We start from the raw sequence: 115,343 nt of genomic DNA, 5'->3' as shown, positions 1-115,343 counted from the left end.
TTTACGATTAAGCGGGGTTAAATAACGTTTTTCATTTCCATCCAACTTCTTGTACACTAACGACGGGTGATGATCATAAGTTAAAATTGCCAAAGGAAGTTTTTTTTGTTTAGCAATTTGTTTAGCTTGATTAATCACTTTTTGATGTCCCAGGTGAACTCCATCAAAAAACCCCATGGCAATGACTTGGGGAAGATTTTTTTCGTTCTTATCAAGTGGGTATGATAAATAATTGACTTCCATAATTTCCTCTAATCTAACTCAAACATTTTTTTGGGCTTATAATTATTTTCCTGTTCATTTCTATAATACAAAGCTCGATCAATATTATTATACTTTAAAACTATCACTTCATCTTGACAAGCGATCTCATCAATACTTAAAAAACCGCCATTTTGAACACGATTCCACTGCTCTTTATTAATCACAATAGTCTTAAAATCTTTAAGAGCATGTGAAATTGGAAAAACAACTTTATTGATTTGATTAGAATTCATGGCTTCTTTAATATCTTTAAAAGTTACTGTATCGCAAAGATTAAATCCACCACTTTTAGTCCGAGTTAAACTTGACATCACAGCTGGAATTCCAACTTTTTTTCCAAAATCAGTTGCCAAAGTTCTGATATAAGTTCCCTTTCCACACTTCACCTCAAAATTAAAGGTTTGGGTGTGAGTATCACGATTGTAGGAACTCGCATTGATACGAACAAATTGACTAACGTTAATTTGTCTTTTAGGCCGATCAACTTTCATACCAGCACGTGCGTACTCATATAACCTTCTTCCATTCACTTTAACAGCGGAAAACATGGGAGGAATCTGGGTCGAAATCCCCAAAAATGATTTCAAGACTTCGTCAATTTCTTGATCTGTGATTGGCTGAAAATCAAAATTAGTATCAATAATTTCACCATCTAAATCCTCGGTAGTAGTGGAAAAACCTAACGTAATTGACCCACTATAAACCTTCCCTGATTGCATTAAATAATCAACTACTTTAGTGGCATGGCCCAAACAAATCGGTAAAACTCCATCTACATTAGGATCAAGTGTGCCACTATGGCCCACTCTTTTTTGTCCAATAATGTGTCGAATCTTACTCACACAATCAAAGCTCGTCATTCCCCTAGGCTTATACAAAGGGATAATTCCAGTGACCAATTCACTCACTCCTGTACCATATACGCAAAAAAGACCGGAAATAAATATTTCCAGTCAATTTTTTACTTATTTTTTTTATTTAAATTATCAATCAAACGATCAATCTTACTTCCGTATTGAATGGATCCATCCCGTTCAAAATGAATCTCTGGAGTAACGTAGATACTTAACCGATGACCTAACTCGCCTCGAATTAAACCAGTTGCTTTATCCAAGCCCTTTTGAACCTTTTCTTGTTCAGACTTCTTGTCAGATAAACTACTGTAATAAATCGTAGCTTGTTGCAAATCACCAGTAACTTCAACACCAGTAATAGTTACTCCTTGAACTCGTGGGTCACGAACACGCTTAAGTAAAATATCGTCGACTTCTTTTTGAATTTCCTGCTGTAGTCTTCCAACACGATATTGTGCCATGACAATCACTCCTTACGGTATCTACTTAGGTTGGACTTCTTTCATGTGGTATGCTTCGACTTTATCTCCAACTTTAATGTCATTATAGTTTTCAATCGTTAAACCACACTCAAAGCCTTGTTTAACCTCTTTAACATCATCTTTAAAACGCTTTAGACTACCAAGCTCTCCATCATAAATCACAACATTATCTCTAATCAGACGAACTTTGCTATCACTTTTTACGTACCCATCAAGAACCATTCCACCAGCAATCGTTCCAACTTTAGAAGCTTTATAAATTTGTCTTACTTCAACATTACCAGTAACTTCTTCTTCATAAGTTGGATCAAGCATGCCTTTCATTGCAGCTTCCACGTCATCAATGGCGTTATAGATAACTTGATAAAGGCGAATATCAACCTTATCAGTTTCAGATTGAGCCTTAGCTTGCGGAGTAGGACGGACATTAAAACCAATGATGATGGCATTACTTGCTTCAGCAAGTGCAACATCACTTTCGTTCACCGCACCAACAGAGGCATGAATAACGTTAACCTTAACTCCCTCAACATCGATTTTTTTGAGGCTTCCAGCTAAAGCTTCCACTGATCCTTGTACATCAGCTTTAATAATTACGTTAACCTGTTTCATATCTTCTTGTTTCATTGAATCAAACAAGTTATCAAGAGTAACACGGTTATTTTGCTTCCGTTCTTCGATTTGAGCTTCTTTAGCTCGTTCTTCTCCAGCAGCACGAGCAGTCTTTTCGTCATTAAAGACAACAAAACGATCACCAGCTTCAGGAACATCATTTAACCCCGTAATTTCAACTGGAGTTGATGGTTTAGCATTCTTGATTTCTTTCCCGTTCTCATTAGTCATGGTTCGAACTCGACCAAAAGTGTCACCAACAACGATTGGATCCCCAACGTGCAAAGTTCCTTGTTGAACCAAAAGGGTAGCAACAGGGCCCTTACCCTTATCCAATCTTGCTTCAACGACTGAGCCAGCTCCATTTTGTTTTGGATTAGCCTTAAGTTCAAGCACATCGGACTGAAGTAAGATCATATTTAACAATTCATCAACATTAGTTCCATTTTTAGCAGAAATATCAACAAAAATCGTATCTCCACCAAAATCTTCAGGAACCAATCCATAGTTCATCAATTGCTCTTTAACATGTTGTGGATTGGCATTCGGTTTATCAATTTTATTAACTGCCACAATAATTGGAGTTCCCGCTGCTTTAGCATGATCAATTGCTTCAACAGTCTGTGGCATAACACCATCATCAGCTGCCACTACCAAAACAGTCACATCGGTAATGTCAGCCCCACGAGCTCTCATGGCAGTAAAAGCAGCATGTCCTGGAGTATCAAGGAAGGTAATGGTCTTATCTCCATGTTTTAACTGATAAGCACCGATAGCTTGAGTAATTCCACCGGCTTCACCTGCTGTAATGTGTGAATGACGAAGATAATCTAGTAACGTGGTTTTACCATGATCAACGTGTCCCATGATGGTAACAACGGGTGGACGGCTTTCTTGGTAATCGGTGTTATGCTCTTCTTCATTAAAGAACTTGTCAATATCTGATACATTAACATTTTCTTTTTCTTTAGCTTCGATCCCATAATCGGTGGCAAGAAGTTCAATGGCATCCTTATCCAAGGATTGATTCTGATTAACCATCATTCCCAGCATAAATAATTTTTTAACAATCTCTGCTGGTTCCCGATGCAGTAACTTACCAAGATCCTGCGCATTCATACCATCCTGATAGATTAAAACTTTAGGTAATGGACGACTCTTACGGGTTGGCGCCGCATTCTTTTTGTGATTCTGACGAATTCGTTGATTCTTAGAATACATATTATAACGATTATCGCGACGCTTATTACGCTTCTTGCCCTTTTTATTTTTGTTGCGGTTCAAACTACCACCAAATTTTCCACTTCCGTTATTATGTGGCTTAGAAGTATTATTAACCGGCTTCTTGCTTGCACTATTTGCAGTTGCGGGACGATTACTATTCGCATGGGTCGCACTTTGACTATTATTCGTGTGCGAATGTTGACTATTTTGATGATTGTTGTGATTAAAATGATTACTTGAATTCTGATTCCGGTGCTGACCACTAGTATGAATACCATTGCTATGAGCATTTTCTGGACGCTGATTACTTGTTTGCACATTATTTTGATGTTTATTTACTTGTTTATGTTCAGAATTACTTGGTCGATGCTGATTGTTAGAATGATTGCTTCTACCAAAATGATTGTTATTCTGACCATTTTCATGTTTTGCAGTATTGTGACCATTACTTCCGTTATGGGAGTCAGCAGTCTTTTTTGCTGGAGCATGCCGTTGTTCACTTCCACTGGTCGCTTTCTGACTATTCTTAAGCGCGCCTCGGACGGTCTTCTCCTGATTTGAATCAAGCGATGACATATGGTTTTTAACCGTAAAACCATTTGACTTAGCAGTGTCAATCACACGTTTACTAGGTATATTAAGCTCTTTGGCTAATTCATAAATTCTTTTTTTGGCCATATAATCACACTCCTTTACTTGTATTATTTTAATTCTTTAAATTTTTTCGAAAATCCTTTATCCTTAATCGCTACGATTGATCGTTTCATCCCAATCGCGTCGCTAAGATCATCTTTAAGCATACCAGTATTAACTGGAACTTCATAGAATTTACTTTTATCGAGAAACTTCTTTTTGGTACTTGCACCACAGTCTGATGCAATAAACAGGTAATTAATCTGTCCCTTTTTAATTGCATTCAAGACAATCCCCTCACCTGAGATTATTTTACCAGCTCGTCTTGCAATTCCCAATAAGTTTAAGACTTTATTATAATTTGTCATTATCAATCAATTCCTGTCGAGCCTGCTTATGGTCGACGTAACTAATAAGTTCATCATAAAAATCATTTGTTAAAGTTACATCAAAAACTTGATCAAGGATTTTATCCCGCTTGGCTTTTTTGGCAATTGTTACGTCAATTTTTACGTAAGCTCCTCGACCAGATTTTTTCCCAGTTGGATCGACTGACACATTACCCTCTTTATCACGAACAATTCTTACTAATTGTCGTTTAGGTGCCATTTCACCCGACACCACATCTTTTCGCATTGGCACTTTTCTTTTTCTCATAACAGTACCTCCTCAAAAATTATTCCTCGTTTTCGTCTTCATTTGATGAAACATCATCAGTAGAATGATTATCTTCACTGTCACTTTCGTCAGTGCCATCCATTTCTGATTCGGATTTAATGTCAATCTTGTATCCAGTCAGTCTAGCGGCTAACCGTGCGTTCTGACCACGTTTCCCAATTGCTAACGACAACTGGTCGTCTGGAACAACAACGGTGCAAGAACGATCGTCTCCATCTTTAAAAATAACGTCAATAACGTCAGCGGGTTTCAATGCATTGGCAATGTACTCAGCTGGATTCTCATCCCATTGGACAATGTCCATATTTTCTCCACCAAGTTCATTTACAATTGTTTGCACTCTGGTTCCTCTAGGTCCAACACTAGTTCCCACTGGATCAATATCAGAACTATTAGAACGAACAGCCACCTTAGCACGGTCGCCGGCCTCCCTTGCAATCGAGACAATTTCAACTGTTCCATCATAAATTTCGGGAACTTCTTGTTCAAAGAGTCGTTTTAGCATTCCAGGTGCAGTTCGACTTACAAAAATTTGTGGTCCCTTTGAGGAATTTTCAACGTTTGTAACATACACTTTTAACTTGTCCTGTGGACGATAAGTTTCATTTGGCATCTGATCATTTTTAGCCATCACGGCCTCAACTTGACCAAGGTTCATATACACAAAACGACTATCTTGACGTTCTACTTCAGCAGTTACAAGTTCATCTTGATACTTACTGTACTTGTCATAAACGGTCTCACGTTCAGCTTCACGAACCCTTTGAGTAATAACTTGTTTAGCGGTTTGGGCAGCAATTCTTCCGAAATTCTTTGGTGTAACTTCAAACTTAATTTCGTCACCAAGCTCGTACCCTTTATTAATCTTTAAAGCTTCATCCAAGCTAACTTCTAACCGTTGATCCTCAACCTTATCAACTACTTTTTTAACAGCGTAAACATGAATACTTCCAGTTTTTTCGTCGAAGTTAACTTCGACGTTCTGAGCCTGATCAAAGTTACGTTTGTAAGCCGAAGACAATGCTGCTTCTAAGGCATCGATCACAACCTCTTTTTTTACGCCCTTTTCTTTTTCAAGTTGATCAAGCGCACTTACTAATTCTTTACTCATTTTAATCTCCTAACTAAAATTCAATTGCTAATCTAGCTTTTGAAATTAATTTTCGCGGAATTTCAAGTTCACTAATTCGCGTTTTATCTTTAATTGCTAACGTTAATTTATCATCATCAACACTTTTGAGGGTTCCCTCAAAAGACTTTTTCCCATTGAGTTTTTGATATAAAGAAACGTGGATATAATCACCAATTGCATTTTGATAATCAGACTCCCGTTTTAATGGCCGTTCGGCACCTGGCGAAGACACCTCTAAGAAGTATGGTTCGTCAAATGGATCTGGATCCAATTCATCAAGTTTTTCACTTAACTGATCACTAACCAAAACACAGTCATCCAAACTAATTCCTTGGTCTTTATCAATATAAACTCGCAAATACCAGCTTCCACCCTCTTGAACATACTCAATGTCATAAAGGTAAAAATTGTTATCATCTAAAATCGGTTGAACGGTTTTAGTAACTCTATCAATAACTTCGCTCAAATACTTTACCTCCTAAAAAATACCAATAAAAAGAGCGAGCATCCCTGCTCACTCATCAGAAGAGTTTATTATTACTGATATAACTATACCATATAACCCAAATAATATCAAAAAGCCCTAGATATCAAACAGACTTAACTGATTTTCATCGGGTAATTCACTTAAGACTCCATTTTGGGTCATAAATTCAATAATGGTTTTAGAAACTTTACCACGTTTAGCAAGATCTTCCTTTGAAATAAATGGCTTATCTTCTCGAGCCGCCACGATTTGTTTAGCAACGTTTAAACCTAGTCCAGGAATTGCTCGAAATGGTGCGATTAATTTTTTACCATCAATTAACCACTCAGAAGCGTCCGAGCGATTAATATCGACCATCTCAAATTCATAGCCCCGCTCCAACATTTCATTGGCAATTTCCAAAACAGTCAAAAGATTTTTCTCTTTAGTGGATGCTTCGGTCCCTTTATCGTTGATTGCCTTAATGCTTGATTTAACTGCTTCTTTTCCATGACTCATAGCCACAATGTCAAAATCATCAGCCCGAACAGAAAAGTAAGCGGCATAGTAAACTAGTGGAAAATAGACTTTAAAGTAAGCCACTCTTAGTGCCATTAACACATAAGCAGCCGCATGAGCTCGCGGAAACATATACTTAATCTTTAAACAAGAATCAATGTACCACTGCGGAACACCAACGTCTGTCATCTTATCCTGCCACTCATCCTTAATTCCGCGACCATGTCTAACTTGTTCCATGACCTGGAATGAGGTTTCTGAATCTAACCCCCAGTTAATCAAGTCGGTCATGATATTATCACGACATCCAATCACATTCGCAATGGTAGCCGTCCCATCCTTAATCAGTTCTTCAGCATTTCCTAACCAAACATCGGTCCCGTGTGACAACCCAGAGATTTGCAATAATTCAGAAAAATTACTTGGTTTAGTTTCTTCAAGCATTCCCCGCACAAAACGCGTCCCAAATTCAGGAATTCCAAGTGTCCCTGTCTTTGAAAAAATTTGTTCAGGACTCACACCAAGAATCTTAGGACTAGCAAACAATGACATCACACCCGGATCATCCATTGGAATCGTTGTCGGATCAACTCCTGATAAATCTTGAAGCATTCTGATCATCGTTGGATCATCATGTCCCAAAATATCAATTTTTAAAATATTATCATGGATGGAATGAAAGTCAAAATGAGTCGTTTTCCATGCCGCATTTTGATCTTCGGCCGGATATTGTATTGGAGTGAAATCATAAATATCCATGTAATCTGGAACAACAATGATTCCTGCCGGATGCTGTCCAGTAGTTCTTTTAACACCAGTTGCACCCTTAGAAAGTCGATCAATTTCAGCATTTCGAAAACGTTTGCCGGTGTCCCGTTCATAAGCCTTTACGTATCCGTAAGCTGTTTTATCAGCAACGGTTCCAATTGTTCCGGCCCGATATACATTCTTTTCACCGAACAGAACCTTGGTATAATTATGCGCAATTGGTTGGTAGTCTCCAGAAAAATTTAAATCAATATCAGGGACCTTATTTCCCTTAAATCCTAAGAAAGTTTCAAAGGGGATGTTGTGCCCATCACCAACCATAACTGTTCCACACTTCGGACACTTTTTATGTGGTAAATCAAATCCAGAACTATATTCACCTTTAGTGAAAAATTGCGAGTACTGACATTTAGGACAACGATAATGGGGAGGAAGTGGATTAACTTCAGTAATTCCAGACATAGTGGCAACTAAACTCGATCCAACTGAGCCCCTAGAACCTACTAAATATCCATCCTTGTTACTTTTAGAAACTAACCTTTGAGCAATTAAATAAATAACAGAGAAGCCGTTTCCAATGATACTTTTTAGTTCTTTATCAAGACGCTTCTGGACAATTTCAGGAAGCGGATTGCCATACAAACGATGCGCTGTATTCATCGTTCGATCTCTAATTTCGTCCTTAGCACCCTCCATTTTTGGTGTATACAACTTGTCTTTTAAGGGTTTTACGTCATTAATTTCGGAAGCAATCTTATTAGTATTATCAACTACAATTTCTTCAGCTTTATCTTCACCCAGAAAATTAAAATCTTTCAACATTTCATCAGTGGTTCGAAAATGGAGATCGGGTAATTCTTGGCGATTCAGTGGGTTAGCTCCGCCTTGAGAATTAATCAAGATCTTACGATAAATATAATCATGAGGATCAAGATAGTGAGCGTCACCAGTTGCTACTAACGGAATGTCTAGCTCATGGGCAATTTCATACATATTACTAATAATTTCTTGTAACTTACCCCGATCACTAATTAATCCTTGATCGATTAGTGGCTGATACGCTGCTTGAGGCTGAACTTCAAGATAATCGTAAAACTTAGCCTTATCAAGTGCCTCTTTTTTACCCTTTTGCATCATCGCTGTGAACACTTCGCCACTCGAACAAGCCGATCCAATCAATAGACCATCCCGAAACTTCTTAAGCTGACTCCTAGGAATTCGAGGAACCCGATAATAATAATCAACATGAGCAAGTGATACCAGCTTAAACAGATTCTTTAAACCGGCTTGAGTTTTCGCCAAAATAATAGCATGGAATGGACGAGCATGCTTATAAGCATCATGCTCCTCCATATGATCATTAAGTTGATCGTGGTACTGAATGTTATATTTATCTTCAGCCTCTTTTAAAAAAAGATAATTTAAATGACCAGTTGATTCTGCATCATAAATCGCACGGTGATGGTGCTCTAATGAAACGTCAAACTTTTTAGCTAACGTGTTTAATCGATAACTCTTAAAATTAGGATACAGAAAACGTGCCAACGTCAAAGTATCAATAATTGGATTACTAATCCTACTCATGTCATGGCGTTCGTAACCAGTATTCATGAACCCAATATCAAAAGTAACGTTATGTCCTACAATGATTGCATCACCACAAAACTCACGGAACAACTTAAAGACTTCTTCTTCAGACTTAGAACCAGCCACCATATCATTGGTAATTGAAGTTAAATTGGTAGTTTGTTCAGACAATGGGAAACCAGGATCAATGAACTCCTCAAACTGTTCAATCACATTGTTATTTTGCATCTTTACAGCCGAAAGTTCGATAATCTTATCGTAAATTGCTGATAAACCAGTGGTTTCAACGTCAAAGACAACGTATGTAGCATCCTTTAAAGCAACATGTTTATCGTTATAAGCAATTGGTTCACCATCATCAACGACATTTGCTTCCATTCCATAAATCATTTTAATATCGTTATCAACTGCAGCATGATAGGCATCCGGAAAGGATTGCACGTCGTCGTGATCAGTAATGGCAATTGCGGGATGACCCCATTTTTTGGCGCGACTAACATAATCACTAATCGAATTAGTAGCGTCCATCTGGCTCATGTTAGAGTGTAAGTGCAGCTCAACCCTTTTTTTATTTTCAGGGGCAGTATCTTTTCTTTCTTCGTGTTTAATTGGATTAATATCATAAGCATTAAGTGTCAATTCATGAGAGTAGTTATCTTCTTGAATGCTTCCACGAACTTTAACCCAATCTCCTACATTTAATGATGCAAATTCTTGTTCTTCGTCATCATTTTTGGAGAATTTTTTAACAACAATTGACGAAGAATAATCAGTAACCTTTAAAATCATCAATTGGCGGCCAGATCGTAATGATCGAATTTCTTTATCAAAAACATATCCACTAACTACGGCGGAACGTTCCTCTTCGGTTATGTCCACCATCTTAGTAATATCAACATCATCTTTGATTTTCTTTCCAATCATTTTAGAATGCTTACTTGGATGTGATTTGCCTGATGAATTCTTTAGAGCCTGCATCGCCTTTTGAGCCAACTCAACGTCACGTTGTTGTTTCTTTTTCTTTAAATCATCTATTTTTTCTTGAGACGCGGTAGTATCAATCATGGTATGAATGGAAAATTTAGGAAATCCAACTCTTTGATAAGTTGATTCAATTGGTCCCAAAGCATTACCATTTAGAAAATCTTTGACGATTTCATTTTCAGCAAGAAAGGTAACTCGGTCATCAATCAGTTTTGGTAAGTTATTATTATATAATTCATGCGTTAAATTTGAAGTAATTCCAGCGTGATTTACAACCCATTGCCAATAGTCACCAAGCTTACGATTATCAAAACCACTATTCTTAGTTTTAATCTCGAAATCTACCTTAGCAATCCCGTCGAAGGCCATATCCAAATGATGAACAAATTCTATAAACTTTTCGTAGGGCATAATTTCTGGCAAAACGAAATGAAAATGCCATCGATTTGATTTTTGATGCACATCAATTTTGTCAATTTCAGCATTTTGAAAGTAAGATTGATCAGCTGAATCTTCTAATTTAATTTGCTGAAGTAATTTACTAAATAATTCTTTTTTATTTAAACCCACTTTGATCCTCTCTTTCATTAGTTTAAAAAAGACCAGTCAAAACCTGGTCTTTAATTTAAATCTCTTTAGACAAAATATCAATTGTATTACTTAAATCATCTTGTTTAGTTTCAATCGTTTCGCCAGTTTTACGAATTTTAACTTCTACAATTCCTTCATCCGCCTTTTTGCCGATTGTAACCCGAATTGGGATCCCAATAAGATCAGAATCAGCAAACTTAACCCCGGCACGTTCCTTACGATCATCAACCAAAACAGATAGTCCTTTTGATTCCAATTCTTTTTCAATTGAAGATGTCATCTCTAATTGCTCATCATTTTTAACATTCGTTGGGATAACATGAACATCATATGGAGCAATTTCTTTTGGCCAAACTAATCCATTTTGATCAGCTTGCTGCTCTGAAACTGCCGACAACAAACGACTGACACCAATTCCATATGAGCCCATGACAACCGGGATATTACGACCATTCTGATCGAGAATATCAGCACCCAATGTTTTGGAATATCGTGTCCCCAATTTGAAAATATGACCAATTTCAATTCCCTTGGTAAACTTCAATACTCCGCTACCATCAGGAGAAATGTCTCCTTCTTTAACTAAATGAAAATCCCCAAAGTCTTTTACTTGGTAATCACGGTCGTAATTAACGTTTTTATAATGCTTCCCGTTTTTGTTAGCCCCGGTAACACCATTACTAATACCTTTAACATACTGATCAGCATAAACAGAAACGTCATCTGGAACATTAATTGGTCCAACCGATCCAGGTTTAACGTCTAAGTATTTAGAAACCTCAGTTGGGATAGCAAGTTCTGCCGAATCAGCATCAAAATAATTCTTAACCTTTGTTGGATTAATTTTTTGGTCTCCCCGAATCAAAATCATTACTGGCTTACCATCAACGATATAAAGTAAACTTTTAATAATCTGATCTTTTTCAACATCAAAGAACTTACTAACTTGATTAATGTTATTAACATCTGGAGTGTCAACTAATTCCAAATCATTTAATTCTTGATGTCCCTTTTGATCAACAAACATATTCGTCGCCATCTCCAGATTAGCAGCATAATCACTATCATCCGAATAGACAATCGTATCTTCACCAACCGCAGCAGGAGCAGAAAATTCTTTTGAATCGGAGCCACCCATTGACCCAGAATCACCAATGATGGTCCGATAATTTAACCCAATCCGGTCAAAAATTCTCTGAAACGCTGCTTCCATTTGTTTATAAATCTTATCCAAATCATCATCATCTTCAGAAAAGGAATAGACATCGAGCATAATAAACTCTCGACTACGCAACAATCCATAACGTGGCCGATCTTCATCACGATACTTAGGTTGAATTTGATATAAAATTAAAGGAAGCTTTTTATATGATTTGATATTATTTTTAATTAGATCTGTAAAAGTTTCTTCATGTGTAGGACCCAAAATAAAATCCGTATCATGTCGATTTTTAAATTTAAATAGTTCGGGACCATAAGTGTCATATCTACCCGAATCTTTCCATAATTTAGCTGGAATAACTGTGGGCATCAACATTTCTGCTGCATCGGTTTTATCTAATTCTTCACGAACAATTTTTTTGATGTTTTCAAGCACGCGATATGCCAGTGGTAAATATGCATACATACCTGCCGAAACCTGCCTAACGAATCCAGATCGAACTAGCATTTTATGACTAAGAGCTTCAGCTCCCGCTGGATCTTGTTTTAAAGTTGGTATCAATAATTTTGACTGTTTCATTTTATAACCCCTAAAGTTTTATCGAATAAAGTATCGCTCAATATCATTCCAAGTTACCAGTACCATCAATACTATCAGAATGGCAAAACCAATGAGCGTAATGATCGTTTCCGTTTTTTCCGAAACTGGTTTTCTTCTAATTGCTTCCACAATATTTAATAATATTTTACCACCATCCAAGGCTGGAATTGGTAACACATTTACAATGGCTAAATTAATGGATAAAAATGCTAAAAAGCTCAACAGTCCTAAAAAACCGCCCTTGGATGCGTTAGACGTCTCCGCAAAAATGGCAACTGGACCACCTAAGTCATTTAAAGAAAAATGGGTAAACATTGAACCCAACACACCAAACAATTCAGTTGTCATATCCCAGGTTCGAGTAAATCCAGAAAACAACTTAGCTGAAAAACTAGTGTCCATCGCCTGCTGAACTCCAATCATACCAACTTTTTGCTTCTGAATGGTTTTGGCTTCAGTCGTCATTGAAATATTTTTAACTTTTCCATCATGCTTAACCGTTAAAGTTACTTTTTTATCTGGGCGCTTCTGAATCAACGTGCCGATATCATTCCACGTGTTGGTTTTGTGACCATCAACAGCCAAAATATTACTATTATTTTGCAGACCAGCTTTTTTCGCAATTGAAACTTGTGGCGACAGGTTAACCTTGTTTGAGTTATTAGGAACTCCACCTTGCATGAAGGACAAAAGCATAAATGCCAAAATTGCCAAGACAACGTTGTTAAAAATTCCCGCGCAATTTACCAAAAGTCGTTTATACAAAGGTGCTGACTGAAATTGAACGTCAACCGGCGCGATTTGAACCTCGATCCCATCTTTTTCAATAATAGTAGCATCGTGATCAACAGAAAACTTTTTTTTCTCAGAATCATCACCATTTTCGTATCCTTCAATCCAGAGACCCCTTTCTAGATCGGATCCCGACACATCTAGTGGTATTCCTTGAAACAGTTGGCTTTTATTACTCAAATCAATTCTAGTAACAACACCTTTGCTATTAGTTTGAAGCCGAACTGGAGTCCCTGGCTGAATTTCTTCATCCTCATCATCACTACTTCCAGCCATTCGAACATATCCACCAATAGGCAGTAATCGTAGTGTATAAGTCGTGTGATTATGTCGATAGTAAAACAACTTGGGACCCATTCCAATCGAAAATTCACGGACCATGATTCCTGACATTTTAGCCACGATAAAATGACCAAATTCATGAACAAAAACTAATATTCCAAAAATGATTATGAAACTAATGATTGTAATTAACAATAAAGACCCAGTCCCTTCCAGATATTACACAATTCCAAATAAATGTAGTAGTGGTAGAACAAATAATAAACTATCGAATCGATCTAATATTCCACCGTGGCCTGGCAAAATCTTGCCGGAATCCTTAACTCCATAATAACGCTTTAAAGCTGACTCAACTAAATCACCAAATTGACCAAAAATGGAAAGAACAATCGTAATAAAGAACATACTTACAGTACCAATCCCATCAATTGGGAAAAAGCAGACAAAGATTGTACACAAAATGGCTGCTAGTGCTGTACCGCCAATCGATCCCTCCCAAGTCTTATTAGGAGAAATATGAGGTGCCAATTTGTGCTTTCCAAATGCCCTTCCAAAAAAGTAGGCACCAGAATCAGTTAACCACACAATAAACAAAGCGTACAACAGGGTTGTTAATCCATCAGTCCGGGCTTCAATAAAGTAATGAAATCCAAACCCAATGTACAAAATTGCCAAGGTAAAGACCCCAGCGTCATCAAAATTGAACTTATTTTTAGAAAATACGGTAAATAACATCAATAACATTATTAAAATGTAAATTGCAAATGGAGGCTTAATCCACAATGGTAAAAATGATAACCAGTTTGTCGGGATAATCATAGCAATTGTCGCAACAAACGCAATTAGTGTCTCTGGAGACACTAAAAGTCGTTTTTTCATAATAAAAATTTCTGCTAGAGCAATCAAACCTAACACGATAGCGGCTAAATCAATCCATATTCCACCAGCAATGATAATTGGTATAAAAATAATCAAAGCAATAACCGCTGTGATAATTCTCTGCTTCATAATAAATCTCCTATTTTGCGTCCAAACCACCAAATCGACGGTGACGCTGTTGAAATTGTATAATTGTTTTTTCTAGATCGGCAGGTGTGAAATCAGGCCAGTACTGATCAACAAACTCTAATTCACTGTACGCAATTTGCCATAACAAAAAATTAGAAATCCGTTCTTCACCACTAGTTCGAATCAATAAATCAGGATCAGAATATTCACCCAAAAAAGCGGTCATCAAATGATCTGAAATTGTCTGATCAGAAATTTCATCAACATTTATATTACCCCTTTTTACATTTTGCGCAATTTCCTTAACGCTACGCACAATCTCGTCACGACTACCGTAATTTAAAGCAAAATTCAAAACCATCCCGGTACAATCCTTAGTATCATCAATTGCGTCATAAACTGCCTTTTGGGTTCTTTTAGGTAATCCAGAAATGTCACCAATTGTCGTAACCTTAACATTGTGTTTAATGAGGCTCGGAACAAAATCATCAAAAAATTTAGCTGGCAAACTCATCAAGTAGCCAACTTCCTTTGCGGGTCGCTTCCAGTTTTCAGTAGAGAATGCGTATAACGTTAATACTTTAACCCCAAGATTACTTGCTTTGGTAGTAATATCTTTTACTACTTCCATTCCGCGTTTATGGCCAGCAATTCTAGGTAAGTGTCTTTTTTTTGCCCAGCGCCCGTTTCCATCCATAATTATTGCAATATGATTAGGAATGTTTTTTATATCCAGTTCGTTAGTCATTTGAGTACCTCAATACTTTTACATAAATAAAGGATGAGAGAATCCTCATCCTTTTACTTTACTAATTTCCATTCTCCACGACCTGCGTCAACCAAAGTATTAAAATACTTTAAAATCTTATTAGCGTCTTCTGGGCTCTGTTCCCCGAGTTGATTCAATCCCTCACCGGTTGGGATTGGCTCTGACAGATCTGTAATCTCGTTTCCATTCTCAATCGTCGCTTTTGAGAAAGCAATAATCCAGTCATTTTCGATCAAGGGAGAAACTACAAAAAATAAGTTAAAGTCATCATTAATATAAGCGGGCATCACGTACACATTATCTTGAATTTTCTGTAATTGATTACCATCATAGTCCAGTGCACGCAGGTTTCCTTCGTTAACTGGCTGTTTCAAACGAAATGCCATGTGATCAAACTCAGGTGTGCCCGGTGTTACTTCTTTTTCGTTATCATTATCATCAGCCATTAGAAAAACTCCCTATTTTATTAACCATTAAGAATCTCGTCTTCCTTTTTCGAGATAATGTCTTCCACTTCAGAAATTGACTTATCAGTGATTTTTTGAATTTTGTCCTCCAAATTATGAGACTCGTCATCCGTAAAATCACCATCTTTGTTACCACGTTTGGCAGCGTCCATGCCGTCACGACGAACATTTCTAACTGCTACTTTACTTTCTTCACCAGTTGCTTTAACTTTTTTCGCAATTTCTTTTCGACGATCTTCTGTCAACTGTGGGATCACAATTCGAATATTGTCACCATCATTCATCGGATTAATTCCAAGGTCAGCCTCTAAAATACCATGCTCAATGTCCTTTAACGAACTCTTATCATAAGGTGTAATTAAAATTACACGCGGTTCTGGAATTGAGATTGAAGCTACCTGATTTAATGGCGTTGATGCCCCATAGTAGTTAACTCTAACCGGACTTAATAAACTAGCATTAGCACTACCAGCTCTGATGTTTCCAAGTTCCCGCTGTAAGGCTTCCTCTGCTTTCTTCATTTTTGACTTAGTTGTGTCAATAATTTCATTTGAACTAGGCATATTATTTTCCTTCCACGATTGTTCCAATTTTGTCACCTTGAACAACCTTCTTGATATTGCCAGGCTTATTTAAATTGAATACCACTAACGGAATATTATTATCCATCGAAAGTGAACTTGCAGTAGTATCCATAACATGTAAGCCTTTGTTAATGATATCCATTTGCGTTAATTTCTCATACTTTTTAGCATTGGGATCGGTTTTAGGATCAGCTGAGTAAATTCCGTCAACTCCGTTTTTTGCCATTAAAATGGCATCAGCGTCAATTTCAGCAGCACGGAGGACTGCCGTAGTATCAGTTGAAAAGTACGGATTACCAGTACCTCCAGAAAAAATCACAATTCGTCCCTTCTCTAAGTGGCGAACTGCTTTACGCCGAATGTAGGGTTCTGCAATTTGCTTCATTTCAATCGATGTTTGAAGCCTAGTCGGAACATCCACTGATTCAAGGTTATCCTGTAAGGCTAAACCGTTCATAATGGTCGAAAGCATCCCAATATAATCGGCTTGGGATCTTTCCATTCCCATTTCTTCACCAGCTTCACCACGCCACATGTTTCCACCACCGACAACGATGGCAATTTGAATCCCTAAGTTATAAACATCTCTAATTTCTTCAGCAATCGTCTTGATAACGGGGGGATTAATTCCAAATCCTTTATCACCAGCAAGAGCTTCACCGCTTAACTTTAAAACGATCCGTTTGTACTTTAAATCTGCCATCAGATTTCCTCCAACAATATAAATTAACTACGATAATTTTAGCATATATTAACGTATAACAACAGTGCCCTGAAGTTAGGTATAACAAAAAAGCCAGTGCATTTAACACTGACTTTTTGCTGAAATATTATTGATTCATTTGTTGTTTAACTTCATCAGCAAAACTTTGAGTATCTTGTTCAATACCTTCACCAACTTCATATCGAACAAAGCCTTTTAGTTTACCATTATTTGATTCAACATATTGTTGAACAGACATATCAGGATCCTTAACAAAAGGTTGATCAGCTAAACTAATTTGAGCTAAGAATTTCTTTAAACGCCCATCAACCATCTTTTCAACGATCTTTTCAGGTTTACCCTCACTTAGAGCTTCCTTTTTAAGAACTTCACGTTCATGCTGCAACCGATCTGAAGGAATTTCATCTTGAGTTAAGAATTCTGGGTTTTCAGCAGCAACATGCATGGCAACATCCTTAGCAGTATTGTCATCTCCACCTTGAAGTTCAACCAAAGCACCAATTTCTCCACCATTATGAAGATAAAAGCCAAAACTATCATCATCATTTTTATTAAAGGTCTTGAAACGACGCAATTTGATTTTTTCACCAGTAACTTGGGTAGTATTAATGATGGCATCTTCGACGGTTCCATCGTTTAATTCAAGTTTCATTGCTGCATCTAAATCTTTAGGCTGATTTAAAGCAATTGCATCAGCAACAGCATCAATCAAATCCTTAAAGTCATCATTGCTGGCAACAAAGTCCGTTTGCGAGTTAATTTCAACGATCGCAGCCTTGTTATCATGAACAGCAACTCGAGTGAGGCCACTGGCAGCCACCTTTCCACTCTTCTTTTCAGCCTTTGCAACCCCATTTTCTCTAAGAATATCAATGGCTTTCTTTTCATCACCATCGGCGGCAACTAAAGCCTTCTTAGCATCCATCATACCAGCACTAGTCTTGTCACGTAACTCTTTAACTTGTTTAGCAGTTACTTTTGCCATAATTGTGATCTCCTTTGTTTTAATAAAAAACTGACTTAAATTAGGCCAAAAGGGTCTAAACAAAAGTCAGCCTATCACTTTAATTATTTAGTTTCTTCGGATTTTTCATCTTTTTGGTCAGCATTTTTATCAAAATCTTTTTCGCTAACTTCATCTTCACCCTGTTTACCCTCAATAATAGCATCAGCCATTGTTGAAGTAATCAATCTGATGGCACGAATTGCATCATCATTAGAAGGAATAACATAATCAATTCCATCAGGATCAGTATTAGTATCTACCATTGCTACAACCGGAATATTAAGCTTTTGAGCTTCATGCAAAGCAATTTGTTCCTTATGTGGATCAACGATGAACATTACATCCGGAATCTTAGGCATATCTTCGATACCGCCTAAGAATCTTTCAAGTTTGTCGGTTTGCTTCTTAAGCAAAGCAACTTCCTTCTTTGGTAAACGTTCAAAAGTACCATCTTGAGCCATCTTTTTAAGTTTCTTCAAGTACTTAATTCGTTTTTGAATCGTGTTCCAGTTGGTAAGAGTACCACCTAACCAACGATGGTTAACGTAGTAAACACCAGCACGTTTTGCTTCTTCTTCAATTGAATCTTGAGCTTGTTTCTTAGTACCAACAAAAAGAATTACAGCATCATTTGCTGCTTCATCCTTCATAAAGTTGTAAGCACGGTCAATGCACTTAACCGTCTTTTGTAAATCGATGATATAAATACCATTACGTTCAGTAAAAATGTATTTCTTCATCTTAGGATTCCAACGACGAGTTTGGTGACCGAAATGAACACCAGCCTCAAGTAATTGTTTCATTGTAACTACAGCCATAATTAGCCTCCATATAAAAGTTTTTTCCTCCCTAGAATTATGCAAGGAACTCAAATGAGCACCGCCTTACAAAACCTTCTAGGTGTGTATTGGTAATTAACACCAAGGATTAGTATACAAAATATCAACGTAAATAACAATAATATTTTGAGATTTAATCAAATCTTGCGTATAATATTAAAAATGTGTTACGGTTCTATGTATCTGAGGAGGAGTTTAAATGATAAAAGCTGTCGTATTTGACGTCGACGACACATTGTATGATCAAAAGCGGGTTTCAGAAGAGGCCTTTTTTAAGACGTTCCCTAATCATCCAATTATTGACTCAGCTACTTCATTTAAAAATTTTCAAATTCAAAGTCCCTTAGTTTATTCCAATATAATGTCTGGAACTTACAAGCAAAATGAACTAGTTTATCAAAACATCAAAAATGGTGTTAACGATCTTGATCCGGATAAAGAAGAAATTAAACATTTTAAGAAAAACTATCTAACTTGTATTAAAGAAATTTCATCTTATCACGATCTTTTAAAGACAATCCAAATGTTGTCAAATGATTTAAAAATTGGAATTATTGCTAACGGATCCAGTCAATTCTTAAATAACGAACTAAAGATCCTTGGATTAGATGATTACATTGATCCTAATTACATCATTGCTTCAGAGTCAGTTGGCATGTTAAAACCGGATCCTAAAATTTTTACCGTTATGAATCATAGATTAGATGTAAGACCATCCGAAGTAGCTTACATTGGCGATTCATTTACTGGTGACATCATTTCAGCCAAGCGAGCTGGTTGGCATGCCTTTTGGTTCAATCACCGCAAAAGGTCTGTTCCAGAAACAAACTTCGTTCCTGACCAAACAGTAACTTCTCAAACTGAACTTTGTGAACTTTTAAAGGCTCTATCAAAATAAAAAGCGCACTTCATATGAAGTGCGCTTTTTATTTTGATTTCCTATTTAACTTCAACTGAGTTATCGGACTTACCGTTTTTAATCAATTGAACGTTTGAATCGAGTGCAATTTGAACCATGTTCTTAACCGCAGGCTTCGTGTAAAATGCAATGTGTGGAGTGATTAAAACATTATCCCGTTTCATCAAGTTCTTCAGTCTGTCATCTGGGATCTTATCAAAACTTCCAAAATCAACATTGAAAATACCCACTTCGTTTTCGTACACATCAAGAGCAGCTCCTGAGATCTTGCCACTGTCAAGGCCACGAATCAAAGCATCAGTATCAATCAAACTTCCACGGGCAGCATTGATAATTTTGATTCCATCTTTCATTTGCGCAATTGAATCATCATTAATCATATGATCATTTTCTTTTAATGCTGGGGCATGAAGCGTTATAATATCAGAATTTGCATACAATTCTTCAGGGGTATCAACGTAAATTCCCTCTTTTTTGAGCTCAGGGTTTGGATAAGGGTCATAAGCAATCACTTTGGCACCAAAACCTTGAAGGATTTTAACAACTTGGCGTCCGATTCTTCCAGTAGCATAGACACCAACGGTTTGTTTGTTCATTTCGTCAGCAATATCTGGAGCCCAGGTCATGTTACCATGGCGTTCCTTATCTTCAAACTTTTTAGTATGACGAAGTAACCGCATCATTTCTGTAACCGCTAATTCAGCAATAGCAGCTGGTGAATAAGCTGGAACGTTAGTGACATTAATGCCATCACGTTTAACAGCGTCGGCATCAACATTATCCACCCCGACGTTTCGAAGTGAAAGTGATTTAATGCCAAAACTAGCTAATTTGTCTAAAATATCAGCAGTATAAGGCTTTTGCTGGTATGCAACCACACCATCAAATCCCTTTGCTTCGTCGACAGTGTCATTATCCAATAATTTTGATTCTGCTTTTACTTCAATGTCTGGATGAGCTTTATCCCATTGTTCTAAGTATGGTCGTTCATCGTCTCTAATTCCATATGCAATGATTTTCATAACTTAGTCCCCCTTTTCTTTTCACCATAATTATAACACCCAACCACTAATTACCCCAAAGAGTCGAGTCAATTCCATGGCTAATTAGAAAAAATTCTTTTTTTCTCCGAGTTTGATGCTTAAAAGCGTATTCTGCTTTCATGGCACTCCTTTTATCATTAAATTTTTCGTAGTACAGTAGCTTTAAAGGTCGCCTAGTTTTAGTATATTTGGCCCCTTTCCCAGCTTGATGAACCGCTAATCTACGATAAACGTCATCGGTAAACCCACCGTAAAACGTCCCGTCACAACAAAGTAAGACATACATATAGTAACTTTTACTTTCCATACAACATCTTTTTAACCTCTTTTGAATAACTACCATGGTCATAAACCGTAATCGGGTAATCAACTTTTAAACCAGCATTTTTTCCATCTTTAATTGCAGATACCAAAATCATGTTAGAATTCTTTCCCTCTTTAGGGTAAATAAATTGAATTTGCTTCATTGCTAGTCGAAAGTTAGTCATTAAGTTCATTAATTCATGTAGGCGATCAGGACGATAAACCATGTAAAGTTTCCCACCAGTTTTTAAAAGCTCACTACTAGTTTTAATAACGCTTTTCAAATTAGTTTTTACTTCGTGTCTTGCAATCGCTAAATATTCATTCGGATTTTTTTTACTAGTCGGAAGATTTGAAAAATACGGAGGGTTAACCGTAATAGTATCAACCTCATCTTTGCCAAAAATTGTGGTAGCATTAGCTAAATCATCATTATAAACGGATATCTGATCCTCTAAGCCGTTCAGTTGAACACTCCTAGTTGCCATATCACTTAGACGTGATTGAATCTCGACTTCGGCAATCTTACCATGTGTTTTTTTGCTTAAAAACAAACCAACGGCACCATTACCAGCACATAAATCAACCAAAAGACTATTCTTACTGATCTTAGGCTGAGCAAAATTAGCAAGCATTACGGCATCCAAAGAAAATGAAAACACACTTGGACTTTGAATGACTTTAATGTCCTGACTGTAGAGTTGGTCAATTCGTTCATCACCAATCAAGTTCACCTAGTTCACCACCATTTTTTAAATTTAACTTGTCACTTTTACCGTTAATAATATACTATTAAATTATACATCTTAAAAAAAGGAGCTTAAAATCTTTTGTGGTACTCGTTTTTATTTACAGTTGGCCAATTCATTTTAAGAATTATAAATGGACCAATGAATGTGATGCACAAGAATCGTATCCCAGACGGAAATTACGTGTTAATTGCTCCCCACCGGAGTTGGTTTGATATGATTCTAATTGCAACGGTAATTCGCCCTAAACAGTTGTGTTTCATGGCTAAAAAAGAACTATTCAAAAATCCAATGCTGGGATGGTTTTTGCGGCACGTCAACGTATTTTCGGTTGATCGTTCAAATCCAGGAATTTCAGCAATTAAAATTCCAGTTAGAACACTGAGAAAAACCAATCTATCACTCATGATGTTCCCGTCTGGTACGAGGCATTCCAAAAAACTCAAGGGCGGTGCAGCACTGATTGCCCAACTAGCTGGAGTGCCCCTGGTACCAGTTGTTTATCAGGGGCCATTGACCCTCAAAGAAGTTTTCAAACGCCAGAAAGTTTCAATTAACTTTGGTGATCCAATTTATATCAACAAAAAAGAAAGATTGGATGATAAGAATCAAAAATTAATTGAAAATCAAATGCAAGCCGCCTTTGACAAGCTCGATGATGAAATTAATCCCAACTACGTGTACATTGATGAATCAAAACCGCATAATAAAAAAACGTCGAAGTAATTCGACGTTTTTTTAATTTTGATGATGTTTCATTGCGTTCATCATTTGGTTAAGTTTCTTTTGTGATGGCTTTTGTCCCATCTGAAGCATCATCGCTTTAAGTTGTTCCTGGTTGATTGGTGGATTATCCTTCAAATACTTTTCCATGTACTTACGAGCACCGAAGAAGCCAATTAGTGCACCAGCTAGTAAAGCCAAAATCACTATTAAAATCCAGATCCATGTAGACAAATCATTGACCTCCCTTCAAGCCTTTTATTATTATTTTACACAATTAGCAAGGTTTTGAAAAGATTGGAATCAATCGTCTCGCAAATTTTTCTTTCGCTGAGATTCCTTGACTTTGTCTGAAGTAATTTCGTTCCCTTTTTTATCATAGACCTTAGTCATTTCAATCTGACTTTTAAAATTAGCCTTGAAACGATCTAAGTACTCTTTTCGTAACTTCTTCTGTTCTTCTTTTTCGTCTTCAGATAAACCTTCGTTTTTTGATTTTTTAGATAATTCGTTAATTCTTGGAATGAGTTTTTCTAATTCTTTATCTTCAGCCATGTTAACCTCTCCCTTCATCTGATATCATAATATCACGAAATAAAGCGTGAAAACAAGGATTTGTACACGAACAAACGTTTGCAAAATTCCGTTTTTGTGGTATTCTTATTTTAGCTAAAAACCAATTAGAAAGCACAGAGGTGCCTTATGTCGCAAGCATCACAAACAAAACAACATGATATTCTCGAATACATTTGGAAACAAGTTCGTGATCAAGGATACCCACCAACCGTTCGAGAAATCGGAGAACACGTTGGATTATCGTCAACTTCAACGGTCCATGGTCATCTCGCTCGTTTGGAAAAGAAGGGCTATATCATCAAGGATCCAACTAAGCCGCGCGCCCTTGAAGTTACTTCTGATGGAATGAACTATCTTGGTGTTTCTCAAGAATCAAAGCCGGACGAGATGCCTTTACTTGGAACCGTTGCTGCCGGAGAACCAATTCTTGCGGTTCAAGACGCAACTGATTATTTCCCGATTCCAACCGCACTCCAACGAAGTTCTGATTCACTCTTCATGCTTACCATTAGTGGTACAAGTATGATCAATATCGGAATTTTAGACGGTGATCAGGTAATTGTAAAACGCCAAAATACCGCTGAAAATGGTGATATTGTTATCGCCATGAACGACGAAAACGAAGCCACCTGCAAACGATTCTTTAAAGAAAGTGACCATTTCAGACTCCAACCCGAAAATGATGACATGGCACCAATTATTTTAAAAAACGTAGTCATCTTAGGTAAAGTTGTCGGTTTATATCGAATCGGCATTAAATAAAAACCATTCACTTCAAAGTGAATGGTTTTTTTCTTGATTTAAATACTGACGTTTACCTTCTTTAACACCAGAAAAGACAAATTTAGCAGGATCATTACTTAGATCCAATTCATAATTATCATCCAAAAGACTAGGCAAACCATTGAATATTTGTTCATACTCTTCAATTGATAATTTCTTTCGACTGTCTAACAGATTATTCATTAACTGTCTCCGATTTTGATCCCTAAAGTGATCTTGTAGCATTCCGGTATAAAACTCTCCTTGAGCCCCAGAACCATAACTAAACACACCAATTTGGTCTCCTACCCTTAAATCTGAAGAATTATCCAGAAGTGAAAGAAGACTCAAATATAGTGACCCGGTATACAAATTGCCAACTCGTTTACTGTAAACCCGACTAGCTTCAAATTCTCTTAACAATTTTTCCTGTTCCTTAACTGAAACTTCAGGAAGGACTTGGCGTAATGCTTTTAACCCCATCTTAGTGTATGGCAAGTGAAAAACGATCGCCTTTAAATCATTAAAAGTAAGATCATGTTTTTTTAAATAATCATGAACCGTTTCATTAAAAAATTTTTCATAAATATCGTTGGAGTAGTGTCCATCCACAACCGCCTCAGTCTTTCCGATTGGCCGCCAAAAATCCATAATGTCTTGAGAATAAACACTACTATCATCGCTTAAAGTCATAATACGTGGATTATTCGACACCGTCATGGCAACCGCTCCACCACCTTGTGTAACTTCGCCAGCAGTTTGAACCCCGTATCTAGCAATATCAGAACCAATCACTAAAGCTTGCTTATCAGGATGCAAATGAACATAGTCTTTAGCCATCTGTAATCCCGCAGTCGCTCCATAGCAGGCTTGTTTAATTTCAAATGCTCGTGCGTGTGAACTCAGTTTTAACAGATTTTGAACATAAATTGCCCCAGACTTAGAGTTATCAATTCCACTTTCTGACCCAAAAATAATTAAATCAATCTTATCTCGATTTTCTTGACTTACAATTTGGTCCGAAGCATTGGCTGCCAACGTAACAGAATCTTGGGTGGAGGGAATGACAGCTTGTTGAGTTTGTCCGATCCCAATTAAATACTTGTTTGGATCTTCATCACGCGCTTTGGCTAAATCCACCATATCAATAAAATAAGTTGGGGTATAAAAGCCAATTTTATCAATTCCAACTTTCACTAATACCACTCCATTTTCAATTTAATTTTCTAAACGTCACTAATGTTTAAAAATGATCAGTTATCTTACCAAAAAAGATGGTTAAAATTAATAAATCAGCTGAACCACCTAAGCTTAAATCTTGATTATCAAAGTTTTCACACATTTTTTCCAGTTGTTCTTTAACTAGAGCGGAATTAAAAGCTTCAGTGTTTAAAATTGAAGTAACCTGCCTGTGTACCTTTTCAACGATTTCAGGCGATCCAGCACGTTTAATCAAATTACTATCTTGACTATGAGCAACAATGTTAAGTAACGCTCGAAGGATCTTTTCATTTTTATTTCCATTAAAAGCGACCAAAGCTGGCAAGCCATGACCTGTCACAGTTTTGAATCCAGCCTCGGCTTCTCCACGAATTCCTGTCATCCCATATTCTAAAAATTGGTGCTCACCAGCGGTTAATTTGCTAGCAGATTTTCTTCTCACCTGCGAAAAGTCTGATTTAACGATTCCAGCAGTCATAGCTTTTTCTACATTAATTATATCTCCAAGTGTAAAGGAAGCTTTGGACTGAGAAAGATAGCCTAGTGCTGCAACAATAATTCCCATTACGAAGATTGCACCCTTATGGGTATTGACACCGTTAGTCTCCCTAAACATGTTTTTTTCAGCTTTAATTCCATCAGGTCGAATCAACTTCAATAATTGACTTAAGTCATCACTTAAAAAATTTTGTCCTCGTAAAAAAGCGGTTTCAAAATAAGGACGCATTGTAATAATGCTGTCAATGAATGTAAAGACATCCATATCAGGATGAGATTTATGAGAAACTGGATCAACCAATCCTGGTTTTGGATTAGAAACAACTTCATCTAACATTGATTCCATCACAGCGTTAACGGTTTTATTTTTTTGACAAATTTTAACTTTCCAATCCATTACCGCATTATTCATATCCGACATTCCTAAAATATATCTCGCTAATTTTTCGTTGCAAATCAGACACGGAATGAGTACGGTTTCTAGCGCATTCTTTAGCATTTCGATCACAAATCAGACATCTTCTGGGTCTCATTTTGACATCAGTCCGGGAGTAATGAGAATGATTATGATCCATTACGTCAATATCAAACAAACGTCCTAAACGATCATGATCTTCAAAATGAATTGCTCGTTTCTTCAAAACAAGCCCATCACCATCAACCACCAAAAACCGTTCTTTTCCCGCATCAGTGTTCCACCCCATTTTATCGATAATTTTCATATTGTACAACTGTGTTTTAAAGAATCGCTTATATCCAACATCAAATAAGTTCATGATTTGCGGGTTGTTCTTGATGGGACCCGGAATATTTAACTTGATTGACACAATCGTATCCATTGGATACTGCTCCTTTAATCGAGCCTGCAAGTGTGCCCGTCTGTCTTTGTTAGCAAGTACAGCTGGGATCCCCTGCACTTTCCCAGTTAAAAAAATATTATCTTCCAACTTATCAAACTCCTTAAAAAAACGGCTCCATCTGCCTTACAGATAGCACCGTCTTTAAAATTAATCTTTTACTTGTCGAATTGAATCAATGATCGTTCCGTCCCGATACTCAACCAATCCAACCGTCTTATCAGTATACTTCAGTGGTTCTTCTTTGCCAACGATCTTTTCAGCTTTTTCGGCTAATTCTTGGATGCTGTAAACATGCAAACTCGGAACATCCTTAAATTGCTTAATCAGGTCTGGACGATTAGGATTAACGGCGATTCCAAACTCGGTTACTAAGACATCAATCGATTGCCCTGGAGTAACAGCTGTACTAATATGATCTACCACCGTTGGAATGCGACCTCGTACCAGTGGAGCACAGATGATTGTCATCTTAGATGTAGCAGCATCCTGATGTCCACCAACCGCTCCTCTAATTACGCCATCAGAACCAGTTAACACGTTAACGTTAAAATCAGTATCAATTTCCAAGGCACTTAAAACCGCAATGTCTAACTGAGCGACCATTGATCCTTTATTATCAGGATCAGCATACCATGACGCATCAATTTCCTGTTGGTTTTTGTTGTTCTTCATTGAATCAGCAGCGGCTTTATCAAAGTCTTGAACATCCATTAACTTATCAACTAATCCCTCTTCAAGCAAATCAACCATTGGTTTAGTAATTCCACCCAAACCAAACGAGGCATGAAGATGATTATCAAGCATTGCTTGTCTTAAGTAACGAGTAACGGCAAGGGCAGCTCCACCAGAACCAGTCTGAAATGAGAAGCCATCTTTAAAGTACGGTGAATTAACAATCACTTGATTGACCGCTCTAGCGATGGTCAAATCTTTTGGATCCTTAGTGAACCGAGTAGCGCCAGAGCCAATTTTATTAGGATCACCAACTTTATCCACCTTAACGACATAATCGACTTGTGTTTGTCGAATTGAGGCAGGGGTGTTGGGATAGTCCACCACATTATCAGTTAATAAAACCACTTTATTAGCATAAGCTGCGTCCATTAACGCATACCCTAGTGAACCAAATGCGGCTGGACCTTCCATCCCGTTAGCATTACCACAACAGTCAGAATTAGGAACCCCTAAAAAGGCAACATCGATTTTGATATCACCGTTTTCAATGGCACGAGCACGGCCTCCATGGGATCTGAAAATCACTGGATTTTTAAGAATTCCATGAGAAACTTCGTCACCCAAGGAACCACGCATTCCGGATGTGGTGATGTTAGTAACGGTTCCATTCTTGATGGCTTTAATTGCCATATCATTCATTACGCCGGTCAGTGAAGAAGGTGCTAAAGTTAGATCTTTAATTCCAAGGTCCATGATCGCCTTCATCACAAGATTAAAGATGTAATCACCATTACGTAAATGGTGATGAAATGAGATGGTCATCCCATCCCTCACGTTATCTTTAACAACCTGCTTTAAATCATCCTTTAATTTATCATGTCCATCTTGAACTTGGACTTTAGGAGCCGTTCTTTGAAAGACCGGGTTACCAATCTTAGTAGTTTCAAATGGTTTAAAGTGCAGTTCATTCATTAATTTATCGGGTAAATTACGACCTAATTTATTTTCCAATGTAATGACCCTCCTTATCAATCAAGCCAGAAGCTTTAGCTAGTTTCATAACTCTCTCAGCTCTAAGTGCAACTGGTCTATCAACCATCTGTCCGTTCATTGAGATAACTCCTGAGCCAGCTTTTCTTGCTTTTTCAATCGCAGCAAGTACATTTTCAGCATTCTTAATTTCATCTTCACTTGGGGCATAAACTTGGTTTACCAAAGGAATTTGGCGTGGATTAATAACTGATTTTCCGTCGTAACCCAACTCATGAATATACTCGGTTTCTGCCAAGAATCCCTTCACATTATCAACATCGGTGTAAACCGTATCAAAAGCGGCGATACCAGCTGCTCTAGCAGCATTTAAAATCATATTTCTGGCAAACTGTAGTTCCAAGCCATTTGGATAACGGTGTGTTTTTAAATCCGTTGTGTAATCTTCCGCCGATAAAGCAATCCCAATCATGCGATCAGAGGCTTTAGCAATCTCAAGTACATTCATGACACCTTCAGCGCTCTCAATTGCGGCCATTAAATGAGTGGTTCCAACTGGAATGTTGAACTCCTTTTCAGCGTCAACAACTAGACTCTCCATCTCTTCAACCATTGCCGCACTTTCAGTTTTAGGAATTCTAATAACATCGATGCCAGCCTTAACCATCATTTTGACGTCAGCTTCAAAGAAGTCAGTGTCGAGTCCATTAGTTCTAACAACTAATTCTGCATCACCATAATCAACCGTTTTTAAAGCCTCATAAACTAAGTTTCTTGCAGAATCTTTTTCCGCTAACGAAACTGAGTCTTCAAGATCAAACATGATTGAATCGGCGCCATAGATCCCAGCATCTTTGATCATCCCGGGATTGTTACCTGGAACAAACATCATCGTTCTTCTGAGTCGTTCACCATTTTCAGCCATTATAGTGCCTCCCATGCTGGTTGTTCGCTGTCGCCCATGGCCCGTTGAATTGCGGTAATCGTTCGAGCTTTAATTACGCAATCTAAAGCTCCCTGGTCAACTGCCTTAATATTGACATTATCTAATTCAAATTTGTTAACAACTTCCTTAATGGTAGCAATAATATCATCACCAAACCGTTTCTTAACATCAGATTCAAGATTAATTTGGATTCCGTTAGTACCCTTACTGACTGTGATCTGAATGTCAGAAGATTCCAGCGTTCCATCCATTGCCGTTTTATTAATTCCCATTGATCTTCATTCCCTTCTTAATTCTTTCCTGTAACGAATCCATATGTTTGGTAATAAACTCGTAAGTTGTTTTTGGGACAATCCCTTTAATTGATGTTAACTCACCATTCTTAATGGCCATCCGAACCGTTCGGGCCGAAATCACTTTTCCGGCTTCATCCTGATCTCGTTTAATAACTTTAACTTTGACTTCAGGCGGGAGAACCTTTTCTAAAATTTGATTATAGATTGAGGTCGTTTTGGAATTTGGCTCCGTTCCAAGAAACCGAACGTTAATGCCAAGATCTTTGGCAATCCAATCTTTAAAGATTAATGCATCAATGGTTGTCTGATACCGCACCTTGTCTGCTTGCGCCCCCAAAAAATACGAAGGAAAAGTGGCATAACTTACTAAGTAATCGCCACCCGGAACAACCATCACATTCTTTAAGTCAGAAACGCCCTCTTGAACAAGTTTTAATCGTTCTTGTGACGTAAACAGTGATTTATCAGTACTTACAACAAATACGTAAACGTTATCACTAACTTCTGACGCTTTTTCAACCAAATATCTATGACCATCGGTAAAAGGATTAGCATTCATGACAATCCCGGCATTATTATCAGCTTTATTAACTTTAGGCAGACTTTTAAGATAATCAGTAATACTATAATCACCGGTCTCTAAAAAGGCCGCATCATCACTTTGAACGAGTTCCTTAAACCCAACGTGTTCGAAACTTTCCGCATACATTGGCTTTGTAAAGACAAAGACATGAAAGACTCCACGTTGTCCCAAACTTGTTAAAAGATTCGAAATTACCTTGTTAAAATAAACCCCATTTTCAGTGTACTTATGACAAACACCAATGTACTTCAAAATGTTTCCAGAATATGAACCAGTACCAACTAATTTATTCCCATCAAAAAGTCCAACGGTATAATCTAAGGGATCAACCTCATCACCAGAAAAATTGGCGATGCCAAGTGATTTCAAAAAATCTCTCCACTGATTAAATTGGTCAGGAACCTCTAAATTAATTTCTCTAGTCTCAATATTCATATCCTCAATAATCTCCCGTTTCTACTAACCCATGATTAACATAATAATCGGAATTACGATGATAAAGAGAACTGACGTAGATACAACCACGTTTGTAGCAAACTTAACGTCACCATGATAAGTTTGTGCCAAAATTGGCAGAACTGCAAGTGAAGGCGTAGCAGCTTGAACAATCAAAGTCTTGGAGAAGGTTGGAACCATTGATGCTCCGAGTTTGAACCCAACAAAAATAATTGCAGCCATGACTAATGGTGAAATCACGAAACGGCCTGCTAAAGTCAAAATGACATCTTTATCAAAATGCATGTTTCTAAGACCAAATGATCTCAACATAATTCCAATATAGATTAATGCAAGTGGAGTAACCAGTGCCCCCAAATCAGTTAAGGTTGTTTGGACAAAATTAACCAATAAATGTTCCTGAAGCCATGGAATATACAAAAATGGAATGGCAACAATGAATCCCCATAATGGAGCCGGAATCAAATGGTGCCAATCAAATTTAGCTTTGGAACCATCTTTAGCGGTTGGATCGTCTGCAGCAATTACCCAAACACCTAAAGTCCAAATAATGATCGTATTTACAATATAGTAAACAAGTAAATAAGGGACTGATATCTCACCAAATAAAGCAACGTTTAAGGGCATTCCAATAAAAACGGTATTAGCACCGTTAATACCGGTCATCATCAGTCCTCTTCGACCCTTTTTAACTCTAAATAACTTAACTTCAATCCATGAAATAACGTAGCCTAAAAGGATAGCAAGCACAACATAGATTAATCCAGTTGACAAATTAGCTAGTTGTTCTGGATGAAAATATTTAAGCATTGCCACAAAAATAGAACATGGTAAAGCAACTTTCATAATAATCTTTGAGATTGAACCGGAAAATGATTCTTTAAACCATCCAAGTCCTTGTGTTACATAACCAACTGCAATCATAATTACAATCGCTAGCACACTCTGGATTGATGTAATAAATATTGCCATAATTGTACCTCTTATCCTTTTTCACCATATTTTATAATTGAATTTGTGACCGTTTTAACAACATTTTCATCAAAAACCCCAGGGACAATTTTATCTGGAGTAGGATCAGGAATCATGCTGGCTAACGCGTCAGCAACGACTTCCTCAATTTGGTATGTAACCTTTTTAATTCCACTCTTTAAAAGTCCTTTGAACAGACCTGGGAAAACCAAAATATTATTAACTTGATTTGGATACTTACTAGATCCAGTCGCAATCACTTTAGCACCACCAGCTTTAGCGTCTTGTGGAAGAATTTCCGGAACTGGATTAGCAAGCGCAAAGACAATCGGATCCTTTGCCATTCTTTTAACTTGACTAGTACTTAAAACATTAGCATCTGACAGACCGATAAAAACATCCTGATCATCAATTACATCATCCAGAGTTTGTCCTTCTTTTCCGTTCAAGGATTGGGCAAGTCCAGTTTGATATGAATTATAGTTCTCACTATCTGGCTTAACCACGCCATCGATATCAACCAAAGTAATATTTTTAATGCCAACGTGCTCCAGCAACGAGGCAGTAGCGACACCAGATGCTCCAACCCCATTGACGACGATCTTTAAATCTTTCAACTCTTTACCAACTACTTTACTAGCGTTGATTAATCCGGCCAAAACTACAATAGCAGTTCCCTCTTGGTCGTCATGATAGACCGGAATATCTAATGTTTTACTCAAGATATCCTCTAACTCAAAGCATTTTGGTGCCGCAATGTCCTCCAAATGGATCCCAGCAAAGGTATCTTGAATACTTTTAATGTGAGTGGCCATTTTCTTGGCATCTTCCTGATCAATGGCAACTGGTAACGCATTAACATTGGCCAAGTCTTTATATAACAAAGCCTTCCCTTCAACAACCGGAAGCCCTGCAGCTGGTCCGATGTTACCTAATCCTAGAACTGCTGAACCATCAGTAACAACAGCAAGCAACTTTCCACTCATTGTGTACTTGTCCTTTAAACTAGGGTCTTTTTCAATGGCCTTGGAAATCTTAGCAACACCAGGTGTGTAAGCCTCACTAAGTTCTTCACGGTTTTTTACAGGAAATTCTGATTCCATTTCTAGCATTCCCGTGTGCTTTTCATGAATGGAATAAATATTATCAGCCACGTAAACCCCTCCAATTGTTTTTATTTTCACGCAGACACGATTGCTCATATCCGCTTACATTGTGATTATATTAACCAAAGTGCGTAAAGTCAACCAAGTTAACACTCTTTAACAAACCCAAATAAAAAACGACCTCATTAAAGTGAGACCGCTATTAAAAGGTTAAGTCTAATAATTCACACGATGATATTTCTTACCATTGTGATTTATTATATTCTTTTCACAAACTTCAACAAAATATCGTTAAACACATCTGGCTGTTCAGCCATAATAATATGCCCCGCATCTTCAACAATCTGATAATGACCATTATGAGCCATCCCAGCTGCAACTTTTGCAAAGTGATAATCAAAAAATGGTGATTTTCTTCCCGCTATAATCATCAATGGAACCTTTAAATCACTCAAAATGTCACGCCAATCTTGAAAAGCATGATCCACTAACAACGAATAGTTTAAGTCGGCGTCATATGGATACTCCTGTTTTAACGATTGAATCTTACTATATAAAAGATCATTAATTTTACTATAAGTCGAACGTCCAAATGGCTGCTTCAAAAATTCAGGAAAATCACTCCAGTCTAAAGCCTTAAATCCGTATGGCCATGATCGATCCGCAATCATCTTAGGGCTCTGATCAACGTCTACAATGGCCTTAATTCCCTTGTCAGTAAACAAAGAAACGTACGCAAACATGGTTGCTGCTCCCATTGAATTCCCAAGCAAGATTGGTTCCTTTAATTTTAGTTCCTTCTGAATCTCATATAAATCCATCGCATGGCGCGACATCCGTTCATCCTTACTAGTACGCTCAGACATCCCCTGATTTCTAGCATCCACGTTAATAACCCTGAAACCGCTTTCGACTAATTTTTGGACAGTAAGGGTCCAAATCTCTTTATAGCCCCCAATTCCGGTAAGAATCATCACGGGTTGATTGCTTTTATTTCCCTCATCATCATAGTCTAATTCCACATTATCAGAAGTATAAAATTTCATTATCGCTTCACCATTTTCTTTAAGATTTATTTTATATGTTAGCACTTCTCTTACTACTAGATTCGTACCAATACCAAAAATTAATTGGTAGTATAATAACTACGAAAGAAGGGATGATATGAAACGGATTACTTTAACATTTCCAGCACCTGGAAATTCAGATACTAAAACCATTAAAGTTAACGATGACAATCAGTACGTCATGAAATTAACTACCTTAGATAATCTGGCTCCAGATGGCCATTCACTTGAAATTGAATTTCTTCCTAAGACCAGTGAAGATTTTCCAGAACGAGGTACTACCATTTATCTAAATGGTTTTGATAAAACGTTCAAATTGTCAAATGGTGATATTCTAGTAGCAAAAAGTATGTAATAAAAAGGGTCTGTTGATTAAGTCAACGGACCCTTTGGTTTTATTTGTGATCTAACTTATCTTGTGCTTTTTGAGCTGCGACGTTCATGATATTCCATGGACGGTCAAAACCTGGTTGGAAGAAGAAGTCAGCATATGCCAAGTCATCAACAGTCATGTGTTGTTGAATTGCTAATGAAATGGTATTGATATTAGCAGTTACATCTCGTTTAGACATGATTTGAGCACCCTCAACTTCACGAGTCTTTGGATCAAAAGTTAACTTGAAGTAGACTTCTGCATTCAACTTATCATCATGAACAAACGGAGGAACCGCAGTGTCAACAACAAAGACGGATTCAACGTCAACGCCAGCTTTTTCAGCAGTAACGTCCTTAAATCCAGTTGAGGCAAACTTGTAATCAAAAACATGAAGTGCTGATGAACCAGAAACTTCAGTAGTCTTACGCTTCTCATCGTTCAGGTTCATGGCAGCTGAGCGACCTTGACGTCTAGCGTTAGAAGCTAAAGCAATGATTTGCTTCTTGCCAGTGGGTGCGAAAGTAACCTCGGTAGAATCACCAACGGCAAAAATATCAGGTTGATTGGTTCTTTGATATTCATCGGTCTTAATCATGCCCTTTTCGTCAAGATCAACTTTACCTTTAAGCCAATCGGTAGCAGGACGAATTCCGGCAGTTTCAATCACTAGATCAGCATCCCATTGGTCACCATTAGTTGAAATAACTGAAGAAACGTTTTCATCATCATCACCAACGTATTCTTTAACACTTTGGTTCAATGACAATTTTACGCCGTTCTTTTTAAGCTCAGCTTCAAGAATTTTAGTAAACTCTGGATCCAAGTAAGTAGGAAGAATGGTTTTACCAGTATCAACTAAGGTAACGTGCTTGCCAGCTTTAGCGAATGATTCAGCTGCTTCAATCCCAATGTATCCACAACCAACAACCGTGACGTTGTTGATACCTGGAGTAACTTCAGCTTCCTTCAATTTAATGGCCCAATCACGTCCACGCATTGCGTAGATATTACCTAATTCCTTCCCTGGAACTGGAAGTTGGAATGGATTAGCACCAACACTTAAAATTAATTTATCATATTTTTCAGTGCTCTCTTTACCATCGTTAACGTTTAAAGCGGTTAGCGTGTGAGCCTCAGGATCAATATCAGTGATTTCAGTATTAATGTGGACATTTACACCTAATTTTTCCATGCCTTCTGGAGTTGCATAACTTACAGAGTTAACATCTTTTACGACGTTTTGAAGATATAATTCAATTCCACAAGATAGAAAAGATACAAAGTCTCCCTTTTCGTACCATTCGATGTCAGCATCAGGAAAATCTTTTAAAACTCCTCTGACAGCTTCGAATCCACCATGAGATGATCCAATTACAGCTACTTTCATATCTGCTTCCTCCTTCAATTTTTAAATTGTCGTTCTCTATGAACATTTTTATAGTACCACGCAATTACCTAATGAGACTACAAAATGTTCAATATTTAATAAATTATTTGCACACAATTTGATTGAACTACCCATAAGTCAAGCAATTAATAACCGATAAGATAAGTTACTAATAGTATCCATAGTCATCATCTTTTGGTATCATGACGTATAAATTATTAAGGGATGAATTAAAATGAAAAAAATTTATTTTTTGTGTACGGGAAACTCGTGCCGAAGCCAAATGGCGGAAGGATTTGCCAAAAAAATATTTCCCGCAAAACTGGCAAATAAAAAGTGCGGGAGTAAAAACTCATGGTTTAAATCCAGTTGCGGTTAAGGTGATGAAAGAACGTGGAATTGATATTTCTCAAAACACATCCAAGCTAATTGATAAAAGTTATTTAGTTAAGTGTGATTTAATCGTTACGCTTTGCGGAGACGCTAAAGATAAGTGTCCAGTTACCCCACAATCAGTTGCAAAAATTCACTGGCCACTTAAAGATCCTGCACAATTTAAGGGATCCAAATCAGAAGTAATTGAAACTTTTAGAAACGTCCGCAATCAGATTGACCAATTAGTAAAAGAATTGTCAGTTGATGAGACTAAATAAACTAATTATTACACGACAAAGACCTAGATCAACTACTGCAACTGATCTAGGCCTTATTAAATCTTACGATCACTACACATACTAATACTAATTACAAACGTGAAAACAAGTAGTATTAATACATTTAGTTTATCTTACTGCTCTTTTATCACATAGATAACAAATGAAGATTACGAAACTTTGATATCTAGGTACTTAAAAATTTGCTTCCTAATTCTTTGAGATTTAGGACTCATCTCACCATGAATTGCCCGATTTAATTCAACTGGTGAGACATCAACAATTTTTGACATATCAACTTGAGTCAAGTCCTTGTTAATTAAAGCAACTTTGATCTTTTTAAATACTCTTTGAGCATTACGTTCCAATTCAACGTTAGCCATTATTGATCCCTCCTTTCACAATTTATTAATTAAGTTATTGACTATGTCTATCCTTTGGAATAAAATGTAAATATGATGAAAATAATGGACTGTATTTAAACTATTTTCTTCGTGGGAACTAGTTTAGATACTTTTAACCATTGATATTATTCTGGACTGACTGATCAATTACTTAACTAAATTAATTATCAATCATATAAAATAAAATGTCAATGATTTTCTCTATTATTTGAAATAACTTTTTTAACCACCAATTTCAGAAAAGGAGAAACAATTTTGACAACAATTGAACGAATAAAGAGACTTTCAAGAATGCGTGGATGGTCACTTCAGTTAGTGGCCCAGAAGGCTGGGATTGGGATTAACAATATTTATACTTGGAACAAGAAAACTCCTAGTACAAAAAGCCTTGGAAAAGTCGCCAAAGTACTTGGCGTGTCGATCGATTACCTATTAGGAAATACTAATCAACTTAACTATCACAATGATAGTACAAGTGCTAAATCAAAAACTAATGAGACAATTGATCTTCCTCTCATTGGCAGCATTGCTTGCGGAAAACCAATCTTTGCTGAACAGAACGTTACCGCGTACTTTCCAACTTTAAAAGAAGGACTGCCAAGTGGTGAGAATTTCTGGTTAAAATGTGACGGAGACTCAATGGCTCCTACCATTCAAAACGGATCGTACGTTTTAATCCATTATCAACCAGAGGTGGAGAATGGTGAAATTGCCGCTGTCCTATTAAACGATAACGACGAAGCTACTCTTAAAAGGATTAGTACTCAAAAAGACCAAACCGTCTTAGTTCCTGATAATAAGGAGTACCCACCGATTATCTTGAATAAAGATAATCCAGGCAAAATCATTGGAAAAGCAATTCGGATGCAATCTGAATTATAAAAGCTCAATAACACAAAAAGACTATCAAAACTTGTAATTTTGGTAGTCTTTTTGTTTTGTAATACTACTTATAAAGGCGAGTACAGGATTTGAACCTGCGCGCCGGCTATAAACCGGTTCGCCGGATTTCGAGTCCGGTGCATTACCACTCTGCCAACTCGCCAAAATTAACACCACTTAAGTATAATCATAAAAGAACCGATAATCAACTTGAGAAGTGTTTTTAATTTAAAACTTAATCATATTTAATCAGACTGAGAATATCATAGTCTTTAATCTTATCGCGACCCTTTAAGTCCATTAATTCGACAATAAAAGCCGTTCCAACTACTACTCCACCAAGATCTTTGACTAACTCAATGGTAGCTTCAATGGTACCACCTGTAGCTAGCAAATCATCAGTCACAAGAACTCTCTGACCAGGTTTAATCGCATCATCATGCAAATAAAGTGATGACTGACCGTATTCCAAACCATATGTAGCTTTGACAGTTTTACCAGGTAACTTCCCTTTTTTTCTTGCAGGAGCAAATCCAATTCCAAGTTCATATGCAACGGGACATCCAACAATAAAGCCACGCGCTTCGGGACCAACAATCATATCAATGTTCTTACCCTTGGCATAGTTGACAATTTCGTCAGTAGCTTGACGATATGCTTCGCCACTTTCTAGTAATGGAGAAATATCTCGAAAAGTTACACCTGGCTCTGGAAAATTAGGATAACTTGCTACATAATCCTTTAAATTAAGGACCATAAAAAATACTTCCTTTCTTATTATCAGTTCCCAATCTTATTAATTATTTTCACCAAATCACTTGGGGAAACGTTAAAAAGAGCATCTTCCACCTTTAATTGCTCTTCTCGCAATTGGTACGTGGGAGAAGTTGACAAGCTTTGCTTGTTTGGATTACTGATACCATTCAAAATTCCATCCCGAATGGTGATAAATCCCAGTTCATTAAATACCTGCAACATGAAAACCAGAATATTGGTTGGAACCTGCAAATGGTTTGCAACCTCACCAACATTCTTTGAAATTTGCACATTTTTATTAGTTTCAACGAACTTAAATAGTTTAGCATACTGTGAACGTTCTGGCATCCCTAAATTTAAAATATGATTCTTTTTATATAAATACAATATAATTTCAGGATTTTGGAAATGATTAACAACGCTTTTTAATTCACCAAGTGTTTCAGGACAATCAACAAGATAAACTACCCCATTCGTAATATCTTTTTTAACACCCGAAGCAAGCATAGCTTTAGAATTTTTACCAACATATGATTTTAATTGTTGATACAAGTTACGATGAAAGAAAATATACGTTCCCTCATTTACAAACATTGACTTAGTTAAGGTAGTGGTCCGTTTGTCAATAACAACGGTTCCGTCAACTTTAAGATCATCAACCATCAACTGAAGATTAGTACGACCTTTCCACTCATTTTCATTCAAGGTCGCTGCTACGTTAATATTAGCTGACAATTTAGAAACTTTAGTAGCAACATCACCCATCCCAAAGTCAATTGCAGAAATCCGTGAATGATTGCCAACAGCTTGAAATTTAAGGTGATCATGGGCTTTCCCAATTGCCTGAACATTAGTTAAAGCAATCGGATCAACATCAAATCGGGGGCATTCATTATCAGTCCCAAATGGACTCAAAGTTTGAATTTGTTGAAATAACTTTTGATCAATTTCATCTGGAGTAACTTTAAAATCAATTTTTAAAGTTGGCTTTTGTGATAAATCAACCTGCTGTTTTGCTGCTGACCGTTCAAACCGCTCAGCTAGTGTTTTTAAATTATCAGCTGGAACCGTTAATCCAACTGCCATCGCATGTCCACCAAATGCATCCATCAGATCGCGTTCACTATCTAAGGCTTTAAAAAGATCAAATCCTTTGACACTTCTTCCGGATCCCTTGGCAATCTTATTTTGGTCATCAACACTGACAACAACCGTCGGCTTATGAAATTTATCTTTAACTCGACTAGCTGCAATACCTAAAACCCCAGTATGCCAATCCTTTCCCACAATTAAAAGGGTTTCTCTCTTCTTATTCTCAGGTGAATCAGCTTGAGCGATTGCCTCGTCCGTAATTGAACTAACCAGTAACTTCCTCTGATCATTTTTTTGCTCAGTCTTCTTAGCTAGTTCATTAGCTTGATCGTCGTCAACCGTAGTAAGCAAATCAACTCCCATATTGGCGTCACCCATCCGTCCAAGTGCATTCAATCTAGGAGCAATGTTAAACCCAATGTCCTGTTCATCAACTTTTTCCAAATCAATCCCAGATCGTTTAATAAGGGCTTTTAATCCAGGTCGAACCGTCAAATGAATGACATTTAATCCAAACTGAACGAGTGCCCGATTCTCTCCGGTTAACGATACTAAGTCAGCAACCGTCCCGATTGCGGCTAAATCTAGTTTATCTTGAGGAATTTCATCCATTAATGCCGTCGCCAACTTAAAAGCTACTCCAGCTCCAGAAAGATACTGAAACGGATATTTAGGATCGCCCAACTGAGCGTGAACGATTGCATAGGCGTTTGGCAACTTCTCTGGTAATTCGTGATGATCGGTAATAATCACATCACAACTTAATTTATTAGCTGCCTCAATTGCATCAAAGCCAGCAACTCCATTATCAACAGTAACAATTAACGAAGTTCCACTATCAATAATTTTTTGAAAGGCCTTCACATTTGGACCGTATCCATCTTTAAACCGATTAGGAATATAATAATGAACCTCTGCCCCCATCTCAACTAACGTTTCATATAAAATGGCGGTACTAGTAAGCCCGTCAGCATCATAATCCCCATAAACAGTAATTTGTTCACCGTTTTCAACTGCCAACTCAATCCGATCAACCGCTTTTTGCATATCATGCATTAAAAAGGGATCGTTTAAGTCACTAGTATCCGGGTTTAAGTAATGTTGAATCTTATCGATATTATCATAACCACGTTCAAACAGTAAGCTAACAACTAACGGTTCAAGTCCCAAATCATTAGCTAGTTGATTAACAGCATCTTGGTTAAGATTATTTTGTTTTAGTTCCCAATTATACTTTGAAGAAAGCAAATATGGATCCTCTTTTCACTATTTTTCGTTGTCCTTTTGCTGTTTATTAATTACATCTTCAACGTTTCGATTATCTTGATTAACCTTTTGTTTACTAATTGAATTCTTTAACTGCATCTTTAGAGAATCAATTTGTTTATTTAAATCATTAATTTGTCCCTTTAATCCATCAATGGTTTTCTGTGAATCACGATTTTCTTTTTTCCGTTTGGAACCATTTTTAAATGAACTGATCATTGATAATAAAAACATGATTAAAGCCCCAATTAGTAATGTCAATAATAAGACTAAGATTAACGGCATTTTAACCGTCGTAAAACCAAAGTTAATCTCCGCACTTCCCATATTTAACAAAACAAAAATAGCGACAATCACAATCAAGACCATGCTTAAAATCATTGAAACTTGTTTCTTCATTGGACATTCTCCTCTCCCTTATTAAAGGGAATATCAATAAAATCAAAATCTTTAACTACTTTGGTATTTGGAAAAACTTGTTGAGCCTGCCTCTGTAACTCATGGGCCATTTTAGCAGTATACCTTGCAGAAATGTGCGTTAATAATAATCGTTTTACGTTGGCATCCCTGGCAGTATTAGCAGCCTGGATGTTCGTAGAATGATAGTAATTGTGAGCTAATTTTGCTTCGCCCTTCCCAAACGTACTTTCATGAACTAAAATGTCAGCATTTTGCGCTAACTTATTGATGGTAGCAACTTTTCTAGTATCCCCTAAAATGGTAACAATTCTCCCCTTTTGGGAATTACCAATGTAGTCCTTGCCATTAATGACTCTTCCGTCACTAAGTTTAACCGTCTTACCTTCCTTAAGCTTTCCGTACAGTGGACCAGACGGAATATTATCCTCCTGCAATTTATCAACAAGCAGTTCACCCGGATGATCATGTTCAACAATTCGAAAACCCCAACTTTGAACTTGATGATCAAGCTTTTCCGCATAAACTGTAAACTTTTTACCGTCAAAAATCTTACCAGGCTGGTCCAGCTCTACGTATTTTATTTTATACCCTAACTTAGTCTGCGTCACTTGCAAACTAGTCTGAACGTAATTTTTGATTCCAAAGGGGCCATAAATGGTAACCGGATCATCTCCGCCTTGAAACGAACGACTTGATAATAATCCCGGAAGACCATAGATATGATCACCATGAAGGTGGGTAATAAAAATCTTATTAATTTTTCGCGGTTTTAACGTTGATCGCAAGATTTGTTGTTGAGTACCTTCCCCCGCATCAAACAACCACACGGAATTAATCTCATCCAACAATCTTAAAGCGACACTAGAAACGTTTCGAAACTTACCAGGAACTCCCGCACCAGTTCCAAAAAACTCTAATTGCATATCCTATCGTTCCTTTTTGACACTCAAATTTTTACACTCGTGAAGAATTACTATACAATTGTAGCATACCACATTAGCAATAATAAGCTGAATCTAGGTGATAACTTTGAGATTAAACGAATTTTACGTCTCATCCGAAGATTTAAATAATTCATATAAAATATACGTTGAAATTAATAAGGTTATTTTACCAGTTTTTGACATTGAATTTTCGCAAAATAAAATTTTATTAGTACCAAGCAAAAACAAACGGTCACTAACCTTGAATCAATTTAATACCCGGACAAGAGAACTTGATGATCATCTATCACTTTTTTGTAAAACAATTGAAACTCCAAAACTATTCGGTTATCGTTTAAAAAATGATGAGCTTATTTTTGGATAATAAAAGACGATACCACAAGTATCGTCTTTTATATTATTCAACATATGAAAAGGTAAAGTCCGAAATTGATACCAGATCGCCATTCTTAGCGCCGGCATCCCGTAGTGCTTGATCAACACCCATTCCACGTAATTTTCGAGCTAATCTTAACACACCTTGTTCATGTTCAGTATTGGCCATTTGAATTACTCGTTCAATCTGATGTCCAGACAGAACCCAAGTTCCATCTTCATCTTTTGTCAAAGTAAACGGCTTTTCATCCTCATCGGGACGGTAAATGACTTCCCTAGAATCATTAAGCTCGTTAGCACCCACAATTGGAAACTTTGGTGCCTTATCAAGTTCACTACTCGTTTCTCGAATGAGATCATTAAGCCCTGAATGAGTAATGGAAGAAATGGGAATAATTTTGCCATTAACGTGGTCATTATGTTCACCTAATTCACGTTTAAACAACTTAAGATTTTCAGCCGAATCCGGCATATCCATTTTAGAAGCAACGATGATTTGGGGACGTTTCAAAAGACTTTTATCAAAATTAGCCAGTTCATGATTGATTTTTTCATAGTCATCATACGGATCACGTCCCTCAACTCCACTCATATCAACAACATGAAGGATAACTCGAGTTCTTTGAATGTGTCTTAAAAATTCAAAACCTAATCCCACACCCTTGGAAGCTCCCTCAATCAGTCCAGGCAAATCAGCAATCACAAAGTCACTTCCATCATGATTTCGTACAATCCCCAGATTAGGAACAATGGTCGTAAAGTGGTATTGAGCTACTTTTGGTTTTGACGAAGTAATTGCACTTAATAACGTGGATTTACCAGCCGATGGAAAACCGACTAAACCAACATCAGCTAATAACCTTAACTGAAGTTCGATCTCCATTTCTTGACCTGGTTCCCCATTTTCAGCAATTTCTGGCGCAGAATTTTTAGGGGTGGCAAAGTGAACGTTTCCTCTTCCTCCACGACCACCCTTTACAACTACAACTTCATCGTTTGCTTTAGTCAAATCCGCAATTGGCTCGCCGGTCTCTGAGTTATAAATCGTGGTGCCATCGGGGACATGTACTACCAAATCCGGTGCACTTGCACCCGTCATCTTTTTGTTAGCACCATTCCCACCGTTTTTGGCTTTAAATTGTTTTTTATACTTAAAATCCATTAAAGTTGACATTCCAGTATCAACTTTGAAAACAACATTACCACCATGGCCACCATCACCACCAGAAGGTCCACCATTTGGTACATATTTTTCCCGACGAAATCCGACCATTCCGTCTCCACCTTTACCGGCCTTAACTTTAAATTTTACTTGATCTACAAACATAATTTCTCCATTTTCATATTAGTTTTTCATCATCTTGGCCACTGGTGCAACGTTCTCAAAGGTCAATTTTACCGTCTGAGCAACTTTCTTTGAAATACCGACTGCTTGAATGTCTTCGATACTAGCATCCGCAATGTTTTTGGTGGAACCAAATTTTCGCAAAAGTTTATTTCTAGTTTTGGGTCCCACTCCCTTAATACTATCTAATCTAGAAGTCATCGAATTCTTATTATGGAGTTGATGATGATAGTTAATTGCAAAGCGATGCACTTCATCTTGAACCCTTTGGACTAGATAAAAGGCCTGACTTTTCGGATTTAAATTAACGTGATGATCATTACTTCCGTAAAGCAAATCAGCCGTCTTATGTTTCTCATTTTTCACCATTCCAGCTACTGGAATGTGCAGATTAAGTTCATTTTCCAAAACATCGGTAACGGCATTCATCTGAATCTCGCCTCCGTCCATTAGGATCAAATCTGGCATTTCAGCGTGTTCCTTTAATAAACGTGTGTAGCGCCTTCTAATCACTTCGCGCGTGCTGGCTGCTTCATCGGCATGATCAACGGTTCTTAACTTATATTTTCGGTACTTCTTCTTATTCGGTTTCCCATCTTCAAATACTACCATAGCAGAAACCAAATCAGCACCCGAAATATGAGAATGATCAAAAGCTTCGACTCGTCCGAGATGACCAATTCCTAAAACGTCGCCCAATTCATCCATTGCTCCGGTAGTCTTTTTACGATCCATTTCCATTAACTTAAACTGTTCGTTTAAAACCAATCGCGCATTATGCTCTGCCATGTCCAAAAGGGCTTTCTTCTGGCCACGTTGAGGGGTTCTAACTGGCACTCCGATCATCTTCGAAAGAACATCATGGTCGATTGAGTTAGGTACCAAAATTTCTTTGGGTGGAATCCGATCAGAATCGTTATAAAATTGAACAATATAGCTAGTCATCTCTTCATTGGCGGTACTGATAATCGGAAACAATTTTTTCTCACGTTTCATTAAACGTGCCTGCCGAATAAAGAAAACTTGTACAGAAAGCCATCCCTTATCAGCATAAAAATTAAACACATCTCGTGGGGTATTGTCATGTGAAATGATTTTTTGTTTCTCAACGGTCGCATCAATGTAATGCAGTTGATCGCGCAATTCAGCTGCCCGCTCATACTCCATGTTATTTGATGCCGTATTCATTCGTTTAGTCAGTAGTTGTCTAGCAGGTCCCACACTACCGTTTAAAAATGACTTGATTTTCTTGATTTGAGCATCGTACTCTGACTTAGGTACTTTCTTAAAGCAAGCCCCCAAGCACTGTCCCATGTGGTAGTACAAACAAGCTCGTTTTTGATACCCATTACAACGTCTGAGTGGATACATCTTTTGTAAGAAATTCAAGGTTTCATCTGCAGCATAGACGTTTGGATATGGTCCAAAATAATATCCACCATCATTTTTAACGGTATTAGTAATCAACATTCGGGGATCACGTTCATTAGTAATTTTAATGTAAGGATACCCACTGTGTCCTTGCTTTAAACGAACGTTATAATAAGGCCGATGCTTCTGAATCAAAGTGATTTCAAGTAAAAATGCTTCTTTGTCATTTGAAGTAATGATTGTCTCAAAATCAGCAATGTTTCGCACTAATTTGGCTCGTCTCCCATACTGAGTACTCTTGAAATAAGAGCGAACTCGATTCTTTAGGTTTTTTGCCTTACCAATATAAATAATTTTGCCATCTTTATCTTTCATAATGTAACAACCGGGTTGATCCGGAAGTAACGTTAACTTTCGTTCAATTAAATCAGATGCCATAAACTCCCTCCTTTCCGATAAATACTACTGTTACAATTATAATGAATTAGTTACAGTTTGTATAACAAACTGACATGAAATGATTTTTTTGCTATGATGAGTTTAAAGGAGCGATCGATATGGGACTAAAAATTAGAAGAAATGAAGATCTTGATGCCATGTTCAGTAAATTCGCTAAAGAGAATCCGAAAGATCCTAACCGTACCAAGTTTTTGAATCATAAAAACAAAGAAGACCAGCGCGAATCAAAAAAGAATAAAATATTAGATCAAGACAAAACCAAATAAACACAAAATCAGCTGTTCTCACAGCTGATTTTTTATTACTTAATTTGTTGCTCAATCCAGTTCCAAATTTGATCTGCTCCGACCTTGGTTTTAGCAGAGAACATTATCAGCGGTTCATCTGCTTCAAGCTCCAACCCTTTTCGCAACGTTTGTTCTTGTTTCTTGATCTTACTTTTAGGAATTTTATCAACCTTAGTCGCTACATAAAGCACGGGAATTCCATAATACTCTAACCAATCACGCATCTGAATATCGTACTCACTCGGGGCGTGTCTACCATCAATTAAATTGATCACTCCCCGGAGCTGTTCACGTTGCGTTAGATAAGTCTCAATCATTTGAGCCCATTTTTCCCGTTCTGTTTTAGAAACCTTCGCATAGCCATATCCTGGAACGTCAACAAAATAGAGTTCATCGTTAACGCGATAAAAATTCAAAGTTTGAGTTTTTCCCGGTTGGCCAGACGTATGAGCGTAATCCTTCCGGTTAATCAACACATTCGTTAGTGAAGACTTGCCAACGTTAGATCGACCCAAAAAGCCAATTTCTGGATATCCAGTAGTGGGATACTGTTTGGGATCAACTGCACTCATTACAAGTTCAACATCATTTACGTCCATTATTATCTCCGTTTAATTACTTTGTTTCGCTTTTTAAGACCATCTTTGGTTCTTTACCACTATTTACTGAATCTGGGGTAACAATCACTTCTTTAACGTCATCACGACTTGGAAGTGAATACATAATATCTCTCATCACACTTTCAATCATAGAACGAAGACCACGAGCACCCGTATTTCTAGCAATGGCTTTTTTTGCCATGGCCTTAAGTGCAGCGTCTTCAAATTTAAGTTGGACACCCTCGAGTGATAAAAGCTTTTGGTATTGTTTTACTAACGCATTTTTAGGTTGAGTCAGAATTTTGACCAGATCATTTTCACTTAACTTATTCAAAGCGGTCAAAATTGGAAGACGACCGATAAACTCTGGAATTAATCCAAAATTCATCAGGTCTTCAGGAATTACTTTTTGCATAATATCTTCATCAGCAACGTCTTGGGTCTCATGATTATCAACCCCAAAACCAATTGTCTTATCACCTAAGCGTCGTCTAACAATATCTTGAATTCCATCAAAAGCCCCACCAACAATAAACAGAATATTCTTCGTATTAATCTTAATAAACTCTTGGCTCGGGTTCTTTCTACCACCCTTTGGTGGAACATTAGCGGTAGTTCCCTCTAAAATCTTTAACAGAGCTTGTTGGACACCTTCACCAGATACATCTCTTGTGATTGAAACATTTTCGGCTTTTTTAGCAATTTTATCAATCTCGTCAATATAAATGATTCCCTTTTCAGCCCGATCAACGTCATAGTCAGCGTTCTGTAAGAGTTTCAAAAGAATATTTTCAACATCTTCTCCAACATATCCAGCTTCAGTCAACGTCGTAGCGTCAGCAATTGCAAAGGGAACGTTTAAAATTTTAGCAAGTGTTTGGGCCAGATAAGTCTTCCCCGATCCAGTTGGTCCAATCATCGCAATATTACTTTTCTGAATCTGAGCATCATCATAAGCATGTCGTTCTTGGTTACCATCTTCACTTTCATCATCATCTTCAGAATCATTCAAAGCCTTAATTCTCATATAATGATTAAAGACAGCCACCGCTAGCGTTTTTTTGGCTTCATCTTGACCAATCACATACTCATCAAGTTTTTTAACAATTTCACTTGGGGTAAGCACATTGATGTCTTCAACATTGGTCTTGTTTAATTCATCACTCATGATTTGTTCACACAAATCGATACATTCATTACAAATATATACACCGGGTCCAGCAACAATTTTTTTTACTTGGTCCTGTGACTTTCCACAAAAGGAGCAAGTAATGGTCTCATTTTGATTTGAATCATCATACATGGTATCTCTCCTTTTTGTTAATTCGTTGTTAATTCGTCTCGTTGCCTGCAATTTGAAACTATACCATACTAATAGAACCTTTTAAAATAATTTGCTCTACAAAAAAAGACCCGCTCTAACAAGCGGATCCCATCTTGTATAAATTATTTCTTATTTTCTTTACTGGAATCCTTCTTTTCAGAAGCCTTCTTGGTAGTTGATTTTGGTTCTTCTTTAGCACTGTCAACCACAATGTCAACGGCTTTTTGAATACCAATATCATGTTTTAACATGTCATCAGATAATGCATTACGAACGGCAGTTTCTTCCATTCCGTATTGTTTAGCGAGGTTGCTAACTTCTTTTTGAATGTCTTCTTCACTAGGATCAATCTTTTCAGCTTTAACAATTGCTTCTAAGACCAAATTAGTTTTAACTCGACGATCTGCACCATCAGCAAATTGCTTCTTTAAGTCCTCTGGCTTAGTACCAGTGAGTTTGTAGTACATTTCAGCGTTAATACCCTGCTGCTGCATTCCAGCTAAGTACTGGTCCATTTGACGTTGAACGTCATCATTAATCATAACTTCTGGAATATCTTTAACAGTAGCATTATCTACTGCTTCACTAATAGCCGTATTTTCCTTGGCATCGTGAGCGGCTGATTCTTTTTGTTCCTTAAGTTCTTTTTTAACTTTGTCTTCCAATTCAGAAAGAGTATCAACATCTTCATCAACATCTTTAGCAAAGTCATCATCAAGCTTAGGAAGTTGTTTCTCTTTAACTTCATGGAGTTTAACCTTAAAGGTAGCTTCTTTGCCAGCTAGTGACTTTTCTTGATAATCCTTAGGGAAGGTAACTTTTACTTCGACATCATCGCCAGCCTTTTTTCCAATCAATTGATCTTCAAATCCTGGAATGAATGATCCTGAACCAAGTTCAAGAGAATAGTTATTTGCTTTTCCACCTTCAAAAGGCTTGCCATCAACAAATCCCTCAAAATCAATGGTAACAGTGTCACCTTTTTTGGCAGGACGATCAACTAGAACAAGTTCAGCTTGAGATTGACGCATTTTATCAATCTTAGCATCAACGTCTTTCTTGTAAACTCGAGTGCTTTCCTTTGGAACGCTTAGTCCTTTGTATTGACCAAGTTTAACGTCAGGTTTAACGCTAACAGTAGCCTTTAAGACCCAAGGCTTCCCTTTTTCAATTGAATCAACACTAACGTCAGGTTGACCAACGGGTTCAATGCCAGCGTCTTTAATTGCTTCACTGTAAGCATCTGGTAATAACAAATTCAAAGCATCTTGGTATAAAGCTTCTTCACCATACATTTGGTTAAATACTTGTCTTGAAACTTTACCCTTACGGAATCCAGGAACTTTAATATTTTTCTTATTCTTTTTGAAAGCTAGATCTAATCCTTCTTTAATCTTATCAAGACCAATTTCAAAGGTTAATTCCCCATCATTGGTACCTTTTTTCTTCCAATCTGCCATAACATTTCCTCCAACATGAAAAATATTTACACACTTTTCCAAGTAATAGTATTCAAATAATATTCTAACTTAAGCGTCCTCAAAAGTAAACAGCGACGCTAAAACGGCCATAGCAATAAAAAAGAGATTGAAGACATTGTCTTCAATCTCTAAATAAAAATACTAATTAATCATCGATTTCGGTAACAACACCGGCACCAACGGTATGTCCACCTTCACGAATAGTGAACTTAGTACCCTTTTCAATGGCAACTGGCTTAGTTAAGTCAACGTGGAAAGTAACGTTGTCTCCAGGCATTACCATTTCAGTTCCCTTGTCTAATTCGATAACACCAGTAACATCAGTGGTGTGGAAGTAGAATTGAGGACGATAGTTTGAGAAGAATGGAGTATGACGTCCACCTTCTTCTTTGGTTAAGATATAAACTTGACCAGTGAACTTCTTGTGGGTTTGAATTGAACCAGGTGCTGCAAGAACTTGTCCACGAACAACTTGGTCACGATCAATACCACGAAGTAATGCACCGATGTTGTCACCGGCTTCACCTTTGTCAAGAGTCTTTCTGAACATTTCAAGACCAGTAACAGTGGTCTTCAATGTGTCAGGGACTAAACCAACAATTTCAACTTCGTCGCCGACTTTGATGCTACCACGGTCAATACGACCAGAAGCAACAGTTCCACGACCAGTGATGGTAAACACATCTTCAACAGGCATTAAGAATGGCTTGTCGTCATCACGTTCTGGAGTTGGGATGTATTCATCAACAACATCCATTAATTTCATGATGTTTTCTTCTTGTTCTTTGTCACCTTGAAGTGCTTTCAAAGCTGAACCACGAACAACCGGAACATCGTCACCATTGTAACCATATTCTGAAAGCAACTCACGAATTTCCATTTCAACTAAGTCGATCAATTCGTCGTCATCAACCATGTCAGTCTTGTTCAAAAAGACAACAATGTGGTCAACACCAACTTGTCTAGCAAGCAAAATGTGTTCACGAGTTTGTGGCATAGGACCATCAGTTGCGGCAACAACAAGAATGGCACCATCCATTTGGGCAGCACCAGTGATCATGTTCTTAACGTAGTCAGCATGTCCTGGGGCGTCAATATGTGCATAATGACGCTTTTCAGTTTCGTATTCAACGTGGGCAGTATTAATAGTAATACCACGTTCCTTTTCTTCTGGTGCAGCATCGATATCAGCAAAGTCTTCAGCCTTAGCCAAGCCTTTTTCTGATAATACTTTAGTGATTGCTGCAGTTAAAGTAGTCTTCCCGTGGTCAATATGGCCGATAGTACCAATATTAACGTGGGGCTTTGTTCTTTCATAATGTTCTTTTGCCATTTATGAAACCCTCCTGTCATTTTCGTAAGATAAACATCAGCAAAACGCCAATGTCTCTTTATTATTAATTATACTACATTTCCCCTAAAAGGCAAAATTGTCACCTTTTTGGGAATTCACTTTCATATTATATCCACTGACAAATTATTTGTAAACCAGATATAGACAATTTCTTAAATTACTTTAGTAATAAATTCATGATTTTATCAATTTTCACTAACCAATGATCAATTGATTTCATTTTTTCATCATCCACTACCATATTCGGATTAATGATATGCCGATGAATAGCGGTTACCCATTCATCAGGTTCCTTAATCACATCATCAATAAACGGATACAAAATCTGAGCATCATATTTGGCCGCGTTAGAAATTTGCTGATAACGAATTGGATCATTTTGTCCATAGCGTTCCCTAATTTCCTTTTGCATTGCTTGATACGCACTAGAATCCAATTCATCAACAAGCTGTGATGGTGTTAAAGTATACGTTTTTCCATCCATCCAAATATATTTAACTGGTTTATCATACTTTAACTTAGCTAAATTATTAAGTAACTGATTTCTCCATATCGGATTGACGTCTGGATCTACTAGGTTAAACTGTGCACCCTTCAAATATTGCTTATACGGGAGTTCTTCAGCCTTTTCCATTATGTCGCGCTGCTTGATTCCCGTTTGTCCACCCATGTGCATAAAATGCTTCAAGTTAGCCCGGTTAGATTCAGCCTGCTCAGAGTCATTGATTCTCTCTAAAGATTCGATTTTGCCTTTGACATCATCCTTATCTAATACATCAATTGAATCAACAATTATTCGTAATGGGATAAACTTCCGGTTTTTTAAGTAAATATTTATTAATAATTTAACATCATTTTCAACAAAATAATTAAAGTTATCTTCTAATAATCGATATGATTCAACGTACTTTTTTTCATTAAAGAGCGAGTGTCCCAACAAATCAATCACATTGTAATCGTCAACTTCATCATACAAAGCCAACAATTCCCGTGAACTTTTCTGATAATGTTTTTGCCTAAAGTCTGTTTGTGCTTTTTTTAATCTTGCCTTTTGATGATCATTCAATCTATTATCCTCACATAAGAAAACAAAAAAATTGAGCCGGGGCTCAACTTCTTTAATCTTCTTGATCGTTTTTATTGTTAGCTTTTTTTCTTCTATGGTGTTGATTGACTTCCATAATAACTGGAAGAATTACTGGTCTTCTCCCAGTCTTTTTGTATAGAAATTGTCCAAGGTCTTCTCTAACATCCTGTTTTAAATGACCCCAGTCAAACTCCTTGTTATTAAGGTTATTCTGGACTGCTTCAGATACAATATCAGCTGCTTCTTTAAGCAAGGATTTATCAGAATTAACGTAAACAAATCCCCGAGCCATGATTTTGGGCTCTGAAATAATTTTTTTCTTCTTACGGTCGATAGTAACAACTGCCACGAAGACACCATCTTCCGATAACACTTTTCGATCTCGTAATACAATGTTTCCAATGTCTCCGACACCAATCCCATCAATCATGGTGTCAGAAGCTGGGACAGCTTCTGACAAAAACATGTTTTCACCATCAAACTCAATTACATCACCTTTAGCGGGTAAAATAACGTGTGATGGTTTCATCCCAACTTCCTCAGCTAGCTCTTTTTGTGCTTCCATTAATCGATACTCACCCTGGATTGGTATTAAGTAATCAGGATGAATTAAATTAAGGAGCAGTTGAAGATCATGCTTGCTGGCATCCCCTGAAATATTCTTTTCATCAGCAATGCTCATGACCTCCCCACCAGCTTTATAGATCATATCGCGAGTCTTAGCCCATGGAGTGTCCATTGCACGGGATGGACTGGTAGCAATCAAGACCAGGTCACCTGGCTGAATATCAACGTCTCTGTCTCGATTGTCAGCCATTCTTTGAAGTGATTCCATTGGTTCACCGTTCTTACCGGTTTGTAGAATCAGAACTTCATGTGGATTCATTTGATTTAACTCTTTTGCAGATTCAATAAACAAATCGTCAGAAGGTAACGTTAACTTGCCAAGTTTCAACGCAGTATCAATAACCTCTTCTAGACCCTTGCTGGTTAGATAGACTCTCCTACCTGACTTAGACGCGGCGTTTAATACTTCTTGAATTCTTAAAATATTATTAGCAAGACAGGCAACGATCACACGACCCTTCTGATAGTGAAAGGTTTCATAGAGATAGTCTCTGATCTCTTTCTCGTCGGTACTCTCTTCCGGATTGTCAGCATTTCTTGAGTCACTTAAAAGTGCCAAGACGTGTTCTTTACCAATATCAGTAAGAGCTGAATAATCCGTTTTGTATCCGTCAGCAGCAGTCTGATCAAACTTAAAATCACCAGTATAGACAATGTTTCCAAGTTCAGTACTAATCACGATCCCAACTGAGTCAGGAATTGAATGAGTGGTATCAAAGAAACTAACCGTGCCATCCTCAAATACAATTTCGCTTTTACTATTAATGACGTGAAAATCATTAAATTTCTTAGTCTTCTTATTATCGGCAACCGCCAACTTTGCCAAACCAATCGTTAACTCCGTTCCAAACACGGGAACGTTAAATTCACTTAAAAAATATGGAAGTGCACCAATTGCATCTGCGTGACCGTGGGTAAGAAAAACCCCGACAATTTTATCGGCGTTATCCCTTAAATACGAAAAATCTGGGATTACAAAATCAATTCCTAACATTTCGTTTTGAGGGTATTTTAGTCCACAATCCAAAATAAAAATACTATTATCATTAATTTCAATGGCATAAAGATCCTTGCCATTTTCTCTCACTCCACCCAGTGGAATGATTTTGATGTTCTTTTTCATAATTACTTGTTCCTCTCAAAAAATTACTTACGATTAAAATTAACTATTTTATGCGAAGCTTGGCCTCTAAGCGCTCATGATATCTGTTAACAGTGTAACATATTTATATTAAGCACTAAATTATTTATGTATAAAAAAAGAGCGGAAAAATCCGCCCTATTAAAATCAAGATTAACGACGTAATCCTAATTCCTTGATTAATTTACGATAACTTTGTACATCATTGTTACGTAAGTAAGCAAGAAGATTTCTTCTGTGACCGATCTTCTTCATAAGTCCACGTTGTGAATGAAAATCCTTTTTGTGGGTCTTCATGTGTCCATTAATTTCATTAATATCAGCAGTCAGTACAGCAATTTGTACTTCTGTCGAACCCGTGTCACCATCGTGTTGAGCAAACTTTTTAATAATATCGTTCTTTTGTTCTTTAGTTAAAGCCATTATTACATTCCACCTTTCTAATCTAATCCCTCAATCTGAGTAATACGTCAGTGACTCGCAAAACTAAGATTAAGTTACTTATTTAATATAACCTAAAAGAAAGCGTTATTCAAGTTATCATTAAAAAATTAGTCTTGTTTTTGGTGCTATTGCAATTAATCAATGGATTTTGTATAATTAAGAACGTCAAAAGATGTGAATAATTGAATTTATTTCACAAGGTGGAGGTGAACTTAATGCCAGTAATTAAATCTGCTATCGAACGTATGCGAACTAACGAAGAAGCTAGAAAGAAAAACGCATCTCAAAAGAACGAAATGAGAAGTGCAATCAAAAAATTCGAAAAAGCTGAAGCTTCTGGTGCCGATGATTTAGATAGTGTATACCGCAGTGCTGTTGCAGCAATTGACCATGCAAAATCTAAGGGTCTTATCAAAGCTAATAACGCTAACCGTAAGAAGTCTCATTTAGCAAATAAACTTGCTAAAAACGACAACTAAAAAAAGAATCCGATTAATCGGATTCTTTTTTTATACTCTGATTTAGTTTAACGGCAAACATTTCAAACAACAATTCTGGATCAATACTCGTACTTTTCAGTTGCTCTTCAATTTCTACCAAACTAATATATGCATCTCGTAGATATTCTCTAGGATACTTGCGATTGTTCCTGATTGCTAACTTTACTCGATACGGATGGACCCGTAAAGAACTTGCTAAATTCCCCTGACTATAGCCAAAATAATCTAAAATTTTAACTTGCAGTAATAATCTGAACTGACTAACTAAAATTGCATTGATTTGAATTGGCTCATGCTTCTGAGAAATTAAATCATGATAAAACTCGATTGCTTGCGTTGTTTTACCACTCATTAAATAATTAATTAAATCAAAAACGTTTTGATCCATCGATTTTGATACTAACGAATCGACCGCATCAAGCGTTATTTTTTTATCATTGATTTTGTATAAAAAGAGTTTATCTAATTCATTCATAACACTAGCCAAATTACCCGAAGTTCGAGAAAGAAGTTCTTCAAGTGCATTTCGATCGATCGAATATCCACTGTTCTTAATCTTACTTTGCACTAACTGCTTAATTTCCCTTTCAGAAAACCGATTTAAGTCGATTACTTCCGCACGTTTTAAAAGCTCCTTACTAACTTTTTTTCTAGCATCTAACTTTTGGTATGGAGCAAAAAAAGCTAGAGTTGTTTCATCAGGAGCATTCTTCAAATAATTTATGAGTTCTTCTGAATGATGAACGGTTTTGCTTTTATTTTTTTCACCGGTTAAAAAATATGGATTCTTAATGAAGACTAGTCGTTTTTTCCCAAAAAAGGGAATTGACATCGCATCATTTAGTGCAACGGAAAGCGATGTTTCTTCCATATCATAAGTAGCAAAATTCATTGTCCGTTCATCATTTGGGATTAGAGACTTTAGTTTCTTTTGAATTATATCGATCCAATAATCATCATTTCCAAGGATTAAATAAATTGATTTAGGATCACTATCAATCTGATTAACTTGTTCTACGACACTCAACGACGTGCCACCTTCCACTTTGTTTCAAATTTTCCAATTTTGTTATTATTTTTGAACTTATATCTAATCATACCATTCTTTTTGGTACTGATAATTGCAACATGTTGTTGGTTCATTGTATCAATAGTTTCCTGATTTGGATGATTATAACGATTATGACGACCCGCAGATATCAGAGCAACTTTAGGATTAATTGCCCTGATAAATCTAGGATCGGATGAAGTCTTACTTCCGTGATGACCTAGCTTGATCACATCAACTCGCAAATCAGGATATTTTTGGATAATCTTAAGTTCTTCCTCTCGGTTCAAATCACCCATAAAAATCCACTTCAAACCGCCAATTTTACCAAAAAGTACCATGGAATCTTGATTTTCACCAGACCCACTTTTCATCGGATGAACAACTTGAAATGGGGAATTTTTAATTCGATTTCCATCCTTGGCATCAAGCAACTGAAACTGTCCTTGATACGGTCTAATTCGCCTTAAAAAGCTTTGATTATTAGTCATCCCCCACGGAACATAAACCCGATCAACCTTCATTTTACTTAAGAAGGCCGGCAAATCACCAACATGATCAGCATCTTGATGACTTAAACAAACATTATCAAGTTTTGAAATCCCAATGCTTTTTAAATATTGGATTGAAGTATCATTGGCTTGATAAATTTTGGCCCGCTTCTGTTTGCCAAAGAAATTAGGCTTTCCGCCAGTGTCAATCAACGTAATCGAACGATTAAATGGCTCTCTAACAAGAAAACTATCCCCTTGACCAACATCAAATGCATCAACTTCTCCATTCATTGGAAAATGAATCATCACAAAACCAATGCTAAAAAATAACACTAAAAGAATCATTCGCTTCATAGTTACTTTTTCAATGAGTAGTAAAGAAATTATTACCATTAATAAAACGATCCATACGTTTAGTTTCCCGATCACCAAATTTCCTGGAAGCCTTGAAAGAAAATTTAAAAGCTGGTCAAATGTCTTTAAGGTTGTATCAATTAATGAAACAATCAAATCAAATTTTAAAAATGACAGCAAATATCCAATTAACACAATCGGAAATATAAAGGTTGAAAAGAAGGGGACAAATAACAGATTGGCAAACAAAGATAATGCATGCCATTCATACATATGATACAAAATAATCGGTAAACTAATTAAGTTAAGTAGGATAGTTTGTTTTAAAAACCCACAGTTTTTCGTCAGGATTAACCCAAGTGATAATAAATATGAAAGCTGACACCCAAACTGAAAAATAAACAATGGATTAATCAGCAAGTTGATCATCACCGCACTGGACCAGATATCTAAGGGAGATATGTCAAGATACACTTTATCTAGACCCAAGCGTTCTTCGGCCATTATAATTGCCCGAAGTAAACTAGCTCCTGCACCAGCAATTACAAAGTAAAATGGAAGAAAAATGATTAAGAATGAATTAACCTGCTCCCTTCTCAATCGCAAAGTCGTCATAATCCACGTAATCAAACCAATTAAATAATAAACGTGCATCCCCGAAATTGTGAATAAGTGGATGAGGCCCAAGCGTTGGACCCCGGTCAGTTCTTCTCTAAAATCACTACTCCGACTTCCATAAATGATACCCAAAACGTACATCCGTAGATGTTTAGGTAATTGATCACACGTTTTAATCATTTGAAACCTTAAGTCGTGAACCCGATCACCTAAACCTTGATTGCTACAAATCTGACGGTATTTAATTTGATCACATTTAATTTCACTCACAATTCCCTTAGCGCGATTAAAACTCTTGGAGTCAAATTGAGCAAAATTGGGTGGTGAATCAATCAAACTAAGTTGGCCATCAATAATAAATTCGCTGGTGTGATTAAGATGAAGCAAAGCATCTTTTTCACTCTTATTTTTTACAAACCCATAAATTAATACCCGCTGTTTTAGCCGGGGAATTTCTACAACTCCACTATACGTATCTCCATGAAGCTGTAATTCATCTGGATGGACCTTAGCTATCCAAGTCGAAGTCGTTTCTGTCTTAGGTATCACCCTAACTTGTCGGTTAATGTGATTTTGCCAAATTCCAAAAAATATCAGTGGAATTAGCAGTGAGATGACACTTTTTGAAAAGAAACGGGGAATTCTTAAAAGAAAGATACGAATCAACCATAAAATTAATAAAACAATTCCAATTACGTGATTTCCAAAAAATGCGAATGCACCAAGCACCCACAAAATGGATGTAAAAACCAAAAAATTCTTTTTAATTATTTATCGACGGATAAGAATGATTCAAACGGTAGATTATTAACATCATTTTGATTAACATCAACTTTTTCTAAAGAGACATGTTTCATGTCCAACAACTTTTTAGCATACTCACTGTTATGATAATTTCTTAAATACTTGATTTTAATGATCCCGGCCTGAAGTAACATCTTTGTACACTGCAAACAAGGTACATCAGTGACGTATAACTCAGCATTATCAGTTGACTCACCAAACTTAGCACATTGTAGAATGGCATTCATCTCGGCGTGGATTGTTCTTTGACAATGACCATCTACTAAATAACACCCTTCGTCAATACAATGGACATCTCCTGATACTGAACCGTTATATCCACAAGCAATTACTCGCTTATTTCGCACCAATACCGCACCGACAGATCGTCGATTGCATGTACTTCTGGACGCAACTAACATCGCTTGCAACATAAAATATTGGTCCCACGGAATCCTCTTCTTTTTCATAACTGTCATCACCTTCACTAGAATAGTTAAATCTAGTATACCAATATTTATCTATCACAGTTGCTTCAAACAGTAATCGAACTTTTCAAATTTGCAACGGTCTTATCACCAAATCCAGGAACGTTTTTCAAGTCCTCAGGCTTTTTAAATGGGCCACTTTGTTTCCGATAAGCAATTATTTTATCAGCCTTCTTATCACCAATCCCATTTAGCTGTTGAAGTTTAGCTTTATCTGCTTCATTAATATTAACCTTTCCGCTATCAGAACCCTTATCACTTCCAGCCGAATTGCCTGATGAATCACTAGCAACTTGATTGGTCTTTGGTAATCCATTAATTTCTCCACGAATTGGGACATAAACAACCTGTTGATCAGACAATTTTTGCGCCAAATTAATGTGTTTAGCATCCGCTGAACGATTAAAACCACCTGCTAATTCAACTGCATCAGAAACACGCATGTTTTTACCAACCTGATAAACTCCTGGTTTATTAACTGCTCCCTTTACATCAACATACACTTGTTGGTGATCATCATTCCCATTGCCTGCCGAATTCTCTGCGGTTGATTTAGTAACGTTTTTTCTGTGATTTGCTTTGGCTGTTGTTTGCAAATTAGTACGTGGTGCTTGCCCGCTACTATTTTGAGATGCAAAAACACAATATCCCAGCAGTCCTACCACAATAATTATCAATCCTCCAATAATTCTGTACTTGTATTCCTCAATAAATTCATATAACTTATCCATCTTTCTCTCCTTTCACATTTAAATACGAAAAAAACACAGCTTTTAGCTGTGTTTTTGATTTAAATAATTCAAAGCGTCATCAAAAGATGTGACCGGAACAATTTTCATTTTAGGGGCATACCTTTTGGCAGTTGCTTTAGCCACTTGGTAATTAGTCTTATGACCTTGCTCCATTCTCAAAATTGGCTCAGTCGGTTTAACGTATGGACAAAAGAAAACCTGTGCGCCACTCTTATTAGCAGCAATTATTTTCTTATCCACTCCACCAATTTCGCCCACTTGACCATTGGCGGCAATCGTCCCAGTTCCTGCAATTCGTTTGTAATCGTAATTCGTATGTTTTAATTCACTATATACTTGCAGGGCAAACATCAGACCACCAGAGGGTCCACCAATTTTTCCTGGGTTAATATTGGCCTTAGGATCAGTTTTAACACTCATATCATCAATCATTCCGATTCCAATCCCATAAAACCCCTTGACCAGTTGTTTCTTTGTGCCGATCGCCTGTTTATCTTTTCCATTCCGTTTAAAAGTAATTTTAAGTTGCGCATGCTTGGGTAAACTTTGAATGTACTTTACATATTCGGGACCCTTATATAATTTTTTCCCATTTATTGATTCAACTAAATCACCAGGCTTCAATTTATTGGCGAAATCAGATTGTGGATAAACGTTTAATACGTACACACCATGATAACTTTGCTTAATTTTACCATGAGCTTTGTGGTAGCCAACATAAATTGCATTATTGATAGCCGTCTTCATATAAATATCTTGTACGTTATCATACTCTTGATTACTTTGATTTCCCATCACATCTGACGTTTTCTCAATTGAAACATGGGGATTCACTTTTGAATACAAGTAAGTGATTGGTCTAGCCTGCGACATTGAAACTGCAGTGATCATAAACTTATTCTTCTTATTTGGTTTAATTCCTTGAATTTTAACCATTGATTGAATGTTAACGGCTTCACCAGGCGCTTCAATCAAAGCATTAAGCGGCCAAAAAAGGAACCACAATATAAAAATAATGATCCCTAGGAAAATCAAAAAATATCGGTTATGTTTAATCCATTTCCAGATTGTCTTCACTGGTTTCTCTTCTCCTTTAGTGCCTCACACACAACGTCAGGGACAAATTTTGATACATCTCCACCAAAATGATTAATCTCTTTAACCATTGAAGACGAAATCAATTCATAATCATGGTTGGCAAACAACAACACGGTCTCAATTTGCGAATCCAACATTTGGTTTAAACTAGCAATTTCCTGTTCGTTTTCAAAGTCTTTAGTATCCCGAATCCCTCGGATCAGGATATTGGCATGTTCTGCTTTTAAGAAATCAACCGTTAAATTAGAATAGACCTTAACAGTAACGTTTGAATAGCCAGCCACACACGTTTCAACCATTTCTTTCCGTTCTTTAGGGGTAAACAACCCCACTTTACTCGAATTGTCGCCAATGGCAACGACAACTTCGTCAAATAGTTGCGTTGCTCGCTTAATAATATTCAAATGTCCATTGGTAATGGGGTCAAAGCTACCCGGATAAATGGCTTTTTTCATAATTTTTCCCTTTATATTAAAATTTGATAGATTGATATCACCGTTAAACCATAATCTTTTTGTTTAATGAGGCGATAGTTTTTAACATCATCAGACATATCAGTTTGATTGTCAGTCTCACAGATTACCATCCCATTATGACTTAACAAACCACTATTGCTAATTTCTTCTAGTTGTTTAACCATCTGTTGCTTTTTATATGGGGGATCCAAGAAAATATAGTCAAAGAAATGACCTTCTTCTTTCAATTTAACCAGTGCTGATTCGGCATTCATCTTCCACACAGAAAAATCAGCAGCATTCGGATCAATCGCAACGTTCTGTTTAATAGTTTTATACGCAGCATACTGTTTATCAATTAAAACGGCATGATCCATTCCCCTAGAAATGGCCTCAAGGGAGACGGCTCCTGATCCGGCATATAAATCCAGAAAATTACCGCCATCAAAGTATGGTCCGATCATGTTAAATAACGCTTCTCGCACTTTGTCGGTTGTTGGGCGCGTCCGATTCCCAGGGACTGGTTTAATTTTACGTCCTCCAAATTTTCCTGAAATTATTCTCATTTTTGTTTCCTACTCTTCAACGTTATTTTCAGCATTAATCTCACCAAAAGTAAGTGCCAAGTCAACGGTTTTAGAGACACCAACCTTTTTAACAAACCTAAGTTTACTAATTTCTTGGATAGTCGTATCTAAATCAGAACTATCAACAAAAATAATAACATAATGCATCTTTTTCGATACAAATCGAATATCACCAAATCTCTTTAGGTTTTTAATTTGACGAATCGAGTATGTTGAAACAATCAATTCCGTTCGGTCAGTTAATTTGGCCATGATTTCACCTTACTTTACTTTTTTATTACTACGTTCTCTTTTTTCTACTCTACTAATATAAAGGACTAGTCCAAGACAAATGGAAAGTGCCATTATACTTGAACCCCCGTAACTGATAAATGGAAGTGCAACTCCAGTTAAAGGAATCATACCGACCGCACCACCAGCATTAAATAAGGTCTGAATAAAAATGTAAGCTGCAGTTCCATAACAAATCGTACTATAAAAGGTATCGTTAGTTCGACTACCAACTGCGATGATTCTTAAAACAAGATACAACAAGAGTCCCAAAACAACTAAAATACCAACGATCCCGAGTTCCTCACCAATAACTGCAATTATAAAATCAGTATTTGGCTCTGACAAGTAACCCATCTTTTGAATACCGTTACCAATCCCAACACCAAACAATCCTCCGTTACTAATTGCATAATAAGAATTAATCAATTGATGTCCACTAGTTTGCGCATATTTGAAAGGATCTGAAAAACTAATTAATCTTTGAATTTGATAAGCATGAATGCTACTTAAAATTCCTTCAAATGGCTTAATCCAAATCCTAACCCCTAAAATAAAGATGCCAATTACAACAATCCAAATTCTTGAAGCCTTAAAGTTACTTCCGGCTGCCAGAATCATCATTAAAATAATGAATATATTAATCGCTGCACCACCAGTATCAGGCTGAAAAGCAATTAAAAAAATCATAAATGCTGGGAGAATACTAGGCATAGCTACTTTCATAAATTCATACCTTAATCCAACATTCTCAAAATATTGCTTTTCATTGGCCAAAACGTTTGCGTAATACAAAATGAACAACGGCTTACAAAACTCAGCCGGTTGGATACTAAGATGTCCAAGTCTAATCCATCCAGCAGCCCCATTTGTACTAGATCCAAAAAATTTTAAAAAAATCAACACTCCAGTCATAATTATCATTGCAATTATATAGAACTTTATATTTCCCTCAAGTAATTTACTTTTTAACGTTGAGAAAAAAAACAATACAAAGAAGCTAACAATTACAAAACTAACTTGATATTCTAAATAATGGAAAGCAATTTCCGCATGAGCGCTTAACCCTTCACTAGATGAAAAAACCATGACGATCCCAATCAAACTCAGTAATAGGTATGGCACCATAATGTACCAGTCTAGCTGTTTTAAGTATTTAATCATATTAATCTCCAACTGAATATGTAAAATTCATGAATTAATACCTTTCATTATACTAGTATCACCAAATAAAAAAAGACTATTTAACAATGGTTAAATAGTCTTAATTATTTTAATTAATTGTGACGGCGCTTCTTAGCTGCCTTTTCACGTTCATTAGTATTTAAAATTCTCTTTCTTAATCTGATATGATCTGGAGTAACCTCACAAAGTTCATCCTCGTTTAGGAATTCAAGTGATTCTTCAAGAGTCATATGAACTGGTTCCTTAACCTTCGCAATATCTTCGGATCCAGCTGCACGAACGTTGGTTTGATTACGACCACGAGTAATATTAACCGAAATATCATTATCTCGTGCGTTTTCACCAACAATCATACCCTCATAAACATCGGTACCAGGATCAGTGAAAATCTTACCACGGTCTTGAACGGCCATGATGGCATAAGTAGTCACCTTACCTGAATTAATTGAAACTAAGGTTCCGTTACGACGACCAGGATTCCAATTTTTGATGGCTGGAAGATATTGACTGAATGAATGGTTCATGATTCCGTATCCACGAGTCAATGATAAAAATTGAGTGCTGTACCCAATCAAACCACGTGATGGAACTAAGAAAGTCATTCGAACCTGACCATTTCCAACGTTTTCCATGTTTTTCATTTCACCCTTACGTTGTGACAAGGTATCAATGATTGAACCAGAATATTCTTCTGGGGTATCAATCTGAACGGATTCAAATGGTTCACACTTAACTCCGTCAACATCCTTGTAGATAACTTCAGGACGGGAAACTTGAAGTTCGTAACCTTCACGACGCAAAGTTTCAATCAAGATTGAAAGGTGAAGTTCACCACGTCCGGAAACAACCCATGCACCAGGATCATCAGTGTCTTCAACTCGAAGAGAAACATCAGTATGAAGTTCCTTCTTCAAACGATCACCAAGTTGACGAGCAGTGAGATACTTACCGTCTTGACCAACAAATGGTGAAGTATTGGTTCCAAAAGTCATTCGAAGGGTTGGTTCGTCAATTCTCAAAACAGGAAGTGGTTCCTGCTTATCAGGACTAACAACGGTTTCACCAACGTTAATGTCTTCCATTCCAGAGACAGCAATTAAATCTCCGGCCTTAGCCTCATTGATCTCAACTTTTTGAAGACCAATGAATCCCATCAATTTAGTAACACGAAACTTCTGAGTGCTCCCATCAAGTTTCATGAGAACAACATTATCCCCAACCTTGATCTTACCTCTGAAGACACGGCCAATCCCAATTCGACCAACGAAATCGTTATAATCAAGCATTGCAACTTGGAATTGTAATGGATCGTCTGAATTATCGATTGGTGAAGGGATGTTTTTGATAATGGTATCAAAAACCGGCTTCATAGTGTGTTCCTGCTTTGAAACGTCAGGATCATAACTTGAAGTTCCGTTCATAGCAGAGGCATAAACCACTGGGAATTCCAGTTGTTCTTCATCAGCACCTAATTCAATGAATAAATCAAGAACTTCATCAACAACTGCTTCAGGTCTTGCACCAGGCTTATCAACTTTGTTGATTACAACGATTGGAGTCAAATGTTGTTCCAAAGCCTTCTTTAAAACAAAACGGGTCTGTGGCATTGTTCCTTCGGCTGCATCAACAACCAAAAGGACACCATCAACCATTCGCATGATACGCTCAACTTCTCCACCAAAGTCGGCATGTCCTGGAGTATCCAAAATGTTAATTTGTTTGTCGCCATATTTAACGGCAGTATTTTTTGACAGAATGGTAATTCCACGTTCACGTTCAATCGCGTTAGAATCTAACGCACGATCTTGAATCTCAGTGTGATCATTCAAAGTGTCAGATTGCTTTAATAATTCATTAACCAAGGTCGTCTTACCATGATCGACATGGGCAATGATGGCAATGTTTCTAATATCGTCTCTTGTTTTCAAAAATGTTTCCTCCTCAAAAAAGCAATTCAAAAATTTGCAATTTGATAAGTTAATAACCCAACTTCGATAAAAAAGCTGTGAGTCCATCACAGCTTTTGATTAACGCTTCGTCGAAATTTTCAGAATATCTTTTTGCGCCTTTTTTGTCGCTAACAAAACTGTGTTTGATGATAGCATATTTATGGGCTTGCCGTCAATAGTAGAAACGGTCATCCCAAGCGTTTCAGCAAGAACACGACCAGCAGCAATATCCCAAGGCCTTAAATGCGAAATATAACCGATTGTCTCCCCGCAAAGAGCAGCAACGATTTCGATCCCAGCACTACCATAAATTCGATAACCAGAACTAGCCTCTGCAATTTCTTGCATATGATAAACATCCCTAATAACAAGCGGACCACTCATTCCAATCAACCCGTCTTCAAGAGAACCGTTAACTGAAGGATTCATTGTCTCAGAATTAACATAGATACCAATATCAGGACCACCATGATACAACTTGTTATTTATAACATCATAAATGAACCCGAGGGTTGGTACGCCATCGACATAATAGGCAATCATCATTGCGAAGTGATTACGTTGCTTTACAAAATTCATCGTTCCATCAATTGGATCTACAATCCAAACCCGTCCGTTTAAATTGTCAATTTTGTCACCTAAGCCCTCTTCACCAAGAACTTTACTGTCAGGTTTAAGTGCTTTTAGCTGTTTTACAAAAAACTTTTCGTTGTCTTTATCAATGTTTGTAACTAAATCTTTCCTTCCAGTTTTTTCATCTACGTCTAAATGACCATTTAATCTTTCCATGACAAACGCACGTGCGGTTTTTAAGATTTGGCAAACATCTTGATCAATTTTATTTAAATCATCTACTGTTGTGATGGAAATCATTCCTTTCGCTTAATGGTCTTTAAATCCGAGTTTTCTTTTGCTAATTTAACAACATGATACACATCTAAACCAGACTGCTTTTCAAAATCTCTTTGTAAATTATTTTGTTCGACTCTTGCCGGATTAATCTCACAGAAGCGTCGATAACTATCCATTAGTTTCTTTCGATTAACTCCCTTATTATTATAAGCCATTTCAATATTTTCAAAGAAATGACAAACATCAATTAATTCTTTTCGACTCCAATCATCAACAATGGGATAAGAATAACTATCATTAGTTTTTCGAGGCATTTTTTCCTCCATTAATCACGGCTGCAATAATATTATTGGCCCATTCAACGTCTGAGTTTAACTTTTTTTGTTCGTCCTCTGAAAGCTGAAGTCGAATCGATTGAGCTGCTCCATTTCGATTAATTAGTTTGGGGCTAACATCCAGCCTTAGCTCATCTTTTTCTTTATCAACATTTACAACTGAACAAATTAACGACTGACCCTCATACATCGAAAAAAGTAGTCGGACAATAGCTTTACTTTGAATCATTTCATTAATAACAACCCCCTGATCATCAATCACTTCTTGAACTTGAGTAATGATGTCACTACTATAGTTGTTACTATCATCAGCCAGGTATGAAAGCAAGGTTGCAGGACCAATGTAAACCCTACTCCACGCGACTAAATTATTAGTATTTAATCCTAAGACATTGACATTAATATCATCAGCACTAACGTCAAAATTCCTCTGGAGCTCATTCTTCAGTAGCATTTCTTGGGGAAGAGTTCCAACGCCAATGATATTTTGATTATCAAGTCCAGAAAAACTTGCTGCAAAATACGTAAAAACTTCATCATGTGGGGCATCAATCACTATTTTACCGCGAAATCCATTTGAGACACAGTCATTGATTAAATTCCTTAGTTTATCAATTTCCGGTCTCAAGTCTTCTGCAATTTGAGTAGCATCCGTCAACTTGGGATTATAGAAATCAATGTTTGGCAAATACAATAATGCATCGAAATTATTTAATTCTGGCTTACTTGCAATCTGGATTGACAAGTTATGACACATCTTACTAGAAAAGACGGTTGATCGAACTTGTTCACTATCGTCTACTTGGATGGTAACGGGAAAGTCTAAAACAATTAAAGCGTTCAAAAGTGATAAGATCCTGGTTATGCTTCCTTTAATTAATATTTTTGGTTGCATTCCAATTCCTCCATTCTTTGTTTTTAAAGAATTTATTAATTTTTTGCTTGTTAATAAAATACCATTTCAAATTTCTTTTTGCACATAAGAGTAAATTAAAATACTGAAATACCATGAAATTAACTGGTTTTGCGATTTATGATAAAATAACTGGTAGAAGTTGACATGAATTAGGAGGTAAAACGTTATGTACTTAATGAAAGACATAACTCGAGAGGGAAATCCTGTGTTACGGGAACAAAGTCAACCCGTTAAATTTCCACTTAGCGATGAAGATCGTAAATTAGGCGAAAAAATGATGAATTACTTGGAAGTTAGTCAGGATCCTGAACAATGTAAAAAGTACCATTTGCGAGCAGGAGTTGGTTTGGCAGCTCCACAAGTTGGACAATCCAAATCAATGGCTGCTGTTTTAACCCCACCAGAAGGCGAAGACCAAAAATCGCCCTTCAAGGCAATTATGATAAATCCAGTTATTATCTCAAACTCCGTTCAACGTGGTGCATTAACTGAAGGTGAAGGATGCTTATCGGTCGATCGTGATGTCCCTGGTTTTGTTCCGAGGGCAGACCGTGTTACGATTAAATATCAAGATTTGAGCGGTAAAGTTCATCAAGTCAGGTTAAAACACTACCCAGCCATCATTGCTCAACATGAAATTGATCATCTTCACGGAACTCTGTTTTACGATCATATCGACAAAGATGATCCATTTTCCAAAACCGAAGATGAAGTATTTTTTGATTAATATTGTTTTTTTGTGGGAGACGTTACTACGTCTCCCTTTCTTTTTCATTTAACTTATCCAAATCACTTAAATATTCATGAGTTGCAGGATTAATAACATTGGCTACATCAAAAACCATTACGCTTTTGTTCAACCAACAGTCAGTCACAATCAACGTTTTTTTATGATTGGAATCAATAAAACCATCTGAAATGGCATATTCAGATAGTTTTTGATTAAAAAGGTCCCGTAAGAGATCCGCATCATCATAGCCCTCTTTTACAACGCAACGATATTCAAAAACCATCACTCCCCTACCCCAGAAATCAGACAGTACTTGTGACCCAACGTAACTTTGCACAATTTCACGTTTGTCTTCAACCTCAAAGTATTTGACCACTTTATAGATTTCGCCATCAACGCTATGCTTCATTTTTAACTGATACCTTTTGGTCGGTAAAGTGACAAAAAAATAGTGCAAACAGTTATAAATTAAAAAAGCAACGACAATTGCAACGACCAATTCTAAAAATATTTTCACTGTTCTTCTCCCATTATTGATTATTAGGTAAATTTATAGATCAATTCTAACATGAAACATGTTTGTCGATTCACATGATTCTATACTTATTTACCATAATATGCTAAAATATGATTAATTGTTGCGTTCCTGCAACCTAATGTACGAAAAATAACATTAAATCAACAAAAAAGGAGTAATTATATTGATTTACAAGGTTTTATATCAAGATGAAAATAATTCTAACCCTAAACGTGAAGCAACTAAAACGATTTACTTAGAAGCTAAAACCGTTGCTGACGTTAGAACTAAACTTGAACAACACACAAAGTACAACATTGAATTCATTGAACCGCTCGAAGGGAAGCACCTTGAATTTGAAAAAAATGATCCCGGTTTTAAAATTACGGAGTTTAACTAGTTATGAAGAAATTAAACATCAAAAATAACGAAACTGCTATTTATGGTGTTGGTGGACTCGGAGAAATTGGTAAGAATACTTATGGTGTACAATTCCAGGATGAAATCATCTTAATTGATGCTGGAATCAAGTTCCCAGAAGATGATCAATTGGGAATTGACTATGTCATTCCAGATTATCAGTACTTAATTGATAATAAGGACAAAATTAAGGCACTTGTAATCACCCATGGTCATGAAGATCATATCGGTGGTGTGCCCTTTCTTTTAAAGGTTCTCAACGTTCCAATTTACGCTGGCCCGCTAGCATTAGCATTAATCAAAAACAAATTGGAAGAGCACGGCTTGTTAAAACAGGCTGAACTTCACGAGATTAATGATAAGTCAGTTTTGAAATTCAAAAAGACGAGTGTTTCTTTTTTTAGAACCACTCATTCGATACCAGATACAATGGGAGTCGCTGTTCATACGCCTGACGGTGTCATTGTGGAAACGGGAGATTATAAGTTCGATCTCACGCCTGTCACTAATCAGCCGCCTGATTTACAAGCCATGGCCAAACTGGGTGAGGAAGGTGTACTCTGTTTGATGGCTGACAGTACCAATGCCGAAAAGCCGGTCTGGACTAAGTCAGAAAAATGGGTTGGAAAATCCGTTCGTCATATTTTTGACGAAGTCAAGGGTCGTATTATTTTTGCTACCTTTGCTTCCAACCTCTCAAGAATTAAAACGGCTATTGATACGGCACTAGCTCATGATCGTAAAATTGCTGTATTTGGTAGAAGTATGGAAGCAGCCATTGTCAATGGTAGAAAACTTGGTTATCTAGACGTTCCCGACAGTGCCTTCGTCGATGCTCAAGAGTTAAAGCACTTACCGGCAGATAAGGTTATGATCCTGTGTACCGGCTCTCAAGGTGAACCAATGGCTGCTTTGGCTCGAATTGCTAACGGAACTCACCGGCAAATTTCGATCCAACCTGGTGATACCGTTGTCTTTTCAAGTAACCCAATCCCTGGTAACACATTAAGTGTTAACCGGGTCATTAATGAGCTTGAAGAAGACGGCGCTAAAGTCATCCACGGTAAGATTAATAACATTCATACTTCAGGACACGGTGGCCAAGAAGAAGAAAAACTAATGCTTCGTTTAATGAAGCCAAAGTTCTTTGTTCCGATCCATGGTGAGTACCGAATGTTAAAAATCCACACTAAACTTGCACAAGAATGTGGAGTCCCGGCTGATCACTGTTTTATTTTAAAAAATGGTGAGGTGCTTGCTTTAACAAAAGATAGTGCTCGTGTTGCTGGATACTTCAACGCTGGTGATGTTTACATTGATGGCAATGGGGTTGGAAATATTGGTGATAAAGTTCTAAGGGATCGTCAGCTTCTTTCTGAAGAAGGTTTAGTAGTGGTTGTTGCTACAATCAACTTAAAGAACCAAGAAATCCAATCTGGCCCTGACCTTCTCTCACGTGGATTCGTTTATATGCGCGAATCAGGTGAATTACTTGATGAGGGACGCAAGTTAGTCTTTAGAACCATCCGTCGTGCTATGAAGAATAAGAATGCAGACGAAAAATCAATTAGTAAGGCAATTGTCAATGATTTATCAAACTTCTTATATGAAAAAACACAAAGAAGTCCCCTAATCTTGCCAATGCTAATCATGAACAATTAACAAAAAAGGTTGAATCCACTTGTTTGGATCCAACCTTTTTTAGTGCCATATATTATCAGTTTTAATAACAAAAAAGGATGCTTACTAATAAGCATCCTTTTTTAATTATTTATACTTAACGATTTTATCAATTTCATCTAATTCATCTTGAGTAAAGTCAAGATTATCTAATGCCTTCAGGTTATCATCTAAATGATCAACTTTTGAAGCACCAGTAACCACACTGGCAACCGTTGGATCGTGTAATAGCCATGCTAATGACATTTGGGCAAGTGTTTGATTACGATTCTGTGCAATCTCATTTAATTTATTTAGCTTATTAACAGCACTTTCATCACCATTAGCCAAAATAAATTTGTTGGTCTTATGCAATTTGATGTCACTTGGAATCCCCTTTAAATACTTACTGGTTAAAAGACCCTCTGCTAAAGGACCGTAAGCAATAAAACCATCATGATTATCTGCTAAGGTCTTAAGGGTCCCATCATCTTCAGGCTCTCGATTAAGCATATTATATGAACTCTGGTTAGCTACAAACGGAGTCTTCAGTTCCTTAAATAATTTAATCATTTCAGCAGTCTGATGGCCATCATAATTAGAAATTCCAATGTAAAGTGCTTTACCTGCACGAACTAATCCATCAAGGGCTTCAGCAGTCTCTTCTAATCGAGTATTAGGATCAAATCGATGGGTATAATAAATATCCACATAATCAAGTCCCATTCTTTGAAGACTTTGATCTAGCGCAGTAACGAGGGTCTTCTTTGAAGAATAGTTACCATAAACACCTGGCCACATATGAAATCCAGCTTTAGTGGTGATAATTAATTCATCACGGTAAGGCTTTAAATCGCGTCGATAAACTTGGCCAAACATTCTTTCAGCAGCACCTGAACCGGGCCCATAGTTATTAGCTAGATCAAAGCTAAAGATTCCCTTGTTGAAAGCATGGAGCATTACCTTTTCACTATCTTTAAAATTAGCATCGTCACCGAAGCTGTGCCACATTCCAAATGATAATGCGGGTAACTGCAGTCCCGTTGTGCCTGCACGTCTTACTTTCATATTATCGTAACGATCATCTTTTGCTCTAAATACCATTAGAATCCCTCCAAATTTATATTACTTAAACAATTTACTTGTTGATTGTTCGTTCTCAATTAATTTTAAGGCATCACCAATCAGCTTGCCAACTGAAACGATCACCATTTTGTCAACTCTCTTATTCTGTGGAACGACAATGGAATCGGAAACGATCACCTGTTTAATGGCTGGATCGGAAAGATTTTGTCTCGCTTCTTCAGTAAGAACCGGATGAGTAGCAACTACATAAACCGCTTTTGCTCCCGCATTCATAATCGCTTGAGCAGTGATTTTCATCTTCTCACCCGTCACAATCATATCATCAACAACAATTGCCTTTTTACCCTTTACATCACCAATAATCGTACTAGGAACCTGACTTAGATCCTCAGGATTTCGATTATCAACAATTGCAATCGGAAGGTTCAAGTAGCCAGCCATTCCTCGTGCCTTGGCGACACTATTATAATCGGGTGAAACCACAACGGCGTCATTACTAATATCATGTTCTTTTAGGTAATTACCCATTAATTCAAGTGACCGCAAGTGATCCACTGGGATATCAAAAAATCCCTGAATTTGTGCCGCATGCAAATCAAGAGTAATGACTCGATCTACCGCACTAGATTCAAGAAAAGTAGCAATTAATTTTGCAGTAATTGGTTCTCTTGAACGCGCTTTTCGGTCAGATCTTGAATATCCATAGTACGGGATTACCACGTTAATAGTATGGGGACTAGTTCTTCGAACCGCATCAATCATAATCATCAGTTCCATCAAATTATCATTAACAGGATCAGAAAGTGATTGAACGATGTACACATCATCTCCACGAATACTTTCATCAATTGAAATTTGAATTTCACCATCACTAAAATGATTGATGGTTGCTTTACCAAGGTCCATTCCACTATATTCAGAAATCTTTTCTGCTAACGGACGATTCGAATTCAACGCAAATATCTTTGCCGACTTTTTTTCTTTTTTTGTTTTCACCATCAAGTTTCCCCTCATAACCAACTAATTACTACCTACATTATAATCGAATTTAATTCATTTATCATTATTAAAATTTTGAGGGGTAATTCCCTGCATCCCAATCATGGGATCAATTGTATTTTCAATAATCTGATCCTCCGATAAAATAAAATCTGAGGGAGTTTTCTTTTTAAAAGTCGGTCTACCCTTTTTTGAATTTCCAATTACCTTTGGAGTAAACTCTTCGTCAATCACGTATTGTAACCGTTGCTTCAAAGTCGTTTTCCGATTAACCGATTCATTTTCAATACATTCTTTAAATGAATTTGGATCTCCAATCATAATCAACATTTTCGAAGCTCTAGTAACTGCAGTATACAATAAATTCCTTTTAAGCATCCTCTTATACTGAGGAACAATCGGTAAGATAACCATTTCGAACTCACTACCCTGAGCTTTATGAATCGAGGTACAGTAGGCAAGTGTTAACTGATTCCAGTCATTTCGAGTATAGGTAACCTCATTTTGATCAAACGCAATGACCAGTTTATCTAGATAATGCTTATTATCGCTATTAACTTCAATTCCAACGACTTTACCAATATCACCGTTAAAAATGTTATTCTCAGGGACATTTACAAGTTGAAGAACCTTATCGCCAATTCGATAAGTGGTTCCCCTAAAGTCAACTTCTTTCTGAGAGTCAGCCGTTTTAGGATTCATAATGTTTTGAATCTCAACGTTTAAACGATCAATCCCTGCAGTTCCACGATACATTGGAGCCAGTACTTGTACATCCGTAGAACTAAATCCTTTCGTTTTGGCCTTATTAACAATCTGCTTAATTACCGAATCAACTTGTTGGGTATTACAATTAATAAAGCTACGATCCCTTTGGTTTTTTAAAAGTGTTTTGGGCATCTCACCATTCTTGATATCATGGGCTAATTCTACAATGGTTGATCCGTCATTTTGACGGTGAATTTGGTTTAATTCCACGCTAGGAATTGTGTGAGAACGGAGTAAATCATAAAAAACCTGACCGGGACCAACCGACGGTAACTGATCTTTATCACCAACAAAGATCACCTTCATACCGTTTGGAACCGCCTGGCATAAAATTTTAAATAAGTCTGTATCCACCATCGACATTTCATCAACGATTAACAAACCACCCTCCAAATCATTGGCAGCTTCTTCATCGCCATGACCAGTAAGACCTAGCAAGCGATGAATGGTACTGGCAGGAATTTTAGTTGACTCACTCATTTTCTTGGCAGCTCGCCCAGTAGGAGCTGCTAATAATACTGGATATGCTTGTTCTTTATAGTCATTAATATCTAAAGATAAATCATTAGCTTTGGCAAACGTTCTAACAATTCCGTTGATAATAGTCGTTTTCCCAGTTCCAGGACCACCAGTAAGCAAAAATGCAGGGTTTATCATTGCTTCATTAATGGCTTTTTTCTGAGAGTCGTCATACTCAATTCCGACCTCACTCTCAACTTTGCCAATTATCTTAGAAAAATCATTAGGTTGATCCTCCGCCTTTTTGCCACCCTGCTCAATTCGCTTGATGTTTTCAGCAATGCGTATCTCGTCATCGTATAGATTTTTTAAATAAATTTTATCTTCATCAACGACAATTTTTTGGTCTTTAGCTAAATCATACAATTCTTCACCTAACTTCTTATCGTCAATACTCTGCGTTCGATCGGTTTCAAGAATTCGAGTGCTTTCTTGCATCAATTCTCTAGTGTCAGAATACGTATTACCACTTTTAATGGATAAAGAGTCAAGAGCTGTCAGTAATCCGGCACGCAACCGTCCTTTATCGTTGTAATCTACTCCAACCTTATTCGCAATTCGATCAGCACGCTTAAAGCTAATTCCAGAAATATCTTCAACGAGTTGGTAAGGATTATTCTTAATGACTTCTAAAGCCTGCTCTTTATACTTTTTAAAGATGGCAGAAGCTAAGCTACTGCCGAAGCCATAACTATTCAGCCCAACAATGGTTTGTTCAACCCCATTATTTTCGTGAATTGCTTTTGTAATTACATCCTTTTGCTTTTTGGTTAATCCAACTGAATTTAAAACCGCCGGGTTTTCTAAAACCTTCTCAATTAAATTCGTTCCCAATTTGTTAACAACTTTTTCGGCAGTCTTCGGCCCGATACCAGTAAATTCATCACCTGATAAATAATTAACCAAACCCTTTTTGGAAGTTTGACCAACCCGCTTGTAGTTTTCAGCTTGAAATTGCTTTCCATACTTGGGATGGTCAACCAACTTACCAATAAAACGATAAGTGACATCATCACTAATATCCGCAAAGTTACCAGTGATAACAATTTCATCTTCATGCCAATCTACATTGGTTTCATTAACCTTTACCAGCAAAACTTTGTAGAAACTATCTGAACTTTCAAAAAAAGTTGTCTGAACTTGTCCTTTCACAAATGGTTGCTCATTTTGAGATGAATTATTCAATTTTCCGTTCGTTTGAAATAAATCCATGGATTCAGACAATTATTTTCTCCTATTTTTTGGAATCATTTGGTTTCGAGTCATCAGGGTGCTCATTTTTTTGTTTATTTAATTGAACGACTTTTTCAATGTCTTTTATCTGACTTTGTTTGGCATCAAAATTTTTCTTATCGTACTTTTCGGCTTTCTTGAAATAATCATCAAATGGTTCACCAATCACCATCGCAATTAATCCCCGATCGAAATTAGCTTTCCCATCATTTGGATTACTTTTTAGAACTCGATCGTAAAAATCGGCTGCTTGATCGAAATCACCAAGTGCCATTAGGCACTCCCCCATCATTCGATTAATTTCAGAATCTTGCTTTGCTAATTCTTGAGCCGTTAATAAAAACACTAAAGCTCTCTTATAGTCCTTTTTCCCCATATAACTTTGAGCCAACATCACGTAAGCGTCTTTTTTTAACTCAGGATCATTCACCTGCTGAAACTGTTGAATGGCTTTTTCATATTCACCAGCAGAATAATATACGTTACCTAAACCATATAACAGCGTGCTTTTTGCTTTTTTATTTGAATCGCCAAATAAACCCAAAGCCTTCATTAATAACTCTTCAGCCTGGGTATAACTTTTAAGCTCAACTAAAAACACACTTAAATCATAGTAAGTTCGGTAGTCCTTTGGGTGATCATCAATATCTTTTACTAACTTATGAAGTGTTTCTTCCGCTTGCTTTTGACGGGGATCTTCCGTTGGTTTATTTTCTCGTCCATTATCTGTCATAGCCTTACTCCTATTACACTAAATCTGATTTTTCAACTTTCCTGTCTAAATAACTGGTGTTATTCCAATCCACCAATCGATACGTTTTTCCATGATTACTAGTTTCAATAACGGTAGTACTTGTATTAGCCAATCCACCACGCTTACGTAAGTCTTTTAGTGGGATCCCTAATAATGAATTAATCAAAGCATTTAGAGCTGCTCCATGACTAACAATTAAGATATTATCGTTATTATTGTAATTTTGCGTAATTTCATTAATTTTACCTTGCATTCGCTTGATTAATGCGGGGAAATTTTCCCCACCAATTGCTTCAGGACGATATTGATCTGGATGGTTACGAAAGGCATCAAATTCTTCTGGGAATTTCTTTTGCACATCAGTAAATTTCATTCCTTCCATCTTACCGAGATGAAACTCTTCCAAGCGACTGTCCAGTGAAATGGAGACTGGAGATTTTAACCATTTTTGAATATGGAAAGCGGTAATTCGTGCTCTTTTGATAGGGCTTGCATAAATATGTGCAAATTGAACACCCGAAAGAAATTTACCCGCTTGATCCATTTCATGGTAACTTTCGTCAAGAAGCGGTGAATCACCTCCGGCACCTTGATACCTACTTTCAAGATTCCATTCGGTCTTCCCATGTCTCACAAAATAAAGTCTCATTTAAATCCCTCACACACATTGATATAGCTTTATTATGCCAGTTTAGAATTAAATTATCAAAAAAGTCCGACTCAAAACGAGTCGAACTTTGTTTAAATATTATACATATTGTAGTTCATGATCATTTTTAAACGCGGCATCAATCGTAGCGGTTCCTAAACATTCTTGACCGTCATAAAAAACCACTGCCTGTCCGGGAGTAATTGACCGAACTGGTTCATCAAAAGTTACCTTAACATGATTATTATCGTCATCAATATGAACGGTAACCCCAGTATCCTTTTGACGATACCTAAACTTAGCCGTGCAATGAAAATCATTTCCTCGCGTATTGGAATCAATCCAAGAAAGACCAGAAGCAGTTAAATAATCAGCATATAAATGTTCATTGTCATAACCCTTTCCAACGTACAGAATATTCTTAGAAAGATCCTTACCAACAACAAACCAAGGTCGATTATCATAACCATCTCCACCAATACCGAGACCTTTCCTCTGACCAATTGTATAATACATCAGCCCATTATGATGACCCTTAACTTCACCATCAAAGGTCATCATTTTACCTGGTTTAGCAGGAAGGTATTTGCTAAGAAAATTATTAAAGTTGTTTGGACCAATGAAACAAACTCCCATTGAATCCTTTTTGTCGGCTACCCAAAGGTTAGCTTCTTTAGCAATTTTTCTAACCTCAGGTTTAGTCATTCCACCAACTGGAAACATTACTCGATCCAATTGATCCGCTGAAAGTTGACTTAAAAAGTAAGTTTGATCTTTATTAAGATCTGTGGAACGTAATAAGTGGTTGTGTCCTTCTTTATCACGTTTCAACTGAGCATAATGCCCCATTGCAATATAATCGGCACCAAGATCCATTGCATACTCGAGAAAAGCTTTGTACTTAATCTCAGTATTACAAATTACATCAGGATTAGGAGTACGTCCGCGTTTGTATTCCGCTAAGAAATACTTGAAGACCCGGTCCCAATACTCATGTTCAAAGTTAACAGAATAATATGGGATGCCGATTTCGTTAGCAACATGAGCAACATCCTTGTAGTCTTCAGTAGCGGTACAAACACCATCAGCATCGGTGTCATCCCAGTTCTTCATGAAGACTCCAACCACATCGTATCCCTGTTGTTTTAAGAGGTAGGCGGCAACTGAAGAGTCAACTCCACCACTCATACCAACAACAACACGTGTTTTACTGTTATCTTGCATAACATCACCATCATTCTTTAGATTCTGAAAATCTACGATTTGAAGGTCGCAATTCCAGTATTTACTATCATACTCTACTAACTAACATTCTTGCAACTTTTCACTCTTCTACACTTTTTGAAATACTTTTCTTAAAATCATATTCTGCATAATGAAATTAAACTGATCACGTTCTTCTTGATGATTATCATTAGAAAAGATATCCACATCATTCATTTCATTACCATCAACGACTGCCATCTTAAATTCACTCATATCAGAATTGATTGTAATCTTAAGCTTGATCGCCCTTTTATTGAATGGGGACTCAGGGTCAATGGATTTCTTATAGGAAAAATTGCCACTTTTAGTGGTGTTAAAACCAAGGTCAAGTAAAGTGTATTGTTTGATTTCTGGGTTCAACTCATATTTGTCAGTTCCACCCTTTAACTGGACTACCTTTGAAAATGCCATTACTTCTTGTTTCCCTTCTTCAAGCGATGAACAATCGCCGTAATCTCAGTAACTAATTTTTGAATGTCTTCATCAGTGGTATATGCCCCAAAACTAACTCGAATGGATTCTGAAAGTCTAGGACTATCTTTTCCAAACATTGCAGTTAAGACATGAGAAGGTTCTAAACTACCAGCGGTACATGCTGATCCACCCGACACGGCAATCCCCGCTAAATCTAAATTAGTCTGCATAACATAGGTAGAAATTCCCTTGATCCAAATGTTTAAGACGTGTGGCAGGGTATTATCACTCATCGATCCGTTTACATCAATGTCAATTCCGTTATTAGTTAATCCATCAACCACTTCGCGCTTAAATCGCATAAAATCTTCTCTTCGTTGCTTTTTCTTTTCACTAGGAAGGTTTCTAACGGCCGTAGCAAATCCTGATATTTGGGGAATATTTTCGGTTCCGGCACGTCGTTTGTCTTCCTGATCGCCACCCATAATATAACTGGTAAAATTAATTCCATTTCGTCGATACAAAAAACCAATCATTTTTGGACCATTTAACTTATGAGCCGATGTAGATAGTAAATCAATATGATCCCTTTTGACATCAATATCAAGTAGACCATAAGCTTGCACAGCATCAGTATGAAACCAAGCCTGATGATCTTTAAGTAGTTCCCCAATTTCATGAATCGGATTCTTACTACCCACTTCATTATTTCCCATCATGATTGAAACCAAAATCGTGTCATCATCAAGCGCATTCTTCAGATCAGTTAAAGAAATATTACCTTGCTTGTCAACCGGTAAATAAGTAACTCTAAATCCATGATCTTCTAAATATTTCATTGGCTTTAAAATTGCTTCATGTTCAATTGCAGTTGTAATAATGTGATTACCAAGACTCTTTCGAGCTTCAGCCGTTCTAATCACAGCTGTATTATCACTCTCAGTTCCACCACTTGTAAATACAATTTCGTTATCATCCGCATTAATACTTTTAGCAATCACATGTCGACTATCTTCCAAGATTTCTTTGGATTGTCTTCCAAGTTGATACAAAGTAGAAGCGTTTCCAAAGTTATTTTTAAACTTATCGTACATGTCATCCAGCACTTCGCTGGAGACTGGTGTGGTTGCGGCGTTATCTAAATAGATCTCACCCAATTAAATCATCCCTCTAAGCTTCTTTAGTATTCTTAAATAAATTTAATAGCATCTGTGCCGAACGTTTCCCGGCGTCAACAACAAACTCGTCAAAACTCTGATTAGCGTTTTCATCACCAACATCTGACATCGCTCTAATAACGACGTACGGAATATTAAACTGGTGGGCAACTTGTCCTACTGCGGCGCCTTCCATCTCAGCCGATAAGGCATCTGGAAAATTTTTCAGAATTTCATTGATCATTTTTTGTCCAGCAATGAATTGATCTCCGGTAACAATCAAACCCTTTTTAGGGTTAATTCCGGTATCTTTTGAAGCATCGGTAATTTTATTAATCCAAGTGTTAGAAGCGTCAAATCGAGCTGGCTGACCGGGTAATTGACCGTATTCATATCCTGCAGCAGTAGCATCAACGTCATGATAAGCAGTTTGAGTAGAGATTACTAAGTCCCCAACGCTCAGTCCTTCCCCAATGCCAGCTGCTGATCCAGAATGAATGATTACATCAACATCAAAATTCTCAAGTAAAAGAGCCGCTGTAATTCCTGCTTCAACTTTGCCAATCCCAGATTTTACTAAGACAACTCTTTGACCATCGATGGTCCCTTCATAAAACTTGATGCCATTAATATCTTTTTCTCTCTCATTTTTTAATGCTGATTTTAAAGATTTAATTTCTTCATCCATTGCACAAATAATTCCAAATGTTTTCATTTTCCCAAATTCTCCTAAATTATCCAACGAATCTCATAATTGCTAGCACGAGCACAATTAATAACAATAATAATAATATAACGACATTCAATCTTCTTCCGAGTCGTTTACGTTTGTACTCCGAAGCATCTTGTCTTTCTCTTTCATATGAGTCCGGTTGATCGGTATAATAATTCCCCGAAGATTCATCGGATTGACCCTTATTAGCACGATGAAACAATCGGTCAAACCAGCTTCGCTTTTTCAAACGGGCATGCCGAGTCTCTTGATTTTCTGATTCATTATCATAACGAGTACGGGGATCTCTTCTCCCGCTATCACCATACATGCGCTTATACTCAGATCTAGTCATTTCAGACCGATCTTTTTCCCTATCATTAACTACCATATATTGACCGCCTATTTCTGCATCAGTTCCCAGTATTGGATTGCCATAATTGTCTTAGCATCAATGATTTTGCCACTTTTCATCATTTGTTTGGCTTCATCTAGCGTATACTCATTAATTTCTAAAAATTCACCAGGATCTCTAGGTAACTTTGTCTTCACTGGGGTTAATCCCTCCACTAAGTACAAATACATATACTCATCAGAAATTCCAACTGATGGATAAAATGAATAAAGCTCTTTAATTTCCTTAGCGTTATATCGAACTTCTTCATTTAATTCCCTTTTAACGGCATGAATCGGTGAATCATTGTCGCGATCATCCAATTTACCTGCAGGGATTTCAATCATCACTTGTTTTGCTGGGGCGCGCCATTGTTTCTCTAAAATCATTTTATTGTCTGAGGTGATTGCAAGCATTGCTACTGATTTACAGTGGTGAATAATCTCTCTAGAGGCTAACTGTCCATTTGGAAGCTTAACTTGCTGTTCTTCTACTTGAGCAATTGGTCCATTATAAACCGGTTTACTACTAATTACTTTTTCTTCAAAATCCATAATAATCACCTTCCAAAAATAGTTTAACCATAATATAACCCCAATGCAATTGCTTTAATCTTGATGTAAAACCACCTTAGCAGCCTGGAAACCGTGTTGTCCCATGGCTTTTACAAAATCAACTTGATCACCAGGCTTAATTTGCTTTGGATTTCCAGAAATAATTCCAGTAATATGCATGAAAATGTCATCAGAATTAGGAACCTCAATGTACCCAAATCCCTTATCCCTTTCGTAACTTTTAATCGTACCTTTCATTTCGTTTTACCCCTTTGTTAATAAAAAATCGGGATCAAATCCCGATTCCATTACTTTTCATCAAATCCGTCTGTTGCTGTTTCTGGAAACTCTTCTTTAACAATCTTAGCACAACGACCACAGAACTCTGGGTAATCTGGGTCAGAACCAACATCCTGCTTAATGAGACGACAACGAACACAGGTCTCACCTTTGGCATGCTCTACTTTAATTGCTAAATTATCATCAAATCGATCTGCATCTGAGTCAACTTCATCAATTGATTTAACCTCTAATTGAGAAACCATCAAGATTTGAGCAATATCCACACCTAAATCGTTAAACAGCTTCTTAGTTGCATCATCAACATACAAAGTCAATTTAGCTTCAGACGGTTTACCAATGACTTTACCATCTCGAGCTAGTTCCATGGCTTTCAACACGTTCTTTCTCAACTTCATAAATTGATCCCACTGATGACTAATTTCATCTTCATTGTCAAAGTGCTTAACTTCTGGCATTTCAGCCAACTGAACAAATTCTTCTGGTTCATTTAAGAAATTCCAAATTTCCTCGGTCGTGTGGGGGATGATTGGAGTCATTAATTTCGTTAAAGCAACTAGGACCTCGTATAAAACCGTTTGCATTGAACGGCGTCTGTGACCATTCTTGGGATCAATGTACAAAATATCTTTTGCAAAATCCAAGTAGAAAGCCGACAAATCACTAGTAATAAATGACAGTAACTCCTTGTTAATACTCATGAAATCGTACTTGTTGTAGTCATCTTTAACGTTTTTAATTAATTGATTCAAGCGAAGCATCATGTACTGATCAGCATGGTTCATGTCTTCATACTTAACCGAATCTGATTCTGAATCAAAATCACTTGTATTAGCTAACATATACCGAATTGTATTTCTGATCTTTTTATAACTATCAGAAACGACCTTAAAATTACCCATTGATACCCGTACATCAGCTGAAGTATCAACAGTGGTAACCCACAAACGAACAATGTCAGCTCCCATTTGCTTGATAACATCACTTGGGGCGATCGTATTTCCAAGTGATTTACTCATTTTGTGACCTTTTTTATCCAGGGTAAATCCTTGTGATAAAACATGTTTGTAAGGTGCAATGTCGGCATAGGCAACACTTGTAATCAGACTAGAGTTAAACCAACCACGGTATTGATCGGATCCTTCAACAACAAGATCAGATGGATACGTCAATTCAGGGCGTTCAGCCAAAACGCCCTGATGAGAAGTACCCGAATCGAACCAAACATCCATAATGTCATTTTCTTTGGTAAACTTACCATTTGGTGAATGCTCACTAGTAAACCCGTCTGGTAAAAGATCATTGGCTTCCCTTTCAAACCAAATATCGGAGCCATATTTACCAAACAGACTAGCAACGTGTTCAATCGTCTCATCAGTAATGATTGGTTCTCCATCTTCACCATAGAAAATTGGTAGTGGAACTCCCCAAACTCGCTGTCTAGAAATGACCCAGTCACTACGATCACGAATCATGTTATAGAGTCGCTTTTGGCCCCAATCAGGGTTAAATCCAACCGTATCGACGGCATCCAAGATTTCTTTTCTAATCTTATCAACTGAGGCAAACCACTGTGGGGTAGCACGATAAATGACCGGCTTTTTGGTTCGCCAGTCAAAGGGATAACTATGTTTATAAGGCATGTAATGAATTAACTGTCCCTGTTTTTTTAACTTATCCAAAGCAATTTGGTTAGCATCCTCATAAAAGACACCTTCAAAATCAGGACCAGCTTCTTTAGTGAGGTATCCTTTAGCATCTACAGGAGCAAATACATCTAAACCGTATTCCATCCCAATGTTATAGTCGTCCTCACCAAATCCAGGAGCAGTGTGAACTAACCCAGTTCCGGAGTCATTAGTAACAAAATCGCCGTTCATTACAACCAGTTGACGGTCTTTATCAAACGGATGTTGGGCTTTAATGTTGTTTAAATCCTTTCCTTTGACCGTCTTTAAGGTTTTGATGTCTTCCCATCCGAACATTTCTGCGTCTTTATCAAGTAAATCGGTTCCGATAACATATTTTTTCGGGTCATCATCGTGTTGAATAATCGAATAGTTAAAGTCGGGTTCAACGGTAATTCCCTCAGAACCAGGAATCGTCCAAGGCGTCGTAGTCCAGACAACCATATAAGTATCATCATCTAAAATTCCATTTCCATCAATCACTTTTTCAGCAAAAAATGCCGACGGAGAAGTCACATCATGATACTCAACTTCTGCTTCCGCTAGTGCGGATTCCGATGACCAAGACCAAATTACCGGCTTAAGTCCCTTATAAATCAAGCCCCGATCAGCCATTTTACCAAAAACACGTACTTCAGCCGCTTCATATTCGGGCATTAAAGTAAGGTATGGATTATCCCAGTCCGCTGAAACACCTAAACGTTTGAATTCATCACGCTGTCGGTCAACTTGTTTTAAGGCATAATCGTGACAAAGTTTACGAAAATCATTCGTAGACATCTCTTTGCGATTATAGCCCTTCTTTTTAAGTTGCTGTTCAATTGGTAGTCCATGAGTATCCCATCCCGGAACATAAGGAGCACGGTATCCATTCATGGATTTAAATCGAACAATAATGTCTTTGGTGATTTTATTCATGGCGTGTCCCATATGGATATCACCGTTAGCATACGGAGGTCCATCGTGTAATACAAACGATGGTTTGCCTTCATTCAGTTTTTGCCGTTGTTGATAAAGTTGATTATCTTCCCATACTTTTTCCCGTTCAACCTCTTTAACGGGAAGATTTCCTCTCATTTTAAACTTAGTTTTACCCAAGTTTAGCGTATCCTTAATTCTCATAGTATCCTCCTCAAAATAAAAAGACTTCGCCCTAATAGGGACGAAGTCTTCGTGGTACCACCCAAATTCAAAATTAACAACCGTTAATTTTCTCATTGCATCATAGACTATTAACGAAGTGATCTTTTGCTAATAATTACTTTTTTAGGCTCACACCAACCCTAATTCGCTGAAAAGACCATTAGCAACTTTCTATCTTCAATCTATCATTATTTATGTAGCTTATCATTGGGATAAATTTCAACTGTCGGATCCGTGTATGGTCCTGAAACCGACTCTACAACAAATTGATCACCCTTTGAAGAATCATTACTAGATGAGTTTACACTGCCAATAGCCTGCTTGTCAAGATTCTTCACAGCATCTTGAATCTCATCATAATTGCTAAAATTACTTGAATCGAGTAATTTATTCCAATCTTCACTCTGGGCAAAGTCTAACTGACTTTTAAGCATTCCAATCATCTTTTGACGGAAATCCTTCACACTATTTCTAAAATCATCAGTCGCAATCGAAAGACTTTGAGCCTGTTTCGAAGTGTTACCCATGATTTCATTTGATTGAGCAGTAGCTTCAGTTAAAATAGAATCGGCTTGCTCTTGAGCCTTTTGTTTGATTTCATTTGCATCACTTTCTGCGTCCTTTTTAACCTTATCAGCTGCTTCTTGGGCAACTAAAATCGATTGGTTCAAAGAATTTTTTAAATCATCATAGTAAGTGAGGTCTTTTTTGGTTTTCTTTAATGATCTTTTAAGCTCCTCATTCTCATCTTGCAGAATTTGGTAATCTTTAGTGAGTTGATCTAAAAAGTCATTGACTTCATCAATGCTGTATCCCCTCATTTTTAGTGAAAACTTTTTATCATGAATATCTTGAGCCGTTAGCGTCATAATATCCCTCCTCATTTATTTTTTATTACGTTTAATTCAGCTTTTAATTTTCCCTTTTTCGAGTGGCCATTGTATCCCACTACCTTTATTCTACCGTATCCTCTGACAGAAATCATATCAGAAACTTTAATTTCATAATTTGATTTAGTAAACTCAAACCAATTTAAGCGAACTTTTTCATGCTCGATCAGACTCTTAGCCATACTTCTAGAGATATGAAAACCAATCGAAATAACAACGTCTAAACGAAATGATGGTAAAGTAACAAAATCTACTATCCAGTCATCTTTTTGCTGAACAATTTGACTAAAATTAATTTGGCTTAAATCAACCTTTACTTTACCAATACGATCAACTGATCTTATCAAATACTTAGCCATTTCATTCTCACAAATAAATTGCCAACGTTCTCCGTCGGTCAAAATATCGCCGAGAACTTTGCGTTCAATTCCACTTCCCATCAAACTTCCAAGAACTTGATTGTGATGGATAGACGCAAATTTTTCAGGATATTGAATCTCAATTAGTGATAATTCATAATCATCAAACTTCGGCACAAAATAGTCTGGATAAATCAGACCTCGTTTCATCTCAGCATTTTGATATCCACCAAACGTCAACAGCTTCAAACTAGGATAACGATTTACCAAAGTCTGAAGTAAATAGCACTCCCTTGAGTTGAGAAAACTAGTAAGAACTGGACGATACTCAGAATTCGCACTATCAATCCAATCACTTGCAGTTTGAAGGAACGGTAATTCGGATTTTCTAAAATGTTGTTCAATATTCTTTTCAACACCCATTTTATGCGACCAAACTTATGATAATATTTCCAATGTAGGTTACACCAAACTGTAAAAGTTGAAGTACAACTAAGGCCAATATTGGCCCAAATCCTAACATCCCAATGTGAGCAAAATTAAAGTACTCTAAAAAAGGATTCACAATCCGACCAAAAAACTGACCAAATCGAGACTGTGAGGCACCTGGAAACCATGTCAGTAAAGCATCGATTACGATTGCCAACATATAAATCTGAATTGCATAATTAATAATCTGTGCAATCCAAGTAATTACCATTACCAATTAAATCATCCTAACCTACTATTGAACTTTTCGTCCATTGCGCCATCAATATCAAAATTGTTAGGAGCACAGAGAAAAATTTTCTCATCAATTCGTCTTATTTTTCCATCAATAGCGTAAATAGTCCCATTTAAAAAATCAACGATTCTTTTGACGGACTCATTACTAACCCCGTCCATTTTAACAATTACAGCATTCCCACCAATTAATTTACTGGCAATACTTTTTGCGTCAGCATAAATTCGGGGTTCCATAACAGCAATTTTACTATTAGAAATATCACTTTTACTCATTGATACGACCTTACGCGGATTATTTTTTACAGATCGAACGCTATCAACATTATTTTGGTTTGAGTCGTCGTCTTCATAAGTCTCGTTATTATCATCGAGACCAAAAAAACGCTTAAAATTATATGACATTACTAGCTCCTCTCCGAATACTATTGCTTATTATTTCGGTTCCGATATCTGAAGAATGGAGGGACATCATCATTGTCGTTTCCACTATCATTATTATTTGAATCAGAATTATTTCCAGCTTCAAATGGTTCAAAGTCTTGCTTTTCCACGTTCGAAAACTTGTCATTATCTGATGAATCAGCATTTCTAACTTCGTTTTGGTTATCACTAATGTCCCAGTTGTGAAGCGGATCATCATTACTAGAATCAGCTGAATTATCTTTAGTAGCATTATCAGTCTTAGGACTAGCAAAGGTACTCGAACGATTCTTCCTAGTTAGTGCTGGGCTAGCAGAACGGTCTGGATCCCCAGTCTGAATCCCAGTTGCAACTACCGAAACTTTAACTTCATCACCCATATTTTCATCAATTGAGGTTCCAAAGAAGATATTAACATCATTTGACGTTGCATCAGATACGATATTGGCGGCATCTTGTGCCTCAGCAAGTGATAACTCTGGTCCGGCAGTTACATTCAGCAAGACTTGTTGAGCTCCGTCGATTGAAACTTCCAATAATGGCGAATTAATGGCTTTCTTAGTTGCTTCTTCAGTTCGGTTTTCGCCGGTTGCTGCACCCACTCCCATAAGAGCGGATCCTTGATTCTGCATTACACTTGTTACATCAGCAAAATCCAGATTAACAACCCCGGGACTAGTAATCAAATCAGTGATTCCCTGAACGCCCTGACGTAATACGTCGTCGGCATCCTTAAAAGCTTCCATCATTGGAGTTTTTTTATCAACCATATCTAACAAGCGGTTATTTGAAACCACCACTAAAGTATCAACGTTTTGCTTAAGGGCTTCAATTCCTTCGGTAGCGTTATGATCACGTTTTGGTCCCTCAAAAACGAAAGGACGAGTCACAACCCCAACTGTCAATGCACCAGCATCTTTAGCGATCTTGGCAACAATCGGAGCTGCCCCAGTTCCAGTTCCACCACCCATTCCTGATGTAACAAACACCATGTCAGCATCGTGTAAGGCATCAGTAATGGCTTCTTCACTTTCTTCAGCTGCTTTTGATCCAACTTCTGGATTTGAACCGGCTCCTAGTCCCTTGGTGAGCTTGGGTCCAAGATTAATCTTAGTTTCTGCTTTAGAACTTCCTAAAGCCTGTAGGTCGGTGTTAGCGGCAATAAATTCGACCCCTTTAACGCCTTCTTCGATCATTCGATTAACGGCATTTCCACCACCGCCACCAACTCCAATAACCTTAATTGTTGCACCATTATTTTTATTTGCATCCATTGAATAGTCCATATTTTATAAATACCCCCGCGTTACTCGAAAAAGTGGTGTACAATGCCACTTAATTTTTCGCCTAAATTCTTATCACTCTTTGGTTTCTTTTCACGTTTCTTTTTTGCCGTTTTATTCTGACGTTTTTGCTTAAAGGGAATGGATCCAGATATGCTTGGTTCAGATCGAGGTTCAATTTCTCTGGCATTTCCGTTGTCATCATAGGCGAACTCACCATGGTCAAATGCTGAACGTACTAAACGTTCAATTTGACTTAAATTACCACCATAATTAACTAATGATAATGCTAACGATAGTGAGGGGTGTCTTAAACCAATTTGATCAGGAATATAAACTCTGACATTAACGCCAAAGGTATTAGCGGCTAATTCAGCAATTCCTGGCATAGAGGATACCCCGCCAGTTAGCACAATCCCACCAGGGAGACTTAATGCATCAATTCCATCAAGATCATCTTTGAGTCTGCCAAAGATTTGATCAATTCGTGCTTCGATAATTTCAGCTAATAATTTTTCACTTACATTAACTGGTTGTCCTTGGCCAACAACTTCGACTGGAAACTCATTATCTTCACTAGCTTGATCAACATCAGCATATCCATATCCACGTTTCAACTTTTCAGCGTTAGCGGCAGAAGTGTTTAATACTGAAGAAATATCTTTAGTTATGTATTGTCCACCCTCAAGATCAACATTGGCGTATTTGAGTTCAAAGTCATGAATAACCGCAACCGTTGATTGTCCTCCACCTAGGTCAATCAATATTGTTCCAAACTCTTGCTCTGATTCACTTAAAATATATTTTCCTTCAGCCTGGGGATCGACAACCAATGCTTCAATATTCAAACCAGCATTAGTAACGGCCTTTTTAATATTATGAATAATAGTCTTAGGCCCACTAATCATTCGACCATTCATTTTCAAACGATTTCCAACCATCCCTCTTGGATCTTGAATACCGTCAAAACCGTCTACCATGAATTCATCTGGAGTTAAATCGATTACTTCACGTTCGGGTGGAAGGTTGGTATCAATAGCAGACTCAGACACATCCACAACATCATCGTTTGTGATTTCCTCAGACTGGTCGGGGAGCTCAATCATCCCAGAACATTTATCAATTTTAATCTGATCAGCCGGGATGCCCACAATTACATTGCTAATTTTGACACTTGCCTTTTCCTCAGCCTGACTAACAGCTCGTTCAATAGCATTTGACGCCTTATCAATATCAACAATAACTCCACGACTAACACCAGTTGATTTTTCATTACCAACTCCGATTACATTCATTTGACCGTTAGCCTTCTCAGCTACAATCACTTTAATCGAAGTAGTTCCAATATCTAAACCAATGTACATATTTGAATCGTTCATTATCTGGAACCTCCATATAGGGTCTATTGAAAAAGATGATCCAATATACCATAATCTCACTTAATTTTAACACACATGATGAACGTTAATAAAGAGCTCTCATTTCCCCAAAGGATAAGAGTATGCCCCCACCTCCATGTTAACCACGCTCTTTTGTTTTAGGTCCTTAGCAATTGCAGGATAGTAAGCCATTTTATTTGCCATGGTACTGATTTTGACGTAAATCTCATTTCCATCTTTCATCAAAATCTGAACTCGCTCCGGATTACTTTTAGTATTAGCATTTTTTAACTCTTTAATCTGATTCCTAATTGATGGACTAATTTTTTTATATTGTCTTAACACATTCCTAATTTCATTGCCCTGTTTAAATCCAGAAACAATGCAGACATCGCTAGGATCATTAATTTTCACTGCTTCATCGGAGATATGACCTGATGGGTAGACGGGATAATACTTTCCGGCTTTAAAAATGTACTCCGGATTCGAATATCCATCTACCTTCACCATTAATTGATTATGCTTTTTAAAAGAAAAATCAACGTGTTTAACCTGCGCATTATGAGCTAACACATAACTTTGGGCTTTAGCTTTGTTTCTCTTTACCATTATCAGCGAATCCCCGACTTGAAATGGAATCTGATCTTTAATGTTTTCGCCCTTGAGTTGATGATTAGTTCGAATGTTAATCGATGAAACCCGACTGTATGGCAGTACCAAATAGAGCGAAACTAAAGCTACTACTATAAACAATAATAGGATCGGCAAAAAACCTCTAATTAATTGCTTGCGCTGTTGCTTTCTAATCCCAGGAATTTTGTGTCCGACTCGATATCGACTATTCTTCCTTTGTTTTCTCTCCTGGTACTTTTCCAACCGACCTGATGAATTGGAATCATTATCGCTAGTTTTCATTAAGATCACCCGTTAAGCTTTTTTATGATGCTTCTCAATTGCCTGATCACAAACGCCTAAAAGTTTATCAGCAGCATCACGAACTCCCATGTCATATGAGTTAGTAGCCATTTGCTTTCTTAATTCGGTGTTATGCATTAAAGAATCGACTTTTGTCACTAAAGATTGCCCATTCAAATCTTTTTCAGTCAAAATCATAGCGGCATTATTTTTTACGAGACTCATTGCGTTCTTAGTTTGATGATCCGCCGTAACATAGGGACTTGGAATTAAAATGGCCGGAATTCCAATGGCAGTTATTTCTGCAATACTAGTGGCACCAGCACGTCCAACAATTAAATCAACTTTAGGCAGAACCGCTGGCATATTTGAAATATAAGGTAAAACGTCAATATTATTGTTAATTTTAACGTTTTTTAAATCATTTTTAACCCCTTGATATCGCTTCTGGCCGGTAACAAAAACAACTTGGTATTTTCGTCGGTCAAATTCAGGGATCGCTTCTACCGCTGATGAATTAATCTTTAGTGCACCCTGACTTCCACCAAATATCAAAACCGTCGGAACATCATCTTTTAAACCAAACTCACTCCACTTAAAGTCGCTTTTCATATTAGCAACCTGCTGTGCCCGTGGATTGCCAGTGAAAACAACTTTATTTTCGGGAAACTGTTTTCGGGCATCGTCAAAAGCAATGGCAATTTCATCTACATAACGACTCAAAAAACGATTAGTGAGACCAACAACACTATTTTGCTCATGAATAACGGTAGGAATTCCTAACTTAGCTGCGGCATATACTACGGCTCCACAAACATACCCGCCGGTTCCAACCACAACATCTGGTTTAAACTTTTTAATGATCTTTTTTGATTCTTGGACACTTTTTAAAAACAACCAGATCGTTTTAAAGTTATACAGACTAAACAACTTCCGTTTGAATCCTTGAATTTTTAAGGCATCAAATTTAATTCCCTTTTCTGGAACAATTTTACCTTCCAATCCGCGATTGGACCCAACGTACAAAACCTCTGAATGAGGCTTTTGAGCTTTTAACGCGTCAATTAGGGCAAGCGCCGGATAGATATGTCCACCAGTTCCTCCCCCAGATACAATCATTCTCATTATTTAGTCTCCTTTTTCCCAGTTAGCTTCTCAACGTCTTTGATGAATTCATCCCCACGATCACGATAAGTGGCAAATTGGTCCCAACTTGCGTTAGCCGGTGACAACAATATGATATCTCCTGGTTTACTCATTTTAATCGCTTCCGGTACGGCTTCATCAAGGTCTTTAACTTTTTTAATTTGTGGAACACCAGCTTTTTTAGCAGCATCTTCTAACAAGTCGGCGGTCTCACCAAACAAAACAATTCCAGCTAAATTAGATTTAAAATCAGGAACCAGTTTATCAAAGGTATAGCCACGGTCTAATCCACCTGCTAACAAAACGATCGGTTCATCAAATCCTCTTAAAGCCATTTGGGTGGCCTCAATGTCGGTTGCCTTAGAATCGTTATAAAACTCGCGATCGTCAGCAGTTAAAACATATTGAACACGATGTCTAACTCCACCAAAATTCTTTAATACTGAAACAATCGCTTCAGTAGAGATCTTATACAGTTTAGCTACCGCAATTGCGGCTAAGGCATTTTGAACGTTTTGTTCACCCGGAACCCGAATGTCCTTTTCATGCATGATAAATTCATCTTTAAAGTAAATATCGCCCTCAGAAACGTAGGCTCCATTTTTGTACTTATCAGTGAGTGAAAATGGAACGATTTGAGCTTGACTACGCTTGCTTAATTCTCGCCATTCAGCACTATCAAAATTCATGATAAGAAAATCATCTTTGGTTTGGTTTTTAGTAATCTGCATCTTAGCATTTACATAATTTTCACGTGTTTTGTGGTAATCCAAATGGTTGGAAAAAATATTAGTGATGACAGCAATATGCGGGTGAATTTTTGGAGTCCCCAGTAACATAAAACTCGAAATTTCTAATACTAAGACATCGTTCTTATTAACTTCTTGAGCCACTTTAGTGGCGGGAATTCCAATATTTCCTCCATCTAGGGCCGTTCCGTCTTTTTTACCCGCTTGCAACATTTTAGTGATCATAGTGGTAGTAGTAGTTTTCCCATTACTACCTGTGACCCCCACAATTGGAGCATCTGAGATTTCTGCTGCAAGTTCCAATTCCACAATGATCGGAATGTTTTTATCTTGAGCGGCTTTAACCAAATCATTATCGTATGGAATGCCAGGATTCTTGACCATCAGATCAATTCCATCTAATAGGGAAAGAGGTGATTCACCTGCTACTACTCTTACGCCATCCGCTTTTAATTCATCGTATTCTTTAATTTGATCAGCTGGCTTTGCATCGGTTAAAGTGACATTTGCTCCCAACTTAACCAATAGTTTAGCAGCATTAGTTCCACTCATTCCAGCCCCAAAAACTAAAATATTTTTATCTTTATAATTATCCACGTTTTTCATAATTAAAATTAAGCTCCCTAAAAATTAAATCATTGTAATAACGCCAGTGATTGCAGTAAACAAACCTACTAGCCAAAAGACAATATCAATCTTCCATTCACTCCAACCCATCATCTCAAAAGTATGGTGAATGGGGGTCATCTTAAAGATTCTTTTTCCAGTTAGTTTAAATGATGTAACTTGTAAGATGACACTGGCAGTTTCAACAACGAATACCAATCCAACCCATAATAACGAAAGTTCATGATGAAGCAAAATTGAAACGGCAGCTAAAGCGCCACCTAGTGCTAAAGAACCCATGTCACCCATAAAGATTTTAGCAGGCTTGTGATTAAAAAGCAGAAACGCGATAAGCGCACCCGCAACTGCCATGCAAAACATTTCAACTTCAAACTGGTGTTGAAAATGAGCGACAACGGCATACGCTCCAAAGGCTATAATTGATAGTCCACTTACCAATCCATCCAACCCATCCGTGAGGTTAACGGCGTTAGAAAAGCCTGCTAGCCAAAAAATGATAAACAAAACATAGAAATAGCCTAATGGGATCTCGCCGAGGTTAAAAAAGCGAATTGACATTGGAAATCCATCAGCATAGTAAACCCAAGCAAACACCAACGCTCCAATGACTTGAAGCAAGAACTTTTGCCAAGCTTTAAATCCTTCATTTTGACGCTTAAACAGTTTAATTGAGTCATCCCACATCCCAATTAGTCCATAAAACACAAGAACAAAGATTAAAATGAGCAGCGTTGACTTCAATTGGCTAACTACTAATCCATAGATCAAGCACGTAATAACGATTGCAATTATGAAACCTAATCCTCCCATTGTGGGCGTTCCACTCTTACTTTCATGCCAGCTGGGACCTTCCTCCCTGATCATCTGACCTTCATGCTTTGATCTAAAATAACTTATTAATACTGGCGTTAGTCCCAGTGTAATAATAAATCCTCCAATTAGTGGAATTAACCAATCCATCACTTTTCATCCTCTCAAAATTTATTTTAATTTAACTGTCAACGTAGTTTTGGGGGTAATTCTTTGACCTACATTGATACTCTGACTTTCTACTTTTCCTTTACCGCTGGTATTTAATTTAATACCCAATTGATCACTAAGCGTTTGAACGTCTTTTTCGCTCCAACCTTTAAGACTAGGCATCTTTAATACTCCACTAGTGATCAAAATAACGTGATTATCTCCTGAGCCAGCACCGATCGCCGTTGGACTTTGCTTAGTAACCGTGTCACCATCACCAATCACAATTGGCTCCAGATGACTTTTACTAAGTTGGTCTTTAGCCACATCAGTCTTTTGACTAACGACATCTGGAACTTGCGCATCATCAGCTGTATTTTGGGTTAATGCCCGCTGCATAACTGGATTGAAGATTTGCGCCATCAATTGGGTAGCGGTCTTTCCACCATTTAAAGTGGGTTGTTTCATACTTACGTACATAATGTATCTTGGGTTTGAAGAAGGTACCATTCCAGCAACCGAATACAAGTAACTATCGTCACCATTCTCATAACCGCCAGATCCATTACTTACCTGAGCAGTACCAGTCTTTGCAGCTACTCGATATCCAGGAATCTTGTAATCTTGACCGATCCCATATGGCTTATAAACAACATCTTCCATATGCTTTCGAACAGCTTTAGCAGTTGAGGGTTTAATGGGATGTCCCAACGTTTCTTCCTTATAATTCTTAACCACCTTATTGTGATCATTGGTTATATCATCAACAAACCTTGGCTTGATCATTTTGCCGTTATTAGCAACTGAAGTCATGGCTTGCACCATCTGCAAAGCAGTTACTTGAATACCTTGACCAAAGGCAGTATTAGCCTGTTCAATTGGCAACTTAAATTGCATATTCCCCGAATCATCATCACCAAAAACTGAATTAGTATTCTTCAGAAACTGAAATCGATTAATGTAATCTTTCCAAGTATTTGGCCCCATCTGTTGTTCCAAATGTGCCATGGCAACGTTACTAGACAAGGCAAATCCCTTATTATAAGTGATCATTCCCCATCCTGTTGGTAGCCAATCTGGCACAATCTTACCATCAATATCATATTTACCTGATAGATAGCGCTCATTTCCATGGAAATTACCACTATCAATTGAAGCGGCTAGCGTAAAAATCTTCATGGTTGAACCTGGCTCAAAAGCATCTTGGGTTAATGTATTCCGCCAAATTCCACCTAATCCCTTGCCAGTTGTAGCATTGAAAGTTGGTCGTTGAGCAGCGGCTAAAACTTTCCCAGTCTTAGCATCAATCAGCATGGCATTCATACTCTTTGGATGAACCTGTGATTGTACCTCACTCATCTGGTTTTCAAGTAGAAATTCTAATCGAGAATCAATTGTGGTATGAACACTATTCCCGTTAACCACTGGTCGTTCTTTTTTATTATCATCAGGTACTTCGTAACCATAATTATCATGTCTTACTTCTTCATACCCATTTTTCCCACTCAGAACTTTATTAAATGACTTTTCAAGGCCCATTTGTCCCACTAAGTTTGTTTCCTTAGTCTTGTTATTGGTAACTGGAGAAGCCAACCCAACAATGTGAGATGCAAAGACCCCATTTGGATATAATCGACTCTGTTGTTGAACAAATTTGATGCCGGGCAAATGATGAGAAACAATTTTTTGTTTATCAACTAAAGAAATGTTTTTTCCCGGATTTCCAAATTCAACCTGAAAGGCTTGTTTCTTTGGTTTAAGGGTCTTAAGGGCCTCTTTGTAACTAATCGGCAAGTTTTCAGAAAGGATCCGAGCGGTTTTTTCAGGATTAGTCACGTAATCTGGTTTATCATCTTTAGTCTTTTGCGACTTGTTTAAAATAGCATAAATCGAGTAAGTACTGGTATCCTCAGCCAACGCTTGGTTATTGTTATCATAGATGGTTCCACGTTTAGACTTAATCACGTTAGTTTGGGCATACAAACTCTTTGTTTGCTGTGCCAAATTAACGTGATTCGCACTTTTGAAAATTGCTTTTTTAAAAAAAAAGCCGAAAATCAACAGGAAAACTACAATTACTAAAATCCGAAAATACATCCCAAATTTTTTTTGATTAGCAATCGCATTTTTCCGATTTTTTATCTGCTCTTGTTTTTTATTCATTTTGTGACGTTCCTTATTTGATCATTTGAAAGTTTTAATCCCGATCCTTTAGCAACCTTATCTAAACGTGAACTACTTTGAAGTTCATCAATCTGTTGCTTAAGTCCGGTATTGGTATTATGTATTCTTGTTGATCGACTCTCAGTATCTTGCAACGTTTGCTCGGCCCCTGAAAGTGAAATTCTTGTCCAAACCAATGCGACCGACATTAAGAATATCATCGCACATCCAACTACTAAAATTGTAATTTCCAGCTTAGGACTGAACTTATGTTCTCTTTGGGGAGTAGTAGTAACTCGCTTTGAATTGATCTGATTTCTTCGATATGTTTCATACGCGTTTCCATTTGAATATTCTTTTTTTGCTAGACCATTTTGTGCCAAAGTTCCCACCTCCTATTTAATTTTCTCAATGATTCTGAGTTTGGCACTGTGCGATCGATGATTTTGACTAAGTTCATCAGCACTGGGTAAAATTGGTTTTCTTTGGACCATTTTAAACTTTGGTTGCATTGAATCAGGTATGACCGGTAAATCATGGGGTAAATCTTGAATGGTGGTTTTTTCTTTAAAAATCCCCTTTACCAAACGATCTTCAAGCGATTGAAACGTGATTACACTAATCCGACCATGAACATTTAACATGTCTAACGCCTGCTCAAGTGAATCTTCTAAAGCGCCTAACTCATCATTAACGGCAATTCGTACGGCTTGAAAAACGCGCTTAGCTGGGTTACCACCATGTCTTCGTGCTGGAGCTGGAATAGCATCCTTAATGATTTCAGCTAATTGACTTGTAGTATCAATTGGATGATCAGCTCTATTTTTTTCAATACTACGAGCAATTTGCTTAGAAAATTTTTCCTCACCATAACGATAAAAAATTTTCACTAACTTTTCATACGACCAGTGATTAATAACTTCCCAAGCATCTAGATCATTTCTTTGATCCATCCGCATATCAAGACGAGCATCCTTTTGATAACTAAAGCCCCGCTTGGCATCATCCAATTGTGGTGAAGAAACTCCTAAATCATAGACAACCCCATCAATTCCAACGACATCATAACGTTTCAAGTCACGTTTAAAATTTCTAAAATTATCATGAATAAAAGTAATTCCATTATCTTTTAAGAACTTTTCTAAATTGGTTTGATTATAATCGATGGCAACTTGATCTTGATCAAAAGCGTATAAATGGCCATTTTTTAGTTCCGACAAGATCTTAGAACTATGGCCTCCGCCTCCAAGAGTACAATCAACATAGATTCCATTGGGCTTAACATTCAGACCACGAATAGCCTCATTTAATAAAACCGTTTGATGTTTAAACGTAGACATTAAAATTCACCTCAAGTTAGACATCAAGTAAATTTTCAGCAATATCGCTGAACTCACTCGCAGCCTCATCCGTATAACTATCCCACTTAGAAGCATCCCAAATTTCAAATCTAGTCGATACTCCAGCCAAAACACAGCTTTTGGTCAGGTCGGCATACTTACAAAGAGCGGTCGGGATATTGACTCGGCCTTGTTTATCAATATCACATTCAGTGGCCGCAGAAAAGAAAAAACGTGCAAACATTCGCGCATCTTTTTTGTTAAAGGGCAGTTCATTAATCTTATCCTGAACTTTTTGCCATTCATTCTCGGTATACCCAAAAAGACAGCCATCTAAACCACGAGTAATGACAAATTTATCTCCTAATAAATCTCTAAATTTAGCGGGAATGATGAGACGTCCCTTGGCATCGATGTTATGTCGATATTCGCCCATGAACATAATTCATCATTCCCTTCTCCCCTAAATATAAATTTAGTTTACCACAATAAACCACTTCCTACCACTTTGCCTCCATAAAAATCCACAAAAAATAAAAGCACTCCGGAAAACAAATCCCAGGAATGCTTTTATATCAGTGTATTATAATAATTTTTACAATCAAAGAAAATATAAAAATAATTATCCAATAAATGTCACTTATTCGCCAAAAATTAACTAAAAATTGTTTTGGCAACAACTGTCCTTCATCGATCACTCGGTAAAACAAAAAGATAATCCCAATTATCATCCAAGCCAAAATGAATAATGGCAAAAACGAAAATCCATGACTCGTCATAGTAATGACATGAACTAACCAAATTCCAATGATTGGAAATGAATCAAGAACACTCAGCCGTTGAAACATCCGATTTTTAGTAATGCGCTTAAAAAAAATAATAATAAAACCAATAATAATGAAAAGTAATAAAGGCTTAATTAATGACTCCACTAATAAATGTAGATTAGATATATAATTGACCATTTTTAACCTCGTAAATTAGGTATAATAAGTGATTTGCAATATTTTTAGTTCAAAGTTAGAATTGTGACAGTATGAATACTGAAAGTGGTGGATACTTTGAATAAATGGAAAGATAAAACAACGTTTCAAAAGATCTTAATGATCTTTGTTTGGTTAATGATTATTGCAACCATTTTATCAGTGGTTGCTGGATCAGCAGCTGCTTTCTTTGGTGGCATGTAAATTAATAATATCGTTTTAGGGCATTCTGAAGCAAATTCAGAGTGTCTTTTTATTTTTCATCATCAGAGGAAGGCTTCTTATAGACGTCTCTAGGTTTACTTCCATGCTGTGGTCCAATATACCCACGTTGTTCCATATCATCAACAATCCGAGCCGCCCGATTATAACCAATTCGAAACTGACGTTGAATCATCGACGTACTGGCTTTTTGTTCTTTTACAACAAATTTCAGAGCATCATCAAATAGATCATCCTCATCATCGTCTTTTTCTTCTTCTTTAATTTCAGCATCAGTAACCATCATTGAGTCATCATATTCTGGCTCAGCTTGTTTCTTGACAAAATCAATCACGTTTTCAACATCACTATCAGAAATAAAGGAACCTTGGACACGCGCTGGAATGTTTTGATCGATCGGGAGATACAGCATATCACCCCTCCCAAGTAATTTTTCAGCTCCATTCGTATCTAAAATTGTTCTTGAATCAACTCCACTTGATACCGCAAAAGCGATTCTTGATGGGACATTAGCTTTAATCAATCCGGTAATAACATCAACTGACGGACGTTGAGTTGCCAAAATCATATGAACCCCAGCTGCTCTTCCCATCTGAGCTAGTCTAATGATGGCACTCTCCACTTCATTTGAGACCGTCATCATTAAATCAGCTAGTTCATCAACAACCACTACAATGTATGGGAGAGTTGGAAGAGCCGTACCTTCAGTCCGATTCTTTTCTTGAATATACTTATTATATCCACTAATTTTACGTTGACCTGTCTGGGCAAACATCTCATAACGATGTTCCATTTCATCAACCACTTTATGAAGAGCGCGAGCGGCTTTCTTAGGATCTGAAACCACTGGGCTTAAAAGATGAGGAATCCCATTATAAACACCCAACTCAACTTTCTTAGGGTCAATTAACATAAATTTAACCTGGTCGGGAGTCGCTTTTAAAAGAATACTAGTGAGAATTGAATTAATTGCAACCGACTTACCACTTCCAGTTGATCCCGCAATTAACAAATGAGGCATCTTGGTAATATCGCAAGAAACAACGTCACCGTTAACGTTTTTACCCAAAGGAACATTTAAAATACCATGGTTATTGCCGGTCTGATTTTCAAATACATCCCGAAACGAAACGGTCGAAATTGCTTTATTAGGAACTTCGATCCCAATTAAAGATTTGCCTGGAATTGGTGCTTCAATCCTGATGTCTTTTGCTGCTAATGCAAGTGCAATATCATCACTCAAATTGACAATTTTAGAAACTTTTACACCAATTGCTGGATGCAACTCATATTCGGTAACCGATGGTCCTAAGCTTACATTTTTTACCTCAGCATCAACCCCGAAACTCTTTAAAGTCTTTTGTAGAATTTTCGTATTTTTATCGATCGCATTATATTCTGCAGTCTGATCTTGCTCTGGCACTTTAGTAAGGAGATTAGTTGAAGGAAGTTGATAGTGGTTACCAGAAGAATTATTTTCAAAAGTTGGTAAACTCGTTTTGGTTTCATTATCAAAATGATTCCGTTTAGGCTTCTTACTTGCAACCGTTATGTGAGGAGTATTCTCATCTTGTTTAACACCAACATGTTCCGTTGGCTTATTGACTGGAACAGTTGGTGAATTAACGGATGCTTGAGACTTCGAACTGTTCTTCTCATTTTCTTTTTGATGTCCTAGATAATCTTGAAACTGATTTGTCTTTGCTGATTGCTGCTTTTGTAATTTTCGATTATTTCGTCGCTCTTGATTATTCAGGTGCGCCCGATTAAATGACGCAATAATCGCAGTAAACCACTTAGCTGACCAAGTCAAAAAGCCTTTGAGCCACTTAATAACTGGTAGTTTAAAGAAGATGATCGCTCCAACAACCATTAAGCTGTATGAAAGGATCAAAGTCCCAACTAACGAGATAAGGGTATCGAAAAAAGATAATAACGTAGCGCCAATCATCCCACCCCCAACGTTACTAGTAGAGACACCGTTAGTAATATCAGAAAGTAACGCATTGAAGGTGGTGGACACAAAGTTAACATGGGAATTTAAAGAATTCGAAAAGGTAATGGATAAGTTTAAAATCCAACCAATAAATGCTATCAAAAAACCCAAAATATAATGGTAATCGATTCGAGGAATCTTAATTCCTAGAAGCAATAAAATGCCAAAAACACCTAGAAAAATTGCCAAAACCTGGTAGGCGTTCCCAACCACTAACCGAAATACATTAGCAAACAGGGTCCCCGCCATTCCTAAGCTGAAAAAGCCTAAAACGGCGATCAACATAAAAATCAAACCAATGATATTTAATTTCTTTTCACCGCAAAAGTTCTTTAATTTGTTCCAAACAGAATTTCTTTTTTTCCTTGGACGACGTTTTCTCGTTATTTTACGCTTTGTAGTTTTACGTTTTGTTTTTCGTTGAGCCAACTAAGGCACCCCTTCGCATTATTTTAATTTATCGTGCTCATAAGTATGAGTCACTTCAAGTCCAGCAAATTTCTGTTGCCTTAAAGCCTCATATATTACAATCGCACAAGTGTTCGATAAATTCAATGCTCGAATATGAGAATCATCTTGAGGAATTCTAATAGCTTGTTTAGAATACTGACGTTCAAAGTTTTCGGGCAATCCCGTCGTTTCTTTTCCAAACAAAAAATAATAATCCACGTTATCATCACTATAATTAGGATCTGTATACACCTTTTTCCCAAACTTTGAAACCAAAAACAACCTTTGCTTGTCTGGAATGGTTTTTAAAAATTCAGGAAGATTTTCGTGATAATTGATCTTAACCTTATCCCAGTAATCTAATCCAGCTCTCTTTAAGTGTTTATCATCAACCGAAAAACCCAACGGTTTAATTAAATCAAGAACGGTATCAGTTCCCGCACATGTTCTTGCAATATTGCCAGTATTAGCTGGCATTAATGGTTCAAATAATGCAATATGATTAGTCATTTACATCCTCCAATAATTCGTTCAATAACTTTCTTTTTCAATTATATCACGCGTCTAATTCCATTTAAGCGCAAAATCGATGTCAATTCAGATCTATAATAGTTATAATTGTTGCAGGAGGTAGTTTATATGACAATCGTTGAACCACTTGTATCAAAATTTAGAGAGGTATCTGCTGAACTTGAAAGTTCTCAATTAAAAATTGCAATTAATCAGGAAATGATGACCCCCAGTCGTGGATTTATCGCAGAAGCATGTAAATATGCTCACGAAAAAAAGCGAAGCCTCGACGTCTTAATTTCATCAAATAATAATACTAGTACCTTTAATGATTCTGAGATAAAAATCATGGAAGATGATCTTTTCCAATGCCAAGAGTTAGGTGTTGATGGTGTCATTATTGGTGCTTTAAATGACCAAAATAAAGTCGACTTAGAGGCCATGGAAATTTTGATGGCAGCCGCAGGCGGCATGCAACTGTATTTTTCACCTGCATTTGATCAAATAATTGAAAAAAATTGGACTGATACTCTGAACTGGATTGATAACAATAACTTTGCTGGAGTAGTTGCATCAACCAGAATAGAAAGTTTATCTGCAAAAATAAAAAATTATCAGAATCTTCAGTTAATTCCACTCGTAGAGTCCCAAGATGAATTGGATAAGGTCCAAAAGATTGCTGATCCCAATATTATAATTAACAAAAAATAGCTTCAGCTATAAAAATAATCCCGTACCGCTAAAAACTAGCGTTACGGGATTATTTGTTTTTCTCCAATCAATGAACTTTTTTAATGCTCAAAATGACGTGGTCCTCTGAACTTGTGCCATAGAAACGCACCAATTCCAGCAACTACCACCACAATGATTCCACCAACTACCCAAGGAGTAACTTTATTCCCATCTTTTTTCTCGTGCTTAGCATCATTTTTGTCATGATCCTTTTTTGCCTTTTTATCTTTCTGATTCTTCTTATCAGATTGATTTTTTTTATCCTTGGCATTCTTATCAGCATTGGTTTTTTTGGAATTACTATTGGCCTTTGATTGATCCTTGGCTTTGTCATTTTGATTTTTTTCATTTGTCTGATTATTACCAGTAGCATTTTTCTGGGTACCAGTAGCTGAACTATCACTAGTCCCGTTATTATTTTTATTCTTACCATTAGTCTGACTACTATTACTACCATTGGAACTCACACCAGCATTAGTACGGTTAGGTTGTTTATTATTTGCCGTACTGTTACCAGTTGATGAATAAATAATCGTCATTTCCATAATATCTGTCGAACTATCACTACCACCAAATGTCATTTGGGGGCCATTACTATTATTTTGTCCATTTTGAATACTAGAATACTTGTATCCAGGAATGTTAGGAATCGACGCAATATAGGTACTACCAGTTGCTCCCATGGCGGTGGTTGCAGGACGAATTACGTGACCATTTTGATCAACGTAGTGAACTACAATCTCCCCTTGACCACTATTACCCTGCGCAAATTGAGTAGTTTGCGCATTAACATGTCCCACATTAGGCACAAACACTCCAATGGTGACCACTGCAAAACTAATTAAAATTAGTGAGGTTACTTTCTTTAAGTTCATAATCCATACTCCATTTCATTTATTTGAAAATGTTTAAGGGTGTTTCTAAAAATTATTTTCACCTAATTAATTTTAGTTCAAGTCGGCAACGTAACGGTAAGCACCTGAAGCTGCTCGGTATCTTAACCATGTGTATCCATTAGCAATTACTTTGCCATCATAAACAACGCTTTCTCCAGCATCATATTGTCCCACAACTTGTGAACTAGTACTTGGTGAAGTTCTAATGTTAGTAGCGTGTCTGAAAGTAAATCGGCCAGAAGTGGGAGTAACGTCTGATTGGTTGTTACCAGAAACAGAACCATTTCCTAATTCAGCAACATAACGGTAGGCACCTGATCCACCACGATATCTTAACCATGTGTATCCATTAGCAATTACTTTGCCATCGTACACTACTCGTTCACCAGCATTATATTGGCCTACGACCTGTGAATTAGTATTTGGAGCAGTTCTGACGTTTGTAGTTTGACCAAATGTATAAGTACCTGAAGTTTCAGTGACATTTGGTTGGTTGTTTGGAGTTGAAGTATTGTTATCTAGTTTGGCAACGTAACGGTAGGCACCTGAAGCTGCCTTATACCTTAACCATGTGTATCCACCGGCATTAACAGTACCGTCATAAACAACTCGCTCACCGGCATCGTACTGTCCCACAACTTGTGAACTGGTACTTGGAGCAGTTCTAATGTTGGTAGTTTGATTAAAGGTATACATCCCTGATTCTTGCTTAACGTTTGCATCTGGGTTAGGTGCGGGAGTAGAAGTATTGCTTAATTTAGCAACGTAACGATAGGCACCTGATCCACCACGATATCTTAACCATGTGTATCCATCGGCTTGGACAGTCCCGTCATAAACAACTCGTTCACCGGCATCGTACTGACCTACAATCTGAGAACTTGTACTTGGAGCAGTTCTAATGTTGGTAGTTTGACCAAAAGTATAGGTTCCAGAAGCTGGTGTGACATTTGACTCTGGATTTGAGGCTGGTACATCGCTTACCTTAGCGACATACAAATCATCACCAGAATATGACTTGTATCTTAACCATGTATATCCATCAGCATCAACCGTACCATTGTAAATCACACTCTCTCCAGCTTTATACTGTCCTACAACTGGAGCACTTAGACTTGGTGAAGTTCTAATATTGGTCGTTTGACTGAAGGTATAAGTACCAGAAGCTGGTTTAACATCTGGAGCTGGTAACGGGTTTCCTTCATCTTGAAAGGCGATTTGATCGATGCTAGTTAAATTATAGTTACGGACACAGTTAATAAGTGTCTGAGCATAACTAGGGTCAGTCGCATATCCATCATTTTGTAAAGCATAGGCTACACTCACGTAATCTCGTACACCAAGTAAGTTGCTGTAACGTGGGTTGTCTCTTAAGAAAGCACCATGGTCTTCAATGCTTGCAGCCCAACTTGGGTATAATCTAAAGGCTGCTTGAACAGTAACCCATTGACCATTAATGTATTCTTGAGTTGGAAAGTAGATTGATTGACCGTTATAAGAACCTTTGATTCCAAATAAATTGTTACCTTTAACGGCTAATCCAGATCTCCCCCAACCACTTTCAATGATGGCCTGAGCGATTGAAATTGATGGTAAAACACCATATTTCTTCCATCCAGCAATTGCACCAGGAGTCACCTTATTGATAAAGTCCTGAGTATAACTAGTAAAATTAGTGTTATTTGAAACATTAAAATTAGTATATTGTGATGGGCGTTGCACGTTTTGATTTACGTTGTTTTCAACGCTTGAATCATAATAACCAGGACCAATCTGCTTATCTGGAGTGGCAACGTCAGCCTTTAAGTTAACGTTTTGATTTTGATCTGCATTCTGTTGATGCTCATTATTATTTTCAGAAACTTTGTTCTCGTTTTCAGCATTATCAGCTGCCTTGAGAGCAACTTCAGAATTCTGTGCTGATTGTTGACTGGCATCAGCTTTTGTTACTTGCTGTTGATCACTAGTCTCTGAAACTTTTGGTGATTGTTGCTGTTCATTAGAGTCATTCTGATCTTTGACATTATTAGTCTCGGTCGATTTTGAAACAGCATTACTATCATTTAATGAGTTAGTTTGAACTGATTGATCAGTCTTAGTTGGTTGTTGATTATCAGTAGTAACTTCATTTTCGTTCTGAGATTGTTTAGAATCACTTGATTGTAATGTTGGTGTATGTACATTTGTTTCAGAAGAATTCTTAACTTCTGTATTTGTCTCACCATTTACTGATTCTGCTTGTTGTAACTGAGTGGCAGTCTTATTAGTGTTTTCCACTTGGGCTGAACCACTATTGTTTTGGGTTTGATTAGTGCTTGCAACTGTTGGTTGTTCTTGAACAATTTCCTTCTTTGGTTGAACATTTGAAGCCGGTTCACTTTCAGAAACTGGGACAGTACTTACCTTATCAGCATTTACTGAACTATTTAAGTTAAACGTGAACAATGCCGCACTGGCAAAGACAGTACCAATGGCTACTTTCATCCAGCCCTTTTTGGTTTTCACCAACTTGTTACGGCGTTTAGTCTCTCCGGTACTAAGAGCCATTTGGTTGTGCTTCTTAATGAGCTTCTTCATCAATTATCTCTCCTTTTCAAAACTGTAACATCATAATTAAGTATAACATCTAACGATCAAAAATTAATAAAAATATAAACAATATTAATAGTAATTATTCTAAAGTGAAATTTTAAAAATGTCCACCCCATTTACTTAATTATTTATTTTGGCTCATCTTTAATTCATGAAAAAATATAATTCTAGGACAACATTGTCCTAGAATTATACGTTTTAGCTAACCAAATATTATAAAAATCAATAAATCTTAATTCAATAACTCTTTAAAATCACTGGGAATTTGGGATTCGACTTTGACGTCTTTTTTTTCAAACGGATCAAAAAAAATTGTCTGATAACAATGCAATTTTTGCCGTTTATTGCTGTGTTCGTAAGGATTGTATAGCCAGTCTCCCACAAGCGGATAGCCAATTCTTGCAAAATGAACCCGAATTTGATGTGTTCGCCCCGTATGCAACCTAATTTTGACCAACGACATTCCATTATTAACCTTCAATGTCCAAAATTCAGTTCGACAATATTTGCCGTCATTTCTGACTTCTCGTTCGATAAATGATCCTGGTTTTCTACCAATTGGGAGCACAATCTGCCCGTGCTTGATGTTAAGTTCACCTAACACAACGGCAACATAATATTTTTTTACCTGTCGGTCTTTCAGTTGCTTATCAAGTACCGAATGAGCTAAATGATTCTTAGCAAAAATAACCGGACCACTCGTATCACGATCAAGCCGATTAACGATGTGAACCTTCTTACTTGGATAATCATTACGAACATAATAACCTAAAACACGATTTAAAATTGTGTCATTAGGATAAATATGTGAAGGAACTGAAGCAACTCCGACCGGCTTATCAATTACCAAAAAATTATCATTTTCAAATAAAATCTTAATCGGTAAATTTGAAACCTGCAAAAAATCATTTTGTTCTTCAGGTGGCAAAATAACCTTAACTCGATCACCACGTGATAATTCAAAACTAGTATAAACATCCCTACTATTTACCATCAAGTGACCACCATGATAACGAATACTTTTAAGCAGCGATCTGGTAACCCCATTTTTCATCACAAACGTTCTGACTTTCATGGGTTTATATTCATCATAAATCCAATCAAAACTAATCATCGTCAAGGGTTTCCCCAATGAATGAATTACTTACCCGCTGCCAAAAATGAGTGTGACGATATTTGGCAAAATAAATTCTTCGTTTGGAAATTTTGAATTTAATGGACTTAATTGGACGATCTTTAATTAATAACTGGTCGTATGTTAGAACGTTATGGAGTGATACCTCTGGCACAATCGTAATAGATTCAGTTGGTGGAATAATGATCGGTGAACCAATCGTTCGAAAAACCCGGTTATTAATTGAAGCCATCTCAGCCACTTGAATTGAATTGAACTTAGGCGAAATAATTGCTCCCCCTACTGATTTATTGTATGCGGTTGATCCAGTGGGAGTTGAAATACATAATCCATCGCCACGAAAGTTTTCAAAAAGTTCTCCTTTGATGAAGACTTTGGCCACCATCGTTCCGAACAGTTTTTTAAAGGTAGCCTCATTTAGCGCAATCATATAATCTGGTTGGCCACCATCAGCATAATCTACTTCGATATCTAATAAGGGATAGCTAACACTTTGACCATTATCATGCTTCAAACTTTCAACCAACTGGGTCACTTCAGTATCACGCCAGTCAGTATAAAATCCCAAATGACCCGTGTGAATTCCAACAAACCTAATCTTGTCAGTCAAATCATCGTAATGATGAAAAGCAGAAAGTAACGTACCATCTCCACCAACGGAAATTACAATTTCAGGATTAAGTTCATCAATTTCTAAATCTTTTGCATTTTCAATCTCTTTTGATAATTCCGATGCAATTCGACTCGAGGTCTCACCATCGTTACTATAAATTGCAATTTTCATTTTTGGTCCCTCGATTCGTGTTTATCGTGTTTATCGTTTTGATCCTTAAGATCTCGATCTAACTCTTGTTTAATCTCTAACATTTCTTCATCCAACTTATAAGCGGTTTCCGATGCCCCCTGTAACCTCTTATGAACTTCAGGAGGAAAAACATCAGGATGCTTATAATTTAAAGAATGTTCAATGGTAGCCCAAAAGTTCATTGCTAAAGTTCTAATTTGAATTTCAGCCAGAATATCCCTTTGCCCATCGACTAACTGCAAGGGATAACTAAATACAATGTGGTATGAACGGTAGCCACTGGCTTTCTCATTATTAACGTAATCCCGTTCTTCTAAAATATTAATGTCATTTCGTTTTCTAAGAATGTCTACTACCGTGTAAATATCATCAAGAAATTCACACATAATGCGCAACCCACAAATATCTTCCATGTCTTCAGACAAACGTGATTCTTCAATGTGACGTCGCTGCATCTTTTCCTTGATACTATCGATTGGCTTAATTCTACTAGTAACAAACTCAATTGGTGAGCGTTCACCACGTTCTAAGTACTCGGAGCGAATCCCACGTAATTTTAATTTTAATTCATTTGAAGCTTCTTGATATGGAAATAAAAAGTCATCCCAATTCTTCACCATAAAACAACAATCTCCAGTCTGTCATATTGTTCCAGAAACATAATACCACACTTAATTATCATCCCAGTATAATAAGAGTACTAAAACAAATTTATTGAATTTTTATAAAAAAATGATAATCTAGTAAGTGCGTCGTTATAGAAGAGAAAGATAACAAACTAGGAAAGGAAAAAGTTATGATTGAACTATATTTATTTGTAGACCCAACTTGCAGTGATTGTGCTGAATCTGAACAAACTATTGATCGTTTATCAAAGCAATTACCCTGTAAGACATCATTTCGAATCATTCCGATCATGAACCTTAGCGTTATATCAGGTAATAAGGAAGCTCACTCACAACTTCTTCCATATAAACTAATCCTTGATTATAAAGCAGCACTATTTCAAGGAGCAAAAAAAGGTCGAACCTTTTTATTTGCACTACAGCACGACATTCTAAAAAGAAACATGACTTACTGTGATAGCTTAGTTTACGACATTGCCCAAAAAGCTAATCTAGACTTGGAAATGTTTAAAGAAGACCGTCGTTCAAAATTAACTGAGAGCACCTTTCAATCTGATCAACAAATGATTTCAGAAATGAATATCTCAAATCATGGTAATCTAGTAATATTCGACTGTGATTCTTCAGACAACGGTTTACTAATTGATAAAGTTGACTACCAAGAGTTATTTGATATTTGTAATCACATAATTCAAAAGGAATCACGAGAACTTGATGGTAAAATTAAACAAACAAATAATCTAAGGGTCCTCTAGAATAAAAAAAGTGGTCTCGCACCTATTAGGTGCAAGACCACTTTTTTGTTACTAAAGCCAACCAAACTGGCTCTTTTCAGTATCTAGTTTATTAATTTCTTTCATTTCATCGGGTGTTAACTCAAAATTGAAAATATCCAAATTACTTTTAATCCGATCTGGTTTAGTGGATCGTGGTAAAACAATAATTCCATTTTGAATTAAGAAGCGAAGACCAACCTGACCAATGGTCTTATCGTGAGCTTGAGCAATCTTTCCCAACGTTTCATTGGTAAAGAAGCCGTTACGACCTCGTGCAAATGGTGACCAAGCTTCCAGTCGTAAATCATCTTTTTTAGCAACCGGCAAAAAGTCCCTTTGTTGCCGAAATACGTTAGTCTCAACTTGATCGACAACTGGTTTAATGGTTGCACTCTTCAAAATGGTACTGAGATCATCACCATAAAAGTTGGACAAACCGATGCTCTTTAGTTTACCAGCCTTAACGGCATCTCCCATTGCTCTGTAAGTTTCCGTTAAATCACCTGCAGGCCAATGATACAACATTAAATCAATATAGTCAGTTTGTAGTTTTTCCAGTGCTTCATCAATCATTTTAGTTGCTTCATCATAAGATTCTGGACTTTCAATCTTAGTGGTCAGAAAAATATCATCACGGTTAACATCACTGTTCTTGATTGCATTTCCAACTTCACGTTCATTTCCATAATCACGTGCAGTATCGATCCCAGGATAACCATCTTTTAATGCTTGATCGACACTCTTTTCCGTCTCTCTAGCTGGAATTTCATAGGTTCCAAAAAAAATCTTGGGAATCTTAATCCCATTGTTTAATGTAAATGTTTCATCTCTAGCTGTCATGCAAACACCCCTCCTCAATTAATTACAAGTACAGCATATTCCTCTCACATAATATTTCAAACATTGTGCTTATAGTAAATCTAAAGCATTTTTTCCAATTCATCTAAGCGTCTTTCAAACTTATCAAAGGCTTGATTTAAATAATCCGGTTTAGTCATATCCACTCCAGCTGCTTTCATAATAGTAATCGGATCCTTACTACTTCCTGATTTTAAATAGTTCAGATACGAATCAATCTTTTTAGGATCTCCACTCATAACTCGATCCGCTAATGCGGAAGCAGCCGCAAAACCAGTTGCGTACTGATAAACGTAGAAATCATAGTAAAAATGAGGAATCCTGGACCATTCAAGTCGAATCTCAAGATCAGAAACAACGTCTTTTCCATAGTACTCTTGGTTCAAATTAAAGTAATATTTGTTCATAAATTCCGCAGTTAACGACTTTCCTTCTTGTTCTGATTGATGGATAAACTCTTCAAATTCAGCAAACTGAGTTTGCCGAAAAATCGTTCCCTTTACCCCATCTAAATAAGAATTAAGGACGTATTTGCGGACTTCTGGATCAGAATTATTTTTAAGTAAGTAATCAGTCAAGATATTTTCGTTAGTAGTTGACGCAATTTCGGCCACGAAGATTGAATAATCGCCGTACTGGTATGGTTGGTTATGAGATGTATAGTAGCTGTGCATACTATGTCCTGTTTCGTGCACCAAAGTGTATAAATTATCAAGATTATCTTGCCAATTAAGCAAAACAAATGGATTCGTATCATACATCCCAGATGAGTATGCTCCTGTACGTTTCCCTTTATTTTCAACTACATCAATCCAGCGGTTATTAAATTCTTCTTTAACGTGTTTAACGTAGTCAGGACCGTAAACACTTAGTGCTTTTAAAGCTTCATCCTTGGCTCGACCAAAGGAATACTTAAGACTTGGTTTTCCACTTAATGGCACGTACATATCATACATGTGTAATTCAGAAACATTTAAAGCTTTTTTTCTAAGCGCAACGTACCGATGAAATAACGGTAGGTGTTCATGAACACTTTTTACTAAGGTTGTATAGACAGTTTCAGGAATCTCATTTTCACTCATTGCCATTTGTCTTGCTGAATCATATTTTCTCGTCTGTGCTTCAAAGTTATGAACAGATACCTCTGCTGACAAAGTTGAAGCAAGCGTGTTTTGAAATTGATCAAAGGTGGAATAAAAAGCCCTAAAAACATTTTTTCTCACTTCTGGCTTTTGCGACTCTAGAAGTAAACTATAAATACCGTTAGAAAGTCGCACTTTTTTACCCGACCCATCATCCACCTGAGGAAATTTAAGGTCAGAACTATCTAAGATTCCAAATGTCTTTTCGGGTGCCTCAAAAATTGTTGAAGCCCTAGCCATCAACTTTTCTTGGTCCTCAGGTAAAACATGATCCTGATTAACTAAAATCTTATCAAAAAATCTTCGATATTCTTCCAACTTTGGATTTTCCCTAATAAACTGTTCGATGCTTTCAGACCCTAAGGAAATGATTTCGGGTTCTAACCAAGACTGTGATTGTCCCACCTTACTTCCTAGTTTTTCAACCCGGTCCATGTCACTCTGTAATTCATTATTAGTAGTATCAACATCACTAGCTGACTGAGCATAAACATATAATTTTTCATATTTTCGATTCAAGTCCAATACTTGCCTAATTACACTTAAAAGCGATTCACTATTTAAGCCAAGTTGCCCTTTTAATTGACTAACTCTTCCAACTAAATCACTAACTTCACTATATGCTCGTTCAAACTCCGCATGATCCTTATACACAGTAGTCAAATCCCAAGTTAATTCTTTTGGAACCTCGTTTCGATTTGGCAAATCATTTATCTTTGACATTTTACAATCTCCATTTCATGAACGTTTCTTAATCATGCTTATCTTAGCATAAACATCTCTATACCATGTAAATTCTTCAACTCGTTCAATCTTTCCATCATCAATCACCAACAGCTTATTATGAATCAAACAAGCCACAAATCTTTGAATATAAGCCTTCCTTACATTTTCAACACTGGTTAGAAAAACAAATTGATCATTTGGATCAGCAAAATGGCTTTCTTGATATACTTTATCCATAAATTGAAAAATACTTTTACCAACCCACTTTTTTAGTTCACAGATGAAAATTATTTCCCAAGTCAACCACTGGTGACCAAAAACTGGAGGCAACATCCGATAATGATGACAAATAAGTGGACATCCAGTCACCGTCTTTCCATTTAGGTAACAGTATTCCTGTAATGCCATCATTCCCTGATCACGATAGCAAACTTTCTTCTCAATTTGTTTACATACTTTGATTAAATTGGGCTGCTTTAATTTATCAGATTGCTTTTTGTTAAAAAATTCAAACATTGAATACCAGCGTTTAAATGACTTCTCTCGGTAACGATAGACCCCATCAACTTGATGAATTTGGTAGCGGATAAAATATCGTGATCTAAAAGAATTCATATAAACAAGATAGTACCCCGTGTTTTTATGATATCTAATGAATTGAAGTACCGAAGGACTCGAAACCTTCTTTTTATAATATTTCATTCCCAAAATCCAAGAAGATTCCAAGCCAATTGAATGGTAACCAGCTACCCGCTTACTCAACTGTTTAAAGCTAATAGGGCTGCATTGATACTCAATTGCCATATTACTCAAAAGAATATCCGCTCGTTGTTTTAAAGCTGGTAAATATACCTCTACATCAGCATCACATGGTAACGAGTTTAATATGATGTCTTTGCCAAGTGTATGCGCATAAGATTCACCGGCTCCCGTTTTACACTTCGAATTTGCTTGATGAGCAAAATGTGGAATTTTATTAATACCTTTTTTCAAAACCACCAATTCACCACAATCACAGCAATAATATTTATGATTCCTTTTGGCATCTCGTGCCATAATTAGCTTTCCATTTTCTAAAGCCATTAACATAAAAAAGACCCTTCGCAATATACGAAAAAAGATTCGCTAAATGCGAATCTTTTTACTTAAAATAATATGCAATTGTTTCAAGTGCATCACCAACCGTAATTTGCTTACCATACTTCTTTAATTTGTCTTCAGTCAGTGGTGCAATTTTCCCATACTCATAAACAATTCCCATTTCATCATTAATCATATGATTAAGGTCATCAAGATTAGAATTACCCTCACTATCGTATTGACCATTCAAATAGTATCTAAACATAATAATATACGAATTTTGATATTGATACAAATCAGTTTTTAATTCTACTGAATGGCGGGGAGTAACTTCTTTCCATTTATTGGCAAGACCAATTAAATCATCAAATGAATTGAATTTGATTGGAATTAGTCGTTTACCAGTCTTTTTATCAAAGATATCATACATCTTGCGAATATCATTAACGTTTTTTCTGGTTCGTTGCTTCCTATTTTCATTTAATGGAGGTAACATCCCACCATTATCACCAATTTGATTTGAAATATTCTTATCTTTACTAATAAATAACTCTAATCCATCTTGGCTAGGAAGAATTTGAAACAAAACCGTATCTGTATCCGTAAAGTCTTTTTCAACGTCAGCTTCATCAAGAATGCTATAGAAAAATTGTTCACATTTTTCTCGATTCCCTAAAAGATCAAGCATTCCAATTCCATGTTTTTTTAAGTCTTCCTTGTTAATCAATACACGGATTGTATCTTTATTAACACGATGGAATTTCATAAAACGAATCGCCTCCTAAATCCTAATTGCCTTTCTTATTTTAGGCAATTCAACATTAACCTTTTTACCAGCGGCTTGTTGTGCTTGCTGTAACAATTTTACGTGACTACCACTTTGAGGGAGATGACTTATTAACAGGTTCTTACTATCTGACAATCGAGCTAAGTGACCCGACTGTTTAGAAGTCATATGCCACAATTCACCATCCACGTCCTCAAAGAAATTCGTATCTGATATTAACATATCAGAGTTCTTAACAAAATTAATTAGACCATCAAAATAACGTGTATCAGCTGTATAACTCAATACTTTTCCAGATGATCGTTCAACAATCTTCATCGCAAAGGCTGGCACGGGATGAATCGTCTTTAAAAATGTGACTGTAAATGGTCCCACTTCAAGTTCACTATCAGCACTAAAGGGTTCTTTCTCAGTCGAATTGGGCCAATCTAACTGGTTGTAATGAATCTGATCAGCTGTGTTTCCGTAAATTGGCAAAACATCGGTGTCATAACGTTTATCATGTAACTGCCAATAGTACTGTAACACCCCAACATCTGCGATGTGATCTGCATGATAATGTGACAAGATAACTGCATTTAATTTTAGTGGATCTAAAACCCTTTCTAATGAAAGCATTACTCCGCTCCCACAGTCAATTAACAAATTAAAGTTACCGCTAGTAACTAAATATCCACTAGTACCAATTCCATCATAAGGATAACCACCATAATCACCTAAAACCGTAAGTTTCATTTTTATCCCCCATTTCCAAAAATTAGGACATTTTCCTTTTAACTCATTAGGATTTATTCTAAACTAATTATGAAGCAATTTACATCAAAAGGAAGTTAATAATATGATAAGACAAATTTCTGTAACATTTGGCACGAAGAATGTATTAGTGCACATCATGAAAAGTAATCCTGAAAGGGATTTAGCACTATTCTCCACCAACAATAATGATTCAGGCCTCCAGCTCCTGGATTACAGTGGAAAGGAATCAATTTTCAAAAGTCCCATCACTTATGACGTCCTTTCACACGTTGGCGAAGACAACTGGAGTTATTTCATTAATTATGTAGAACTTTCACCATCAGATGACCAACGTAAAGTTTTAGATGCAAACATGAACACCTTCATGAGTAGTCCTGAATTACCAAGTGGGATGTTTTCTGGATACTATATGTCAGATTCAAAAGATCATACTAAACGTATTATTCTCACTTTGTGGCGTGGAGCATACGCATACAATGATTGGGCTAATCGTCCTGAAAGTATTGTTTCTAAATTCAAAAACGATCCTAACATTGATTACCGCTCAGCTAGTTATCAACGGGTTGCACCAACAAATAATTAATAGATATAAAAAAAGAGATGAATAATTCATCTCTTTTTTTATATGATAATGATACGGTTCGTACGAGACTCGAACTCGTGATCTCCTGCGTGACAGGCAGGCGTCCTAAACCAACTAGACCAACGAACCAAAATTGCGGGAGCTGGATTTGAACCAACGACCTCCGGGTTATGAGCCCGACGAGCTACCAGACTGCTCTATCCCGCGATAATTATATAGTAAAAATAATGATGACCCGTACGGGATTCGAACCCATGTTACTGCCGTGAAAGGGCAGTGTCTTAAACCACTTGACCAACGGGTCATAATAAACGGAGAAGGAGAGATTCGAACTCTCGCGCCGCTTGCGCGACCTACACCCTTAGCAGGGGCGCCTCTTCAGCCACTTGAGTACTTCTCCAATGGGTCTAGGTGGACTCGAACCATCGACCTCACGCTTATCAGGCGTGCGCTCTAAACCGACTGAGCTATAGACCCAAATAAAACAAATAAAAGCGGGTGACGAGAATCGGACTCGCGACAGTAGCTTGGAAGGCTACGGTTTTACCACTAAACTACACCCGCATAAAAAATATTAAATTAAGTGGCGCGGGACAGAATCGAACTGCCGACACACGGAGCTTCAATCCGTTGCTCTACCAACTGAGCTACCGAGCCATTTAAGCGGTTCGTACGAGACTCGAACTCGTGATCTCCTGCGTGACAGGCAGGCGTCCTGAACCAACTAGACCAACGAACCAAAATTGCGGGAGCTGGATTTGAACCAACGACCTCCGGGTTATGAGCCCGACGAGCTACCAGACTGCTCTATCCCGCGATAATATAAAGGAGGATGAGAGATTCGAACTCTCGCGCGATTTGACTCGCCTGACGGTTTTCAAGACCGTTCCCTTCAGCCAGACTTGGGTAATCCTCCAAAAACAACAAAGTAATTGTAACATATAAGTCAATAAACCTCAACGCCCACCAAACAGCGTTCGGATGGACCTTGTAGGACTCGAACCTACGACCGGACGGTTATGAGCCGTCTGCTCTAACCAACTGAGCTAAAGGTCCAAGACCTAATCGCGGCAGAGGGGATCGAACCCCCGACCTCCCGGGTATGAACCGGACGCTCTAGCCAGCTGAGCTACACCGCGATTTAAGATACATAAAAGTATCTAATCGGGAAGACAGGATTCGAACCTGCGACCCCCTGGTCCCAAACCAGGTGCTCTACCAAGCTGAGCTACTTCCCGA

117 protein-coding genes, 14 tRNA genes and 1 pseudogene (1 of these 132 running past the window's edge) are annotated in these 115,343 nt (G+C 37.1%); 16 read left to right on the top strand and 116 right to left on the bottom strand.

Translation table 11 applies throughout. The annotated features are described in order from the left end of the window. The 18 genes from ribF to rpsB all read right to left on the bottom strand — a co-directional run. Positions 1-243, bottom strand: partial view of a riboflavin biosynthesis protein RibF gene (gene ribF / locus AC6UD1_RS00660; protein WP_500707068.1) — the start only. Its footprint begins 708 nt before the window's first position; the window shows 243 of its 951 coding nt (coding positions 1-243); the start codon lies at positions 241-243; the stop codon falls past the left edge of the window. Positions 244-251: 8 nt separating this feature from the next. Further along, positions 252-1,163 (bottom strand): tRNA pseudouridine(55) synthase TruB, encoded by a 912-nt coding sequence (truB, locus tag AC6UD1_RS00655; RefSeq protein WP_500707067.1) that lies wholly within the window; start codon positions 1,161-1,163, stop codon positions 252-254. Positions 1,164-1,225: 62 nt separating this feature from the next. After that, on the bottom strand, positions 1,226-1,579 hold the full coding sequence (gene rbfA, locus AC6UD1_RS00650) for a 30S ribosome-binding factor RbfA (protein ID WP_500693838.1): 354 nt from the start codon (positions 1,577-1,579) through the stop codon (positions 1,226-1,228). A 21-nt stretch (positions 1,580-1,600) separates the two neighbouring features. After that, positions 1,601-4,114, bottom strand: a complete 2,514-nt coding sequence (gene infB / locus AC6UD1_RS00645) for a translation initiation factor IF-2 (RefSeq protein ID WP_500707066.1) — start codon at positions 4,112-4,114, stop codon at positions 1,601-1,603. Between the two features lie 23 nt (positions 4,115-4,137). Then, on the bottom strand, positions 4,138-4,437 hold the full coding sequence (locus AC6UD1_RS00640) for a L7Ae/L30e/S12e/Gadd45 family ribosomal protein (RefSeq protein WP_500693840.1): 300 nt from the start codon (positions 4,435-4,437) through the stop codon (positions 4,138-4,140). Then, positions 4,424-4,726: an RNase P modulator RnpM gene (gene rnpM / locus AC6UD1_RS00635; RefSeq protein WP_500695579.1), complete on the bottom strand. Its 303-nt coding sequence runs from the start codon at positions 4,724-4,726 to the stop codon at positions 4,424-4,426. Before rnpM ends, AC6UD1_RS00640 begins: the two co-directional genes overlap by 14 nt. 19 nt (positions 4,727-4,745) lie before the next feature. Beyond that, entirely contained in the window at positions 4,746-5,858 is a 1,113-nt protein-coding gene (nusA, locus tag AC6UD1_RS00630) for a transcription termination factor NusA (RefSeq protein WP_500695578.1), read from the bottom strand. A 13-nt stretch (positions 5,859-5,871) separates the two neighbouring features. Beyond that, positions 5,872-6,345 (bottom strand): ribosome maturation factor RimP, encoded by a 474-nt coding sequence (gene rimP, locus AC6UD1_RS00625; RefSeq protein ID WP_500695577.1) that lies wholly within the window; start codon positions 6,343-6,345, stop codon positions 5,872-5,874. Between the two features lie 117 nt (positions 6,346-6,462). Further along, entirely contained in the window at positions 6,463-10,791 is a 4,329-nt protein-coding gene (locus AC6UD1_RS00620) for a PolC-type DNA polymerase III (RefSeq protein ID WP_500707065.1), read from the bottom strand. 37 nt (positions 10,792-10,828) lie between these two features. Beyond that, positions 10,829-12,535, bottom strand: coding sequence for a proline--tRNA ligase (locus AC6UD1_RS00615; RefSeq protein ID WP_500707064.1), 1,707 nt, complete (start codon positions 12,533-12,535; stop codon positions 10,829-10,831). An 18-nt stretch (positions 12,536-12,553) separates the two neighbouring features. Next, positions 12,554-13,825, bottom strand: coding sequence for an RIP metalloprotease RseP (rseP, locus tag AC6UD1_RS00610; RefSeq protein WP_500707063.1), 1,272 nt, complete (start codon positions 13,823-13,825; stop codon positions 12,554-12,556). 24 nt (positions 13,826-13,849) lie between these two features. Continuing rightward, positions 13,850-14,638: a phosphatidate cytidylyltransferase gene (locus tag AC6UD1_RS00605; protein ID WP_500693847.1), complete on the bottom strand. Its 789-nt coding sequence runs from the start codon at positions 14,636-14,638 to the stop codon at positions 13,850-13,852. Positions 14,639-14,648: 10 nt separating this feature from the next. Further along, positions 14,649-15,386 (bottom strand): undecaprenyl pyrophosphate synthase, encoded by a 738-nt coding sequence (gene uppS / locus AC6UD1_RS00600; protein ID WP_500707062.1) that lies wholly within the window; start codon positions 15,384-15,386, stop codon positions 14,649-14,651. Positions 15,387-15,439: 53 nt separating this feature from the next. Next, positions 15,440-15,853 (bottom strand): hypothetical protein, encoded by a 414-nt coding sequence (locus AC6UD1_RS00595; RefSeq protein ID WP_500693849.1) that lies wholly within the window; start codon positions 15,851-15,853, stop codon positions 15,440-15,442. A gap of 20 nt (positions 15,854-15,873) precedes the next feature. Next, positions 15,874-16,437: a ribosome recycling factor gene (frr, locus tag AC6UD1_RS00590; RefSeq protein ID WP_500693850.1), complete on the bottom strand. Its 564-nt coding sequence runs from the start codon at positions 16,435-16,437 to the stop codon at positions 15,874-15,876. A 1-nt stretch (position 16,438) separates the two neighbouring features. Next, a complete protein-coding gene (pyrH, locus tag AC6UD1_RS00585) occupies positions 16,439-17,161 on the bottom strand; it encodes a UMP kinase (RefSeq protein ID WP_500695573.1) in 723 nt (240 codons plus the stop codon). Positions 17,162-17,288: 127 nt separating this feature from the next. After that, positions 17,289-18,170: a translation elongation factor Ts gene (tsf, locus tag AC6UD1_RS00580; RefSeq protein WP_500693962.1), complete on the bottom strand. Its 882-nt coding sequence runs from the start codon at positions 18,168-18,170 to the stop codon at positions 17,289-17,291. Positions 18,171-18,250: 80 nt separating this feature from the next. Further along, positions 18,251-19,006, bottom strand: a complete 756-nt coding sequence (rpsB, locus tag AC6UD1_RS00575; RefSeq protein ID WP_500693852.1) for a 30S ribosomal protein S2 — start codon at positions 19,004-19,006, stop codon at positions 18,251-18,253. Positions 19,007-19,226: 220 nt separating this feature from the next. Here rpsB and AC6UD1_RS00570 point away from each other — a divergent pair, with 220 nt between their 5' ends. Next, on the top strand, positions 19,227-19,925 hold the full coding sequence (locus tag AC6UD1_RS00570; RefSeq protein WP_500696626.1) for an HAD family hydrolase: 699 nt from the start codon (positions 19,227-19,229) through the stop codon (positions 19,923-19,925). Between the two features lie 41 nt (positions 19,926-19,966). Here AC6UD1_RS00570 and AC6UD1_RS00565 read toward each other — a convergent pair whose 3' ends face one another. From AC6UD1_RS00565 to AC6UD1_RS00555, 3 genes are read right to left on the bottom strand one after another with little or no spacing between them, the layout of a single operon-like run. Next, entirely contained in the window at positions 19,967-20,968 is a 1,002-nt protein-coding gene (locus AC6UD1_RS00565) for a D-2-hydroxyacid dehydrogenase (protein ID WP_500693854.1), read from the bottom strand. A 46-nt stretch (positions 20,969-21,014) separates the two neighbouring features. Then, positions 21,015-21,296: a GIY-YIG nuclease family protein gene (locus tag AC6UD1_RS00560; protein WP_500693855.1), complete on the bottom strand. Its 282-nt coding sequence runs from the start codon at positions 21,294-21,296 to the stop codon at positions 21,015-21,017. Further along, positions 21,286-22,026 carry a tRNA1(Val) (adenine(37)-N6)-methyltransferase gene (locus AC6UD1_RS00555; RefSeq protein ID WP_500696625.1) on the bottom strand — a complete coding sequence of 247 codons (741 nt, stop codon included), beginning with the start codon at positions 22,024-22,026 and terminating at the stop codon, positions 21,286-21,288. The genes AC6UD1_RS00560 and AC6UD1_RS00555 overlap by 11 nt, the downstream gene beginning before the upstream one ends. A gap of 96 nt (positions 22,027-22,122) precedes the next feature. Between AC6UD1_RS00555 and AC6UD1_RS00550 the strand changes: the two genes are divergently transcribed. Beyond that, entirely contained in the window at positions 22,123-22,767 is a 645-nt protein-coding gene (locus AC6UD1_RS00550; protein WP_500693857.1) for a lysophospholipid acyltransferase family protein, read from the top strand. A gap of 12 nt (positions 22,768-22,779) precedes the next feature. Here AC6UD1_RS00550 and AC6UD1_RS00545 read toward each other — a convergent pair whose 3' ends face one another. Both AC6UD1_RS00545 and AC6UD1_RS00540 read right to left on the bottom strand, forming a co-directional pair. Then, on the bottom strand, positions 22,780-22,998 hold the full coding sequence (locus AC6UD1_RS00545) for a YneF family protein (RefSeq protein ID WP_500693858.1): 219 nt from the start codon (positions 22,996-22,998) through the stop codon (positions 22,780-22,782). 69 nt (positions 22,999-23,067) lie between these two features. Next, positions 23,068-23,319, bottom strand: a complete 252-nt coding sequence (locus AC6UD1_RS00540) for a DUF896 domain-containing protein (RefSeq protein WP_500707061.1) — start codon at positions 23,317-23,319, stop codon at positions 23,068-23,070. 147 nt (positions 23,320-23,466) lie between these two features. Between AC6UD1_RS00540 and lexA the strand changes: the two genes are divergently transcribed. Next, the gene (gene lexA, locus AC6UD1_RS00535; RefSeq protein WP_500695572.1) at positions 23,467-24,102 is read left to right on the top strand and encodes a transcriptional repressor LexA; all 636 of its coding nucleotides are present in this window, start codon (positions 23,467-23,469) and stop codon (positions 24,100-24,102) included. 12 nt (positions 24,103-24,114) lie between these two features. On the opposite strand, the gene AC6UD1_RS00530 is transcribed toward lexA, so the two are convergent. The 10 genes from AC6UD1_RS00530 to AC6UD1_RS00485 all read right to left on the bottom strand — a co-directional run bounded on the left by AC6UD1_RS00530 (position 24,115) and on the right by AC6UD1_RS00485 (position 33,751). Beyond that, the gene (locus tag AC6UD1_RS00530) at positions 24,115-25,299 is read right to left on the bottom strand and encodes a hydroxymethylglutaryl-CoA synthase (protein WP_500699432.1); all 1,185 of its coding nucleotides are present in this window, start codon (positions 25,297-25,299) and stop codon (positions 24,115-24,117) included. Positions 25,300-25,345: 46 nt separating this feature from the next. Next, a complete protein-coding gene (citG, locus tag AC6UD1_RS00525; protein WP_500699431.1) occupies positions 25,346-26,233 on the bottom strand; it encodes a triphosphoribosyl-dephospho-CoA synthase CitG in 888 nt (295 codons plus the stop codon). After that, the gene (gene citX / locus AC6UD1_RS00520; protein WP_500707060.1) at positions 26,226-26,768 is read right to left on the bottom strand and encodes a citrate lyase holo-[acyl-carrier protein] synthase; all 543 of its coding nucleotides are present in this window, start codon (positions 26,766-26,768) and stop codon (positions 26,226-26,228) included. The genes citG and citX overlap by 8 nt, the downstream gene beginning before the upstream one ends. A gap of 60 nt (positions 26,769-26,828) precedes the next feature. Then, complete coding sequence (citF, locus tag AC6UD1_RS00515) at positions 26,829-28,328, bottom strand: citrate lyase subunit alpha (protein WP_500707165.1); 1,500 nt, start codon at positions 28,326-28,328, stop codon at positions 26,829-26,831. 28 nt (positions 28,329-28,356) lie between these two features. Next, on the bottom strand, positions 28,357-29,271 hold the full coding sequence (gene citE, locus AC6UD1_RS00510) for a citrate (pro-3S)-lyase subunit beta (protein ID WP_500699429.1): 915 nt from the start codon (positions 29,269-29,271) through the stop codon (positions 28,357-28,359). After that, positions 29,271-29,564, bottom strand: coding sequence for a citrate lyase acyl carrier protein (gene citD, locus AC6UD1_RS00505; RefSeq protein ID WP_500693865.1), 294 nt, complete (start codon positions 29,562-29,564; stop codon positions 29,271-29,273). The genes citE and citD overlap by 1 nt, the downstream gene beginning before the upstream one ends. Continuing rightward, positions 29,554-30,606, bottom strand: a complete 1,053-nt coding sequence (gene citC, locus AC6UD1_RS00500) for a [citrate (pro-3S)-lyase] ligase (RefSeq protein WP_500693866.1) — start codon at positions 30,604-30,606, stop codon at positions 29,554-29,556. The genes citD and citC overlap by 11 nt, the downstream gene beginning before the upstream one ends. A gap of 24 nt (positions 30,607-30,630) precedes the next feature. Continuing rightward, entirely contained in the window at positions 30,631-31,599 is a 969-nt protein-coding gene (locus AC6UD1_RS00495) for an AEC family transporter (protein WP_500693867.1), read from the bottom strand. 11 nt (positions 31,600-31,610) lie between these two features. Then, entirely contained in the window at positions 31,611-32,801 is a 1,191-nt protein-coding gene (locus tag AC6UD1_RS00490; RefSeq protein ID WP_500695567.1) for an NAD(P)-dependent malic enzyme, read from the bottom strand. Between the two features lie 161 nt (positions 32,802-32,962). Next, entirely contained in the window at positions 32,963-33,751 is a 789-nt protein-coding gene (locus AC6UD1_RS00485; RefSeq protein WP_500707059.1) for an alpha/beta fold hydrolase, read from the bottom strand. A 118-nt stretch (positions 33,752-33,869) separates the two neighbouring features. On the opposite strand from AC6UD1_RS00485, the gene AC6UD1_RS00480 reads away from it, so the two are divergent. Beyond that, positions 33,870-34,127, top strand: coding sequence for a hypothetical protein (locus tag AC6UD1_RS00480; protein ID WP_500693870.1), 258 nt, complete (start codon positions 33,870-33,872; stop codon positions 34,125-34,127). 40 nt (positions 34,128-34,167) lie between these two features. Here the strand turns inward: AC6UD1_RS00480 and AC6UD1_RS00475 are convergent, their stop codons facing one another. Continuing rightward, the gene (locus AC6UD1_RS00475) at positions 34,168-35,535 is read right to left on the bottom strand and encodes an FAD-dependent oxidoreductase (protein ID WP_500693871.1); all 1,368 of its coding nucleotides are present in this window, start codon (positions 35,533-35,535) and stop codon (positions 34,168-34,170) included. A 235-nt stretch (positions 35,536-35,770) separates the two neighbouring features. Between AC6UD1_RS00475 and arsC the strand changes: the two are divergent. Then, positions 35,771-36,188 (top strand): annotated as a pseudogene (arsC, locus tag AC6UD1_RS00470) (arsenate reductase (thioredoxin)). 170 nt (positions 36,189-36,358) lie between these two features. Here the strand turns inward: arsC and AC6UD1_RS00465 are convergent. Continuing rightward, positions 36,359-36,571, bottom strand: a complete 213-nt coding sequence (locus AC6UD1_RS00465; RefSeq protein WP_500693872.1) for a helix-turn-helix domain-containing protein — start codon at positions 36,569-36,571, stop codon at positions 36,359-36,361. Positions 36,572-36,847: 276 nt separating this feature from the next. On the opposite strand from AC6UD1_RS00465, the gene AC6UD1_RS00460 reads away from it, so the two are divergent. Further along, positions 36,848-37,474 (top strand): helix-turn-helix domain-containing protein, encoded by a 627-nt coding sequence (locus tag AC6UD1_RS00460; protein WP_500695563.1) that lies wholly within the window; start codon positions 36,848-36,850, stop codon positions 37,472-37,474. A gap of 74 nt (positions 37,475-37,548) precedes the next feature. Here the strand turns inward: AC6UD1_RS00460 and AC6UD1_RS00455 are convergent. The 5 genes from AC6UD1_RS00455 to rnz form a co-directional block, all read right to left on the bottom strand. Then, a tRNA-Ser gene (locus AC6UD1_RS00455) sits at positions 37,549-37,637 on the bottom strand. Between the two features lie 72 nt (positions 37,638-37,709). Next, complete coding sequence (locus AC6UD1_RS00450) at positions 37,710-38,231, bottom strand: adenine phosphoribosyltransferase (RefSeq protein WP_500695562.1); 522 nt, start codon at positions 38,229-38,231, stop codon at positions 37,710-37,712. A gap of 23 nt (positions 38,232-38,254) precedes the next feature. Continuing rightward, entirely contained in the window at positions 38,255-40,570 is a 2,316-nt protein-coding gene (gene recJ, locus AC6UD1_RS00445; protein ID WP_500707058.1) for a single-stranded-DNA-specific exonuclease RecJ, read from the bottom strand. 18 nt (positions 40,571-40,588) lie between these two features. Next, positions 40,589-40,987, bottom strand: a complete 399-nt coding sequence (locus tag AC6UD1_RS00440) for a LapA family protein (RefSeq protein WP_500693882.1) — start codon at positions 40,985-40,987, stop codon at positions 40,589-40,591. Then, entirely contained in the window at positions 40,984-41,931 is a 948-nt protein-coding gene (gene rnz / locus AC6UD1_RS00435; protein WP_500706393.1) for a ribonuclease Z, read from the bottom strand. The genes AC6UD1_RS00440 and rnz overlap by 4 nt, the downstream gene beginning before the upstream one ends. A gap of 106 nt (positions 41,932-42,037) precedes the next feature. On the opposite strand from rnz, the gene AC6UD1_RS00430 reads away from it, so the two are divergent. Then, positions 42,038-42,316, top strand: a complete 279-nt coding sequence (locus AC6UD1_RS00430; RefSeq protein WP_500693884.1) for a hypothetical protein — start codon at positions 42,038-42,040, stop codon at positions 42,314-42,316. A gap of 33 nt (positions 42,317-42,349) precedes the next feature. On the opposite strand, the gene obgE is transcribed toward AC6UD1_RS00430, so the two are convergent. Next, complete coding sequence (obgE, locus tag AC6UD1_RS00425) at positions 42,350-43,654, bottom strand: GTPase ObgE (RefSeq protein ID WP_500706392.1); 1,305 nt, start codon at positions 43,652-43,654, stop codon at positions 42,350-42,352. Between the two features lie 18 nt (positions 43,655-43,672). Beyond that, positions 43,673-45,481 (bottom strand): excinuclease ABC subunit UvrC, encoded by a 1,809-nt coding sequence (gene uvrC / locus AC6UD1_RS00420; RefSeq protein ID WP_500707057.1) that lies wholly within the window; start codon positions 45,479-45,481, stop codon positions 43,673-43,675. Positions 45,482-45,600: 119 nt separating this feature from the next. Between uvrC and AC6UD1_RS00415 the strand changes: the two genes are divergently transcribed. Beyond that, entirely contained in the window at positions 45,601-45,768 is a 168-nt protein-coding gene (locus tag AC6UD1_RS00415) for an SPJ_0845 family protein (protein ID WP_500695557.1), read from the top strand. Between the two features lie 35 nt (positions 45,769-45,803). On the opposite strand, the gene yihA is transcribed toward AC6UD1_RS00415, so the two are convergent. The 7 genes from yihA to rpsO all read right to left on the bottom strand — a co-directional run bounded on the left by yihA (position 45,804) and on the right by rpsO (position 53,825). Continuing rightward, a complete protein-coding gene (yihA, locus tag AC6UD1_RS00410; RefSeq protein ID WP_500693888.1) occupies positions 45,804-46,388 on the bottom strand; it encodes a ribosome biogenesis GTP-binding protein YihA/YsxC in 585 nt (194 codons plus the stop codon). A gap of 16 nt (positions 46,389-46,404) precedes the next feature. Continuing rightward, on the bottom strand, positions 46,405-47,691 hold the full coding sequence (gene clpX, locus AC6UD1_RS00405) for an ATP-dependent Clp protease ATP-binding subunit ClpX (RefSeq protein WP_500699412.1): 1,287 nt from the start codon (positions 47,689-47,691) through the stop codon (positions 46,405-46,407). A 143-nt stretch (positions 47,692-47,834) separates the two neighbouring features. After that, complete coding sequence (gene tig, locus AC6UD1_RS00400) at positions 47,835-49,172, bottom strand: trigger factor (protein ID WP_500707056.1); 1,338 nt, start codon at positions 49,170-49,172, stop codon at positions 47,835-47,837. Between the two features lie 166 nt (positions 49,173-49,338). Then, positions 49,339-50,526 (bottom strand): elongation factor Tu, encoded by a 1,188-nt coding sequence (gene tuf, locus AC6UD1_RS00395; RefSeq protein WP_500693891.1) that lies wholly within the window; start codon positions 50,524-50,526, stop codon positions 49,339-49,341. A gap of 178 nt (positions 50,527-50,704) precedes the next feature. Beyond that, the gene (locus AC6UD1_RS00390; protein ID WP_500707055.1) at positions 50,705-51,613 is read right to left on the bottom strand and encodes a hypothetical protein; all 909 of its coding nucleotides are present in this window, start codon (positions 51,611-51,613) and stop codon (positions 50,705-50,707) included. A 52-nt stretch (positions 51,614-51,665) separates the two neighbouring features. Continuing rightward, entirely contained in the window at positions 51,666-53,384 is a 1,719-nt protein-coding gene (locus AC6UD1_RS00385; RefSeq protein WP_500707054.1) for a ribonuclease J, read from the bottom strand. A 171-nt stretch (positions 53,385-53,555) separates the two neighbouring features. After that, positions 53,556-53,825 (bottom strand): 30S ribosomal protein S15, encoded by a 270-nt coding sequence (rpsO, locus tag AC6UD1_RS00380; protein ID WP_500693894.1) that lies wholly within the window; start codon positions 53,823-53,825, stop codon positions 53,556-53,558. Between the two features lie 236 nt (positions 53,826-54,061). Here rpsO and rpsT point away from each other — a divergent pair, with 236 nt between their 5' ends. Continuing rightward, a complete protein-coding gene (rpsT, locus tag AC6UD1_RS00375; protein WP_500695552.1) occupies positions 54,062-54,325 on the top strand; it encodes a 30S ribosomal protein S20 in 264 nt (87 codons plus the stop codon). A 13-nt stretch (positions 54,326-54,338) separates the two neighbouring features. Here rpsT and holA read toward each other — a convergent pair whose 3' ends face one another. The 13 genes from holA to AC6UD1_RS00310 form a co-directional block, all read right to left on the bottom strand. After that, the gene (holA, locus tag AC6UD1_RS00370) at positions 54,339-55,373 is read right to left on the bottom strand and encodes a DNA polymerase III subunit delta (RefSeq protein ID WP_500693896.1); all 1,035 of its coding nucleotides are present in this window, start codon (positions 55,371-55,373) and stop codon (positions 54,339-54,341) included. Continuing rightward, on the bottom strand, positions 55,370-57,526 hold the full coding sequence (locus tag AC6UD1_RS00365) for a DNA internalization-related competence protein ComEC/Rec2 (RefSeq protein ID WP_500707053.1): 2,157 nt from the start codon (positions 57,524-57,526) through the stop codon (positions 55,370-55,372). The genes holA and AC6UD1_RS00365 overlap by 4 nt, the downstream gene beginning before the upstream one ends. Before the next feature lie 101 nt (positions 57,527-57,627). Next, positions 57,628-58,113, bottom strand: coding sequence for a ComE operon protein 2 (locus AC6UD1_RS00360; protein WP_500695550.1), 486 nt, complete (start codon positions 58,111-58,113; stop codon positions 57,628-57,630). A 65-nt stretch (positions 58,114-58,178) separates the two neighbouring features. Further along, positions 58,179-58,862 carry a helix-hairpin-helix domain-containing protein gene (locus AC6UD1_RS00355; RefSeq protein ID WP_500699398.1) on the bottom strand — a complete coding sequence of 228 codons (684 nt, stop codon included), beginning with the start codon at positions 58,860-58,862 and terminating at the stop codon, positions 58,179-58,181. A gap of 42 nt (positions 58,863-58,904) precedes the next feature. Beyond that, entirely contained in the window at positions 58,905-59,960 is a 1,056-nt protein-coding gene (locus AC6UD1_RS00350) for a SepM family pheromone-processing serine protease (RefSeq protein ID WP_500707052.1), read from the bottom strand. Beyond that, positions 59,957-60,436 (bottom strand): pantetheine-phosphate adenylyltransferase, encoded by a 480-nt coding sequence (gene coaD / locus AC6UD1_RS00345; protein WP_500707051.1) that lies wholly within the window; start codon positions 60,434-60,436, stop codon positions 59,957-59,959. Before coaD ends, AC6UD1_RS00350 begins: the two co-directional genes overlap by 4 nt. Positions 60,437-60,447: 11 nt before the next feature. Continuing rightward, positions 60,448-61,002, bottom strand: coding sequence for a 16S rRNA (guanine(966)-N(2))-methyltransferase RsmD (gene rsmD, locus AC6UD1_RS00340; protein WP_500695548.1), 555 nt, complete (start codon positions 61,000-61,002; stop codon positions 60,448-60,450). 9 nt (positions 61,003-61,011) lie between these two features. Continuing rightward, positions 61,012-61,275 (bottom strand): YlbG family protein, encoded by a 264-nt coding sequence (locus AC6UD1_RS00335; protein ID WP_500693903.1) that lies wholly within the window; start codon positions 61,273-61,275, stop codon positions 61,012-61,014. 9 nt (positions 61,276-61,284) lie between these two features. Next, on the bottom strand, positions 61,285-62,457 hold the full coding sequence (locus tag AC6UD1_RS00330; RefSeq protein ID WP_500707050.1) for an FtsW/RodA/SpoVE family cell cycle protein: 1,173 nt from the start codon (positions 62,455-62,457) through the stop codon (positions 61,285-61,287). A gap of 113 nt (positions 62,458-62,570) precedes the next feature. Continuing rightward, the gene (gene typA / locus AC6UD1_RS00325) at positions 62,571-64,406 is read right to left on the bottom strand and encodes a translational GTPase TypA (RefSeq protein WP_500693905.1); all 1,836 of its coding nucleotides are present in this window, start codon (positions 64,404-64,406) and stop codon (positions 62,571-62,573) included. A gap of 99 nt (positions 64,407-64,505) precedes the next feature. Then, positions 64,506-65,297, bottom strand: coding sequence for an inositol monophosphatase family protein (locus tag AC6UD1_RS00320; RefSeq protein ID WP_500707164.1), 792 nt, complete (start codon positions 65,295-65,297; stop codon positions 64,506-64,508). After that, positions 65,297-65,593: a UPF0223 family protein gene (locus AC6UD1_RS00315; RefSeq protein WP_500693906.1), complete on the bottom strand. Its 297-nt coding sequence runs from the start codon at positions 65,591-65,593 to the stop codon at positions 65,297-65,299. The genes AC6UD1_RS00320 and AC6UD1_RS00315 overlap by 1 nt, the downstream gene beginning before the upstream one ends. Next, entirely contained in the window at positions 65,577-66,509 is a 933-nt protein-coding gene (locus tag AC6UD1_RS00310) for a Rossmann-fold NAD(P)-binding domain-containing protein (RefSeq protein WP_500693907.1), read from the bottom strand. Before AC6UD1_RS00310 ends, AC6UD1_RS00315 begins: the two co-directional genes overlap by 17 nt. Positions 66,510-66,696: 187 nt before the next feature. Between AC6UD1_RS00310 and def the strand changes: the two genes are divergently transcribed. Beyond that, positions 66,697-67,257 (top strand): peptide deformylase, encoded by a 561-nt coding sequence (def, locus tag AC6UD1_RS00305; RefSeq protein WP_500693908.1) that lies wholly within the window; start codon positions 66,697-66,699, stop codon positions 67,255-67,257. Positions 67,258-67,282: 25 nt separating this feature from the next. Here the strand turns inward: def and AC6UD1_RS00300 are convergent, their stop codons facing one another. After that, positions 67,283-67,777: a hypothetical protein gene (locus tag AC6UD1_RS00300; protein ID WP_500693909.1), complete on the bottom strand. Its 495-nt coding sequence runs from the start codon at positions 67,775-67,777 to the stop codon at positions 67,283-67,285. A 184-nt stretch (positions 67,778-67,961) separates the two neighbouring features. On the opposite strand from AC6UD1_RS00300, the gene AC6UD1_RS00295 reads away from it, so the two are divergent. Next, positions 67,962-68,177, top strand: a complete 216-nt coding sequence (locus AC6UD1_RS00295; protein ID WP_500693910.1) for a DNA-directed RNA polymerase subunit epsilon — start codon at positions 67,962-67,964, stop codon at positions 68,175-68,177. Between the two features lie 2 nt (positions 68,178-68,179). Beyond that, positions 68,180-69,859, top strand: a complete 1,680-nt coding sequence (gene rnjA, locus AC6UD1_RS00290; RefSeq protein ID WP_500693911.1) for a ribonuclease J1 — start codon at positions 68,180-68,182, stop codon at positions 69,857-69,859. Between the two features lie 105 nt (positions 69,860-69,964). Here rnjA and AC6UD1_RS00285 read toward each other — a convergent pair whose 3' ends face one another. The 28 genes from AC6UD1_RS00285 to AC6UD1_RS00150 all read right to left on the bottom strand — a co-directional run bounded on the left by AC6UD1_RS00285 (position 69,965) and on the right by AC6UD1_RS00150 (position 97,414). Then, positions 69,965-70,960 (bottom strand): aldo/keto reductase, encoded by a 996-nt coding sequence (locus AC6UD1_RS00285; protein WP_500707049.1) that lies wholly within the window; start codon positions 70,958-70,960, stop codon positions 69,965-69,967. Positions 70,961-70,981: 21 nt separating this feature from the next. Then, entirely contained in the window at positions 70,982-71,941 is a 960-nt protein-coding gene (locus AC6UD1_RS00280; RefSeq protein ID WP_500696602.1) for a ribose-phosphate diphosphokinase, read from the bottom strand. A gap of 54 nt (positions 71,942-71,995) precedes the next feature. Further along, positions 71,996-74,452 (bottom strand): SF1B family DNA helicase RecD2, encoded by a 2,457-nt coding sequence (gene recD2 / locus AC6UD1_RS00275; protein WP_500707048.1) that lies wholly within the window; start codon positions 74,450-74,452, stop codon positions 71,996-71,998. A gap of 10 nt (positions 74,453-74,462) precedes the next feature. Further along, positions 74,463-75,194: a tetratricopeptide repeat protein gene (locus tag AC6UD1_RS00270; protein WP_500693915.1), complete on the bottom strand. Its 732-nt coding sequence runs from the start codon at positions 75,192-75,194 to the stop codon at positions 74,463-74,465. A gap of 13 nt (positions 75,195-75,207) precedes the next feature. After that, positions 75,208-75,864: a histidine phosphatase family protein gene (locus tag AC6UD1_RS00265; protein WP_500707047.1), complete on the bottom strand. Its 657-nt coding sequence runs from the start codon at positions 75,862-75,864 to the stop codon at positions 75,208-75,210. Positions 75,865-75,963: 99 nt separating this feature from the next. After that, complete coding sequence (mnmA, locus tag AC6UD1_RS00260) at positions 75,964-77,088, bottom strand: tRNA 2-thiouridine(34) synthase MnmA (protein ID WP_500693917.1); 1,125 nt, start codon at positions 77,086-77,088, stop codon at positions 75,964-75,966. Positions 77,089-77,196: 108 nt separating this feature from the next. Continuing rightward, on the bottom strand, positions 77,197-77,541 hold the full coding sequence (locus tag AC6UD1_RS00255; protein ID WP_500693918.1) for a DUF1831 domain-containing protein: 345 nt from the start codon (positions 77,539-77,541) through the stop codon (positions 77,197-77,199). After that, positions 77,541-78,701, bottom strand: coding sequence for a cysteine desulfurase family protein (locus AC6UD1_RS00250; RefSeq protein ID WP_500695541.1), 1,161 nt, complete (start codon positions 78,699-78,701; stop codon positions 77,541-77,543). The genes AC6UD1_RS00255 and AC6UD1_RS00250 overlap by 1 nt, the downstream gene beginning before the upstream one ends. A 13-nt stretch (positions 78,702-78,714) precedes the next feature. Beyond that, entirely contained in the window at positions 78,715-79,416 is a 702-nt protein-coding gene (locus tag AC6UD1_RS00245) for a 5'-methylthioadenosine/adenosylhomocysteine nucleosidase (protein WP_500707046.1), read from the bottom strand. 19 nt (positions 79,417-79,435) lie between these two features. After that, a complete protein-coding gene (locus AC6UD1_RS00240; RefSeq protein WP_500707045.1) occupies positions 79,436-79,804 on the bottom strand; it encodes a hypothetical protein in 369 nt (122 codons plus the stop codon). Positions 79,805-79,815: 11 nt separating this feature from the next. Continuing rightward, positions 79,816-80,361, bottom strand: a complete 546-nt coding sequence (locus tag AC6UD1_RS00235) for an NUDIX hydrolase (RefSeq protein ID WP_500693922.1) — start codon at positions 80,359-80,361, stop codon at positions 79,816-79,818. A 54-nt stretch (positions 80,362-80,415) separates the two neighbouring features. After that, a complete protein-coding gene (locus AC6UD1_RS00230; protein WP_500693923.1) occupies positions 80,416-80,619 on the bottom strand; it encodes a cold-shock protein in 204 nt (67 codons plus the stop codon). A 50-nt stretch (positions 80,620-80,669) separates the two neighbouring features. Then, positions 80,670-83,471 carry an isoleucine--tRNA ligase gene (ileS, locus tag AC6UD1_RS00225; RefSeq protein ID WP_500707044.1) on the bottom strand — a complete coding sequence of 934 codons (2,802 nt, stop codon included), beginning with the start codon at positions 83,469-83,471 and terminating at the stop codon, positions 80,670-80,672. Between the two features lie 209 nt (positions 83,472-83,680). Next, a complete protein-coding gene (locus AC6UD1_RS00220; protein WP_500693925.1) occupies positions 83,681-84,361 on the bottom strand; it encodes a DivIVA domain-containing protein in 681 nt (226 codons plus the stop codon). Positions 84,362-84,372: 11 nt separating this feature from the next. Beyond that, on the bottom strand, positions 84,373-85,164 hold the full coding sequence (locus AC6UD1_RS00215; protein WP_500707043.1) for a YlmH family RNA-binding protein: 792 nt from the start codon (positions 85,162-85,164) through the stop codon (positions 84,373-84,375). A gap of 1 nt (position 85,165) precedes the next feature. Then, the gene (locus AC6UD1_RS00210; RefSeq protein ID WP_500707163.1) at positions 85,166-85,441 is read right to left on the bottom strand and encodes a YggT family protein; all 276 of its coding nucleotides are present in this window, start codon (positions 85,439-85,441) and stop codon (positions 85,166-85,168) included. A gap of 11 nt (positions 85,442-85,452) precedes the next feature. Then, positions 85,453-85,869 carry a cell division protein SepF gene (locus AC6UD1_RS00205; RefSeq protein ID WP_500693927.1) on the bottom strand — a complete coding sequence of 139 codons (417 nt, stop codon included), beginning with the start codon at positions 85,867-85,869 and terminating at the stop codon, positions 85,453-85,455. A gap of 20 nt (positions 85,870-85,889) precedes the next feature. Beyond that, positions 85,890-87,173: a cell division protein FtsZ gene (gene ftsZ / locus AC6UD1_RS00200; RefSeq protein WP_500693928.1), complete on the bottom strand. Its 1,284-nt coding sequence runs from the start codon at positions 87,171-87,173 to the stop codon at positions 85,890-85,892. Between the two features lie 20 nt (positions 87,174-87,193). Continuing rightward, on the bottom strand, positions 87,194-88,549 hold the full coding sequence (ftsA, locus tag AC6UD1_RS00195; RefSeq protein WP_500693929.1) for a cell division protein FtsA: 1,356 nt from the start codon (positions 88,547-88,549) through the stop codon (positions 87,194-87,196). A 99-nt stretch (positions 88,550-88,648) separates the two neighbouring features. Then, the gene (locus tag AC6UD1_RS00190; RefSeq protein WP_500699371.1) at positions 88,649-89,464 is read right to left on the bottom strand and encodes a cell division protein FtsQ/DivIB; all 816 of its coding nucleotides are present in this window, start codon (positions 89,462-89,464) and stop codon (positions 88,649-88,651) included. A 12-nt stretch (positions 89,465-89,476) separates the two neighbouring features. Then, entirely contained in the window at positions 89,477-90,589 is a 1,113-nt protein-coding gene (gene murG / locus AC6UD1_RS00185; protein WP_500707042.1) for an undecaprenyldiphospho-muramoylpentapeptide beta-N-acetylglucosaminyltransferase, read from the bottom strand. After that, positions 90,589-91,965, bottom strand: a complete 1,377-nt coding sequence (gene murD, locus AC6UD1_RS00180; protein WP_500707041.1) for a UDP-N-acetylmuramoyl-L-alanine--D-glutamate ligase — start codon at positions 91,963-91,965, stop codon at positions 90,589-90,591. Before murD ends, murG begins: the two co-directional genes overlap by 1 nt. A 24-nt stretch (positions 91,966-91,989) precedes the next feature. After that, on the bottom strand, positions 91,990-92,946 hold the full coding sequence (gene mraY / locus AC6UD1_RS00175; RefSeq protein ID WP_500699365.1) for a phospho-N-acetylmuramoyl-pentapeptide-transferase: 957 nt from the start codon (positions 92,944-92,946) through the stop codon (positions 91,990-91,992). Positions 92,947-92,967: 21 nt separating this feature from the next. Next, the gene (locus AC6UD1_RS00170; RefSeq protein ID WP_500707040.1) at positions 92,968-95,109 is read right to left on the bottom strand and encodes a penicillin-binding transpeptidase domain-containing protein; all 2,142 of its coding nucleotides are present in this window, start codon (positions 95,107-95,109) and stop codon (positions 92,968-92,970) included. Continuing rightward, positions 95,106-95,492, bottom strand: coding sequence for a cell division protein FtsL (locus AC6UD1_RS00165; RefSeq protein WP_500707039.1), 387 nt, complete (start codon positions 95,490-95,492; stop codon positions 95,106-95,108). The genes AC6UD1_RS00170 and AC6UD1_RS00165 overlap by 4 nt, the downstream gene beginning before the upstream one ends. 12 nt (positions 95,493-95,504) lie before the next feature. Beyond that, positions 95,505-96,449 (bottom strand): 16S rRNA (cytosine(1402)-N(4))-methyltransferase RsmH, encoded by a 945-nt coding sequence (gene rsmH / locus AC6UD1_RS00160; protein WP_500707038.1) that lies wholly within the window; start codon positions 96,447-96,449, stop codon positions 95,505-95,507. A gap of 16 nt (positions 96,450-96,465) precedes the next feature. Next, entirely contained in the window at positions 96,466-96,891 is a 426-nt protein-coding gene (mraZ, locus tag AC6UD1_RS00155; RefSeq protein WP_500696584.1) for a division/cell wall cluster transcriptional repressor MraZ, read from the bottom strand. 133 nt (positions 96,892-97,024) lie between these two features. Then, entirely contained in the window at positions 97,025-97,414 is a 390-nt protein-coding gene (locus AC6UD1_RS00150) for a DUF3397 family protein (RefSeq protein WP_500693938.1), read from the bottom strand. Between the two features lie 96 nt (positions 97,415-97,510). Here AC6UD1_RS00150 and AC6UD1_RS00145 point away from each other — a divergent pair, with 96 nt between their 5' ends. Beyond that, entirely contained in the window at positions 97,511-97,636 is a 126-nt protein-coding gene (locus tag AC6UD1_RS00145; RefSeq protein WP_500693939.1) for a DUF4044 domain-containing protein, read from the top strand. Between the two features lie 49 nt (positions 97,637-97,685). Here the strand turns inward: AC6UD1_RS00145 and AC6UD1_RS00140 are convergent, their stop codons facing one another. Next, positions 97,686-100,079, bottom strand: coding sequence for an FtsK/SpoIIIE family DNA translocase (locus AC6UD1_RS00140; protein WP_500707037.1), 2,394 nt, complete (start codon positions 100,077-100,079; stop codon positions 97,686-97,688). Positions 100,080-100,097: 18 nt separating this feature from the next. After that, positions 100,098-100,610, bottom strand: coding sequence for a tRNA (cytidine(34)-2'-O)-methyltransferase (locus tag AC6UD1_RS00135; RefSeq protein ID WP_500695525.1), 513 nt, complete (start codon positions 100,608-100,610; stop codon positions 100,098-100,100). Between the two features lie 129 nt (positions 100,611-100,739). Here AC6UD1_RS00135 and AC6UD1_RS00130 point away from each other — a divergent pair, with 129 nt between their 5' ends. Further along, positions 100,740-101,321, top strand: a complete 582-nt coding sequence (locus AC6UD1_RS00130; protein ID WP_500707036.1) for a copper homeostasis protein CutC — start codon at positions 100,740-100,742, stop codon at positions 101,319-101,321. An 80-nt stretch (positions 101,322-101,401) separates the two neighbouring features. Here AC6UD1_RS00130 and AC6UD1_RS00125 read toward each other — a convergent pair whose 3' ends face one another. The 5 genes from AC6UD1_RS00125 to AC6UD1_RS00105 form a co-directional block, all read right to left on the bottom strand. Next, a complete protein-coding gene (locus AC6UD1_RS00125) occupies positions 101,402-102,217 on the bottom strand; it encodes a MucBP domain-containing protein (RefSeq protein WP_500707035.1) in 816 nt (271 codons plus the stop codon). Between the two features lie 72 nt (positions 102,218-102,289). Then, positions 102,290-104,815 (bottom strand): SH3 domain-containing protein, encoded by a 2,526-nt coding sequence (locus AC6UD1_RS00120; protein WP_500707034.1) that lies wholly within the window; start codon positions 104,813-104,815, stop codon positions 102,290-102,292. A 247-nt stretch (positions 104,816-105,062) separates the two neighbouring features. Continuing rightward, positions 105,063-105,944 carry an RluA family pseudouridine synthase gene (locus AC6UD1_RS00115; RefSeq protein ID WP_500695521.1) on the bottom strand — a complete coding sequence of 294 codons (882 nt, stop codon included), beginning with the start codon at positions 105,942-105,944 and terminating at the stop codon, positions 105,063-105,065. Further along, entirely contained in the window at positions 105,937-106,749 is an 813-nt protein-coding gene (locus tag AC6UD1_RS00110; RefSeq protein WP_500693946.1) for an NAD kinase, read from the bottom strand. The genes AC6UD1_RS00115 and AC6UD1_RS00110 overlap by 8 nt, the downstream gene beginning before the upstream one ends. Continuing rightward, positions 106,746-107,390: a GTP pyrophosphokinase gene (locus AC6UD1_RS00105; protein ID WP_500707033.1), complete on the bottom strand. Its 645-nt coding sequence runs from the start codon at positions 107,388-107,390 to the stop codon at positions 106,746-106,748. Before AC6UD1_RS00105 ends, AC6UD1_RS00110 begins: the two co-directional genes overlap by 4 nt. Positions 107,391-107,566: 176 nt before the next feature. Here AC6UD1_RS00105 and AC6UD1_RS00100 point away from each other — a divergent pair, with 176 nt between their 5' ends. After that, a complete protein-coding gene (locus AC6UD1_RS00100) occupies positions 107,567-108,151 on the top strand; it encodes a DsbA family protein (protein WP_500693948.1) in 585 nt (194 codons plus the stop codon). A 51-nt stretch (positions 108,152-108,202) separates the two neighbouring features. On the opposite strand, the gene AC6UD1_RS00095 is transcribed toward AC6UD1_RS00100, so the two are convergent. The 5 genes from AC6UD1_RS00095 to AC6UD1_RS00075 form a co-directional block, all read right to left on the bottom strand. Beyond that, positions 108,203-109,012 carry an aldo/keto reductase gene (locus AC6UD1_RS00095; protein WP_500707032.1) on the bottom strand — a complete coding sequence of 270 codons (810 nt, stop codon included), beginning with the start codon at positions 109,010-109,012 and terminating at the stop codon, positions 108,203-108,205. A gap of 80 nt (positions 109,013-109,092) precedes the next feature. After that, positions 109,093-110,895 (bottom strand): oligoendopeptidase F, encoded by a 1,803-nt coding sequence (pepF, locus tag AC6UD1_RS00090; protein ID WP_500707031.1) that lies wholly within the window; start codon positions 110,893-110,895, stop codon positions 109,093-109,095. Between the two features lie 15 nt (positions 110,896-110,910). Then, complete coding sequence (locus tag AC6UD1_RS00085; RefSeq protein ID WP_500707030.1) at positions 110,911-111,981, bottom strand: competence protein CoiA; 1,071 nt, start codon at positions 111,979-111,981, stop codon at positions 110,911-110,913. Between the two features lie 58 nt (positions 111,982-112,039). Continuing rightward, entirely contained in the window at positions 112,040-112,744 is a 705-nt protein-coding gene (locus AC6UD1_RS00080) for an adaptor protein MecA (RefSeq protein ID WP_500707029.1), read from the bottom strand. 15 nt (positions 112,745-112,759) lie between these two features. Further along, on the bottom strand, positions 112,760-113,500 hold the full coding sequence (locus AC6UD1_RS00075) for an MBL fold metallo-hydrolase (RefSeq protein ID WP_500707028.1): 741 nt from the start codon (positions 113,498-113,500) through the stop codon (positions 112,760-112,762). 103 nt (positions 113,501-113,603) lie between these two features. Here AC6UD1_RS00075 and AC6UD1_RS00070 point away from each other — a divergent pair, with 103 nt between their 5' ends. Next, positions 113,604-114,104: a hypothetical protein gene (locus tag AC6UD1_RS00070; protein WP_500693954.1), complete on the top strand. Its 501-nt coding sequence runs from the start codon at positions 113,604-113,606 to the stop codon at positions 114,102-114,104. Between the two features lie 54 nt (positions 114,105-114,158). Here AC6UD1_RS00070 and AC6UD1_RS00065 read toward each other — a convergent pair. The 13 genes from AC6UD1_RS00065 to AC6UD1_RS00005 all read right to left on the bottom strand — a co-directional run bounded on the left by AC6UD1_RS00065 (position 114,159) and on the right by AC6UD1_RS00005 (position 115,342). Then, positions 114,159-114,233, bottom strand: a tRNA-Asp gene (locus AC6UD1_RS00065). Between the two features lie 4 nt (positions 114,234-114,237). Next, a tRNA-Met gene (locus tag AC6UD1_RS00060) sits at positions 114,238-114,311 on the bottom strand. A gap of 24 nt (positions 114,312-114,335) precedes the next feature. Next, positions 114,336-114,408, bottom strand: a tRNA-Glu gene (locus AC6UD1_RS00055). Positions 114,409-114,416: 8 nt separating this feature from the next. After that, positions 114,417-114,504 (bottom strand) — tRNA-Ser (locus AC6UD1_RS00050). Between the two features lie 2 nt (positions 114,505-114,506). Beyond that, positions 114,507-114,581: transfer RNA gene (locus tag AC6UD1_RS00045), tRNA-Ile, on the bottom strand. Between the two features lie 16 nt (positions 114,582-114,597). Continuing rightward, positions 114,598-114,668 (bottom strand) — tRNA-Gly (locus AC6UD1_RS00040). Between the two features lie 20 nt (positions 114,669-114,688). After that, positions 114,689-114,761: transfer RNA gene (locus AC6UD1_RS00035), tRNA-Phe, on the bottom strand. Between the two features lie 7 nt (positions 114,762-114,768). Then, positions 114,769-114,843: transfer RNA gene (locus AC6UD1_RS00030), tRNA-Asp, on the bottom strand. A gap of 4 nt (positions 114,844-114,847) precedes the next feature. Next, positions 114,848-114,921, bottom strand: a tRNA-Met gene (locus tag AC6UD1_RS00025). A gap of 9 nt (positions 114,922-114,930) precedes the next feature. Beyond that, a tRNA-Ser gene (locus AC6UD1_RS00020) sits at positions 114,931-115,020 on the bottom strand. A 66-nt stretch (positions 115,021-115,086) separates the two neighbouring features. Beyond that, positions 115,087-115,160, bottom strand: a tRNA-Ile gene (locus tag AC6UD1_RS00015). 9 nt (positions 115,161-115,169) lie between these two features. Continuing rightward, positions 115,170-115,243 (bottom strand) — tRNA-Met (locus AC6UD1_RS00010). A gap of 25 nt (positions 115,244-115,268) precedes the next feature. Further along, positions 115,269-115,342, bottom strand: a tRNA-Pro gene (locus AC6UD1_RS00005). Between the last annotated feature and the right edge of the window lies 1 nt (position 115,343).

The organism is Fructilactobacillus sp. X8R1C1 (assembly GCF_059900945.1).
Note: the sequence above shows the minus strand (reverse complement) of the source record. Positions and strands in the feature narration are given on the sequence as shown.

Bases quoted from the DNA above. Each gene is read 5' to 3' on its own strand.
- AC6UD1_RS00245 (WP_500707046.1), bottom strand. From the start codon at position 79,416: ATGAAAACATTTGGAATTATTTGTGCAATGGATGAAGAAATTAAATCT.
- yihA (WP_500693888.1), bottom strand. From the start codon at position 46,388: ATGGACGTAAATGATGTTGAACTTGTAATGAGTGCAGTTGATCCCAAA.
- AC6UD1_RS00075 (WP_500707028.1), bottom strand. From the start codon at position 113,500: ATGAAACTTACGGTTTTAGGTGATTATGGTGGTTATCCTTATGATGGA.
- mraZ (WP_500696584.1), bottom strand. From the start codon at position 96,891: ATGTTCATGGGCGAATATCGACATAACATCGATGCCAAGGGACGTCTC.
- AC6UD1_RS00385 (WP_500707054.1), bottom strand. From the start codon at position 53,384: ATGAAAAAGAACATCAAAATCATTCCACTGGGTGGAGTGAGAGAAAAT.
- uppS (WP_500707062.1), bottom strand. From the start codon at position 15,386: ATGACTAACGAACTGGATATAAAAAACATTCCTAATCATATTGCAATA.
- pyrH (WP_500695573.1), bottom strand. From the start codon at position 17,161: ATGGCAGATTTAAAGTACAAACGGATCGTTTTAAAGTTAAGCGGTGAA.
- murG (WP_500707042.1), bottom strand. From the start codon at position 90,589: ATGAGAATGATTGTATCTGGGGGAGGAACTGGTGGACATATCTATCCG.
- AC6UD1_RS00215 (WP_500707043.1), bottom strand. From the start codon at position 85,164: ATGGGTGTTGAAAAGAATATTGAACAACATTTTAGAAAATCCGAATTA.
- rpsO (WP_500693894.1), bottom strand. From the start codon at position 53,825: ATGGCTTTAACTAAAGAACAAAAGAACGATATTATTAAAAAGTTTGCT.
- rsmD (WP_500695548.1), bottom strand. From the start codon at position 61,002: ATGAGAATAATTTCAGGAAAATTTGGAGGACGTAAAATTAAACCAGTC.
- AC6UD1_RS00620 (WP_500707065.1), bottom strand. From the start codon at position 10,791: ATGAAAGAGAGGATCAAAGTGGGTTTAAATAAAAAAGAATTATTTAGT.
- AC6UD1_RS00235 (WP_500693922.1), bottom strand. From the start codon at position 80,361: ATGGATTTTGAAGAAAAAGTAATTAGTAGTAAACCGGTTTATAATGGA.
- AC6UD1_RS00110 (WP_500693946.1), bottom strand. From the start codon at position 106,749: ATGAAAATTGCAATTTATAGTAACGATGGTGAGACCTCGAGTCGAATT.
- AC6UD1_RS00135 (WP_500695525.1), bottom strand. From the start codon at position 100,610: ATGACTAATCATATTGCATTATTTGAACCATTAATGCCAGCTAATACT.
- AC6UD1_RS00360 (WP_500695550.1), bottom strand. From the start codon at position 58,113: ATGAAAAAGAAGAGGATTCCGTGGGACCAATATTTTATGTTGCAAGCG.
- AC6UD1_RS00615 (WP_500707064.1), bottom strand. From the start codon at position 12,535: ATGAAACAGTCAAAATTATTGATACCAACTTTAAAACAAGATCCAGCG.
- AC6UD1_RS00475 (WP_500693871.1), bottom strand. From the start codon at position 35,535: ATGAAAGTAGCTGTAATTGGATCATCTCATGGTGGATTCGAAGCTGTC.
- ftsA (WP_500693929.1), bottom strand. From the start codon at position 88,549: ATGAACGATTCAAATATGTACATTGGTTTAGATATTGGAACTACTTCG.
- AC6UD1_RS00265 (WP_500707047.1), bottom strand. From the start codon at position 75,864: ATGAGACTTTATTTTGTGAGACATGGGAAGACCGAATGGAATCTTGAA.
- rpsT (WP_500695552.1), top strand. From the start codon at position 54,062: ATGCCAGTAATTAAATCTGCTATCGAACGTATGCGAACTAACGAAGAA.
- pepF (WP_500707031.1), bottom strand. From the start codon at position 110,895: ATGTCAAAGATAAATGATTTGCCAAATCGAAACGAGGTTCCAAAAGAA.
- AC6UD1_RS00480 (WP_500693870.1), top strand. From the start codon at position 33,870: ATGAAACGGATTACTTTAACATTTCCAGCACCTGGAAATTCAGATACT.
- AC6UD1_RS00100 (WP_500693948.1), top strand. From the start codon at position 107,567: ATGATTGAACTATATTTATTTGTAGACCCAACTTGCAGTGATTGTGCT.
- ftsZ (WP_500693928.1), bottom strand. From the start codon at position 87,173: ATGGACTATTCAATGGATGCAAATAAAAATAATGGTGCAACAATTAAG.
- AC6UD1_RS00355 (WP_500699398.1), bottom strand. From the start codon at position 58,862: ATGGATAAGTTATATGAATTTATTGAGGAATACAAGTACAGAATTATT.
- ileS (WP_500707044.1), bottom strand. From the start codon at position 83,471: ATGAGAATTAAGGATACGCTAAACTTGGGTAAAACTAAGTTTAAAATG.
- AC6UD1_RS00220 (WP_500693925.1), bottom strand. From the start codon at position 84,361: ATGACGCTAACGGCTCAAGATATTCATGATAAAAAGTTTTCACTAAAA.
- AC6UD1_RS00540 (WP_500707061.1), bottom strand. From the start codon at position 23,319: ATGGCTGAAGATAAAGAATTAGAAAAACTCATTCCAAGAATTAACGAA.
- rnjA (WP_500693911.1), top strand. From the start codon at position 68,180: ATGAAGAAATTAAACATCAAAAATAACGAAACTGCTATTTATGGTGTT.
- AC6UD1_RS00170 (WP_500707040.1), bottom strand. From the start codon at position 95,109: ATGAATAAAAAACAAGAGCAGATAAAAAATCGGAAAAATGCGATTGCT.
- AC6UD1_RS00125 (WP_500707035.1), bottom strand. From the start codon at position 102,217: ATGAACTTAAAGAAAGTAACCTCACTAATTTTAATTAGTTTTGCAGTG.
- AC6UD1_RS00565 (WP_500693854.1), bottom strand. From the start codon at position 20,968: ATGAAAATCATTGCATATGGAATTAGAGACGATGAACGACCATACTTA.
- citC (WP_500693866.1), bottom strand. From the start codon at position 30,606: ATGAATATTGAGACTAGAGAAATTAATTTAGAGGTTCCTGACCAATTT.
- AC6UD1_RS00560 (WP_500693855.1), bottom strand. From the start codon at position 21,296: ATGGAAAGTAAAAGTTACTATATGTATGTCTTACTTTGTTGTGACGGG.
- AC6UD1_RS00310 (WP_500693907.1), bottom strand. From the start codon at position 66,509: ATGCAACCAAAAATATTAATTAAAGGAAGCATAACCAGGATCTTATCA.
- AC6UD1_RS00105 (WP_500707033.1), bottom strand. From the start codon at position 107,390: ATGGTGAAGAATTGGGATGACTTTTTATTTCCATATCAAGAAGCTTCA.
- AC6UD1_RS00095 (WP_500707032.1), bottom strand. From the start codon at position 109,012: ATGACAGCTAGAGATGAAACATTTACATTAAACAATGGGATTAAGATT.
- AC6UD1_RS00280 (WP_500696602.1), bottom strand. From the start codon at position 71,941: ATGGTGAAAACAAAAAAAGAAAAAAAGTCGGCAAAGATATTTGCGTTG.
- AC6UD1_RS00315 (WP_500693906.1), bottom strand. From the start codon at position 65,593: ATGCCTCGAAAAACTAATGATAGTTATTCTTATCCCATTGTTGATGAT.
- nusA (WP_500695578.1), bottom strand. From the start codon at position 5,858: ATGAGTAAAGAATTAGTAAGTGCGCTTGATCAACTTGAAAAAGAAAAG.
- rpsB (WP_500693852.1), bottom strand. From the start codon at position 19,006: ATGGCTGTAGTTACAATGAAACAATTACTTGAGGCTGGTGTTCATTTC.
- AC6UD1_RS00640 (WP_500693840.1), bottom strand. From the start codon at position 4,437: ATGACAAATTATAATAAAGTCTTAAACTTATTGGGAATTGCAAGACGA.
- AC6UD1_RS00210 (WP_500707163.1), bottom strand. From the start codon at position 85,441: ATGGTAATTACTTGGATTGCACAGATTATTAATTATGCAATTCAGATT.
- AC6UD1_RS00190 (WP_500699371.1), bottom strand. From the start codon at position 89,464: ATGAAAACTAGCGATAATGATTCCAATTCATCAGGTCGGTTGGAAAAG.
- coaD (WP_500707051.1), bottom strand. From the start codon at position 60,436: ATGAAAAAAGCCATTTATCCGGGTAGCTTTGACCCCATTACCAATGGA.
- AC6UD1_RS00415 (WP_500695557.1), top strand. From the start codon at position 45,601: ATGGGACTAAAAATTAGAAGAAATGAAGATCTTGATGCCATGTTCAGT.
- AC6UD1_RS00285 (WP_500707049.1), bottom strand. From the start codon at position 70,960: ATGGTATTTAGAGCAAAAGATGATCGTTACGATAATATGAAAGTAAGA.
- tig (WP_500707056.1), bottom strand. From the start codon at position 49,172: ATGGCAGATTGGAAGAAAAAAGGTACCAATGATGGGGAATTAACCTTT.
- AC6UD1_RS00150 (WP_500693938.1), bottom strand. From the start codon at position 97,414: ATGGTCAATTATATATCTAATCTACATTTATTAGTGGAGTCATTAATT.
- obgE (WP_500706392.1), bottom strand. From the start codon at position 43,654: ATGTTTGTAGATCAAGTAAAATTTAAAGTTAAGGCCGGTAAAGGTGGA.
- murD (WP_500707041.1), bottom strand. From the start codon at position 91,965: ATGAAAAACGTGGATAATTATAAAGATAAAAATATTTTAGTTTTTGGG.
- clpX (WP_500699412.1), bottom strand. From the start codon at position 47,691: ATGTATGATGATTCAAATCAAAATGAGACCATTACTTGCTCCTTTTGT.
- AC6UD1_RS00605 (WP_500693847.1), bottom strand. From the start codon at position 14,638: ATGAAGCAGAGAATTATCACAGCGGTTATTGCTTTGATTATTTTTATA.
- citE (WP_500699429.1), bottom strand. From the start codon at position 29,271: ATGGCTGAAAATGGTGAACGACTCAGAAGAACGATGATGTTTGTTCCA.
- lexA (WP_500695572.1), top strand. From the start codon at position 23,467: ATGTCGCAAGCATCACAAACAAAACAACATGATATTCTCGAATACATT.
- AC6UD1_RS00450 (WP_500695562.1), bottom strand. From the start codon at position 38,231: ATGGTCCTTAATTTAAAGGATTATGTAGCAAGTTATCCTAATTTTCCA.
- rsmH (WP_500707038.1), bottom strand. From the start codon at position 96,449: ATGTCTACGTTTAAACATCAAACGGTTTTATTAAATGAGGCTATTCGT.
- rnz (WP_500706393.1), bottom strand. From the start codon at position 41,931: ATGCAATTAGAGTTTTTTGGAACTGGTGCGGGAGTTCCTGGTAAGTTT.
- uvrC (WP_500707057.1), bottom strand. From the start codon at position 45,481: ATGGCATCTGATTTAATTGAACGAAAGTTAACGTTACTTCCGGATCAA.
- AC6UD1_RS00120 (WP_500707034.1), bottom strand. From the start codon at position 104,815: ATGAAGAAGCTCATTAAGAAGCACAACCAAATGGCTCTTAGTACCGGA.
- AC6UD1_RS00070 (WP_500693954.1), top strand. From the start codon at position 113,604: ATGATAAGACAAATTTCTGTAACATTTGGCACGAAGAATGTATTAGTG.
- citD (WP_500693865.1), bottom strand. From the start codon at position 29,564: ATGGGAATTAATAAAACGGCAATGGATGGAACGCTGGAATCTTCTGAC.
- rnpM (WP_500695579.1), bottom strand. From the start codon at position 4,726: ATGAGAAAAAGAAAAGTGCCAATGCGAAAAGATGTGGTGTCGGGTGAA.
- mraY (WP_500699365.1), bottom strand. From the start codon at position 92,946: ATGGATTGGTTAATTCCACTAATTGGAGGATTTATTATTACACTGGGA.
- AC6UD1_RS00240 (WP_500707045.1), bottom strand. From the start codon at position 79,804: ATGGTAGTTAATGATAGGGAAAAAGATCGGTCTGAAATGACTAGATCT.
- AC6UD1_RS00570 (WP_500696626.1), top strand. From the start codon at position 19,227: ATGATAAAAGCTGTCGTATTTGACGTCGACGACACATTGTATGATCAA.
- AC6UD1_RS00595 (WP_500693849.1), bottom strand. From the start codon at position 15,853: ATGGCTGATGATAATGATAACGAAAAAGAAGTAACACCGGGCACACCT.
- frr (WP_500693850.1), bottom strand. From the start codon at position 16,437: ATGCCTAGTTCAAATGAAATTATTGACACAACTAAGTCAAAAATGAAG.
- AC6UD1_RS00270 (WP_500693915.1), bottom strand. From the start codon at position 75,194: ATGACAGATAATGGACGAGAAAATAAACCAACGGAAGATCCCCGTCAA.
- AC6UD1_RS00490 (WP_500695567.1), bottom strand. From the start codon at position 32,801: ATGAGCAATCGTGTCTGCGTGAAAATAAAAACAATTGGAGGGGTTTAC.
- AC6UD1_RS00465 (WP_500693872.1), bottom strand. From the start codon at position 36,571: ATGGCTAACGTTGAATTGGAACGTAATGCTCAAAGAGTATTTAAAAAG.
- rbfA (WP_500693838.1), bottom strand. From the start codon at position 1,579: ATGGCACAATATCGTGTTGGAAGACTACAGCAGGAAATTCAAAAAGAA.
- AC6UD1_RS00130 (WP_500707036.1), top strand. From the start codon at position 100,740: ATGACAATCGTTGAACCACTTGTATCAAAATTTAGAGAGGTATCTGCT.
- AC6UD1_RS00330 (WP_500707050.1), bottom strand. From the start codon at position 62,457: ATGATTAAATACTTAAAACAGCTAGACTGGTACATTATGGTGCCATAC.
- AC6UD1_RS00495 (WP_500693867.1), bottom strand. From the start codon at position 31,599: ATGGCAATATTTATTACATCAATCCAGAGTGTGCTAGCGATTGTAATT.
- AC6UD1_RS00440 (WP_500693882.1), bottom strand. From the start codon at position 40,987: ATGAAGAAACAAGTTTCAATGATTTTAAGCATGGTCTTGATTGTGATT.
- mnmA (WP_500693917.1), bottom strand. From the start codon at position 77,088: ATGCAAGATAACAGTAAAACACGTGTTGTTGTTGGTATGAGTGGTGGA.
- def (WP_500693908.1), top strand. From the start codon at position 66,697: ATGTACTTAATGAAAGACATAACTCGAGAGGGAAATCCTGTGTTACGG.
- AC6UD1_RS00255 (WP_500693918.1), bottom strand. From the start codon at position 77,541: ATGGCATTTTCAAAGGTAGTCCAGTTAAAGGGTGGAACTGACAAATAT.
- tuf (WP_500693891.1), bottom strand. From the start codon at position 50,526: ATGGCAAAAGAACATTATGAAAGAACAAAGCCCCACGTTAATATTGGT.
- AC6UD1_RS00080 (WP_500707029.1), bottom strand. From the start codon at position 112,744: ATGAAATTCCATCGTGTTAATAAAGATACAATCCGTGTATTGATTAAC.
- AC6UD1_RS00335 (WP_500693903.1), bottom strand. From the start codon at position 61,275: ATGGCCAAATTAACTGACCGAACGGAATTGATTGTTTCAACATACTCG.
- citG (WP_500699431.1), bottom strand. From the start codon at position 26,233: ATGAATAATGCGGTAATGGATTGGAAAGTTAAAATTTGTCAAAAAAAT.
- citF (WP_500707165.1), bottom strand. From the start codon at position 28,328: ATGAATGAACTGCACTTTAAACCATTTGAAACTACTAAGATTGGTAAC.
- AC6UD1_RS00205 (WP_500693927.1), bottom strand. From the start codon at position 85,869: ATGTCATATAATTTTAAGCGTTTTTTTGGTCTCGATGATAATAACGAG.
- AC6UD1_RS00115 (WP_500695521.1), bottom strand. From the start codon at position 105,944: ATGATTAGTTTTGATTGGATTTATGATGAATATAAACCCATGAAAGTC.
- AC6UD1_RS00485 (WP_500707059.1), bottom strand. From the start codon at position 33,751: ATGAAATTTTATACTTCTGATAATGTGGAATTAGACTATGATGATGAG.
- AC6UD1_RS00230 (WP_500693923.1), bottom strand. From the start codon at position 80,619: ATGAAAGGTACGATTAAAAGTTACGAAAGGGATAAGGGATTTGGGTAC.
- infB (WP_500707066.1), bottom strand. From the start codon at position 4,114: ATGGCCAAAAAAAGAATTTATGAATTAGCCAAAGAGCTTAATATACCT.
- AC6UD1_RS00085 (WP_500707030.1), bottom strand. From the start codon at position 111,981: ATGGCTTTAGAAAATGGAAAGCTAATTATGGCACGAGATGCCAAAAGG.